General features: G+C 64.6%; 89 protein-coding genes. 50 read left to right on the top strand and 39 right to left on the bottom strand.

Features of this window, described 5'->3' with window-relative positions:
- Positions 1-286: 286 nt before the first annotated feature.
- Positions 287-688: a hypothetical protein gene (locus tag RAD10_RS37645; RefSeq protein ID WP_091966683.1), complete on the bottom strand. Its 402-nt coding sequence runs from the start codon at positions 686-688 to the stop codon at positions 287-289.
- A 304-nt stretch (positions 689-992) separates the two neighbouring features.
- Here RAD10_RS37645 and RAD10_RS37640 point away from each other — a divergent pair, with 304 nt between their 5' ends.
- Positions 993-1,250, top strand: a complete 258-nt coding sequence (locus RAD10_RS37640) for a DUF2798 domain-containing protein (protein ID WP_461621415.1) — start codon at positions 993-995, stop codon at positions 1,248-1,250.
- Between the two features lie 14 nt (positions 1,251-1,264).
- Here RAD10_RS37640 and RAD10_RS37635 read toward each other — a convergent pair whose 3' ends face one another.
- The 3 genes from RAD10_RS37635 to RAD10_RS37625 all read right to left on the bottom strand — a co-directional run bounded on the left by RAD10_RS37635 (position 1,265) and on the right by RAD10_RS37625 (position 4,502).
- On the bottom strand, positions 1,265-3,052 hold the full coding sequence (locus RAD10_RS37635) for a chloride channel protein (RefSeq protein ID WP_461621411.1): 1,788 nt from the start codon (positions 3,050-3,052) through the stop codon (positions 1,265-1,267).
- A gap of 12 nt (positions 3,053-3,064) precedes the next feature.
- Complete coding sequence (locus RAD10_RS37630; RefSeq protein WP_461621410.1) at positions 3,065-3,718, bottom strand: class II aldolase/adducin family protein; 654 nt, start codon at positions 3,716-3,718, stop codon at positions 3,065-3,067.
- A gap of 157 nt (positions 3,719-3,875) precedes the next feature.
- The gene (locus RAD10_RS37625) at positions 3,876-4,502 is read right to left on the bottom strand and encodes a MarC family protein (protein WP_461621409.1); all 627 of its coding nucleotides are present in this window, start codon (positions 4,500-4,502) and stop codon (positions 3,876-3,878) included.
- 88 nt (positions 4,503-4,590) lie between these two features.
- On the opposite strand from RAD10_RS37625, the gene RAD10_RS37620 reads away from it, so the two are divergent.
- From RAD10_RS37620 to RAD10_RS37600, 5 genes are all read left to right on the top strand, one after another.
- Positions 4,591-4,797 (top strand): hypothetical protein, encoded by a 207-nt coding sequence (locus tag RAD10_RS37620; protein ID WP_018320686.1) that lies wholly within the window; start codon positions 4,591-4,593, stop codon positions 4,795-4,797.
- 114 nt (positions 4,798-4,911) lie between these two features.
- Positions 4,912-5,478 (top strand): YciE/YciF ferroxidase family protein, encoded by a 567-nt coding sequence (locus RAD10_RS37615; RefSeq protein ID WP_461621408.1) that lies wholly within the window; start codon positions 4,912-4,914, stop codon positions 5,476-5,478.
- A gap of 152 nt (positions 5,479-5,630) precedes the next feature.
- Positions 5,631-6,014: an Hsp20/alpha crystallin family protein gene (locus RAD10_RS37610; RefSeq protein WP_028142669.1), complete on the top strand. Its 384-nt coding sequence runs from the start codon at positions 5,631-5,633 to the stop codon at positions 6,012-6,014.
- A gap of 8 nt (positions 6,015-6,022) precedes the next feature.
- Positions 6,023-8,404: an endopeptidase La gene (gene lon / locus RAD10_RS37605; RefSeq protein WP_461621407.1), complete on the top strand. Its 2,382-nt coding sequence runs from the start codon at positions 6,023-6,025 to the stop codon at positions 8,402-8,404.
- Positions 8,405-8,409: 5 nt separating this feature from the next.
- Entirely contained in the window at positions 8,410-8,577 is a 168-nt protein-coding gene (locus RAD10_RS37600) for a hypothetical protein (RefSeq protein WP_461621406.1), read from the top strand.
- Positions 8,578-8,648: 71 nt separating this feature from the next.
- On the opposite strand, the gene RAD10_RS37595 is transcribed toward RAD10_RS37600, so the two are convergent.
- The 9 genes from RAD10_RS37595 to RAD10_RS37555 all read right to left on the bottom strand — a co-directional run bounded on the left by RAD10_RS37595 (position 8,649) and on the right by RAD10_RS37555 (position 18,484).
- Positions 8,649-8,951 (bottom strand): HU family DNA-binding protein, encoded by a 303-nt coding sequence (locus RAD10_RS37595; protein WP_025037698.1) that lies wholly within the window; start codon positions 8,949-8,951, stop codon positions 8,649-8,651.
- A gap of 356 nt (positions 8,952-9,307) precedes the next feature.
- Positions 9,308-10,540 carry an acetyl-CoA C-acetyltransferase gene (locus RAD10_RS37590; protein ID WP_461621405.1) on the bottom strand — a complete coding sequence of 411 codons (1,233 nt, stop codon included), beginning with the start codon at positions 10,538-10,540 and terminating at the stop codon, positions 9,308-9,310.
- A gap of 257 nt (positions 10,541-10,797) precedes the next feature.
- Positions 10,798-12,261, bottom strand: a complete 1,464-nt coding sequence (locus RAD10_RS37585) for a GH1 family beta-glucosidase (protein WP_461621404.1) — start codon at positions 12,259-12,261, stop codon at positions 10,798-10,800.
- 99 nt (positions 12,262-12,360) lie between these two features.
- On the bottom strand, positions 12,361-12,783 hold the full coding sequence (locus RAD10_RS37580) for a helix-turn-helix domain-containing protein (RefSeq protein ID WP_461621403.1): 423 nt from the start codon (positions 12,781-12,783) through the stop codon (positions 12,361-12,363).
- A 459-nt stretch (positions 12,784-13,242) separates the two neighbouring features.
- The gene (locus tag RAD10_RS37575; RefSeq protein WP_461621402.1) at positions 13,243-13,650 is read right to left on the bottom strand and encodes a hypothetical protein; all 408 of its coding nucleotides are present in this window, start codon (positions 13,648-13,650) and stop codon (positions 13,243-13,245) included.
- A gap of 58 nt (positions 13,651-13,708) precedes the next feature.
- On the bottom strand, positions 13,709-13,876 hold the full coding sequence (locus RAD10_RS37570; protein ID WP_165637887.1) for a hypothetical protein: 168 nt from the start codon (positions 13,874-13,876) through the stop codon (positions 13,709-13,711).
- Between the two features lie 132 nt (positions 13,877-14,008).
- On the bottom strand, positions 14,009-14,371 hold the full coding sequence (locus tag RAD10_RS37565; protein WP_461621401.1) for a hypothetical protein: 363 nt from the start codon (positions 14,369-14,371) through the stop codon (positions 14,009-14,011).
- 119 nt (positions 14,372-14,490) lie between these two features.
- Entirely contained in the window at positions 14,491-16,962 is a 2,472-nt protein-coding gene (locus RAD10_RS37560; RefSeq protein ID WP_461621400.1) for a TonB-dependent receptor, read from the bottom strand.
- A gap of 163 nt (positions 16,963-17,125) precedes the next feature.
- Positions 17,126-18,484: a histidine kinase gene (locus tag RAD10_RS37555; RefSeq protein WP_461621399.1), complete on the bottom strand. Its 1,359-nt coding sequence runs from the start codon at positions 18,482-18,484 to the stop codon at positions 17,126-17,128.
- 142 nt (positions 18,485-18,626) lie between these two features.
- Between RAD10_RS37555 and RAD10_RS37550 the strand changes: the two genes are divergently transcribed.
- Entirely contained in the window at positions 18,627-19,247 is a 621-nt protein-coding gene (locus RAD10_RS37550; RefSeq protein ID WP_018320706.1) for a response regulator, read from the top strand.
- A 74-nt stretch (positions 19,248-19,321) separates the two neighbouring features.
- A complete protein-coding gene (fghA, locus tag RAD10_RS37545) occupies positions 19,322-20,167 on the top strand; it encodes an S-formylglutathione hydrolase (RefSeq protein WP_461621398.1) in 846 nt (281 codons plus the stop codon).
- 171 nt (positions 20,168-20,338) lie between these two features.
- Here fghA and RAD10_RS37540 read toward each other — a convergent pair whose 3' ends face one another.
- On the bottom strand, positions 20,339-20,911 hold the full coding sequence (locus RAD10_RS37540) for a DUF3280 domain-containing protein (RefSeq protein WP_461621397.1): 573 nt from the start codon (positions 20,909-20,911) through the stop codon (positions 20,339-20,341).
- A 60-nt stretch (positions 20,912-20,971) separates the two neighbouring features.
- Between RAD10_RS37540 and RAD10_RS37535 the strand changes: the two genes are divergently transcribed.
- The 6 genes from RAD10_RS37535 to RAD10_RS37510 all read left to right on the top strand — a co-directional run bounded on the left by RAD10_RS37535 (position 20,972) and on the right by RAD10_RS37510 (position 25,812).
- Positions 20,972-22,153 carry an ABC transporter substrate-binding protein gene (locus RAD10_RS37535; RefSeq protein WP_461621396.1) on the top strand — a complete coding sequence of 394 codons (1,182 nt, stop codon included), beginning with the start codon at positions 20,972-20,974 and terminating at the stop codon, positions 22,151-22,153.
- 8 nt (positions 22,154-22,161) lie between these two features.
- Entirely contained in the window at positions 22,162-23,130 is a 969-nt protein-coding gene (locus RAD10_RS37530) for a YVTN family beta-propeller repeat protein (protein WP_177237447.1), read from the top strand.
- A complete protein-coding gene (locus tag RAD10_RS37525; protein ID WP_461621395.1) occupies positions 23,127-23,933 on the top strand; it encodes an ABC transporter ATP-binding protein in 807 nt (268 codons plus the stop codon). The genes RAD10_RS37530 and RAD10_RS37525 overlap by 4 nt, the downstream gene beginning before the upstream one ends.
- Complete coding sequence (locus RAD10_RS37520; protein WP_091966640.1) at positions 23,930-24,778, top strand: ABC transporter permease; 849 nt, start codon at positions 23,930-23,932, stop codon at positions 24,776-24,778. The genes RAD10_RS37525 and RAD10_RS37520 overlap by 4 nt, the downstream gene beginning before the upstream one ends.
- A complete protein-coding gene (locus RAD10_RS37515) occupies positions 24,775-25,383 on the top strand; it encodes a hypothetical protein (RefSeq protein ID WP_461621394.1) in 609 nt (202 codons plus the stop codon). Before RAD10_RS37520 ends, RAD10_RS37515 begins: the two co-directional genes overlap by 4 nt.
- Before the next feature lie 129 nt (positions 25,384-25,512).
- Positions 25,513-25,812 (top strand): copper-binding protein, encoded by a 300-nt coding sequence (locus RAD10_RS37510; RefSeq protein ID WP_028142690.1) that lies wholly within the window; start codon positions 25,513-25,515, stop codon positions 25,810-25,812.
- Positions 25,813-25,985: 173 nt separating this feature from the next.
- Here RAD10_RS37510 and RAD10_RS37505 read toward each other — a convergent pair whose 3' ends face one another.
- Both RAD10_RS37505 and RAD10_RS37500 read right to left on the bottom strand, forming a co-directional pair.
- Positions 25,986-26,543 carry a PQQ-dependent catabolism-associated CXXCW motif protein gene (locus RAD10_RS37505; RefSeq protein WP_461621393.1) on the bottom strand — a complete coding sequence of 186 codons (558 nt, stop codon included), beginning with the start codon at positions 26,541-26,543 and terminating at the stop codon, positions 25,986-25,988.
- Positions 26,540-27,421, bottom strand: coding sequence for a substrate-binding domain-containing protein (locus RAD10_RS37500; RefSeq protein WP_461621392.1), 882 nt, complete (start codon positions 27,419-27,421; stop codon positions 26,540-26,542). The genes RAD10_RS37505 and RAD10_RS37500 overlap by 4 nt, the downstream gene beginning before the upstream one ends.
- A gap of 126 nt (positions 27,422-27,547) precedes the next feature.
- On the opposite strand from RAD10_RS37500, the gene RAD10_RS37495 reads away from it, so the two are divergent.
- On the top strand, positions 27,548-28,474 hold the full coding sequence (locus RAD10_RS37495) for a quinoprotein relay system zinc metallohydrolase 2 (RefSeq protein WP_461621391.1): 927 nt from the start codon (positions 27,548-27,550) through the stop codon (positions 28,472-28,474).
- Positions 28,475-28,530: 56 nt separating this feature from the next.
- A complete protein-coding gene (locus RAD10_RS37490; protein WP_461621390.1) occupies positions 28,531-29,349 on the top strand; it encodes a quinoprotein dehydrogenase-associated SoxYZ-like carrier in 819 nt (272 codons plus the stop codon).
- 94 nt (positions 29,350-29,443) lie between these two features.
- Here RAD10_RS37490 and RAD10_RS37485 read toward each other — a convergent pair whose 3' ends face one another.
- A complete protein-coding gene (locus tag RAD10_RS37485; protein ID WP_461621389.1) occupies positions 29,444-29,803 on the bottom strand; it encodes a hypothetical protein in 360 nt (119 codons plus the stop codon).
- Between the two features lie 87 nt (positions 29,804-29,890).
- Here RAD10_RS37485 and RAD10_RS37480 point away from each other — a divergent pair, with 87 nt between their 5' ends.
- From RAD10_RS37480 to RAD10_RS37460, 5 genes are read left to right on the top strand one after another with little or no spacing between them, the layout of a single operon-like run.
- A complete protein-coding gene (locus tag RAD10_RS37480) occupies positions 29,891-30,889 on the top strand; it encodes an ABC transporter substrate-binding protein (RefSeq protein WP_461621414.1) in 999 nt (332 codons plus the stop codon).
- A 1-nt stretch (position 30,890) separates the two neighbouring features.
- Positions 30,891-31,628, top strand: a complete 738-nt coding sequence (locus RAD10_RS37475; RefSeq protein WP_461621388.1) for an ABC transporter permease — start codon at positions 30,891-30,893, stop codon at positions 31,626-31,628.
- Positions 31,618-32,346, top strand: a complete 729-nt coding sequence (locus RAD10_RS37470; RefSeq protein WP_461621387.1) for an ABC transporter ATP-binding protein — start codon at positions 31,618-31,620, stop codon at positions 32,344-32,346. The genes RAD10_RS37475 and RAD10_RS37470 overlap by 11 nt, the downstream gene beginning before the upstream one ends.
- 47 nt (positions 32,347-32,393) lie before the next feature.
- Positions 32,394-33,197, top strand: a complete 804-nt coding sequence (locus tag RAD10_RS37465) for a pentapeptide repeat-containing protein (protein WP_461621413.1) — start codon at positions 32,394-32,396, stop codon at positions 33,195-33,197.
- 26 nt (positions 33,198-33,223) lie between these two features.
- Positions 33,224-33,571, top strand: coding sequence for a hypothetical protein (locus RAD10_RS37460; protein ID WP_461621386.1), 348 nt, complete (start codon positions 33,224-33,226; stop codon positions 33,569-33,571).
- A gap of 9 nt (positions 33,572-33,580) precedes the next feature.
- Here RAD10_RS37460 and RAD10_RS37455 read toward each other — a convergent pair whose 3' ends face one another.
- The 5 genes from RAD10_RS37455 to RAD10_RS37435 form a co-directional block, all read right to left on the bottom strand.
- Positions 33,581-33,790, bottom strand: a complete 210-nt coding sequence (locus RAD10_RS37455) for a hypothetical protein (RefSeq protein ID WP_018320724.1) — start codon at positions 33,788-33,790, stop codon at positions 33,581-33,583.
- Between the two features lie 153 nt (positions 33,791-33,943).
- Positions 33,944-34,786, bottom strand: coding sequence for a hypothetical protein (locus RAD10_RS37450; RefSeq protein ID WP_461621385.1), 843 nt, complete (start codon positions 34,784-34,786; stop codon positions 33,944-33,946).
- A 262-nt stretch (positions 34,787-35,048) separates the two neighbouring features.
- The gene (pqqA, locus tag RAD10_RS37445) at positions 35,049-35,129 is read right to left on the bottom strand and encodes a pyrroloquinoline quinone precursor peptide PqqA (protein WP_012029362.1); all 81 of its coding nucleotides are present in this window, start codon (positions 35,127-35,129) and stop codon (positions 35,049-35,051) included.
- 229 nt (positions 35,130-35,358) lie between these two features.
- On the bottom strand, positions 35,359-35,688 hold the full coding sequence (locus RAD10_RS37440) for a hypothetical protein (RefSeq protein WP_461621384.1): 330 nt from the start codon (positions 35,686-35,688) through the stop codon (positions 35,359-35,361).
- Positions 35,689-35,832: 144 nt separating this feature from the next.
- Positions 35,833-36,225, bottom strand: a complete 393-nt coding sequence (locus RAD10_RS37435) for an EF-hand domain-containing protein (RefSeq protein ID WP_038973402.1) — start codon at positions 36,223-36,225, stop codon at positions 35,833-35,835.
- Positions 36,226-36,569: 344 nt separating this feature from the next.
- Between RAD10_RS37435 and RAD10_RS37430 the strand changes: the two genes are divergently transcribed.
- The 6 genes from RAD10_RS37430 (at position 36,570) to RAD10_RS37405 (ending at position 42,429) form a co-directional block, all read left to right on the top strand.
- On the top strand, positions 36,570-38,234 hold the full coding sequence (locus tag RAD10_RS37430) for a methanol/ethanol family PQQ-dependent dehydrogenase (protein WP_461621383.1): 1,665 nt from the start codon (positions 36,570-36,572) through the stop codon (positions 38,232-38,234).
- An 11-nt stretch (positions 38,235-38,245) separates the two neighbouring features.
- On the top strand, positions 38,246-38,602 hold the full coding sequence (locus RAD10_RS37425; protein ID WP_091966698.1) for a c-type cytochrome: 357 nt from the start codon (positions 38,246-38,248) through the stop codon (positions 38,600-38,602).
- Positions 38,599-39,528: a substrate-binding periplasmic protein gene (locus RAD10_RS37420; RefSeq protein ID WP_461621382.1), complete on the top strand. Its 930-nt coding sequence runs from the start codon at positions 38,599-38,601 to the stop codon at positions 39,526-39,528. The genes RAD10_RS37425 and RAD10_RS37420 overlap by 4 nt, the downstream gene beginning before the upstream one ends.
- 235 nt (positions 39,529-39,763) lie before the next feature.
- A complete protein-coding gene (locus RAD10_RS37415; RefSeq protein ID WP_461621381.1) occupies positions 39,764-40,783 on the top strand; it encodes an FUSC family protein in 1,020 nt (339 codons plus the stop codon).
- A gap of 110 nt (positions 40,784-40,893) precedes the next feature.
- Positions 40,894-41,883 (top strand): Bug family tripartite tricarboxylate transporter substrate binding protein, encoded by a 990-nt coding sequence (locus RAD10_RS37410; protein ID WP_461621380.1) that lies wholly within the window; start codon positions 40,894-40,896, stop codon positions 41,881-41,883.
- Between the two features lie 120 nt (positions 41,884-42,003).
- Complete coding sequence (locus RAD10_RS37405; protein WP_461621379.1) at positions 42,004-42,429, top strand: hypothetical protein; 426 nt, start codon at positions 42,004-42,006, stop codon at positions 42,427-42,429.
- 88 nt (positions 42,430-42,517) lie between these two features.
- Here the strand turns inward: RAD10_RS37405 and RAD10_RS37400 are convergent, their stop codons facing one another.
- The gene (locus RAD10_RS37400; RefSeq protein WP_091966610.1) at positions 42,518-43,486 is read right to left on the bottom strand and encodes a helix-turn-helix domain-containing protein; all 969 of its coding nucleotides are present in this window, start codon (positions 43,484-43,486) and stop codon (positions 42,518-42,520) included.
- Positions 43,487-43,997: 511 nt separating this feature from the next.
- Between RAD10_RS37400 and xoxF5 the strand changes: the two genes are divergently transcribed.
- The 7 genes from xoxF5 (at position 43,998) to RAD10_RS37365 (ending at position 51,938) form a co-directional block, all read left to right on the top strand.
- Positions 43,998-45,800: a lanthanide-dependent methanol dehydrogenase XoxF5 gene (gene xoxF5 / locus RAD10_RS37395; protein WP_028142707.1), complete on the top strand. Its 1,803-nt coding sequence runs from the start codon at positions 43,998-44,000 to the stop codon at positions 45,798-45,800.
- Positions 45,801-45,911: 111 nt separating this feature from the next.
- On the top strand, positions 45,912-46,400 hold the full coding sequence (locus RAD10_RS37390; RefSeq protein WP_018320735.1) for a c-type cytochrome, methanol metabolism-related: 489 nt from the start codon (positions 45,912-45,914) through the stop codon (positions 46,398-46,400).
- A gap of 60 nt (positions 46,401-46,460) precedes the next feature.
- Positions 46,461-47,570 (top strand): S-(hydroxymethyl)glutathione dehydrogenase/class III alcohol dehydrogenase, encoded by a 1,110-nt coding sequence (locus RAD10_RS37385; protein WP_018320736.1) that lies wholly within the window; start codon positions 46,461-46,463, stop codon positions 47,568-47,570.
- 32 nt (positions 47,571-47,602) lie between these two features.
- Positions 47,603-48,166 (top strand): S-(hydroxymethyl)glutathione synthase, encoded by a 564-nt coding sequence (gene gfa / locus RAD10_RS37380; protein WP_018320737.1) that lies wholly within the window; start codon positions 47,603-47,605, stop codon positions 48,164-48,166.
- A 657-nt stretch (positions 48,167-48,823) separates the two neighbouring features.
- On the top strand, positions 48,824-49,276 hold the full coding sequence (locus tag RAD10_RS37375; RefSeq protein ID WP_461621378.1) for a (2Fe-2S)-binding protein: 453 nt from the start codon (positions 48,824-48,826) through the stop codon (positions 49,274-49,276).
- 1 nt (position 49,277) lies between these two features.
- Entirely contained in the window at positions 49,278-51,605 is a 2,328-nt protein-coding gene (locus RAD10_RS37370) for a xanthine dehydrogenase family protein molybdopterin-binding subunit (protein WP_461621377.1), read from the top strand.
- A gap of 72 nt (positions 51,606-51,677) precedes the next feature.
- A complete protein-coding gene (locus RAD10_RS37365) occupies positions 51,678-51,938 on the top strand; it encodes a hypothetical protein (RefSeq protein ID WP_091966602.1) in 261 nt (86 codons plus the stop codon).
- Between the two features lie 359 nt (positions 51,939-52,297).
- Here RAD10_RS37365 and RAD10_RS37360 read toward each other — a convergent pair whose 3' ends face one another.
- The 4 genes from RAD10_RS37360 to RAD10_RS37345 all read right to left on the bottom strand — a co-directional run bounded on the left by RAD10_RS37360 (position 52,298) and on the right by RAD10_RS37345 (position 56,643).
- Complete coding sequence (locus RAD10_RS37360; RefSeq protein WP_461621376.1) at positions 52,298-54,025, bottom strand: methanol/ethanol family PQQ-dependent dehydrogenase; 1,728 nt, start codon at positions 54,023-54,025, stop codon at positions 52,298-52,300.
- 116 nt (positions 54,026-54,141) lie between these two features.
- A complete protein-coding gene (locus RAD10_RS37355) occupies positions 54,142-54,795 on the bottom strand; it encodes a QcrA and Rieske domain-containing protein (RefSeq protein ID WP_461621375.1) in 654 nt (217 codons plus the stop codon).
- A gap of 263 nt (positions 54,796-55,058) precedes the next feature.
- Positions 55,059-55,523: a group III truncated hemoglobin gene (locus tag RAD10_RS37350; RefSeq protein WP_461621374.1), complete on the bottom strand. Its 465-nt coding sequence runs from the start codon at positions 55,521-55,523 to the stop codon at positions 55,059-55,061.
- 268 nt (positions 55,524-55,791) lie between these two features.
- Positions 55,792-56,643 carry a 3-hydroxybutyryl-CoA dehydrogenase gene (locus RAD10_RS37345; protein WP_461621373.1) on the bottom strand — a complete coding sequence of 284 codons (852 nt, stop codon included), beginning with the start codon at positions 56,641-56,643 and terminating at the stop codon, positions 55,792-55,794.
- A 355-nt stretch (positions 56,644-56,998) separates the two neighbouring features.
- Between RAD10_RS37345 and pstS the strand changes: the two genes are divergently transcribed.
- The 4 genes from pstS to RAD10_RS37325 all read left to right on the top strand — a co-directional run bounded on the left by pstS (position 56,999) and on the right by RAD10_RS37325 (position 59,781).
- Entirely contained in the window at positions 56,999-58,054 is a 1,056-nt protein-coding gene (gene pstS, locus RAD10_RS37340; protein ID WP_461621372.1) for a phosphate ABC transporter substrate-binding protein PstS, read from the top strand.
- Positions 58,055-58,218: 164 nt separating this feature from the next.
- Positions 58,219-58,698 carry an ArsI/CadI family heavy metal resistance metalloenzyme gene (locus RAD10_RS37335; protein ID WP_091963142.1) on the top strand — a complete coding sequence of 160 codons (480 nt, stop codon included), beginning with the start codon at positions 58,219-58,221 and terminating at the stop codon, positions 58,696-58,698.
- Between the two features lie 16 nt (positions 58,699-58,714).
- Positions 58,715-59,086, top strand: a complete 372-nt coding sequence (gene arsC / locus RAD10_RS37330; RefSeq protein ID WP_461621371.1) for an arsenate reductase (glutaredoxin) — start codon at positions 58,715-58,717, stop codon at positions 59,084-59,086.
- Positions 59,083-59,781, top strand: a complete 699-nt coding sequence (locus RAD10_RS37325; protein ID WP_461621370.1) for an ABC transporter permease — start codon at positions 59,083-59,085, stop codon at positions 59,779-59,781. Before arsC ends, RAD10_RS37325 begins: the two co-directional genes overlap by 4 nt.
- Here the strand turns inward: RAD10_RS37325 and RAD10_RS37320 are convergent.
- A complete protein-coding gene (locus tag RAD10_RS37320; protein WP_461621369.1) occupies positions 59,755-60,564 on the bottom strand; it encodes an ABC transporter substrate-binding protein in 810 nt (269 codons plus the stop codon). The two genes, RAD10_RS37325 and RAD10_RS37320, sit on opposite strands and share 27 nt — an antisense overlap.
- A gap of 161 nt (positions 60,565-60,725) precedes the next feature.
- Between RAD10_RS37320 and RAD10_RS37315 the strand changes: the two genes are divergently transcribed.
- The 5 genes from RAD10_RS37315 (at position 60,726) to RAD10_RS37295 (ending at position 67,104) form a co-directional block, all read left to right on the top strand.
- The gene (locus RAD10_RS37315) at positions 60,726-61,019 is read left to right on the top strand and encodes a hypothetical protein (RefSeq protein ID WP_461621368.1); all 294 of its coding nucleotides are present in this window, start codon (positions 60,726-60,728) and stop codon (positions 61,017-61,019) included.
- A gap of 911 nt (positions 61,020-61,930) precedes the next feature.
- Complete coding sequence (locus RAD10_RS37310; protein ID WP_461621367.1) at positions 61,931-63,199, top strand: hypothetical protein; 1,269 nt, start codon at positions 61,931-61,933, stop codon at positions 63,197-63,199.
- Between the two features lie 64 nt (positions 63,200-63,263).
- Positions 63,264-63,536 (top strand): TonB-dependent receptor plug domain-containing protein, encoded by a 273-nt coding sequence (locus tag RAD10_RS37305; protein ID WP_461621366.1) that lies wholly within the window; start codon positions 63,264-63,266, stop codon positions 63,534-63,536.
- A 131-nt stretch (positions 63,537-63,667) separates the two neighbouring features.
- A complete protein-coding gene (blaBJP, locus tag RAD10_RS37300; protein ID WP_461621365.1) occupies positions 63,668-64,552 on the top strand; it encodes a BJP family subclass B3 metallo-beta-lactamase in 885 nt (294 codons plus the stop codon).
- A 548-nt stretch (positions 64,553-65,100) separates the two neighbouring features.
- Positions 65,101-67,104, top strand: a complete 2,004-nt coding sequence (locus tag RAD10_RS37295) for a putative bifunctional diguanylate cyclase/phosphodiesterase (protein ID WP_461621364.1) — start codon at positions 65,101-65,103, stop codon at positions 67,102-67,104.
- A 12-nt stretch (positions 67,105-67,116) separates the two neighbouring features.
- On the opposite strand, the gene RAD10_RS37290 is transcribed toward RAD10_RS37295, so the two are convergent.
- The 8 genes from RAD10_RS37290 to RAD10_RS37255 are packed head-to-tail and all read right to left on the bottom strand — an operon-like array spanning position 67,117 to position 75,493.
- A complete protein-coding gene (locus RAD10_RS37290; protein ID WP_461621363.1) occupies positions 67,117-67,836 on the bottom strand; it encodes an ABC transporter ATP-binding protein in 720 nt (239 codons plus the stop codon).
- Positions 67,829-68,584 carry an ABC transporter ATP-binding protein gene (locus RAD10_RS37285; protein ID WP_461621362.1) on the bottom strand — a complete coding sequence of 252 codons (756 nt, stop codon included), beginning with the start codon at positions 68,582-68,584 and terminating at the stop codon, positions 67,829-67,831. The genes RAD10_RS37290 and RAD10_RS37285 overlap by 8 nt, the downstream gene beginning before the upstream one ends.
- Positions 68,581-69,579, bottom strand: coding sequence for a branched-chain amino acid ABC transporter permease (locus tag RAD10_RS37280; RefSeq protein ID WP_461621361.1), 999 nt, complete (start codon positions 69,577-69,579; stop codon positions 68,581-68,583). The genes RAD10_RS37285 and RAD10_RS37280 overlap by 4 nt, the downstream gene beginning before the upstream one ends.
- A complete protein-coding gene (locus RAD10_RS37275; protein ID WP_461621360.1) occupies positions 69,576-70,451 on the bottom strand; it encodes a branched-chain amino acid ABC transporter permease in 876 nt (291 codons plus the stop codon). Before RAD10_RS37275 ends, RAD10_RS37280 begins: the two co-directional genes overlap by 4 nt.
- A gap of 11 nt (positions 70,452-70,462) precedes the next feature.
- Positions 70,463-71,704, bottom strand: coding sequence for an ABC transporter substrate-binding protein (locus RAD10_RS37270; protein ID WP_461621359.1), 1,242 nt, complete (start codon positions 71,702-71,704; stop codon positions 70,463-70,465).
- 35 nt (positions 71,705-71,739) lie between these two features.
- Positions 71,740-74,115: a xanthine dehydrogenase family protein molybdopterin-binding subunit gene (locus RAD10_RS37265; protein WP_461621358.1), complete on the bottom strand. Its 2,376-nt coding sequence runs from the start codon at positions 74,113-74,115 to the stop codon at positions 71,740-71,742.
- Positions 74,112-74,636, bottom strand: coding sequence for a (2Fe-2S)-binding protein (locus RAD10_RS37260; RefSeq protein ID WP_461621357.1), 525 nt, complete (start codon positions 74,634-74,636; stop codon positions 74,112-74,114). The genes RAD10_RS37265 and RAD10_RS37260 overlap by 4 nt, the downstream gene beginning before the upstream one ends.
- Positions 74,633-75,493, bottom strand: a complete 861-nt coding sequence (locus RAD10_RS37255; protein WP_461621412.1) for an FAD binding domain-containing protein — start codon at positions 75,491-75,493, stop codon at positions 74,633-74,635. The genes RAD10_RS37260 and RAD10_RS37255 overlap by 4 nt, the downstream gene beginning before the upstream one ends.
- A 254-nt stretch (positions 75,494-75,747) precedes the next feature.
- Here RAD10_RS37255 and RAD10_RS37250 point away from each other — a divergent pair, with 254 nt between their 5' ends.
- Positions 75,748-76,368, top strand: a complete 621-nt coding sequence (locus RAD10_RS37250) for a TetR/AcrR family transcriptional regulator (RefSeq protein ID WP_461621356.1) — start codon at positions 75,748-75,750, stop codon at positions 76,366-76,368.
- On the opposite strand, the gene hutU is transcribed toward RAD10_RS37250, so the two are convergent.
- The 3 genes from hutU to hutI are packed head-to-tail and all read right to left on the bottom strand — an operon-like array spanning position 76,369 to position 80,819.
- Entirely contained in the window at positions 76,369-78,039 is a 1,671-nt protein-coding gene (hutU, locus tag RAD10_RS37245; RefSeq protein ID WP_461621355.1) for a urocanate hydratase, read from the bottom strand.
- A 9-nt stretch (positions 78,040-78,048) separates the two neighbouring features.
- Positions 78,049-79,608, bottom strand: coding sequence for a histidine ammonia-lyase (hutH, locus tag RAD10_RS37240; protein ID WP_461621354.1), 1,560 nt, complete (start codon positions 79,606-79,608; stop codon positions 78,049-78,051).
- Positions 79,605-80,819, bottom strand: coding sequence for an imidazolonepropionase (hutI, locus tag RAD10_RS37235; protein WP_461621353.1), 1,215 nt, complete (start codon positions 80,817-80,819; stop codon positions 79,605-79,607). Before hutI ends, hutH begins: the two co-directional genes overlap by 4 nt.
- Positions 80,820-80,903: 84 nt before the next feature.
- On the opposite strand from hutI, the gene RAD10_RS37230 reads away from it, so the two are divergent.
- From RAD10_RS37230 to RAD10_RS37205, 6 genes are all read left to right on the top strand, one after another.
- Positions 80,904-82,262: a formimidoylglutamate deiminase gene (locus RAD10_RS37230; RefSeq protein WP_461621352.1), complete on the top strand. Its 1,359-nt coding sequence runs from the start codon at positions 80,904-80,906 to the stop codon at positions 82,260-82,262.
- Positions 82,259-82,987, top strand: coding sequence for a histidine utilization repressor (gene hutC, locus RAD10_RS37225; RefSeq protein ID WP_461621351.1), 729 nt, complete (start codon positions 82,259-82,261; stop codon positions 82,985-82,987). The genes RAD10_RS37230 and hutC overlap by 4 nt, the downstream gene beginning before the upstream one ends.
- A 105-nt stretch (positions 82,988-83,092) precedes the next feature.
- The gene (locus RAD10_RS37220; RefSeq protein ID WP_461621350.1) at positions 83,093-84,037 is read left to right on the top strand and encodes an ABC transporter substrate-binding protein; all 945 of its coding nucleotides are present in this window, start codon (positions 83,093-83,095) and stop codon (positions 84,035-84,037) included.
- 72 nt (positions 84,038-84,109) lie between these two features.
- Entirely contained in the window at positions 84,110-84,883 is a 774-nt protein-coding gene (locus tag RAD10_RS37215) for an ABC transporter permease (protein ID WP_461621349.1), read from the top strand.
- Positions 84,880-85,665: an ABC transporter ATP-binding protein gene (locus RAD10_RS37210; protein WP_461621348.1), complete on the top strand. Its 786-nt coding sequence runs from the start codon at positions 84,880-84,882 to the stop codon at positions 85,663-85,665. Before RAD10_RS37215 ends, RAD10_RS37210 begins: the two co-directional genes overlap by 4 nt.
- On the top strand, positions 85,658-86,890 hold the full coding sequence (locus RAD10_RS37205) for a hydantoinase/carbamoylase family amidase (RefSeq protein ID WP_461621347.1): 1,233 nt from the start codon (positions 85,658-85,660) through the stop codon (positions 86,888-86,890). Before RAD10_RS37210 ends, RAD10_RS37205 begins: the two co-directional genes overlap by 8 nt.
- The last annotated feature ends 658 nt before the right edge of the window (positions 86,891-87,548 follow it).

Raw genomic sequence — 87,548 nt, 5'->3', positions numbered from 1 at the left:
ATAGTGACGACACATGATCGCCCCTCTTGGATGAGCCGGGATGGGCGACACATACGCCGAAACCGAATTTCGGTAAAATATTTTCGGCGACGAGGATTGACAGAGCGCGACACAGGCTCGTTGCCGTAGCCCGGATGAGCGCAGCGACATCCGGGTTTCCACAAGCACTGTCCCGGGTATCGCTGCGCTCACCCGGGCTACGAGAGCACCGACGCATCAAAAAAGGGCGGCGCAAAGCACCGCCCTTTTCGCGCAACCCATTCCGGGCCGCATTGAAAACAGCCGCTCAGTAGCCCGGATCGTAATAGAACGGACTGCCGCCGCCGTAATAGCCTTGACCGCCGTAATAGCCCTGACCGCCGTAGTAGGGACGCGAACCATAATAGCGGTTCTCGTAGTAGTCGCGGCGCCGCTGCTCGGCGATCACCCCGCCGATGATCCCCGCCGCGGCGCCCATGAAGGCGAGGCCAGCGGCGTTCGACCCGCGCCGATAATAGTGGCGACGCCGGGCTGCGCTGAAATCGGTGACGTCCGAGGAGCCCTGCCCTGCCGTGACGGGCTTCGCTGACACTGCCCCGGGGGACGCCGCAGCCGAGGGCGATGCGGAAGTTGCGACCAATGCCAGGCTTGCGAACGCGGCCAGCACCATGTTGCGGCCGGCTGCGGAAATCATGGGTCTCACAGTCATTTTGACCTTCCTATAATCTTGCCGATGCTCTTGCCAAACGTAGGGATCTGCAAACCGGATTCAATGCGCAAACCGTTGAGATGGTTTCATGTTCGCGGCAATCTGCCACGCTTTGAACGATTGTAAACCGAACGACCAACTCGCAGCTTGAACCATCGAACCTGAGCGGATAATGAACAGCCGCGACCGTTTTTCGGTCGCCGTAAGCGTTTCACGTGAACCAACGCATCAACCGACGCCGTCGGGATCGATGCCATTTGCAGGGTTCAACGTGACCGACGCGTCCTTTTCCAAGAGAAATCAGATGATTGTGGTTCGCAAACTGCCGGCGCGCTATGCGCCGATCGTGATGCCGTTCGTGCTGTCCATCCTCATGACGGCCGTGGTGTCGGTCATTTCGACGCTCCGGAGCCTAGGGGCGACGCCGGCATTCCTCGCGACCTGGCCGGGCGCCTGGGCGCTGTCCTGGCTGGTCGCCTTTCCGACGCTGCTGCTGGTGCTGCCGATGGTGCGGCGGATCGTGACGCTCGTCGTCGCGGCCTCGCCCCAACCAGGCCGATAGCCAGGAGCGAGCGCCTACGACAGCGCGCCGAGCACGCCGCGCGTCGCCTTGTCGATCTCCTCGACATAGCGGCGGCGGGCGAAGTTTTCGGTGAGGAAGCCGACCACCTTGCGGCTGTCGGTGGAATCCACCACCGCCAGCATCTCGGCTTCGGCCTCGTCGAACACCGCCATCGCCGACTTCACGTTCATTTCCGGGATCAGCACGATGTCGATCAGGCGGGCGAGCTCGATCACCTGGATGTCGTCGGCGATGGTGTCGAGGTCGCTGGAGAACAGGTCCGGCAGCAGGACCAGGCCTACATATTCGTCGGAATTGTTGACGATGACGATACCGGGCCGCGATCCCAGCGCGAACTCGCGGCGGACGGCGGCGATCGTCGTGGTCGAGGGCACCTTGCCGACGTCGGAGCGCATCAGCCGCTCGACGGTGAGATTGCGCAGCCAGCCAACGTCATTGGCGCTGCGGATGGTCTCGCCGCGAAGATGCAGGCGCCAGGTCGAGAAGGAATGGCCGAACATGAAGCGGACGCAGATCGAGGTGACGATGCAGCCGGCGAGCACCACGGCGGTGACGTCGACATTGCGGGTCATCTCGAGCACCAGGAACGACAGGGTCAGGGGGCCGCCGACGATGGCGACACCGAGCGTCGCCATGCCCGTCAGCATCGCCACCAGCGGATCGATGGCGAAGTTCGGGCTGATCAAGAGCAGCACCGCGGCAAAGAACTTTCCGATCAGGCTGCCAACGAACAGCGAGGCGAAGAACAGGCCGCCGCGGAAGCCCGAGGCGAGCGAGACCAGGCAGGCCGTCACCTTGAGGGCGATGATCAGCGCGATCAGGCCGATGGTCATGTCGTGAAAGAGATCGAGCACCATGGCGCCATGGCCGGCCGCCAGCACCTGCGGCGTCACGATGGCAAAGCCGCCGACGATGAGGCCGCCGATCACCGGCCGGAGCCAGATCGGCAGCCAGGCGAACAGGCGCTCGAACATCGGCGAGGAGCGCATCACGGCGATGCCGACGCCGCTGGTGATGAGCGCAAGCCCGATCAGGGCCAGATATTGCTCGACGCCGACGGCGCTGACCTTGGGTATCTCCAGCGAGTATGGCGCGCCGCCGAGCCATTGCGCGGTCAAGGCGCCGGCGAGCGAGGCCGCGAGGATCGGGGCCGCGCTGCCGACCGAATAGACGCCGACGATCAGCTCGCAGGCATAGAAGGCGCCGGTGATCGGCGCGCCGAACGCCGCCGCGATCGCAGCCGCAGCGCCGCAGCCGACCATCAGGCGCAGATCGTTGCGGCGCAGATTGAAGAACTTGCCGAACAGCGAGGCAATCCCCGAGCCGATCTGGGTATAGCCGGCCTCGAGGCCGACCGAGGCGCCGCAGCCGTTGGAGATCAGCGTCTGGCTCGACACGATGACGCTGTCCCGCATCGACAGATTGCCGCCGCGCAGCGCGTTCGCCTCGATCGGGTCGACCGCGTTCGAAATCTTCATGCGCCGCCGCGACCATTCCATGATGCCGAGCGAAAGCCCACCCAGCGCCGGCGCGATCAGTGCCGCCCACGGGCTGACGCTCGCGTGGGCCGACAAGTGGACATCGACGGGAATGCCATAGATCACCACGTGCGCGATCTGCGCGATATGCGCCATCAGCGTCACCACCGCGCCGGCCAGCGTGCCGATCACCAGCGCCAGCGGGATCAGGTAGAACTCGTTGCTGCGCAAGAGGGCGCGCAGCCGAACCATGGTGCGGTTCGTCCCCTTGCGATCCACGAGATGCCTGATCCGCACGAACACCTTCTGCCTGCCCTACCCTTCCGACAGGCCGTAGCCGGCCATGCGCTGGCGGACCCGCTCAATCTCGGCGCTGGGAAGCAGCGGCGGCTGTCCGATCTGGAGGCAGCCGTGATATTGCCGCGCCAGCGTTTCGACCTCGACGGCGAGCCACATCGCCTTGTCCAGCGTCTTGCCGATCGCGATCATGCCGTGATGGTCCAGCAGGCAGGCAAGCCGCCCCTCCAGCGCCCGCACCGCATGTTCGGACAGCTCCACGGTTCCGAACGTCGCATAGGGCGCGCAGCGGATGCTGTCGCCGCCGGCCGCCGCGATCATGTAGTGCACCGGCGGAATCTCCATGCCCATGATCGCCAGGATGGTGCAATAGGTCGGATGGGCGTGCACGACGGCGTTGACGTCATCCCGCGACTTCAGGATGTCGCGATGGAAACGCCACTCGCTCGACGGCTTCTGATCGGGCGCATGTGTGCCGTCCATGGCCATGAAGACGATCTGGTCCGGCGTCATGGCCTCATAAGGCACGCTGGTCGGCGTCACCAGGAGCCCGTCCACATGCCGGACAGAGATATTGCCCGAGGTGCCCTGGTTGATGCCGAGCGCGTTCATGCGCCGGCAGGCGTCGATGATGGCCTGTCTCTTGGCGAGCTCTTCCGCTGTCGTCGACATCCCGATTTCCTGACGATGGGCTTGTTAGACCGGGAGTACGTCAAAGCAATATGGCAGTGCAAGCGAAAGCGGCCCGGATCCGGTGCCACCTTGTCGCCCCTCCCGCCAAACCACGAAATCGACGGCAAAATCAACGAATTCACGGATTGTCGCAGCCCTATGGCAGGCTGGTCCTGACCGCCGCAATCCCGTTGATCACGAACTGCACGGAATAGGCCGCGAGCAGCATGCCGAGGACGCGCGAGATCACGGCATTTCCAGTGCGGCCGAGGGTCTTCGCGATCAGGTGAGCCGAGACGAAGCACAGCATGCAGAGCAGGCAGACCGAGAGCACGACCGCGATGATCACCGCGAGTCTCGCCCCATAGCCGGCATCGCCGGACAGCAGCAGCGTGGTCGCAATCGCGCCGGGGCCGGCCATCATGGGGATGGCCAGGGGAAACACCGCGACATCGGAGGCGTGCTCGGACGTCGCCTTGTCGGCCTCGCGGGCCTCGCGATGCGGACGATCGCCGAAGATCATCTGGTAGGACACGCCGAACAGCAGCAACCCGCCGGCGATCTGGAAGGCGGGGATCCCGATCCCGAGCTGGCGCAGCAGCCAGTTTCCGACCAGCGCGATCACCACCAGGATCGAGGCCGCGATCAGCGGCGCGCGCAACGCGATGGTTCGTTTGACCTTGTCGGGCATGCCCCCGGTCGCGGCCAGGAAGGCCGGCGCAAGGCCGACCGGATCGACCACCAGCAGCAGCGTCACGAAGGCGGACAGGGCGAAGTCGAGCATGTGTCGGTGGGGTCCTTGGACGCTGGAACGATGGCTGCCGGGCTGACTTAGCCCAGCAAAGCCGCTTTGGAAATCACTGGAGGCGACAATGAGCGACAGTGGAATCGGAATGCTTCTCGGCCAGCTCTCGGCCAACCTGCTCTGGCTCTGGTTCATCGGAGCCTTCGTGCTCGGCGGGGTCCTCGTCTATGGCGTGATGAAGGCCGGCCACCTCAGGCGCAGCGAGCGGGCGCAGCTCGATCGCAACACCGAGGCCCGACAGCGCCAGGAAGATCCCTATAAGCGCCCGACCTGAACGGTCGCCGCGCGCGCCGGTTGCAGTTTGGAACTTTCGTTCTCCAACCGGCTTTGATCGGCTGAGGATTGGGGAAGGAGATGCCTTCCCCGCGTCACCTCAAGAGGAGGACATATGGCTAAACGAGCGAAGAAACGCGCAACCAAGAAGACCGCAGCGCGCCGACCGCGTCAGGCGCCGAAAATGCTCAGCGACCTGTTTCTGGAGACGCTGAAGGACATCTATTTCGCCGAGAACAAGATCATCAAGACGCTGCCGAAGATGGCCAAGGCCGCGCAATCGAAGGATCTGACGGCCGCTTTCAACAAGCACCTGCGTGAGACCCAGGGCCAGGTCAAGCGTCTCGACCAGATCTTCAAGATGCTGGGCAAGCCTGCACGCGGCAAGCCCTGCGAGGCCATCAACGGCATTACCGATGAAGGCGCCGAGATCATGAAGGAGTTCAAGGGCGCACCGGCGCTCGATGCGGGTCTGCTCGCGGCCGCGCAGGCGGTCGAGCACTACGAGATTTCCCGCTATGGCACCTTGCGCACCTGGGCCGAGGAGCTCGGCATGCAGGACGCAGCAAGGCTGCTTCAGGCGACGCTGGACGAAGAAGAGGCGACCGACCATACGCTGACCGAGCTCGCCACCTCGGTGATCAACCTCGAGGCGGAAGAAGATTACCGCGCCGCGGCCTGACGCGCGCCCCTGCCGATGACGAAACGCCGCGGCCAAAGCCGCGGCGTTTGCTATTGCGATCGCACGACGGCGCATGGCACGTCAGCGCCACCGCACTGGATTTCCCGGGAACCAGCCCCATATGCAGGCTTTCCCACCCCTGAGCCCGCATCATGCAACCCAAAAATCCCCTCGACTGGATGCTGTCCGAAGCCCTGGACCAGCTGACGCGCGCCGAGCGGCTGCGCCAGCAGTTCGGCCGCCAGGAAGCCTGCTGGGAGCCGCCGATCGACGTGCTCGAAACCGAGCATGAGCTGCTGATCCTGGTCGCGCTTCCCGGCGTCAATCCGGACAATGTCGAGACGGTCATTCATGACGGCGTGCTCGTCGTCTCCGGCCAGCGCACGCTTCCGCCGGAGCTTCGCAACGCCCGCATCCACCGGCTCGAGCTGCCGCAGGGGCGTTTTGAGCGCCGCATTGCATTGCCCCTCGGCCGCTACGCCATCAGCCGCTTCGTGATGGACGGCTGCGTCGCGCTACGCCTCGCCAAATCCTGAGGTCGATCATGGCCACCGAACAGATGAACAACGAACAGACCAATAACGACGTGAAGATCCCCGAAGACGCGCTGATCATCGTCGCCGTACGCGACATGGTGCTGTTTCCCGGCGCGATCGGGCCGATCGCGATCGCGCGGCCGAAATCGATCGCGGCGGCGCAACAGGCGCTGCGCGAGCAACGGCCGATCGGCATCGTCCTGCAGCGCAATCCCGAAGTCGACGATCCCACGCCGGACGATCTCTACCGGGTCGCGACCATCGCCAACATCGTGCGCTACATCACCGCGCCCGACGGCACCCATCACATCGTCTGCCAGGGCGTGCAGCGCGCGCGCATCCTCGACTTCCTGCCGGGGACGCCGTTCCCGGCCGCGCGGATCCAGCAGATTCCGGAGCCGACCACGACTTCGCCCGAGATCGAGGCGCGCGCACTGAACCTGCAGCGCCAGGCGATCGAGGCGATCGAGCTGCTGCCGCAGGCGCCACCTGAGCTCGCCGCGATGTTCCAGGGCACCACTGCGCCCGGCGCGCTGGCGGATCTGGCGACCTCGTTCATGGACATCAAGCCGCAGGACAAGCAGGAGGTCTTGGAGACCATCGACCTCGCCTTGCGCGTCGAGAAGGTGTCCAAGCATCTGGCCGAGCGGCTGGAGGTGCTGCGCATCAGCAATGAGATCGGCCAGAAGACCCGCGCCAGCTTCGACGAGCGACAGCGCGAGGCGATCCTGCGCGAGCAGATGGCGACCATCCAACGCCAGCTTGGCGAGGGCGACGGCAAGGCGGCCGAGGTCGCCGAGCTGACGTCCGCCATCGCCAAGGCCAACATGCCGCCCGAGGCGGACGCGCACGCCAGGAAGGAGCTGCGCCGCTACGAGCGCATGCCGGAGGCGGCCGGCGAAGCCGGCATGGTCCGTACCTATCTCGACTGGCTGATCGAGCTGCCCTGGGCGCTGCCTGCGGAGAAGCCGATCGACATCAAGGAGGCGCGAGCCATCCTCGACGCCGACCATTTCGGCCTGGAGAAGATCAAGGGCCGGATCATCGAATATCTGGCGGTGCGCAAGCTCGCCCCGCAGGGCAAGGCGCCGATCCTGTGCTTCGTCGGCCCGCCCGGCGTCGGCAAGACCTCGCTCGGCCAGTCCATCGCGCGTGCGATGAATCGCCCCTTCGTGCGCGTCAGCCTTGGCGGCGTGCATGACGAAGCCGAAATCCGCGGCCACCGGCGCACCTATATCGGCGCGCTGCCCGGCAACATCATCCAGGGCATCAAGAAGGCTGGCAGCCGGAACTGCGTCATGATGCTGGACGAGATCGACAAGATGGGCCGTGGCGTGCAGGGCGATCCGTCAGCCGCCATGCTGGAGGTGCTCGACCCCGAGCAGAACGGGACGTTCCGGGACAATTACCTCGGCGTGCCCTTCGACCTGTCGCGCGTGGTGTTCATCGCGACCGCCAACATGCTGGACCAGATCCCGGGTCCACTGCTCGACCGCATGGAGCTGATCAGCCTCGCCGGTTACACCGAGGACGAGAAGCTGGAGATCGCGCGGCGCTATCTGGTGCGGCGGCAGCTCGAGGCCAACGGCTTGACCGCCGAGCAGGCCGAGATCGAGCCGGAGGCGCTGAAGCTGGTGGTCAAGGGCTACACCCGCGAAGCCGGCGTGCGTAACCTCGAGCGCGAGATCGGCAAACTGTTCCGCCATGCCGCGGTGCAGGTCGCCGAGGGCACGGCCGCGAAGGTCGTGGTGGGGGCGAAGGACATCGCCACCGTGCTCGGCCAGCCGCGCTTCGAGGGCGAGATCGCGCAGCGCACCAGCATTCCGGGCGTGGCCACCGGCCTTGCCTGGACGCCTGTTGGCGGGGACATCCTGTTCATCGAGGCGTCGCGTGTGCCCGGCCGGGGCGGCATGATCCTGACCGGCCAGCTCGGCGAGGTCATGCGCGAGAGCGTGCAGGCGGCGCTGACGCTGGTGAAGAGCAAGGCCACGCAGCTCGGCATCGATCAGTCGGTGTTCGAGAAGAGCGACATCCACGTTCACGTTCCGGCGGGCGCAACCCCGAAGGACGGACCGAGCGCGGGCGTTGCGATGTTCACGGCGCTGACGTCCCTGCTCACCAGCCGCACGGTGCGAAGCGACACCGCCATGACCGGCGAGATCTCGCTGCGCGGCCTGGTGCTGCCGGTCGGCGGCATCAAGGAGAAGGTGGTGGCGGCTGCGGCGGCGGGCCTGAAGCGGGTGATGCTGCCGGCGCGCAACAAGCGGGACTATGACGACATCCCGAAGAGCGCGCGGGACAGCCTCGAATTCATCTGGCTGGAGCGCGTCGACGAAGCCATCGCCGCGGCGCTCGAGCCGGCCGAGGTCAAGGTCGAAGCGGCGGAGTGAATGCGATGAAGAAACTGCTGGAGAAAGCGAAGAGATCGCGGACAACGCAGCGGCTGCGCCAGTTGCTCGATCGCGCGATCGACCGGGTTCACGATGGGCTGGCGGCGCCAGGACTAGGTTCAAGGCCGCAGCTTCAACCCATTCCGGTCCGGGTGAAGCGCCGCAAGGGTTGAGCCCTCCGTCTCAGGCCCCCGCGGCTGCCCCAATCAAAAGGCCCCCTCCGACCGAGGGGGCCTTTGCGTTGTTAGCCCACGGCGTCCTTGGCCGCCTTGACCGGGCGGGCGCGGACGATCTTGCGGGCCGGCTTGGCCTTGAACATCATCTCTTCACCCGTGAACGGGTTGGTGCCCTTGCGCGCCTTGGTCGCGGGCTTCTTGATGACCACGAACTTGGCGAAGCCCGGCACCAGGAACAGGCCGTTCTTCTTGAGCTCCTTGTGACCGACGTCGGTCAGCGTCTCCATGACGTTCTTGACGTCGCGCTTGGAAAGCTCTGTGGCGGTCGCAATCTTTTCGATCAACTGCGATTTGGACATTTGGGTTGCCATCGTGTCTCCTCTGATTCGTGACGGCTGCATATTAGACCAACCGGCGAAGGCCTATAGCCTTCTGCACAGTTTTGTCGCGGTTTTACGGGCATTTTTGGCCCTCTGTGGCAAAAAACCCTGCTTTTTAGCTACTTCCGGAGCGGGAGAAGCCTCAGGCAGCGGATTTTACCTTGTTTCAAAGGCCCGCACGCAACCTTGCTAAAGCTGATTCGCCGCTTTCGACAAGCGACGAGGTGCCTCTTTGTGCGCGGAGGAGCGCGTTTCGCCCTAGAAAATAAGGCTAGATCGTCGCGTTGTGGCGTCTCACCTGCTCCCTCACCCTATTCCCACAGGGGGCGCGGCGAGCTTCGCTCGCGCTAGATACGCTCGATGATGATGGCCGGAGCCATGCCGCCCGCGGCGCACATGGTGACGAGACCACGCTTGAGGTCGCGCCGTTCGAGCTCGTCGAGCACGGTGCCGATCAGGATCGAGCCGGTGGCACCGATGGGATGGCCGAGCGCGATTGAGCCGCCATTGACGTTGACCCTGGCGCGATCGAGCTTGAGGTCGCGGATATATTTCTCCGCAACCACTGCAAACGCCTCATTGATCTCGAACAGGTCGATGTCGTCGACGGTCAGGCCGGCCTTCGCCAGCACCTTGCGCGTGGCCGGCACCGGCGCGTTCAGCATCAGGGTCGGCGAGTCCCCCATGTTCGCCATCGCGACGACACGGGCGCGGGCTTTAAGGCCATGCGCCCTGGCGTAGGCGGGCGAGGCCAAGAGGATCGCGGCGGCGCCGTCGACGACGCCGGACGAGTTGCCGGCGTGATGCATGAAGTCGATCTCGAGACCAGGATATTTCTGCAGGATCAGGCCGCGATAGGTCGTGCCCTTGTCGTCGAGCGCATAGTCGGCGATCGCCGGGAAGGCCGGCTTCAGGCTGCCGAGGCCCTCCATCGTGGTCTGCGGCCGCGGATACTCCTCGTGGTCGAGCGCGAGGCTGCCGTCCTCGCGGTGGACCGGCACGAGGCTCTTCTTGAAGTAGCCGTTCTCGATCGCGTGCGCGGCGCGCTTCTGGCTCTCGAGCCCAAGCGCGTCGACGTCCCTTCGCGTGATGCCTTCCAGTGTCGCAATCGCATCCGCGCAGACGCCCTGATGCGACTGCGGATGACGCGCGCGCAGGCGCAGATTGCCGCCGTCCATCATCATCGGGCCGCCGCCGCGGCGTCCTTCCATCGACATCATCTCGCAGCCGCCGGCAATGACGAGGTCTTCCGCGCCTGCCATGATCGAGGATGCCGCCATGTTGACGCTGGTGATGCCGCTTCCGCAGAACCGGTCGAGCGTCACGGCGCTGGCGCGCACGTCATAGCCGGCATCGAGCGCCGACATCCGCCCGAGATCGCCGCTTTGGGTCGCGACCTGCGCGCTGCAGCCCCAGACGATGTCGTCGACATCGGCGGTGTCGATGCCGGTCCGGTCTGCGAGCGCGCGCAGCACGGTGGCGCCGAGCTGCTGCGGATGAATACCCGAAAGTGCTCCCTTGCCGGCCTTGCCGACGCCGCGCGGGGTCCGGCAGGCATCGATGATCAGCGCGTCAGCCATTGGCGTTGTCCTCTTGTTGTGGGTTGTTGAGGACGGTTCTGAATAAGGGGGAGAAGAGAGTCAATGCGCTGCTGCTGCACTCCCTCTCCCCGTTCTTACGGGGTCGGGACAAGCTACGCTCGCCCTAGGAGGGTTGGGGTGAGGGGCTGCCTCGGCAAAAACGGTAACAGACGGACTCGCGGAGGCTCCCCCTCACCCGGATTTTCCGCTCCGCGTAAAATCCGGCCTCTCCCCGCTCGCGGGGAGAGGCGAAGACATCACGCCCCCGCCGCGTTCTTCGCGATCACGTTGCGATAGAAGCTAGCGCTGAGTTTCGGCGTGCGGACCTGGGTGTCGAAATTGACGTGGTACAGCCCGAAACGCTTGTTCAGCCCATACACCCACTCGAAATTGTCCATCAGGCTCCAGAGGAAATAGCCGCGCACCGGCACGCCCTCGGCGGTGGCCCGCTGGAGCTGGGCGAGATAGTTGCGCAGGTACATGATGCGGTCGGTGTCGTAGATCTTGCCGTCGGGCGTGACGACGTCGTCGCCGGAGGCGCCGTTCTCGCTGATATAGATCGCATCCGTCTTCCAGATCTTTGCCGCCAGCTTCGGCACCCAATAGAGCGTCTCCGGCCCGACACGCAGCCAGTCCGAGTTCATGTGCGGGAACGATTTCGGAATCGGCAGCGGCATGAAGCCCGCCCCCTGGTCGGAGGCCACCACATAGTTCTGCGGCGCGTAGATGTTGAGGCCGAGGAAATCGACCGGCGAGGAGATGATCTTCAGCTCCGCATCGGTGTATTTCGGCGCGTTGGGGCCGGCGAATTTCAGGAAGGCGTCGGTGTAGCGGCCCGTCATGATGACGTTGAGATAGCCGGCGTTCATCTCGCGCAGCGCGATCTCGGCGGCACGAACGTTCTCCGGCGTGTCGATCGCGGGCGCGCAGGCATCGATGTTCTCGGCCGGCCCCACTCTGGTGCCGCGGCGGCCATGGGCGCGCACCGCCTGCACCGCGAGCCCGTGCGCGAGCGCGCTGTTGTGCCTGATCTGGTTGACCTCGGCTTGCGGCAGCGTCACGCCCGGCGCATCGATGCCGATGCCGTAACCGAAATAGACGAAGCGGCCGCTCTCGTTCAGCGTGAACACGTTCTTGACGCGGTCGGTCAGATGCTCGGCGACATAGGCGGCGTAGTCGCCGAAGATCTTGCAGGTTTCCGTCGAGCGCCAGCCGCCGAAGCGATCCTGCAGCGATTGCGGCAGGTCCCAATGATAGAGCGTCAGCCACGGCTCGATGCCGTTCTTCAGGAGCTCGTCGATGAGACGGTTGTAGAAGTCGAGCCCTTTCGGATTGGGCTTGCCGTCGCCGTCCGGAAACAAGCGCGGCCAGGCCACCGAGAAGCGGTAGGCCTTGCAGCCGAGCGCCTTGATGAGCGCGATATCCTCCTTGTAGCGGTGATAGTGCTCATTGGCGCGGTCACCATTGGTGCCGTCCTCGATCTTGCCGGGGATGCGCACGAACTTGTCCCAGATCGAGGCCCCTCGCCCGTCCTCGTTGACCGCGCCCTCGACCTGATAGGACGAGGTCGCCGTGCCCCAGACGAAGCCCGCCGGGAAACCGCCGCCGCTGCGCGGCGGCGATGCCGGCCTGGCGTCGGCGAGATCAAGCGGACTTGTCACTCCGGCTGCGGACAACCCCGCGAGCTTCGCGAACTGGCGACGCGAGACCTTGTCCGACATTGATGCTGCTCCTGAGATGATTGCTGCGGCCGCACAATGGCGGGTGGCGAGCGGTTTGAGAAGCGAGGTTTCAGGGTAGAGAGACCGGCGCGTTCCGCGTCATGCCGCGTCCAGCGCTTTCAACTCGTCAGCCGCAGCGATGATCGCACCCCGAATCTTGACGAAATATTCGGCATCGATCCGCGACGCGAGCCAGTCCAGCTCGCCCGTATGGCCGTACTCATTCACCTTGCGGACCACGCCTTCGCTGATCAGCACGTTGAGGCAGCGCCGGACGTTCGAGCGCGGGAGCCCGAGATATTTGGAAACGTCGGAGGCCGTACGCGGCGGTGCGCCGAGTTCGTCGCTCACGCGAATCATCATCGCGACCAGTAGCTCTTCAAACACGGCGCCGAGGTTCTTGCGAGGATAGCCGCTGCGCATCGCCACGAAGCACGTCACCAGCAACCTGCCGACAATCGCCGATTGCTTCTCGCGCTTCGTCACTGCTGCATCTGAATTGTTTGGGATTTCTCCGGCCATTTTCGCCACCATTGTCTTCGCTCGCGATTGTGTTTAGCTGGCGCATGCTTCGGCCGCAAATGAAGCTGTGTTAAGCTGGAGCACGTGGCTCATGCGTCGGCATCTCAGACAGACTTCCGCGAACGAGACGGTCTTTGCGATTATTGTGACCTGTTTCGGGCTTTTGCCGGTCGCCGTATTGCTGGTTGCTCTCTTCGTTAGGTAAACCTCCAACCTTACTCTTCGGTAAGGCGCGGATCGGCAGACGCTCCCCATGATTTTCGCGAACTGGCGACGCGAGACCTTGTCCGACATTGATGCTGCTCTTCTTCGCGAGCTGTTGCGCGCACGATGGCGAGCCCGGCTGCGCTACGGTCCCCTCATGAGGAGTCCGCCAAAATGGGCGCCTCGAAGGATCGGCCGCTGGAACGCCGATTTGCAAATGCGATAGGCCGAACCCTTGAGGGGGGACGAACAAGATCAGCGCGAACGCTTCGGCAGCTTTGGCAGCTTGTCGGGATTGAATGCCCCGAACTGCTCGGCTCGTTCACTTGCCGGCGGCTGCTGTTCGGTCAGAATGAGAGTGCCCTTGAGGATCATTCCCGGCACTTGTTGGGCCGTCGCGGTGTAAGTCGCGATCTTGCCGGGGCAATTTCCCTCGATGTCCAGGGTGAGTTCGTCTTCCACGCCGAAGACCGTTGCACGTCCGTCGGTATGACGCTTCGTTGATACGGTGGCGGTGAAGCGATCTCCATCGACCCGGCACGAGCCGTGATACGTCATCAGGCTGTCACGGCCCCAGATCTGCCCGTCTGCGACATGGACGATCCCGGTGCCCTGGTCGATCGGCGTCTTGTACCACGCCGCATATGTGCCGTCCTTCAGCATGGGAGCAGTCTCCTGACATTCCCACGCAACAATCCGCATGATTAGCGCTAAGAAACCGTTAATCACGCGGCCCGTGCCAATCCGGCCTTTCCTTGCGCAGCTCGGCTTCAAGCTCCTCGACGATGCCGTGAAGCAGGCACGCGGCGAGCGGATCCGTCACCTCCCGCTCCAAGCGCCGATAACGCGCGATCTGGCACTCCTGCTCCATCAATTGGCGCTCTGTCATCACACGGGCCCTCCGACGAACTGACGCGGAGACAGCCAGGCAGTTGCATTAAAATTTTCAGATCATTTGACATGGTTTCCGGTTGGTAAAGACGACGCAGCCGCGGGCCAACCTTCCAACGGCAGCCCTCCTCTAGGAGACCAGACGAAGCCAGACGTCTCTGCTTGCCAGCGTGCCGTTCGGCGTGGCGATCTCCATGTCCACGACGTGGAGAGAGCCGGGCTCGTCTCCATAGATGTACCTGAGGTGCCACATGGGACCCAGGTCCGGTGAAATGACAAAATCGTCCAATCCATCGGTGATATCTCGAACGGCCTCGCGATGCGTCAAAGGCCCAGAAAACATCGCATCGATCAGGTCGGCGAGGCTCATGCCCTCGATGAGCATAAGTCGCGCAACCTCGTCACCGTAGACGTGCCGAAGCGCTGAAACGATAGCAGCGACGGCATCCGGATTCTTCAACGCCACAGCAAAGCGAGCCTCCGAGCCCATCATGCCGGAGGCGGGATATTCTGCAAGCTCAGCGTACGCTATCGCGGAACAGGAGGCGCTGCCTCCGGCCGCGGCGCTCGGAGCCGATGCTTCGGCCGCTGGCCTTGCATACGGCACCGTGCCTAGAACGTCACCCGCATCCCCGCGTAGAACGCGCGGGGCCTCGCCGGGCTCAGTGAGCGCGGGTCGGTGAACTCGGCGCCGCCGTTGGTGAAGTTGGGCAAGGCTTCACGGTCGAAGAACTGTCCGTAGGTCGCGTAGCGCTTGTCGAAGATGTTGTCGATCTTGCCGTAGAGCTGGATGTTCCTGGTCACCTGGTAGGAGGTGTGGAGATTGAACACGGTATAGGACGGCAGCTTCGCGAACTGGTTCGATTCGTCGCCGACCAGGTATTGGCTGGAGACGAACAGCGCGTTGCCGCCGACCTTCCAGACGTCGGTCACGGCATAGTCGATGCCGACCTTGATGCGGTGGCGCGGGATCGCGGGAAGCTGGTTGCCGGGTGAGACCTGGATGGTCTCGGTGGCCGGATCGGCAAACGGGCTTTCGGAGCCCAGCTCGAGCGGATCGAGGAAGCGTGCGTCGACGAACGCATAGCTCGCCTGGAACTGGAGCGTGGGCGACTTGATGTTGACTTCGGCCTCGAGACCCTGCCGCCGCGTACGGCCGACATTGGAGAAATAGCCGAAGCCGGTCCGTCCGACCGCGGGTATCGCGACGATGTCGTCGTTATTGGTGGCGCGGAATCCGCCGATCTTCCAGCCGAGCGTGCCGATGTTCAGCTCCTTGGTGCCGCGCAGGCCGGCTTCGACGGTCCTGGACACGACCTGCTTGAGCGGCGGATCGGAGACCAGAAACGCCGCAATGAGGCAGGGCCGAGCTGGATCGGAGCAACCGAGCTCGAGTGGCGTCGGCACGCGGTTGGCCTCGGAATAGCCGGCATAGGCGGTCAGCCCCGGCGTGATCCTGTACGTGCCCCCGATCACCGGATTGAAGCGGGTGAAGGTGTGATCGCCGTTGAGATCGGTTCCGAGCTGATCCTCCAGCGTGATGCGCGCGACATTGAAACGGCCGCCGCCGGTGATGGCGAAGGCGTCCGTGACGTTGAACGTGTCCATCGCATACAGGCCGTTATATTGGTTGACGGTCCGCAGCGAGACCGGACCGGCAACCGTTTCCGGCTGACCGGTCGGCCCCAGGAAGAGGCCGCTGCCGCTGACGACGTAGTTTTCTCCGATCGAGCCGATCTCGGCGGTGGCGTTGTAGCGCGTGACGCTGGCATCGTAAGTCGCGCCCATCACGAAGCGATTGTCATGCCCGAACAGTTGATCGGTGTTGGTGGCCTGGCCCGACACGCCGAAACTGGTCGAACGGATCGTGCTCCGGTCGATCTCGCCGAGGATGGTCCCCAACGGATACGGATTGACGAGCTGCGCGCCGTTGGTGCCATTCGCCGGCGTCGTATCGTCGCCGAAGCACAACAGCCCCAGGGCGGCGCATTCCTGCACGTCGGTCGGATTGCCGTCGACGAGCTTCTGCTCGTACCTGCGCACATGCGCGGTGCCTTCGAGCGTCCAAGTCGGCGTCGGATCGGCCTTTCCGGTCAGATTGAGATAGCCGACGCGGTTGGAGGTGGTCTGCGGCGTGGTGTAGGTCGCGCCCCAATATTTGTCGAGCAGCTCGGCTGGAACGGTGGCGCTGGCGCCGAAATCGTTCTTGGCGACGCCCATATTGGCGTGGAATTCGCTGTCGCCGGCCTTGTAGCCGACATCGCCGTAGAAGCGCCGCACGGTTGATTGCGAAAAATTGCGGAAGCCGTTGTCGCGCAAGCCTTCGAGCGCGGCATAGACGCCGTAGTTCTTGTCGACCTGCTTGCCCCATTGCGCCGAGCCCTGGACGCGGCCGAACGAGCCGCCCATCACGTCGATCTCGGCGCCCTGATAGGTGAAGCCGTCCTTCATTTGCAGGTTGATGGCGCCGCCCAGCGCGTTGAGGCCGAAGGCGGGATTGTTGGTCACCAGCGTCACCGACCTGATCGCGGCGGTCGGGATCAGGTCCCAATTGACCGCGTCCGAGAAGGCTTCGTTGATGCGGACGCCGTTCTGGTACACCGCAAGGCCTTGCGGCGTGCCGGTCACGGGCGAAGCCACGAAGCCGCGGAATTCGACGTCCGGCTGGAACGGATTGCCGGTGACCTCGGTGATGTTGACGCCGGCGATGTTGTCGCGCAGCGCGTCGGTGACGTTCAGCGAGCCGGTGCGCTTGATTTGGCTGGCATCGACGGCGTTGATCGCCGACGGGACCTTGTCGACATCGAGACCTCTGCCGGTGCCCGGCGCGGTCGGATAGACATAGATGCGGGTCCGGGGACTGGCGGACGAGGCCGCTCCGATATGCGCGACCGGCCGCGTCGGCGCGGTGCGCCTCGCCACCGACGGCGGCGGCGCCGCCACTTCGACCGGCGGCAGATTCTGGACGTTGGTCTCCTCGTCCTGCGCGGCCCCGGCGGGGCTCACCAAGACCACCCCGGACACCAGACCGGTCGACACCGAGGCCATCAACAAACGACGCTTGAACGAAAGAACCTTGCCCATCCCCGCCTTCCCATCCGTGACCACCGGCTGTTTTGATTTTCGCCGATTGGTCGGAACGAGTGTATTCGGCAGTCGCAATCCCGCCAGCCACAAAAGGTCGGGCAATATCGGCTCCCGTTTTCCCGACCAAATCGGGAATTATTCCCGATCGCTTCGGCAGCGGTCAGGCGGCCGCGGTCGGAACCAGCGCTTCCACGGTCAATCCGCCATCGCCGGAGACGACGTTGAGCGTGCCGCCCAGCGCCAGAATCCGCTCGCGCATGCCGACGAGGCCGAAGCCGAGCTTCTGGCCTGGCTCCATGCCACGGCCATTGTCGCTGACCCGCACCCGGGCGCAGAAGCGACCGTCCTGCGCCATCTGCCGCGCCGGCTCGATCACGACATTGACCGAGGTCGCGCCGGCGTGGCGGAACACGTTGGTGAGCGCCTCCTGCACGATGCGGTAGATGGTGAGGTCGGCGGTCTCGCCGGTGACCCCGAGCGACGGCGAGATCACGGTCTCGATGGCGACATCGGGATGCGACTCCCGCCACAGCCGCGACAGCGATTCGAGCGCCTGGCGCAGCCCGAGCTCGGCGAGGCCGACGGGCCGGAGCCGTTCCAGCACGCGGCGATTGAACTGCTGCAGCGCGTTGATCTGCTCCAGCATGGCGCTGCCGTGTTTTCGCACCGCCTCCGCACTCGGGACGCGTCCATCCGCCTGCTTCGCCAGCGCGCCTGCATGCGCGCGCAGCGAGAACAGATACGGCCCGAACTCGTCGTGGAGCTCGCGCGCGATCTCCTTGCGCTCGATGTCCTGGAGCGACACCGCCCGCTCGGCGAGGCGCCGCTTGTCCTCTACCGCCTCACCGAGGGTTGCGGCAAGGTGGTTGAGCTTGGTGCAGATTGCGGCGAGCTCCGGCGCGCCGCCCGGTGCGACGCGGGCCTCGTAATGTCCGCCTTCGAGCTTCCCCATTGCCTCTGCCAGCGACTGGAGTGGGGCCAGCGCCCGGCCGACCACTTTCATCATCAGGAAAAACAGCGCCAGCGCGATTGCCGTGCCGACCTCGAGCTGGGTCACGATGCCGTCCCAGATCTCCGCGATCTCGTCATCGGGATGTGAGGTGATCAGGAGCGAGCCGGGCTTGCCACGGATCGAGACCGGCACGCTCACCGCGGTCTGCTCGGGATGGACCAGGCTGACGAACCAGGCCGGCGGCCCGCTTGTGTCGCTATCGGCATCAAGCCGGGGCGGCGTCCGCGCATTGCCGCCGGTGTCCCGAAGCGTGATGCTGACATGGCGCAGACGGCTGAGGTCGCGCGCGATCTGGTTCAGCCTGGCATCCGGATCTGGCGCCTCGTTGAGATCGGCAACGATCATCTCGATGAATTCGCGCGCAAGCCGGATCACGCTCTGGTCCTCGGCCTGCACGCGGGGACCTGCCTCCGCGACCTGGCGGCCGATATTGACGGCGAGCCCCAGCGCCAGCAGCAACGCCAGCAAGAGGTTGATGCGCCCGCGCAAGGATAGATTTTGCCACATTGGTGTCGCCCGTGCCTCGCCAAGCCTCGCCCGCCGCTATCCGATGACGTTGACAGCGGCGAAGCGGCGGATATCTAATCGGAAGCGTACAGCAATCCCGGCCGGGCGCGAAACAGGCCGACGCTGTCACAAGGAAACGCCTATGCGCATTCTGATCGTCGACGATCATCCCATTGTCGCCTCCGGCTGCCGTGCCGTGCTGGCCGACGAGGGCGAGATCGAGATTCTGGAGGCCGCCGACGCCGAAGACGGCGAGTGCGTCTTCATCGTCGAACGCCCCGACCTCTGCATCATCGACATCAATTTGCCGACCGTCTCCGGCTTCGAGCTCGCGCGCCGCATCCTCGAGCGCGCGCCCGAGGCCCGTATCATCATGTTCAGCATGAACGACGACCCGGCCTTTGCCGCACGCGCGATCGAATGCGGTGCCAAGGGCTACGTCTCCAAGACCGGCGACCCCGACGACCTCGTCGAGGCGATCCGTGCCGTCGGCGGCGGCGGCACCTACCTGCCGAGCGCGATCGCGCGCAGCATCGCCTTCGCAGGACCGACGCTGGCGCAAAGCCCGCTGTCCAAGCTGAATGCGCGCGAGATGGAGATCCTGCGGCTGCTCAGCGCCGGCAAGAGCCTGTCCGAGATCGCCTGGCTGGTGCAATCGTCCTACAAGACGGTAGCCAACACCTCGTCCATCATGCGCCAGAAGCTCGGGGTGAAGACCTCGGTCGAGCTGGTGCGGCTGGCGATCGACAGCGGTGTTGCCTGACGCAGGCAGCTGCCACAAATTCGGTCACACAAGCGTTGCAATATTGATGTGGTGAGATGCCACGGAGTGAAGGCATGACGATTCAGACTGTCTCGACCAACAAATCCTACGGCGGCGTGCAGGGCGTGTATCGCCATGCGAGCCAGGCGACCGGAACCGACATGGTGTTCTCGGTCTATGTTCCGCCGCATGCCGACGGCGCCAAGCTGCCGGTGGTCTGGTATCTGTCCGGGCTCACCTGCACCCATGCGAACGTCACCGAGAAGGGCGAATTCCGCAAAGCCTGCGCCGAGCTCGGCCTGATCTTCGTCGCGCCGGACACCTCACCGCGCGGCGCCGACGTGCCGGGCGATGCCAACAACGCCTATGATTTCGGCTTAGGGGCCGGCTTCTATGTCGACGCGACGCAAGAGCCCTTCGCGCGCAACTATCGGATGTGGAGCTATGTCACCGACGAATTGCCGAAGCTCGTGGCGGGAAATTTTCCCGTCGACGCCAAGCGGCAATCGATCATGGGCCATTCGATGGGCGGCCATGGCGCGCTGACGGTGGCGCTGCGCAACCCGCACCGTTTTCGCGCCGCGAGCGCGTTCGCGCCGATCGTGGCGCCCTCGCTCGTGCCCTGGGGCACCAAGGCGCTGACCGGCTATCTCGGACCGAACAAGGACGCCTGGCGCGGCCACGACACGGTGGCGCTGATCGAGGACGGCGCGAAGTTTTCCGGCTTCCTGGTCGACGTCGGCGAAGCCGATAATTTCCTGAAAGAACAGCTCAAGCCGGAGCTGCTCGAAGCCGCCTGCACCAAGGCGGGCATCCCGCTGACGCTGCGGCGGCAGGCGGGTTATGACCACAGCTATTATTTCATCTCGACCTTCATGGGCGATCATCTGCACTGGCATGCGGAGAAGCTGAAGGGGTGATCGGCTTTCTTCTCCCCTCGTGATGAGGGGTATCTCTCCGCGAGCGCAGTATCGTAGGGTGGGCAAAGCGAAGCGTGCCCACGATTTCTCTCGAATCATTGATTGATCGTGGGCACGGCGCAAGTGCGCCTTTGCCCACCCCTACGATTCCCAATTCGCTGAGAGAATATCCTACTCCCGCTTGCCGTAATTCGGCGCCAATAACCGGTTGCGGATCAAATAGCTCATCGTGCGGGTCCAGGCTTCATCCGTGTTGCCGCGCATGTCGGCGCTGGCGGCGGCGATCATGTTGCCGGTCTTCACGTCGCGCAAATAGATGTTGAGATTGATGATCAGGTTTGAGACCTTCTGCACCATGCCGGTGATCTCGAGGTCAGCGCCCAATTCGCCGGCGAGCTTGAGATCGCAGCCGCCGCAGGCCTGTAAGTTGGCGTGGCGGGCGGCATCCCTGACCGGCGCGATGTCGAGCACCTGGAACCTGCCGGACTCCGTCAATTCCTTGCGCAGCTGCTCGCTGATGAGCACGAGCCGTGCCTCTTCGGCCCTGGAGCCGTAGAACTCCCCGGGCAGACTGGTGTCGATCAGCTCGAAATCGAACACGGCAAGCTTCGGTGGATCGGCGCGCGCGAGCGAAGGCGTCAACAGCAAAGCGGCGATCATCATCAATGCTCGCATGATCGTGATTCCAGGCCTCGCGCGCACAGGGACGAAATGCGGGGTTGCATGCCCCGACAAATCGGTCATGCTCGAAGCAGAGACAATTCTCCACCTGCGGTCAAGCCGGGGAGATCGTTCGGAGGAAACATGATCCGATGGTTGGCCGGTCTGATCGGCTTTGCTCTTGCTGCGACGAGCGCGCTCGCGGCGGAGCCTGCCCTGATCGGCGTCGGCTATCTCGGCATCGCCGGCACCAGATCCACACTGTCGCTGGTCGAGCAGCCCGCGGAGAATGACGGCTTCGCGGGCGCGCGTCTCGCGATCGAGGACAACAATACCACCGGCAAATTCCTGGGCCAGCGGTTCGCGCTGGAAGAGCGCCGCATCAAGGAAGGTGAGGACGTCGTCCAGGCTGCGACCGCGCTCGCGGAGAAGAACGGCTTCATCATCACCGACCTGCCGGCCGATGCGCTGCTGAAAGTCTCGGACGCCTTGCGCGACCGTGGCACGCTTCTGTTCAACGCAGGGGCGATCGACGAGCGGCTGCGCGAAGCCGATTGCCGCGCCAACGTGATCCACACCGCGCCGACACGGGCGATGCTGGCGGATGCGCTCGGGCAGTATCTTGTTTGGAAAAAGTGGTCGCGCTGGCTTCTCGTGGTCGGCTCGCATGATGAGGACAAGCTGTTTGCCGATGCACTCCGGCGCGCCGCCACGCGGTTCGGCGCCAAGATCGTCCAGGAAAAAACCTTCGAGGACAAGGGCGGCGCGCGCCGCACCGATAGCGGCGTGACGCTGATCCAGCGCCAGATGCCGGTGTTCACGCAACAAGCCCCTGCTTACGACGTGCTGGTCGCCGCCGACGAGAGCGAGGTATTCGGCGCGTATTTGCCCTATCGCACCTGGGATCCTCGCCCCGTCGCCGGTTCGGCCGGCCTCGTGCCGCGCAGCTGGGACGCGGCGCAGGACCAGTGGGGCGCGATCCAGATGCAGAACCGCTTCGTCAAGCTGAACTCGCGGCGCATGACCGCGCTCGACATGCAGGCCTGGACCGCAGTGCGCATAATTGGAGAGGCAACCTCGCGCACCAATTCCGGCGACGTCAAGAAGGTGACTGATTTCATCAAGGGCCCGGACTTCTCGGTCGCCGCCTTCAAGGGCACGCGGCTGACCTTGCGCGACTGGAATCTGCAGCTGCGCCAGCCGATCCTGCTGGTCGATGGCCGCATGGTGGTGTCGGTCTCGCCGCAGGAGGGTTTCCTGCACCAGGTCTCCGAGCTCGACACGCTCGGCTACGATCGTCCGGAGAGCAAATGCAAGCTGAAGTGAGAACGCAAATGTTGCGCATGTGGCGTGTGGGGCTCTTGTCCGGACTGGCGCTGGCGGCGGCACCCGCGCATGCGTTCATCGCCTATGTCTCGAACGAGAAGAGCAATACGGTCACGGTGATCGACACCGAGAGCTGGACGGTGACCAAGACCATCAAGGTCGGCCAGCGCCCGCGCGGCATCGATTTCACGCGCGACGGCAAGTTCGTGATGGTCGCCGTCGGCGACGACGACACCATCCAGGTGATCGACGCCAAGACGCAAGCCGTAGTGGACAGCCTGCCCTCCGGCCCCGACCCGGAATTGTTCGCCCAGGATGCGGCCGGCAAGATCCTCTATGTCGCCAACGAGAACGACAACACGGTGACCGTGATCGACCTCGAGAAGCGCGCCCGGCTCGGCGACATCCAGGTCGGCGTCGAGCCCGAGGGCATGACCATCAGCCCCGACGGCAAGACGCTGATCAACACGTCGGAAACGACCAACATGGCGCATTTCATCGACACGGCGTCGCGCCAGATCGTCGCCAACGTGCTGGTCGATGCGCGGCCGCGCTTTGCCGAGTTCAAGCACGATGCTTCCGAAGTGTGGGTCTCCTCCGAGATCGGCGGCACGGTCTCGGTGATCGACCCGAAGAAACACGAGGTGATCGGCAAGGTCACGTTCGAGATCCCGGGCCTGCGGAAAGAGGCGATCCAGCCGGTCGGCATCGGCATGACCAAGGACGACAAGACCGCCTTCGTCGCGCTCGGCCCCGCCAACCGCATCGCCGTCGTCGACGTCGCCTCGCGCAAGGTGACGAAATATCTGCTGGTGGGACAGCGGGTCTGGCACATGGCGTTCACGCCCGATGAAAAATACCTGCTCACCACCAACGGCGTGTCGAACGACGTCTCCGTCATCGACGTCGCCGCGCAAAAGGTGATCAAGACGATTCAGGTGGGCGAACTGCCCTGGGGCATCACGATCGCGCCATGACCAGCCCTGCTCCGATTCCCGAACCACAGGAGGCGCCGAAGCTAGAAGCGGCGGCCGAGCCGGCGCTGTCGATCGACGGCGTCAGTCATTCCTATGGGCAGCGGCGTGCGTTGATCGACGTCTCCTTCAACGTGCAGCCGGCGAGCTTTACCGCCCTGCTCGGCCTCAACGGCGCCGGAAAGAGCACGCTGTTCTCCCTGATCACGCGCCTGTTCGGCATCCAGAGCGGCCGGGTCGGCATTTTCGGCCATGACATCAGCAAAAGCCCCGGCGAGGCGCTGCGGCTACTCGGCGTTGTGTTCCAGCCGCGCACGCTCGATCTCGACCTGTCGCTGACGCAGAACCTACTCTATCACGCCGCGCTCCACGGCATCAGCCGGAGCGAAGCCGCCGCACGCAGCGCCGAGCTGCTCGGCCGCATCGGGCTCGCTGATCGCGCCGGCAGCAAGGTGCGGGATCTCTCCGGCGGACAGATGCGGCGGCTGGAAATCGCCCGTGCGCTGCTGCACCGGCCGCGGCTGCTTTTGCTGGACGAGCCGACCGTCGGGTTGGACGTCAAGGCGCGCGCCGACATCATCAGCCAGGTCCGCCAGCTCGTGACGGAGCAAGGCATCGGTGTGCTCTGGGCCACGCATCTGTTCGACGAGATCATGCCCAGTGATGACCTCGTGGTGCTGCACCAGGGCAAGGTGCTGGCGCAGGGGCCGATGAACCGCGTCGTCACCGCAACAGGCGCGCAGGACGTCAACACCGCCTTCATGCGCCTGACCGGCGCGCAAACCCTGCCGGGAGGCGGCGCATGAGCAGCATCACCACGCGTGACGCCCCGCGCGGCTTCTCGGCCCAGCAGTACCTGACCTGCCTCACCGGAATCGTCTGGCGCGAGGGGTTGCGCTTCCTGCATCAGCGCGAACGCTTCGTCTCGGCGCTGGTGCGGCCGCTGGTCTGGCTGTTCATCTTCGCCGCCGGCTTCCGCCAAGTGCTCGGCATCTCCATCATCCCGCCCTACGAGACCTACATCCTCTACGAGGTCTATATCGCGCCCGGGCTGATGGCGATGATCCAGCTCTTCAACGGCATGCAGTCCTCGCTCTCGATGGTCTACGACCGCGAGATGGGCAACATGCGCACGCTGCTGGTGAGCCCGCTGCCGCGCGGGTTCCTGCTGTTCTGCAAACTGCTGGCGGGCACGGCGGTGTCGTTGCTCCAGGTCTATGCGTTCCTGCTGATCGCCTGGTTCTGGGACATCACCCCGCCGTCATCGGGCTATCTGACCGTGCTGCCGGCGCTGATCCTGTCCGGGCTGATGCTGGGCTCGCTCGGTATGCTGATCTCCTCCGGCATCAAGCAACTCGAGAACTTCGCCGGGGTAATGAATTTTGTCATTTTCCCGATGTTCTTCGCCTCGTCCGCGCTCTACCCGCTGTGGCGGGTGCAGGAGGGCAGCCCTTATCTGTACTATCTGTGCGAGGCCAATCCGTTCACCCATGCGGTCGAGCTGATACGTTTTGCACTCTACGGGCAAATCAACTGGATCTCGCTGGCAGTGGTCGCGGCTTGCACAATCGTCTTCATGATCGGCGCAATTCTGGCCTATGATCCCTCGCGTGGGCTGGCGCGACGGGGGCCCGCAGGAGGCGAAGGATGAAGGTTCTGACGATGGCTGTTGTGGCGCTGGCGCTGTCGGGCACGGCCGCGCGCGCGGCCGATCCGCGGTATCCCGACTGGCCCTGCACGCAAGCCAAGGTGCCGGAGATTTCGCTTGCCGCCGTCTGGGCGGGCCCGGCGCTCGACGACGTCCAGAACAAGTGGAAGGACGACGCCAAGGTCAGCGCGCTGGTCGCAAAATTGTCGGCGCGCAAAACGCCGCTCGATGAGGCCGAAAAGTCCGTGAAGGAATTTCTGGCCGCCTCCGCCACTGACAAGACCGCGAAGGCAAAGCTCCTGTTCGCCGGCCTGTTCGACACGCTCAATGCCCAGCGCTCCCAGGTGATGGCCGGGCTCGAACGCGTCAGCCGCAAGCAGCGCGAGTCCGCCGACAAGATTCGCGAGGAGACGATCGCCCTTCATGCGCTGCAGGGCGCGACGCCGCGCGACGAAGCCAAGGTCGAAGCGCTCGGCAACGAACTGATCTGGAAGACCCGCATTTTCGAGGACCGTCACAAGGTCGTGCGATTCGTCTGCGAGGTTCCAACCACGATCGACCAGCGCCTGTTCGCACTTGGCCGCGTGATCCAGCAGGAAATGGAATAGCGCCCGCCTCGCTGGCGCCCACGACAGGTTCCCGGATCGGCCCGGTTAAGTTTTGCCCTGCTATCTGCCGGAACCAAATCGATCTAGGATGGCTTGTCGAAGTGAACTCCAAGACGTCGGGAGGCCTCGATGGGAACCACAAGATTCATCTTTGCGGGCGCTGCGGCCCTCAGCATGCTCGCAACCAGCGCTCTTGCTGACGACATGACCGGAATGGTCATGCGGATCGATCGGCTCAACGGCACGATCTCGATCCAGCAGACGCAGAAAGGCACCGTCGGTGGCAGCGCTGGCGGCGCCGGCGCGCTCCAGGAGTACAAAACCAAGGACGCCGCGATGCTGGAGGCCGTTCATGCCGGCGACAGGGTGAACTATTCTGCGACCGACAACAACGGCACGGGCACGCTGACGAAGCTGCAAAAGCAGTAGGGCTGAGTCTCACCTCGTCATTGCGAGGAGGTCTTGCGACGAAGCAATCCAGGGGTCCTCCCTCCGCGGAAGGATTCTGGATTGCTTCGCGGAGCCTGTCATCGGGCCGCGCTTCGCGCGGACCCGTCGGCTCGCAATGGCGAGGAGAGGCTGCGCGCCTCTCATCGAGACACCTACTGCTCCGGCCGCGGCTCCGGCTGGGACTCGTCGGTGGGAAGCTTGGCGCGCTCCCAGCCGTCGGTGCCGTCGGGGTACCAGGCGATGTTGGAATAGCCATACGCCAGCGCGCGCTTGGCGGCGTTCCAGGACATCCAGCAGTCGGCGAGGCAATAGATCACCAGCAGCGCGGCCTTGTCGCCACGCGAGGCCTGTGCGAGGCCGCGCTGGAGATAATCGTCCATGGCCGGCGGCAGACTGCCGTAGCCGGTATCCGGCAGCCAGATGCTGCCCGGAATGTTCTTGCGCGGCGCATCGCGCCACACCGTGCCTGCGGGAAGGTTCTTCGGCTTCGGCGGGCGCGGCAGCACGTCGACGAACGCACCGCTCTTGGCGCGCCAGATCGCTTCGGCTTCCACCGTGTTAAGCACGCGCGCGCCGACGAGCGTCGCCGGCACCGGTGCGCGATAATTGTCGGCGCGATAACCCTCGGGCTCGAACGGCTCCTGCTGCTGCGCGGATGCCGGCACCGCCAACGCGGCAACGGCGAGCGCAGCGGCAAGACGCCGCCTCATGGTGACTTCTTGGCCGTCTCCGCGCTGAGCGGCCGATCGCTCTCGTCGAGCAGCGGTATACCGAAGTCGACCAGGATCTTGTTGATCTCGCCCTGGTTCTCCTGGATCAGCTTGTTGAGCTGTCGCTTCCAGTTCTGGTCGGCGGGACGCACGCCCATGCCGATGCGATAGACCAGCTTCGGTCCCGTGGTTTCCTTCACCAGCGGCGTGACGTGAAGCGAGCCGACCTTCTTCGCGTAGTAGCCGGCCATGGGTCCCCACAGCACCCCGGCGTCGATCTTGCCGGCGGCGAGGTCGTCGATCATCGCTTGCGCCGAATTGTCGTAGCGCGTGTCGATCATCAGCGGATAGGGTTTTGCATCGCTCATCAGGCCGGCAATGGCCATGTTGGTCGCCGGCGGCGTTCCGGCGACGATGCCGACGTGCTTGCCCTTCAGCTTCGGGTCCTCGAGCGTATCGACGTCCTCGAGCCCGCTGCCGGCCTTGGCGACCAGCGCGTAGGACGTGCGGTAATAGGGATTGGTGCCCTGCACGACGTCATCGCCTTGCGGAAAGCCCATGATGACGTCGCAGCGATGCGCGCCCAGCGTCATCCGCACGAAGCCGGTGGCCTGCGGGAAGAAGACGTAGTCGAGTTTCTTCTTGAGCTTGTCGGCAAACAGCTCGGCCAGCTTGTTCTCGAACCCCTCGCCCTTCTCGTTCGAGAACGGCAGATTGCGCGGATCGGCGCAGACACGTAGCACGTTCGGGTCGACCAGCTCGAACGAGAGGTCGCCGCTGTCATTGGTCTGCGCGATGGCGACATCGCCGAACGCACAGGACGCAACCAGGACCCCCAGTGAAAACAACCAGCGACGATGTCGTCCGGCCTCCGTCATCGCGCTTCCTCCTCGTTTTGTTTGAATGCTATCCATGCAACGCATGACGCGCCATGTTTTGCCAGACTTCGCTGGCTTTGCTTTGTTGCAGTGCAATGCAGCAACCCTTTGAACTGAGGCGGAAAAGTGTCTCGCATCGCTCGAGTGATCGCAGCCTTGTCCCTGCTGGGGACGGTAACGCTAGCACGGGCCGGGGCGGCCGAATTGCCTGTGAGCGAAGTGGCACCGGGAATCTTCGTACACTCCGGGGCCATTGCCCTGATGACCCGCGAGAACGAGGGCGACATTGCCAATGTCGGCTTCATCGTCGGCGATGATGCGGTGGCCGTCATCGACACCGGCGGCAGCCTCCGCGAAGGCGAGGCCCTGCTGGCCGCGGTGCGAGCCCGCACGCCCAAGCCGATTCGCTACGTCATCAACACCCACGGCCATCCCGACCATGTCTTCGGCAACGCGGCCTTCGCCGCCGGTGGCACCAGCTTCGTCGGTCACAGCAAGCTGCCGCAGGCACTCGCGACGCGCGGCCCCTACTATCTCGACAATTTTCGCCGCATCATGGGCAGCGCGTTGATCGATCCCGTGAAGATCGTTGCCCCGACCCACTTGGTTTCGGACACGATGACGCTCGATCTCGGGTCGCGCCGCCTCGTGTTGCGCGCCTGGCGGACCGGGCACAGCGACAGCGACGTCACCGTGTACGACGAGACGACGAAAACCCTGTTCGCGGGCGACCTCGTCTTTCTCCGCCACATTCCGGTCATGGACGGCAGCATTCGCGGCTGGCTCGACACGTTGAAGGAATTGGAGACCATCCCGGCGCAACGCGTCGTTCCCGGTCACGGCCCCGTGAGCGACTGGCCTGCCGCGCTGGCCGATGAGCGGCGTTACTTGTCAACGCTGCTGTCTGACGTCCGCACGCTGAACAAGAACGGCGAGCCGATCCGAGCCGCGGCCGACAAGGCGGCTGCGCAGGAGCGGCCGCGCTGGGAGTTGTTCGGCGATTACAACGCCCGGAACGCAACTGCAGCATTTTCGGAAATTGAATGGGAGTAGCAGCCGCGCTACGATAGGTGCAGGAGATCAGCTTCGCTGACTCCGGGGACCTGACCATGACCCGATGGACACGCCACCTGCCCTTGATCGCCCTACTGCTCGGCGTCGCCTTCGCCGTGCCGGCGCGGGCTGAAGAGGCTGACGATCCCTGGCCTGGCCTGGTGCAGGACATCTTCAACAGCCGTGCGATGAACGACGGCAGCGCCGTCATCGGCATCGAGATGCCCTATCGCGCAGAGGACGCGGCGATCGTGCCGGTGACCCTGCGCAGCAAGCTGTCACCCGCAGACAGCCGCCGTATCCGTTCGATCACGCTCGTGATCGACCGTAACCCGGCGCCGATGGCGGCGAAGTTCGAGCTCGGCTCCGACGCCAATGTCACCGAGATCTCGACGCGCGTGCGTGTCAACAATTACACGGATGTGCATGCGGTGGCCGAGCTCAGCGACGGCCAGCTCTATGTCTCGAAAGTCTATGTGAAAGCCTCCGGCGGCTGCTCGGCACTGGCAGGAAAGAACGCCGAAGAGGCGCAAAACCGGCTCGGCCAGATGCGCTACCGGCAGTTCGCGCGCGAGGAAGCGCCCGCGAGCCGCATCCGCGAAGCGCAGATCATGATCGGCCATCCCAACAATTCCGGCCTGCAGATGGACCAGGTCACGCAGCTCTACATTCCCGCCTTCTTCGTCAACCAGCTGAAGCTGACGCAGGACGACAGCCCCGTGCTGTCGATGGAAGGCGGCATCTCGATCTCGGAAGATCCCAACCTGCGCTTCACCTACGTCTCCAACGGCGCCAAGCGTTTCCGCGCGGAAGCAAAGGACACGGATGGGCACGTGTTCCGGAATGAGTGGGATGTAGAGAAGCCGGGGACGTAATAGTCAGGCCGTCATTCCGGGGCGGTCCGCAGGACCGAGCATCTCGAGATTCCGGGTCTGGTCCTTCGGACCATCCCGGAATGACAGCACTAAATCAAAAACACCTCACCTCGGCTTCCGCCTGCGCGCGCCGCAAATCGTTCACTGCCGTGTTCGCCTGCTCGGAGGTGCGGAACTGGACGCCGAGATTGCCGCGGACCTGGGACATGCTGAGCGCGGTCTCGGCGGTCACGTAGCGCTCATAGGTGACGATCGAGGCCACCACGTCGATCGAGCAGGAACATTGCTCGATCGATTGCCGACTCTCGCCATTGGCCTTCATGCAGCCATAGACGTACTCCGCGCGCGCCGACGTCGGATAATCATTGGCCTCCTCGGCCTGCGCCACGCACGCGGTCGCCGCCAGCACCGTCAATGCGGCGACAATCGGTCGTAGCTGTCCGGCCAGTTTCATGCGCATCCTCCCGCGGGTTGCGACCAAAGCTATGCTATGCGTATTGTCCTGAAAAGCACTCTGTCAGAGGAAACGGCTCACAAGGTGATGAGAGCATTTGGCGTGATAAGGGCACTTGGTCGGACATTTGCGCTCGCGACGACGCTGGCGCTGACATTGGCCGCGCCCGGCCGCGCCGCGGATACGATCCGCCTTGCGGTGCAGAAAACCGGGACATTTTCCTGGGAGCTGGCCGCGATCCGCGCGAGCGGCCTCGACAAGGAGGCGGGCCTTTCGCTCGAGGTCACCGAGCTCGCGAGCACCGAGGCCGGCAAGATCGCGATGCGCGCAGGCAGCGCCGACATCATCCTGTCAGACTGGCTGTGGGTGTCGCGCGAGCGCGCGCTCGGTGCCAAGCTCACCTTCTATCCCTATTCCAGCGCGCTCGGCGCAGTGATGGTACCCGCATCCTCTCCGATCAAGACGCTCGCCGACCTGAAGGGGCGCAAGCTCGCGGTCGCCGGCGGGGCGATCGACAAGAGCTGGCTGCTGCTCCAGGCGAGCATGAAGCAGGATGGCATCGACCTGAAGTCGGAGGCGACCATTGCCTACGGCGCCCCGCCCCTGATCGCCGCCAAGGCGCTCGACGGCGAGATGGAGGCGAGCCTCAATTTCTGGAATTTCTGTGCCCAGCTCGAGGCCAAGGGATTTCGCCGCCTCGCCGGCATCGAGGACATTCTGCCGAAGCTCGGTGCCAAAGGCGCGGTCTCCGCCGTCGGCTATGTCTTCGACGAGAATTGGGCCGCGAGCCATCGCGACGCCGTGGCGCGCTTCATCGCGATGACGCGCAAGGCCAAGGAGCTGCTGGTGACCTCGGATGCGGCCTGGGACAAGATCGCGCCGCTCACCGGTACGAGCGATGCCGCCATGCTCAAGACCTATCGCGACCGCTATCGCGACGGTATTCCGCGCCGGAGCATCGACGACGAGGAGAAAGACGCGCGCGTGCTCTACCGCGTGCTGGCCGAGATCGGCGGCCGCGATCTCGTCGGCCCGGCGGCCGAGCTCGATCCGGGCACGTTCTATCACGCGGTCCCCGGAGATTGAGGTGCTGCGTCTTCTGTCGTTCGCCCTGTTTCTCGCGATCTGGTGGATTGCCGCGCTGTTCGTCGGCGGCGCGAAGCTGCCCTCCCCGCCGGCCGTGCTCGAGGTGATGATCGCGGAGGCCTCATCCGGCGCGCTGTTCCTGCATCTCGGGGCCACGCTGGCGCGCGTGACCCTCGCCTTCCTGCTGGCGATGTCGCTCGGCAGCGCCATCGGCTACCTGATGGGACGGGTCAGGCTCGCGGATAAGCTCGGCGATCCCTGGCTGATCCTGCTGCTCAATCTGCCGGCGCTGGTCGTGATCGTGCTGGCCTATATCTGGGCCGGTCTGACCGAGGCTGCCGCGATCGCGGCGATCGCCATCAACAAGCTGCCGACCGCGGTCGTCACCTTGCGCGAGGGCACCCGCGCGCTCGACCGCTCGCTCGACGAGATGGCGAGCGTGTTCGCGATGCCGCGCTGGCGCGCGTTCCGCCATGTCGTGCTGCCGCAGCTTGCGCCCTATATCGCGGCGGCCGCCCGCTCCGGACTGTCGCTGGTGTGGAAGATCGTGCTGGTCGCCGAGCTCCTGGGACGTCCGAACGGCGTCGGCTTCGAGATCGGCGTCGCCTTCCAGCTGTTCGACACGCCGCGGCTGCTGGCCTATTCGCTGACCTTCGCCGCGGTCGTGCTCGTGATCGAAACCTTGCTGGTGCAGCCGTTCGAAGCTCGTGCAAACAGGTGGCGGCCCCGTGCGGCTTGAGGTCGATATCACAGGCAAGACCTTCAGGAGTGCCGCGGGCGGAACGCACGAGGTGCTGGCGCCGGTCAGATTCGCGCTTCAATCCGGCGAGGTCGGCGTGCTGATCGGCCCGTCCGGCTGCGGCAAGAGCACGATGCTGCGCATCATCCTGGGATTGGACCACGACTTTGCAGGCCGTGTTGCGCGGCCGCCGGAGGCGCGGATCGGCATGGTGTTCCAGGAGCCGCGACTGCTGCCGTGGCGGTCGGTCGCGCAGAATGTGCGGCTGGCTGCGCCCGACGTGGCTGATGCCAAGCTCGCCGAGCTGTTCAAAATCCTGGAGCTGGAAGCGCATCGCAATCACTATCCCGGCGAGCTCTCGCTGGGGTTGGCCCGGCGCGTGGCGCTCGCCCGCGCCTTTGCCGTCGAGCCGGATATTCTGGTGCTCGACGAACCGCTGGCATCGCTCGATGACGCTCTCGCCGGACGCCTGCGCGATGAGATTGCAACGCTCGTCGCGAGCCGGCCGGTGATGACGCTTTTGGTGACACACAGCCTGGACGATGCAGTGCGCCTCGGCGACCGGCTGTTCTTCCTGTCGCCGCGGCCAGCGCGGATCGTGGCCGAGGTGCCTATCGGCATCCCGCGCGACAGACGCGGCGAAGCCGAGATTGCGGCGATCAAGGCCGGCCTCGCCCAACGAACTCAAGGCGACCGCACTGAGCGAGATGTCTCATAGCCGGTCGCCTGGCGGACGTGCTAGACTGGGCCGCGGCGGAGTCGATGATGACGCGGACGGTCGCCCTCTCAACGCTGGCAACGCTTGGTCTTGCACTCGTCACGATGACGGCGGGCGCGCAGGACATGATGCGCGACGTCGACCTCACCTCCCCCGCGATGGTCTCGTCCGAAATGACGAGGCCAGAGGTCGAGGCCGTGCTGGCCAAAGCGAGCGCCGCGCAGCCTGCCGATTTCACCGGCAAACGCCTGTCGGGCCTCGATCTCTCGGGGCTGGACCTGTCCAACGCGGTCTTCCGCGCCGCGCGGCTCAACAAGACAATACTCCGAGACGCCAGGCTTGACCGTGCAATCCTCGATCAGGCGTGGCTGCTGGATGCGGATCTTACCGGCGCAAGCCTGAAGGGCGCCAATCTGTTCGCCTCGCAAATGGCCCGCGCGCGTCTCGACGGCGCGAACCTGTCAGGAGCGCGCATCGCTGCCGATCTCACCGGCGCAAGCCTGGTCGGCGCTTCGATCGCGGACGCGCATCTGGGCGCCGATATGCGCAACCAGTCGATGGGGCTGATGCGCGCGGTGCTGAGATCCGCCAATCTGGAACGGCTGAATGCGCGCAACGCCGATTTGTCGCGCGTCGACCTCGAATTCGCAGTCCTCAGGGGCGCCGATCTGAGCGGCGCATCACTGAAAAACGCCCAACTCGGCGGAGCCGATCTGACGGGCGCCAGCGTCATCGACGCCGATTTCGACGGCGCCGATCTCGTCTCGGCGAAGCTGATCGCACTGAACGGCCTTGACCGCGCCAAAAATTTCGACAAGGCAAAGAACCGCGAGCGCCTGATCAGGGAATGATGGCCCGCCTTTGGGAGGACTGGCTGATGCGTTGGGTTCTAGCTTTGATCGCGTCGTTGACGCTTGCCGGCGAAGCCGCCGCGCAGGCCAAGGGCAAGGGCATCCGGCTCTGGAACCTGACGACAGAGACGATCTCCGGCTTCCAGCTCTCGCCGGCCGGCAAGACCGATTGGGGCCCGAACCAGTGTCTCAACGACAAGGACAAGGAGGTCGACCACGACGAGCGGCTGCGCATCACCGGCGTCGAGCCGGGCCGCTACGATGCCAAGGTGAGCTATCCCAATGCGCGACAATGCGTCGTTCGCGACATCGAGATCAGAGCGGATGCGGTATTCTCGATCGCCGACAAGGATCTAAAAGACTGCACCAAGTAGCGAGACGCCTTACGCCTTGTCGTTCGGGTGCGGATATTCGCAGCGCCACCGCACCGCCTGCCACTTCGGATGGTCGCCGACCCATTGCGCGATATAGGGTGGCGCGGCCATCGCGCATTGCCGCGGCGACCCACCATAGTTGAACATCAGATGCTGTTCCTCGCAGGTCGCAGGCGAGAGCACCGCACACACAGTCACCACCAGGTCAATCGGGTTCATGCCGGGATCCTCTCGCAAGGGGCGGTCAAGATTAGCACGAAAGGTTACGTACCACGGAAGCGGAAGTTTCAAATCCGGGCGAGAAATGGGGCGGGAACTGGCTCTCCCCGTGCTCCCAGGCAAGGCAAAGCCCGGGCATGACGACGCTCTCTGCTAAAAGTTAACGCCGAACACCATCCGGGCCTGGTGGCGCTCGAAATTGACGAGGTCGAGATTGCCGCCCGCTCCGGCCGGCCGGCCCCAGGCCTGCATGCTCCAGCTCAAGGTCAGCCGCGAGCGCTCGGAGAGCTGGAAATAGGCGGTCGGGCCGACGAACAGGGCCTGGCCTGAAAACTCGCCGAGGCCGATGCCTTCGTATTGCCGGAAATAGCGCAGCTCGCCGCCGAGCAGCATGTTGGGCCGCACGCGCACCATGCCGGCGAACGCCGCACCGATCGTCGAACTCTTCTCGGACTGCCCCGCCACCTCGAAGCGCGCCCATTCCGGCTGATAGATCAGGTTGAGGGCGCCGATGGCAAAGTTCGGGATGAGCTCGCGGTCGATGGCGAGGGTGAATTCCGTGCCGTACATCCGCCCCTTCGCGCCGCTGGTCTCGTCGATGCGGTCGCCGTGGAGCTCGGCGGCGATGGTGAGGCCGAACGGCGCGTGCTCGCGGTCGAGCAGGCGGTAACGCAGATCGAGCGAAGCGCCCTGGAAGTTGAGCTGGCGGCGGTCGTCGATGTCGGGGACGCCGGTGATGTCGTGCAAGCTGGCGACGGCGCCGACCTCGATGCGGAAGTTCGGCAGCGGCACGATCTCGATCTCGACCTCTTTCTCAAGAGCGCGATAGGTGCCGCCGCCCTTGCCGAAGCGCCCCGTCGTCTGGCTCTGGAATTCGCGCTCGCCGGGATTGCCGACATCGGTGCCGATCATGAAGCCGAAGATGTGCTCGGTATCGAAGCCCTCCTCGGCGTGCCCATGCGTCGGTGTCAGCGCGACCGCGCAGGCAATCACCATCAGAAATCTGCGAGCTCCGCCGCGCATCCCCGTGCCCCGAAGGCGCGCGCCGCTTTGATGCGGCAGCAGCGCTGACCGGCCAGCAGCGTAACACACTGCAGCAAGGGCGTGGTCTAGATTTTGAAGGAAGATAATTGAAGCCTGCGCAGGTACTTCATCGCGTCGATGGCAAAAGCACGAAGCAAGCGATACCCGGCTCGAGATCCGACACTGCCACGGCTTCGACGGCGTTCACCGTCAAAGCCGCGGCAGGTCGTCAGTCTTACTTGCGCGCAGCGCAGGCGTACATGTTGATTTCCATGCCGACCGGCACTTCCACGATCTTCGGAGCTTTCCAAGCCATTCGGGGTCTCCCCAAGGTATTGAGCGCGACATCGCGCGGCGCAAAACCTAGGGCTGCGTCAGTTGCAGTTCAAGCCTCGATTCGCCTGCCGAGCGCGTCCGTGTCGATTCTTCGCGGCTGCATTTCTCTCTCGGACAAAGCCAGTTCCCTCTTGGTCAAACACGACCTGCGAGACACCGTCTTGTGCGACGCACCGCACGTCGAATCGACACGAATGGCACCGTCGCCGTCAGCAGCCCTTGTCGGCCATTGCGGCGTCCGGCTTGGCACCTTCGGCGCGCTGAGCCGCCGTCGGCTGGCTCTGCATCTGCCGCTGCGCATCTTCGGATGAAGCCGGCGTTTCGCCACTTGCACGATTCATCGTGCTGGTCGGCGGATGCTGGCTGGTGTCGCCCGCTGAACTGGACGAGTGCGACTGCGCTGCGCCCACCGTCACGGGACCAGAACCAGCATCCTTGTCAGTGCTGGCGCTGCCCGTGTTGCACGGGCCGGCGACCGCGACGCCGGCGCTCAACGCCAGGATCGCGCAGACAGCAAGAACGGAACGTTTCGTGTTCATCTGAATCTCCTCTTCTCCCGCCGCGCTGCCCCGGCGCCGAGCAGGACATCGCGAAGAGAACAGGCCGAACAGCCTGATGTTCCGAGTGTCGGAGCGGAAATGCTCGCAAACGCCACCTCGTCACGTCTGTTCCGGTTGCACCGCTCACCGCAACAATCGCAGCAGCGCGCGGCCGGCGCGCGAGTTCAGCTCCTTCGCATCCAGCGTTCCGTCCTTGTCGGGATTGGCCGCGTTGAAGCGCTGCTCGACCACGGAGAGATATTCGTCGAGCGTAAGAGTCCCGTCGCGATCGGGATCGGCCGCGGCAAGCTCTTTCGCCGTCAGCCGTCCGCGCAATTCGCGCGCATCGAGCGTGCCGTCATGATCGGGATCGAGCTTTGCGAATAATGCCGCGGCCGCCTTCTTCACCTCGGCAAGATCGAGCGTGCCGTCATTGTCGGTGTCGAACAACTTGACCGCGTTGCCGGAGGCCGACCACGCCGGACCGGACAACAATGCAATGGTGAGCGCAAGCGCAACTGAGCGACGCGAAATCATTAAGACCTCCCAGATGAAGAGCCCCGGTTCGGGCGGGACACAACAACATAAATCCACAAGCGGTCCCAGGTTCAAGTCCGGAATTGCAACTTGCGCGCGCGACAGCCCCGGGGACCCCCGCTTGCGCCCTCGAACGACCGAGGCCCGGAGCAGCTTCGCGTTGCGGGAATTTCTTTAGCGTCTCCACGCAAGTGGGAGTCTGCGGCCGTCAGGTTTCCGTAAGGTGACCGGCGCCTGTTCAACGATATCGGCACGACACTTGCGACTTTCGTATTGACGCGTTTTGGTTTCCGACGGAGTGTTGCTCCCGCAGCGTCAAAAGGCGCGCATATTGGGAGGAACGGATGAAACGCTTTGCGATGGCCGCGAGCCTCGTCATGCTTGCATCGACTTGTGCAAGCGCACAGACCACCGAGCAACTGGTCAAGGGCGCGACTGATACATCGAACGTTCTCAATTACGGGATGGGCTACAATCTGCAGCGCTTCTCGACGCTGAACCAGATCAACAAGGACAGCGTCAAGAACCTCGTCCCGGTCTGGAATTACTCTTTCAACGACGATCGCAGCGAGGAATCGCAGCCGCTGGTGTACCAGGGCGTGATCTACGTGACCTCGCACAACGCGACCATGGCGGTCGACGCCAAGACCGGCAAGCAGATCTGGAAAACCAAGGTCGAATATCCCGCCGAGACGCCGCGCATCGTCTGCTGCGGCATCATCAACCGCGGTGCGGCGCTCTATGACGGCAAGGTGTTTCGCACCACGCTCGACGCCAACGTGATCGCGCTCGACGCCAAGAACGGCAAGGAGCTGTGGCGGCAGAAGGCGGCCGAAATCAAGGAAGGCTATTCGATGACGGTGGCCCCGCTGGTTGCCGACGGCGTCGTCATCACCGGCATCTCCGGCGCCGAGTTCGGCACCAGGGGATTCATCGACGGCTGGGATCCGGCGACGGGCAAGCATCTCTGGCGCACCCATTCGATCCCCTCACCGGAAGAACCCGGCGGCGACACCTGGAAGGGCGATACCTGGAAGCTCGGCGGCGGCTCGACCTGGATCACGGGGTCTTATGACCCCGAGCTGAACACCGTGTATTGGGGCATTGGCAATCCCGGACCGTTCAATTCGGCGGTGCGTCCCGGCGACAATCTCTACACCTGCTCCGTGCTGGCGATGGATCCCAAGACCGGCAAGATCAAGTGGCACTACCAGTTCTCGCCGAACAATCCGTTCGACTATGACAGCGTGGCCGAGATGGTCCTCGCCGACATGAATGTCGAGGGCAAGCCGACCAAGGTGCTGATGGACGCCAACCGCAACGGCTTCTTCTACGTGCTCGACCGCACCAACGGCAAGCTGCTCGCGGCCAACCCTTACGTGAAGGTCAACTGGGCGACCGGCATCGACATGAAGACGGGACGTCCGATCGAGACCGACGTGTCGAAGGACGCGCGCGAGGGCAAGAAGGTCACGGTCTATCCGTCGATCCTCGGCGGCAAGAACTGGGAGCCGATGTCCTTCAACCCGCAAACCGGCCTTGCCTATGCCAACACGCTCGCCTTCGGCGGCAGGTACAAGACTGAGCCCGTCACCTTCAAGCAGGGTGAATGGTATCTCGGCATGGACCTGACCGACCTCTGGGAGTACGGCGACGGGCCGCGCGGTCATCTCAAGGCGATCGATCCCATGACCGGCAAGTCGAAATGGGAAGCGCCGAGCGACATTCCACGCTTCTCGGGCGTGCTGTCGACCGCGGGCGGCGTCGTGTTCTCGGGTGCCCTGACCGGCGAGTTCGAGGCCTTCGATGCCGACACCGGCAAGAAGCTCTGGCAGTTCCAGACCGGGTCCGGCATCGAGGGCCAGCCGGTCACCTGGCAGCAGGATGGCGTGCAGTATGTCGCGGTGACCAGCGGCTATGGCGGCGTCTACTCGCTGTTCTCGGGTGACGAGCGGCTTGCCAACGTGCCGCCCGGCGGCTCGCTGTGGGTCTTTGCGGTCAAGCAGTAATCCACGGCATGATGCTGAGAAAACCATCTCACAAGACGGCGGCGGTCCTCGCCGCCGTCGCGGGGCTGACGGTCGCGCTTGCGGCGACCGTTCGCGCCGCGGACGACGCAACCGGCAATCCCATGCAGGCACAGATCGACCACGGCAAGTCGACCTATGCTTCGAAATGCTCGCACTGCCATGGCCCCAATCTGATGAACTCCGGCACGATCACGCCGGACCTGCGTGCCATCCCCGACGACAAGACGCGCTTCGTCACCACAGTGAAGAACGGCAAGAACAACAAGATGCCGCCGTGGGGCGATATCCTCAACGACGAGGAGATCGGCTCCCTCTGGGCCTTCATCTCCAGCCGGAGGAAGCCATGAGGGGCCGGCGTGCTGCATGGAGCATTGCGGCCGTTCTTTCGACGATGGCGACGGTCGCTGTTGCGGCCGACGATCCCCTGAAGATCTGTCTCGACGAGGACCGGCCACCGTTCTCGATGCACCACCGCGGCAAGCCGGATGCCGGCTTCGACGTGCTGCTTGCGCAGGCAATGGCGGAGCGGCTCGGACGGAAGCTGACGATCCAGTGGTTCGAGAGCAAGCTGGACGAGGATTCGAGCCCCCAGCTCGAGGCCAACGCGCTGCTCTCGGATGGCCGCTGCTCGCTCGTCGGCGGCTACGCGCTGACGCAGGATTCGCTCGTCGCACCCGGGATGAAGACGGCGCGCTTGCCTGACTTCGCCGGGGCCACGCGCGACGATCGGCGGCGCCGCGTCGCACTCGGCGTGCTCGCGCCGAGCCAGCCTTACGTCTATTCGCCGATGACGGTCGTGCTCGGGCCGAAGGCAAGCGGGCGCAAGATCGGCGACATCGGCGATCTCGCAGGCCTTCGTCTCGTCATCGAAAGCGGCTCGCTCGGCGACGCCATCCTGATGACCTTCGACAAGGGACGGCTGATCGACAACATCACCCATCTCGTCCCCGGCCGCGACGATCTGCTGGGCGCACTCCAGCGCGGCGACCATGACGCGACGCTGATCGACCTCGGCCGCTTCGACGCCCATCGCGCCGCGCATCCGGACACGGCGATCACGGCGTCCGGATACTATTATCCGATCGGCGCCAATCGCGGCTATGTCGGACTGGCCAGCGATGCCGCGCTGATCGACGCCGTCAACAAGGCGCTGACGGGGCTCGCGGCCGAAGGCAAGATCGCAGAATTCGGCAAGCAGGCTGGGCTCACCTATTTGCCACCGCGCGAGCCTGCGATCCTGGGCGATGTCTGGATGAAGATCATTCAGCGGTGATGTGCCTTTTGCGGCGAGCGGCGGCGCGACCACATCACCGCTGTCATGCCCCGGCTTGACCGGGGCATCCAGTACGCCGCGGCCTATCCATTGAACCACAGACGTCGCGGCGTACTGGATCGCCCGGTCAAGCCGGGCGATGACACCGAGGGTGTGGCAACGCCGGCGTGCCTTACGCGAAAACGCCGACACCATTTGTGATATGCTCGCATTTTCCTTCGCCCTTTGGTGCCCCGTGAATCCTCCCACGATCACCGCCACCAGCCTGCGTGACGTCCTCTCCCGCGAGATCAAGACCGCCGAGCTGCTGCGCGCGCTGATCGTCGTCGGCCCGATGGTGGCGGCCTATTTCATCGCGCGCGAAACGGCGCTGCTCAATCTCGGGCCGGTCGCGGTCTCGCTGCTCATTCCCGCGCTCAGGCAGCACTTTCCGCCGAAAGTCATCGTCTGGCACTACCTCGCCATCCTCGTGACCTTTGCCGCACTCTTCCTGGCAGCCCCGATCAAGCCGCTATTCGCAGTGCTGACGGCGCTTGCCGGATTCCTTGCAGTGGCCGGGACCCGCTATGGCGAGCATTTCCGCACGCTGGGCAATTGGGTGTTCATCCCAGCCGTCTATCTCGCCTGCGAGGTGCGGGAGGGCGTGAGCGCCGCCGAAGCGCTGCGGCATGCCGGCGTGATCATCGCCTCCTCGCCGATCGCGCTGGCGCTGGTCTGCGCCATCCGGATTTACGACCAGCGAGGGCAAGGCGATACCGCGACCTCGTTCGGACCGCCCGCGGCCGAATGGTTCCTGCCCGCGCTGGCAACCGCCATGGCGGTGTTCGCCGCGGCGGCGCTGGTCGAAATCCTGAACCTTGCGCAGGGGCAATGGGTGATGTGGTCGGCCGCCAGCGTCGTGGTCGGCGATCTCTCGGCGTCCACCGACAAGCTGAAGCAGCGTACGATCGGCGCCTTCGTAGGCGTGCCGCTGGGCTTCCTCGCCGGCATCGTATTGCCGCAGAGCCGCGTCGGCTACGCGCTCGCGGTGCTGGCGGCCACCCTCACGCTGATCTCGTTTTCCCGCTACATCCTCGGCTTCGGCCTGCGCTGCTTTTTCATCGCTCTGGCGGCCTCCTTTGCCGGCGGCGCCAGCGGCATCGCCGAGGAGCGCATCGTCAACGTGCTGATCGGCGGGAGCTTTGGCCTGATTGCCGTGGCCCTGACCGAGATCGTCTGGCTGCGCGTCATGCGTAAGGCGCGCTCGCCCGGGTGAGGCGCGAATGGGCACCTCGCCGCTGTGTCGAATGCGCCAATCTGTCTCGCTCGCCGGCCATGGCGGCGCCAGCCTGATGCAGTAGGTTCGGCCAAAATCAGGAGGGAATCATGACCGCCAAATTCGATCGCCGCCACTTCGTCGCCGCCGGTACCACCGCACTTGCGATGCCCTTCGTCATGCGCAGCGCCTCGGCGCAAGCCGCGTGGCCGTCGCGGCAGATTCGCATGATTTGCAGCTATCCCGCCGGCGGGCAGACCGACCTGCTCGCGCGCGCCTACGGTGAGTTCATCTCAAAGCAGGTCGGCAAGACCGTCGTCGTCGAGAACAAGCCCGGCGCCTCCGGCGCGATCGGCACGGCCGAGGTCGCCCGCGCCGAGCCCGACGGCCACACCATGCTGTGCTCGATCTCGACCACCTACATCATGAACCGGGTGGTGATGAAGAATCCCGGCTACGACATGGACAAGGATTTGGCGCTCGTCAGCGTCATTCCGGGTGCCGGCCTGTTGCTGGTCGCGAACCCCAAGACCGGGGTCAAGACGCTGGAGGATTTCGTCGCGTTCGCACGCAAGAGCGGCAAAGTGAACTTCGGCACCTACAGCGCGGGCTCGGCCCCGCACATGACGATCAACGAGCTCAACAAGCAGTATGGCCTTTCCGTCGAGCCGGTCCATTACCGCGGCGAGGCCCCGATGTGGACGGGGATGCTCGAAGGCACGCTGGATGCCGCGATGGGCAGCTACACGGCGGCGCAGTCGGTCCTGCAAAGCGACCGCGGCACCGTGTTCGCGGTGCATTCGAAGAAGGTCGACGCGATCCCTGCTATCAAGACCCTTCCGGAGCAGGGCGCGACCTCGAAATTCTTCACCGTGAGCGGCTTCTCCGGTTGGGCCGTGCCGAAGGCGACGCCGCAAGCGGTCGTCGACCGCCTGTCGGAGCTGTGTGTTGCCGCCAACAACGATCCGAAAGTGAAGGAAGTTCTCACGACCTTCGTGCTCGAACCCGCCATCGGCTTCAAGGAGAGCAACGCCCTGTATCAGCGCGAACTGCCGATCTGGATCGAGAGCGCGAAGTCTCTCGGCCTCGAGCCGGCTTGAGGCCTGGCACGGCGTGCACGGCCCGTAGACCAAAGCCTAGTGTCGGAACGGCATTTTCCCGCTATGATTGTGCGTCGCCGTCGAAGGATAGCAACCGCACGGGCTAGAAAGGCCGATTGCATGACGCCGGATCCGCTCGCCGTGGCCGCCATGATCATCCTGCTCTTTCCGATGGGTTATTTCACGCTGGCTTCGCCCGCCTTTCTGCTGGTGAAGCTCGATGTCCGGCCCGTCGCACTGTTGCTGCGCGGAATGTTCAATGCCCATTTCCTGGTGATGGGCGCAGCCGGGATTATCGGGACCGTGGCCTTCCTGCTCGCTGGCCAGCTCGTCTTCGCGACGGTCGTCGGCCTGCTTGCAGCTCTGGCGATCGGCGGCCGCCGCCGGTTCATGGCGCGGATGGACAATCAGCTCAGCGCCGGTGATGCCGGCGACACCGAGGCCCCGCGTCGGCTGCGACGGCTGCATTGGAGCGGGATGCTGTGCAACGCGGTCCTGCTTGCCGCGCTGCTGGCCAGCATTCCCTACATTTCGACGGCTGCTTGATCGGCAATTGCTGCGTGAGCGGCCCTGCAACCGCCGGAGCTGCCTCGGCGCCCGCCTAAAGCATGATCCGGAAAAGTCGCATCGGGCTTTAGTGCTCGCCCGAACTCGCGGCGCCCTGCTGCGCCTTGTGGATCGAGGACGGCACCACGCCGAAATATTTCCGGAACACCCGGCTGAAATGCGATGAGCTGGAGAAGCCCCAGGAGAACGCGACGTCGGTGATGGTCTTGCCGGCGTGGGCCTCGAGCTCCTGGCGGCAGTTCTGCAGGCGCGCCTGCCAGATGTAGTCGCTCACCGTGGTGCCGCGCTCCGAGAACAGCATGTGCAGATAGCGCTTGGAGCAGCCGAGCTCGGTCGAGATCTGGTCGATGCACAGATCAGGATCGCGCAGATGCTCGCGGATGAAGAACTGCGCGCGCACATACATCGCTTCCGGTCCGACACGGTCGAACATCGTGTCGGCTTCGCGCAGCGGCAGCAGCAGCAGGTCGATCAGCGAATCGGCGACGCCGACCGCGCTGTTTGCCGACAGCTTTGCCGCCTCGTCGAAGGTCGCATGAACGAAATCGTGGGCGATCCGCCCCGTCCCTGTCTTCGACGACAGCTTGCAGGCGGGCATCCGCTGCGACGGGAATCCGCGGTCGCGTAGCAGCGCCTTCGGCACGATCACGACGTCGTGACGGGTGAAGGCCGGGCTGATGATCGAATGCGGGCAGGAGACGTCATAGGCGATGATGTCGCCCGGGTTGATCTCGATGTGGCGACCTTCTTGCTCGAAATAGGACACGCCGTAAGTCTGGAAGTGAATCTTGATGTACGGATGCTCGTTGGCCTTGGCGCGCGCCAGCGTGTGGGCAATGCGATGCTGACTCACTTCGATCTGGCAGAGCTTCAGGCGCGAGACGCTGGTGTAGTCGATGCGGCCCTCGAGCGAGGACGCCTCCAGCGGATCGACGTCGAAATGCCCACACAGACTCGTCAGCCCGTCGATCCAGCTCTGGATCTGGCGCTTCGGCGTCATGCCGGTCGTCGAGAGCGTGTGAATGGTGTCGGACATTAATCCAGCCACTGGTTTGATCCGGAGAGACGCGAATCGCGACCAGCGCTGCCGGAGCCCTCAGCCGTGATTGCGTGACGTTTACCTCGAATTTGAGCGGTCTTTTGGTACGAGCGCCATCGTTCCATTGCCACCCTTGAAACTTAATCCTCCGCCTTAGTTGCAGCGCCGTCAAGGGGAACCTGAGCGTTGAAGGCACTGTCAAAGCGATGCGGAAGCCGCTGAATTCGCTACTGCAAAATCAAAATCTTCGCGTCCGTGCGCTATCAAGCAAACCGGCTTCTCTCTTGGGCAAGTTTCCCGATGACGAAGTCGTTAGGGATTGCGGCAGGAACAACAAGAACGGGCCGCTCCTGCACGTGGACCCGTGGCTCTCATCAGGAGGAGGAAACAGCACAGCATCGTTTCTGGTCCCAATCGTGACCGCCCTGCACGAGCAGACGCCGGACGAGAAGCCCGGTGAATCAGTATTGCTTCGGAAACAATAAACGAGACCAACGGAGGAATAACTATGCGCAAGGTGCTACTGGCGACCTTTCTTGGCTCCGCGGCGGCGCTCGCCGTCGGGGGCGCCTCAGCCAATGACGAGCTGGTCAAGATGTCGCAGAACCCGAAAGACTGGGTGATGCCGACCGGCGACTACGCCAATTCCCGCTATTCCAAGCTCAACCAGATCAACGCACAGAACGTAGGCAAGCTCCAGGTGGCCTGGACCTTCTCGACCGGCGTGCTGCGTGGCCATGAAGGCGGCCCGCTGATCATCGGCAACATGATGTACGTCCACACGCCGTTCCCGAACAAGGTCTATGCCATTGACCTTTCCAACGAGAACAAGATCGTCTGGAAGTACGAGCCGAAGCAGGATCCGAACGTCATCCCGGTGATGTGCTGCGACACCGTCAACCGCGGCCTGGCCTTCGGCGACGGCAAAATCTTCCTGCATCAGGCCGACACCACCCTCGTCGCGCTCGATGTCAAGACCGGTCAAGTTGCATGGACCGTCAAGAATGGCGATCCGAGCAAGGGCGAGACCGGCACGTCGGCCCCCATGGTCGTCAAGGACAAGGTGCTGATCGGCATCTCCGGCGGCGAGTTCGGCGTCCAGGCCCATATGTCGGCTTACGATATCAAGACCGGCAAGCTGGCATGGCGCGGATATTCGGAAGGGCCGGACAACCAGCTCCTGGTCGACGACAAGACCACCGCGCTCGGCAAGCCGATCGGCAAGGATTCCAGCCTGAAGACCTGGCAAGGCGATCAGTGGAAGATCGGCGGCGGTGCCACCTGGGGCTGGATCTCCTACGATCCCGAGCTGAACCTCGTCTACTACGGATCGGGCAACCCCTCGACCTGGAATCCGAAGCAGCGTCCCGGCGACAACAAATGGTCGATGACGATCTGGGCGCGTAACCCGGATACCGGCGTCGCCAAGTGGGTCTATCAAATGACGCCCCACGACGAATGGGACTATGACGGCGTCAACGAGATGATCCTCTCGGACCAGTCGATCAACGGCCAGCCGCGCAAGCTGCTGACGCACTTCGACCGTAACGGCCTCGCCTACACCATGGACCGCACCAACGGCGAACTGCTGGTCGCCGAAAAGTACGATCCGAAGGTGAACTGGACCTCCGGCGTCGACATGGACAAGAACTCGCCGACCTACGGCCGTCCGAAGGTGCTCGACGCAGCTTCGACCGACAAGGCGGGCGAGGACGTCAACGTGAAGGGCATCTGCCCGGCCGCGCTCGGCACCAAGGACGAGCAGCCGGCAGCCTACTCGCCGGACACGCAGCTGTTCTACGTTCCGACCAACCACGTCTGCATGGACTACGAGCCGTTCAAGGTGAGCTACACCGCGGGCCAGCCCTATGTGGGTGCGACGCTCTCGATGTATCCGCCGGCGGGTGAAACCCACATGGGCAATTTCATCGCCTGGGACGGCAAGACCGGCAAGATCGTCTGGTCGAACAAGGAGCAGTTCTCGGTCTGGTCGGGTGCGCTCGCAACCGCCGGCGGCGTGGTGTTCTACGGCACGCTCGAAGGCTACCTGAAGGCGGTCGACGCCAAGTCCGGCAAGGAGCTCTACAAGTTCAAGACTCCCTCCGGCATCATCGGCAACGTCACCACCTATGAGAACGGCGGCAAGCAGTATGTCGCAGTGCTCTCCGGCGTCGGCGGCTGGGCCGGCATCGGTCTGGCGGCAGGCCTGACCGATCCGACCGCAGGTCTCGGCGCGGTCGGTGGCTATGCGGCCCTCAGCAACTACACGGCACTCGGCGGTACGCTGACCGTGTTCGCGCTGCCGAACTAGGCCCATCAGCATCGCTCCGGCGCGTGGAATAAACTCCACGCGCCGGCTCGTCTCCCCCGGGCTCCTTCGAGGATGAATCTCTTGCGTAAAATCTGCTCTGTCATTGCTGCGATGATCTTGGTTGCGTCCGGAGGAATTGCGGTCGCGGACGGTCCGGGCGATCCGACCGCCGTGAAGAAGGAAGACGACGGAAAGTGGCTCGATAAGGAAGGCACTCCGACTTACAAGATTTCCGACGGCACCGTGGACTGGTTCACCTATTCCGGATACCGCCGCTATCACTCCGACTGCCACGTCTGCCATGGGCCTGACGGCATGGGCTCCACCTACGCGCCGGCGCTCAAGGATTCCGTCAAGTCCATGAGCTATGGCGACTTCCTCGGCGTGGTCGCCTCCGGTCGCAAGAACATCTCGACCGCGCAGGAGAACGTCATGCCCGCCTTCGGCGATAATCCGAACGTCGCCTGCTACATGGACGATCTGTACGTCTATCTGCGCGCCCGCTCCACCGAAGCATGGGGCCGGCAGCGTCCCTCCAAGAAGGAGGAGAAAACGGAGGCCTACACCAAGGCGGAAGACGCCTGCATGGGCCATAAATGAACGTTGCTGAGGCTGCCGAGACCACCTCTTGGCATCTTGCGAGAATTTGAGGAGCTACCAATGAAGACACGTGCCGCCGTCGCTTTCGAAGCCAAGAAGCCGCTCGAGATCGTCGAGCTCGATCTGGAAGGACCGAAGGCCGGCGAGGTCCTGGTCGAGATCAAGGCGACGGGCATCTGCCACACCGACGCCTACACGCTCGACGGCTTCGACAGCGAGGGAATTTTCCCGTCGGTCCTGGGGCATGAGGGCGCGGGCATCATCCGCGAGATCGGTCCTGGCGTGACCTCGGTGAAGCCGGGTGATCACGTCATCCCGCTCTACACGCCGGAATGCCGGCAGTGCAAAAGCTGCCTCAGCCAGAAGACCAATCTCTGCACCGCGATCCGCGCGACGCAAGGCAAGGGCGTGATGCCCGACGGCACCAGCCGCTTTTCCTACAAGGGCAAGCCGGTCTATCACTACATGGGCTGCTCGACCTTCTCGAACTTCACCGTGCTGCCGGAGATCGCGGTCGCCAAGATCCGCGAGGATGCCCCCTTCGACAAGAGCTGCTACATCGGTTGCGGCGTCACCACCGGCGTCGGCGCCGTCGTCAACACCGCGAAGGTCACGCCGGGCTCCAACGTGGTCGTGTTCGGCCTCGGCGGCATCGGCCTCAACGTGATCCAGGGCGCCAAGATGGCCGGCGCCGACAAGATCATCGGTGTCGACATCAACGACTCCAAGGAGGATTGGGGCCGCCGGTTCGGCATGACCGAGTTCGTCAACCCCAAGAAGATCACCGGCGACATCGTCCAGCACCTCGTCGGCCTCACCGATGGCGGCGCCGACTACACTTTCGATTGCACCGGCAACACCACGGTGATGCGCCAGGCGCTGGAAGCCTGCCATCGCGGCTGGGGCACCTCGATCATCATCGGCGTTGCCGAATCCGGCAAGGAGATCGCCACCCGCCCGTTCCAGCTCGTCACCGGGCGCAACTGGCGGGGCACGGCCTTCGGCGGCGCCCGCGGCCGCACCGACGTGCCGAAGATCGTCGACTGGTACATGAACGGAAAGATCCAGATCGATCCAATGATCACCCACGTGCTCAAGCTCGAGGAGATCAACAAGGGCTTTGACCTCATGCACGAGGGCAAATCCATCCGTTCAGTCGTCGTCTACTAGCTCGAAAGCGTCACCCCAAGGAGGATCGACCCATGACTGTTGCACTCCATCCATCGATCGACAACGGCCTCAAACAGGGCAGCGGCAGCTTCGCCGGCGGTACGCTGGCCTGCAAATGCAAGGACCACCAGGTCAAGGTCGGCATCAAGGGCGACGTCGCCCACAATCACGCATGCGGCTGCACCAAATGCTGGAAGCCGCAGGGCGCGACGTTCTCCGTCGTCGCCGTGGTGCCGCGCCAGAACGTCACCGTGCTCGAGAACGGCGACAAGCTTCAGATCGTCGATCCCTCCGCGGTGATCCAGCGCTATGCCTGCAAGGCGTGCGGCACCCACATGTACGGCCGCATCGAGAACAAGGGCCACCCGTTCTACGGTCTCGACTTCATTCATCCCGAGCTGTTCCAGGAGCAGGGCTCGCAGGCGCCGCAATTCGCCGCCTTCGTCTCCTCGGTGATCGAAGCGGGCGTGAAGCCGGAGCAGATGGCCGGTATCCGTTCGCGGCTGAAGGAAATCGGGCTCGAGCCCTATGATTGCCTGTCACCGGCGCTGATGGACGCGATCGCGACCCACGTCGCCAAAGCCAAGGCCGCCTAACAAGGCCGCCTGAGCAAAGGCCGCCTGAACAAAGCGGTCGGACGTTCGCCATGCCCTATCCGCTCGCTGGCCTCGATCAATGCCAGCGAGCCGGACGGGCCCGGCCCCGGGACAGTCGCGGCGATGCCGCCGCCCCTGCAAGCTACGCGTATGCGAGCCTGATTGGCTCCCTCAGTCCTGGTCTCTGAATGACTGCGCAGCGCCGCCAACTTCCGTCTTGAAGTTCCGGCCCCTGCGTTTCTCCCTCCCTCGACTGAGGCACCTTGCTTCGTCCGCGCAGTCTTTCTGGCGGACGAAGCTTTTTTCATCGCACCCCCTGTTTGCGAACGCGCGGCCAGCGCGGCGCGATGACGCGCCCTGCTTTTGACAAACCATCGATGCAATCTTTTCCCGGTGAGAACACCCGGCTGTGAACGCCGGGCCGGCGCGATCTCTGCTACGATCGCACCGTCACGATGCCGCACGACGTTCAATCAATTAAGAACAAAAACGGGAGGTATCGAGCACATCCAGACATCGCCATCGGCGTTCCTGCCTCCCTCCGGGATTTGCCCGCGCGGGACGAGGGCGGGATGTGGCGCGACCAGGCACGAACCGTCGCCGACCGGCGTCGGCAAGTTTTGAATTTGGCATGCTTATGAAGAGCGAGGGACGATCATGATCAAGGTGAAGATCAACGGCCAGGAACAGAGCTGGGACGGCGACCCGGATCTCCCGCTACTCTGGTTCCTGCGTGACGAGGCCGGCCTGACCGGCACCAAATATGGCTGCGGCCAGGCCCTGTGCGGTGCCTGCACCGTCATCGTGGACAAGCAAGCCGTGCGCGCCTGCATCACGTCGGTCAATGACGTCGCCGGCCGCGAGGTCACCACGATCGAAGGGCTGCATCCGAACGGCGATCATCCGGTGCAAAAGGCCTGGCGGCAGGTCAACGTGCCGCAATGCGGCTTCTGCCAGGCCGGCCAGATCATGCAGGCTGCGGCCCTGCTGATGGACAATCCGAAACCTTCGCACGACCAGATCCGCGAAGGGATGGCGGGCAACATCTGCCGCTGCGGCTGCTACCAGCGCATCGAGAACGCCGTCCATCTCGCATCGACGGGGGTGTGACATGAATTTCATCGACAATCCCGGCAAGCTCCATAGCTTCGAAAAACACGGCTTCGAAAAGAACATCAAGGTCGAGAAGGTCTCACGCCGCAGCATCCTGAAAGGGCTCGGCATTACCGGCGGCTTCGTGCTCGCCGCACCCGTGATGTCGCGCCAGGCATTGGCCTACGAGACCGGTGCCGGCAAGATGCCGCACGGTGTCGTGGTCGATCCGCGCGTGTTCGTTTCGGTGGGCTCGGACGGCATCGTGACCATCGTGGGTCACCGTTCGGAAATGGGCACCGGCGTCCGCACCAGCCTGCCGCTGATCGTGGCCGAGGAGATGGAGGCCGACTGGTCCAGGGTCAAGGTGCAGCAAGCTCATGGCGACGAGGTCAAGTTCGGCAACCAGGACACCGACGGCTCGCGCAGCACGCGGCATTATCTGATCCCGATGCGCCAGATCGGCGCCTCGGCCCGCACCATGCTGGAGCAGGCCGCGGCGAAGCGCTGGGGCGTACCGGCGACCGAGGTCAAGGCCGTCAATCACGAGGTCGTCCACAGCGCCAGCGGCCGCAAGCTCGGCTTCGGCGAGCTCGCCGCTGATGCTGCCAAGGAATCGGTGCCTGCCATCGAAGGCCTCAAGCTGAAGGACCCCCGGGATTTCCGGTATCTCGGCAAGGGTCAGGTCGGCATCGTCGATCTTCACGACATCACCACCGGCAAGGCGCGTTACGGCGCCGATGTGCGACTGCCGGGGATGAAATATGCCGTGATCGCGCGCCCGCCGGTAACAGGCGGCAAGCTGGTCTCGTTCGATCCCGATGCGGCGCTGAAGGTCCCGGGCGTCGAGAAGGTGCTGAAGGTTCAAGGTTGGCCGTGGCCGTCAAAATTCCAGCCGCTCGGGGGCGTCGCCGTGATCGCGCGCAACACCGGCGCGGCGATCAAGGGCCGGGATGCGTTGAAGCTGGTCTGGGACGATGGTCCCAACGGCAAATACGACTCCGTCGCCTACCGCAAGGAGCTCGAGGAGGCCTCGCGCAAGCCCGGCCTCGTCCTGCGCAAGGAGGGCGATGCGGACGCTGCCCTGAAGGGCGCCGACAAGGTGATCGTCGGCGAGTACTACGTCCCGCATCTTGCTCATGTCAGCATGGAGACGCCGGTGGCGGTCGCCGACGTCAAGGGCGACAAGGCGGAGATCTGGGCGCCGGTGCAGAGCCCCGGCGGCACCCGCGAGGACGTCGCCAAGACGCTCGGCATTCCCGAGGCCAACGTCACCGTCAACGTCACGCTTCTCGGCGGCGGTTTCGGACGCAAGTCGAAATGCGACTTTGCGCTCGAGGCCGCGCTGCTCTCGAAAGAGCTCGGCGCACCGGTGAAGGTGCAGTGGACGCGCGAGGACGATATTCACAACGGCTTCCTGCATACCGTCTCGGTCGAGCGGATCGAGGCTGGCCTCGACAAGAGCGGCAAGGTGGTTGCCTGGCGCCATCGCAGCGTGGCCCCCAGCATCGCCTCGACGTTCGCCGCCGGGACCGTGCACCAGGCCCCGTTCGAGATCGGCATGGGCCTCGTCGACATGCCGTTCGAGATCGCCAACATCTCGTGCGAGAACCCGGAAGCCGCGGCGTTCACCCGCATCGGCTGGTTCCGCTCGGTCTCGAACATCCCGCGCGCCTTCGCGGTGCAATCAATGGTCGGCGAGATCGCGCAAGCGACCGGCCGCGACCAGAAGGAGACGCTGCTCGCGCTGATCGGAAGCCCGCGCATCGTCAAACCGGAGGTGAAAGACCTCTGGAACTACGGCGAGCCCCAGGACAGCTACCCGATCGACACCGCGCGCCTGCGCAAGGTAGTCGAACTGGTCGCCGAGAAGGGTGAGTGGGGACGCAAGGTACCGAAGGGCCACGGCCTTGGCATCGCAGTGCACCGCAGCTTCGTCAGCTACATCGCGACCATCGTCGAGGTCGCCGTCGACGACAAGGGAAAGCTGACCGTGCCACGGGTCGACACGGCGATCGATTGCGGCACCTATGTCAACCCCGAGCGCATCGCCTCGCAGATCGAAGGCGCGGCGATCATGGGGCTGAGCCTCGCCAAATACGGCGAGATCACCTTCAAGGACGGCAAGGTGCAGCAGAAGAACTTTGACGACTTCCAGGTCGTCAGGATGGATGACTCTCCTGTGGTGACCAACGTCTACATCGTGCCGCCCGGACCCGACACGCCGCCGAGCGGCGTCGGCGAGCCCGGTGTTCCGCCGTTCGCACCGGCGCTGATCAATGCGATCTTCGCGGCGACCGGAAAACGCATCCGCTCGCTTCCGATCGGCAAGCAATTGGAGGCGTGAGACGGAACAGAGGCGCGAGACGGAACACAAGCGGTCTCGCGCCGTTTCCATCGATCTGACAGGAGCAGATCGATGACAAATATCTCAAAGGCGCTCGCAGTCTCGTTGCTGTCGGGCGCCTTTCTTGTGACGGCCTCCGGCGCATTCGCCCAGAGCAACACGACGCCGCCGGCTACCGCGACACGCCCCACCGCGCCGGACCAGAACTCGCTGCCCAACGCCAACGCCCCGCCTGCCTCCACCACCCAGACCACCGGACAACACAATCCGGATCCCAAGGTTCGCGAGATGAACCAGAAGGAAAAGGACAAGGTGGAGCGTCAGGGGAAGTAGTTATCTGACGGCTGCGCATGGATGTGCCCTCTTCCCCTGCTTGCGGGAGAGGGCGATTGCAATGGGACTGATTTTCCTTGTGGCCATCCTTCGAGACGCCCGCCTTTGGCGGGCCCTCAGGATGAGGATCGCGTGCGCGGCGGTCGCTTCAACGAGCACCGATGCTGTTTAGCCTCATCTTGAGGAGACCGCGAAGCGGTCGTCTCGAAGGACGAGGCGTGCGCTCAGGTCGCGCAAAGCGCCATATGCGATCGCCCGACCTTGAAGGGGAGAAGGAAGATACAAAAATGCGGCGGACGTTGCCGTCCGCCGCATTCGCCACCCCCCTGCTGCTCCGCTTCCTTCGATCCGCCGCGGAGCTACTTCTTCAGCGCGAACACCCAGATGACGCCGCCTTGCGGCACATTGGCTTCGATGCCGATGTTGTTGGTCACCAGCGCGTCCTGGATGCGCTGCGCGTCGACGCCCCATCCCGACTGGATCGCGATGTATTGGGTGCCGTCGATCTCGTAGGACACCGGCATGCCCATGATGCCGGAGTTGGTCTTCTGCTCCCACAGGAGCTCGCCGGTCTTGGCGTTGAAAGCGCGGAAGTTGCGGTCATTGGTGCCGCCGACGAAGATGAGATCGCCCGCGGTCGCGGTCACCGAGCCGAACAGCTGCGACTTCGGGAAGTTGTGTTGCCACACCTTCTTGCCCGTGGTGGGGTCCCAGGCCTGCAGCTCGCCGAAATGATCCGCGCCCGGCTTCGTCTTCAGGCCGATGTCTTCCGGCTTGGTGCCGAGCCAGAGCTCGCCCGGCTTGAGGGCGACCTTTTCGCCGGTGAACCCGCCGCAGAAATTCTCGTTGGCGGGCACGTAGACGAGGCCGGTCTTCTGGCTGTAGGCCGCCGACGGCCAATCCTTGCCTCCCCACAGCGACGGACAGAACTCGACGCGCTTGCCGATCACCGGCTTGTGCGCGGGGTCGACGATCGGCTTGCCGCTCTCGGGCTCGATGCCCTTCCAGACGTCGGTTGAGACGAACGGCCAGCCGGCGACGTAGTTGATCTTAGTCGGCGTGCGCTCGAGCACCCAGAAGATCGCGTCGCGGCCGGGATGGACCAGGCTCTTGATGTTGCGGCCATCGCGTTGCAGGTCGATCAGCATCGGCGCATCGACCTCGTCCCAGTCCCAGGAATCGTTCTGGTGATACTGGTGATAGGTCTTGATCTTGCCCGTGCTCGGATCGAGCGCAAGTACCGAGGAGGTGTAGAGATTGTCGCCGGGATGGGTCTCGCCGGGCCATGGCGCGGCGTTGCCGACGCCCCAATAGATCGTCTTGGTCTCCTTGTCGTAATTGCCGGTCATCCAGGCCGAGCCGCCGCCGTTCTTCCAGTCGTCGCCCTGCCAGGTGTCATGGCCCGGCTCGCCTTCGCCCGGAATGGTGAAGGTTCGCCACAGCTCCTTGCCGTCCTTGGCATCATAGGCCGCGATATAGCCGCGCACGCCGAACTCGCCGCCGGAGCCGCCGACAATGACCTTGCCGTCGACGATCAGCGGCATCAGGGTCATGTACTGGCCCTTCTTGTAGTCCTGCACCTTGGTGTCCCACACCACTTTGCCGGTCTTGGCATCGAGCGCGACAACATGGTCGTCCGTGGTGGCGAGGTAGAGCTTGTCCTCCCAGAGGCCGACGCCGCGGCTGGTCGGGTGCAGCTGGAACAGATCGTCGGGGAGCTGCCGCTTGTAGCGCCAGTATTCGTCGCCGGTCTTGGCGTTCAGCGCGATCACCTGTCCCATCGGGGTCGCCACGAACATCACGCCGTTGTTGACGATCGGCGGCGCCTCGTGGCCTTCGACGACGCCGGTGGCAAAGGTCCAGGCCGGCGTGAGGTTCTTCACGTTGGAGGTGTTGATCTGATCGAGCGGGCTATAGCCGTGCCCGTCATAGGTGCGCCGATAGAGCATCCAGTTGTTTGGCTCTGGATTTTCCAGCCGCTGTGCGGTGACCGGCGCGTAATTCTCGATCGGACCTGACACGGCGGCGGTCGAGGCGAGGCAGGTGAAGGCGACGAAGCCGGACAGGTACCATTGCTTCCTGGTCATGGACGTTCCCCTTTTCATCCGTTTGAATTCTTGTGTTGAATTCTTGTCGTTCGTCCCGTCGTCCGCCCAACGGCGGATACGACCTCTCGTGACGCGGGCGCGGGCCCGCACCTCCATCATCCTGGCTGCGCGCCACCTACCTTTCCGATGAAATTGCCGGCGACGCTGAGAGAGCCGTCAGCGAGCGCCACCGGCAGCGCCGCGAGCCGTCGCGGCGCCGGGCCGAACACGACCTGTGCGCCCGCACGAGGATCGTATTCGGAGTTGTGACACATGCACTTGAACACCTCCTTGTCGCCGACATCGCTCTTCACCCAGGCGGTGACGGGACAGCCGGCATGCGAGCAGATCGCCGAATAGGCGATGATGCCATCGACGGCGCGCGCGGCCGTCTTCTCGTCGAGCTCGGCGGGATCGAGCTTGATGATGAGGATCTCGTTGAGCCGAGAGGCGCTGCGCACCACCGATGTCTTGGGATCCTTCGGCCAGGCATGCACCGGCGGTCCGCCGGCCGGCAGGTCGGCTGCGGTGATGAGCTTTCCCTCCTTGTCGCCTTCGGAGAAGACGAGCACATCGCCTTTCTGCGGCCGTTCGTCGGACCCGGGCGGATCCTCGCCCGCGCGCGCAGACGCGGAGCAACCGAGGCAGGCGGTGGAGGCGAGCGCGCCAAGCAAGATCGTTCGCCGCGTCTGCTCGGCACAGGCGTCGGCTTCGGGTTCCCCAGGACTCTCGGACGATGATGAATTGGTTGTGAAGGATGCGCGGGACATGTTCACAAGCAGGCGCTGGAACTCTGCCGAAAACAAGGCGAAGAATTGGCGCCGCAGTGCATCAATATGGCTTTGCTCGCGTTGATTGAACGACGATGAACGTATTCAAGCGCGTTTTCACAATTTCAACGTCGCGCCGCGCGAGCGGCATGATGATTTTGCAGATCAGACCGATGATGTTGGAATTGGTGCAGCGCGCTATTCATCGCGCCGCGCAACCGCAGCGCGATGTCCCTGCATGTTTTGCAGACAGCCGGTCGTCGTCAGGACCTGAGCACGTGGCGCGGCGCGGCGATAGAACCGGCGACGGTGGCCGATGCCATCTCAAAACTGTCGGCGATGCGGCGCGCCTTGTCGATGAACAGTGCAGCCGCCGGCGGCGGGCAGACCTCACGCGCGGTCTGCTCGAACAGATCGAGCCAGCGGTCGAAATGATCGCCCACCAGGCTCAGCGGCAAATGCGCCCGCATCGGCGAGCCGTGATAGCGGCCGCTCATCAGCACGACCGAGGACCAGAAATCTTTGAGCTTGGCGAGATGCTCGTCCCAGTTCTGCACGATCCCGAACACCGGGCCCAGCCGTGCATCTTCGCGCACGCGCCCATAGAAGCGGGTGACGAGTTCCCCGATCATCTCTTCGGTAATCCCGGTGCGCTCGATCGCATCCTGGGTCAACAGGTTCCGCCGCGCGGCCGCCGCCTCGCGCTCGGCCTTCAGTCGATCCGACATATCCTTCGTTTTCCGTTCGTTGTTCCCGCGTTCCCGCGAGCCGCCCGTTCGACATTGTCAGGCCAAATGCGCCCGACATCTTTGTCCTGGCGCAAATTGCGGGATTGGGCCGCGGCGTTTCGAGCCCGGCACCTGCTCCTTGATCAGTATCGTAGGGTGGGCAAAGGCGCACTTGCGCCGTGCCCACCATCAGTCCGATACGGCCACGGGACGTGGGCACGCTTCGCTTTGCCCACCCTACGGGACCGTCTTTGTCGCGATGACAAGATCACGTACCGTAGACGTAGAAGCCCTGCCCGGTCTTGCGGCCGAGATGGCCGGCATCGACCATCTCCTTGAGCAGCGGCGCTGGCCTGTATTTAGGATCGTTGAAGCCCTTATAAAAGACCTCCATCACCGAAAGCATGGTGTCGAGCCCGACGAGATCGGCCAAAGCCAGCGGCCCGATCGGATGGTTGCAACCGAGCTTCATGCCGGCGTCGATCTCTTCCGCCGTCGCGATCCCCTCCTGGAGCGCGAAGATCGCCTCGTTGATCATCGGACACAGGATGCGGTTGACGGCAAAGCCCGGGCTGTTCTTGGCGGTGATCGCCACCTTGCCGACGCGCTTGGCGAAATCGAGGGCCTTGGCGTGGGTGTCGTCGGAGGTCTGCAGGCCGCGGATCAGCTCCAGCAGCGCCATCACCGGCACCGGGTTGAAGAAGTGCATGCCGATGAAGCGATCGGGACGATCGGTCGCCGCAGCGAGCTTCGTGATCGAGATCGACGAGGTGTTGGTCGCGAGTAGCGTGCGCGGCGACAACGTCGCGCAGAGATCCTTCAGGATCTTGACCTTGAGCTCCTCGTTCTCGGTTGCGGCCTCGATGACGAGATCGCAATCGGCAAGCTTCGCCCGGTCGGTGGTGCCGGTGATGCGCTTGAGCGCCGCCTCGCGGTCGGCCGCCGACATCTTCTCCTTCTTGACTAGACGCTCGAGGCTGCCGCCGACGGTCGACAGCCCGCGGTTCACCGCCGTATCGGAAATGTCGACCATCACGACCGAGAGCCCGGCCGCCGCGCAGACCTGCGCGATACCATTCCCCATGGTCCCTGCCCCGATGATGCCAACGGTCTGGATCATTGCTCCATATCCTTCATCCTTGCGGCCCCGCCGACACGGCACGGCCCATTATTCCCTGCATCAGGGTCTAGCACCGCCACGGGGCGACTGCGACCTGATCCGCACTCTCCATAAAGCATCCACGGCGGGAATAAAGCTGCCGGCGGGTGCGAAACGGCCCGATTTGGCCGCATGGCGCGCAATTTGCCCCAAATTGCGTCCTGCCCGGCCGGGCCAGCGATCTCCCTCGATCGGACGACGCGGCGGAGCTGACGGCGTGGTGTAGTCGGCGCGCAATGGCCACCGCGAATGCCTCGCGACGCAATTGTGAGATCGACCACATCGGCTTCATGCCCCACCTGTTAGCGTCGCGCAAATGAAGACACATATTGCACTTCCCATCATCCTCGCCGCTCTGCTCGTCGCAACGCCAGGCATGGCAGCCGAAACCAAAGGCGCCGGCTCAACCTTCGTTTCGCCCGTGATGGCGAAATGGACCGAGGCGTACAGGGCCAAGACCGGAAACGTCGTCAGCTATCAAGCCGTCGGCTCCGGCATCGGCATCGGCCTGATCAAGAAAGAAGCCGTCGATTTCGGCACCAGCGACATGCCGATCGAGCCGAAGGAGCTCGACAGGCTCGGCCTGATGCAATTCCCGATCGTGATCGGAGGCGTCGTCCCCGTGGTCAATATCGACGGCGTCAAGCCCGGCCAGATTCGCTTCACCGGGCAGGTGCTCGCCGACATCTATCTCGGCAAGCTCAAATCCTGGAACGATCCCGCGATCGCCGCGATCAACCCCGACGTCAGATTGCCGAACGCCGCGATCACGGTGGTCCATCGCATCGACGGCTCCGGCACGACGTTCAACTGGTCGAACTACCTCTCGAAGGTTAGCCCGCAGTGGAAAGCCAGCGTGGGCGAAGGCACCTCCGTCGAGTGGCCGCTTGGCCTCGGCGGCCGTGGCAATGACGGCGTCGCCTCGCTCGTCAGCCTCGTTCCCGGCGCGATCGGTTATCTCGAATACACTTACGCGCTGCAACGGCTCGACCGGATTTCCTTCGGAATCGTGCAGAACAGCGCCGGCAATTACGTCGTGCCCGACGCCGCATCTTTCCAGGCGGCCGCATCAAGCGCGGACTGGAAAGCGGAGAAGGATTTCCATCTCGTGCTCACCAACGCGCCCGGTGACGACGCCTACCCGATCACGGCGACGACCTTCGTGCTGATGCCGAAGGCGCCGAAATCACCGGAACGATCGGCAGCCGCCATCGACTTCGTCCGCTGGGCGCTGGAAAACGGAAAGTCCGAGGCCCAGACGCTCAACTACGTCCCGCTCCCGCCTGCCTTGATCGACCAGATCGAACGCTATTGGCAGCAGAGCATCGACGCTGCGCCCAGGATCTCGGCATCGGCTGCCGCCAAACGCTGAACCTCAAAACGCCCGCCGTCGGATCGAGATTGGGACGGATTGCCCCCTATCTCGATTGACAGCTGCCTGTTATTTCCACAATCGTTTGGTTGCTGAGGCGGAGCGTTACGCGCTCCGAGGGCCGCGCGAAAGCGCAACAGGGTGCCAGCCTGAAAGGACAGACCATGAAGCGCCTGCACGTTCACGTGTCCGTCGAGGATCTCTCCCGGTCCATCGGGTTCTACTCCGCACTGTTTGCGAGCGAGCCCTCGGTCGTGAAGTCCGACTATGCCAAATGGATGCTGGACGATCCCCGGGTGAATTTTGCGATCTCGACGCGCGGACGCGCCGCCGGCCTCGACCATCTCGGCATCCAGGTCGAGACCGGCGAGGAGCTCCAGGAGGTCTATGCCCGGCTGCGCAAGGCCGGTGGCAACGTCGTCGAGCAGGGGCAGACCACCTGCTGCTATGCCAAGTCGGAAAAGTCCTGGATCGATGATCCCGCCGGTATCGCCTGGGAAACCTTCCACACCACGGGCGAGAGCACCGACTACGGTGACGGCACCGGCGAGAACCAGGCCCGGGTCGCGCATGAGAAACAAGAGACCCAGTCGGCCTGCTGCGCGCCGCAAGCGGCGCCGGCGGCCTCAAAGGCCTGCTGCTGAGCACGAGGCATCTGCAATGGACGTGATCATCTACCACAATCCCGAATGCGGCACGTCACGCACGACGCTCGCGACGATCCGGAACGCCGGCATCGAGCCGCATGTGGTCGAGTATTTGAAGACGCCGCCATCGCGAGCCCTGCTGCAGCAACTCATCGCACGCATGGGAATTTCGGTGCGTGAGGCGGTTCGCGAGAAGGCTGCCCCCTATGCAGAGCTCGGGCTCGCCAACCCCGCGCTGACCGACGATCAGTTGCTCGATGCGATGATGGCGCACCCGATCCTGATCAACAGGCCGATTGTCGTGACGTCGAAGGGCGTCAGGCTCTGCCGCCCCTCCGAACTGGTGCTCGATCTGCTGCCGGCGCAACAGCGTCAGGCCGGATGAACGATTTCGCACGATCCGTTGGCGCGGCGCTTTCGCTGATCGGCGAAGCCGACGCCGAGCTGCTCGGCATCGTCGCATTGTCGGTGCGCGTCAGCCTGACCGCGAGCGTCCTTGCCCTGCTGATCGGCGCGCCGATCGGGGCCTTGCTCGCGATCACGCGTTTCCGCGGACGTCAGGTCATCATCGTGCTGACCAATGCGCTGCTCGGCCTTCCGCCGGTCGTGGTCGGGCTGGCGCTCTATCTTCTGCTGTCGCGGTCCGGCCCGCTCGGGGTGGCCGGACTGTTGTTCACGCCGGCCGCCATGGTGATCGCGCAGACGCTGCTCGCCACCCCGATCGTAGTGGCGCTGGTGCACAGGCCGGCGAGCCTGCTGTGGGCGGAATATGGCGATCTGGCACGGATCGACGGACTGTCAGTCTTCCGCTGCATGGCGCTGCTGTACGCGCTGGGCCGGACCTCGCTGCTGACGGCCTTTCTCGCGGCCTTCGGGCGCGCCATCGCCGAGGTCGGCGCCATCATCATCGTCGGCGGCAACATCCGCGGCTTCACGCGCACGATGACGACCGCGATCGCGCTGGAGACCAGCAAGGGCGATCTGCCGCTGGCACTCGGACTCGGACTGATCCTGCTCGCGCTCAGCGTCGCGGTGTCGACCGTCGCCTTCCTGCTAGTGGGACGCGTTGGGGAAAAATAGCTGCTCGCCGTCCACCTTGTAGCCGGCGATCGCGTCCTGCCCCTTCGGCGAGACCAGCCAGTCGATGAAGGCTTGCCCGTCCTTCGCCTTCACGTTCGCATGCTTGGCCGGATCGACCAGCATGACGCCGTACTGGTTGAACAGCCGCTTGTCGCCCTCGGTCAGGATGGCGAGCTCGCCGCGATTCTTGAAGGAGAGCCAGGTGCCGCGGTCCGAGAGAACATAGGCGTTCGACGACGACGCCATGTTCAGCGCCGGGCCCATGCCCTGGCCGATCTCACGATACCAGCTGTCCTTGCCGGCACTGATGTCGACGCCCGCCTCTTTCCACAGCCGGAGCTCGGCCGCGTGCGTGCCGGACTTGTCGCCGCGCGAGATGAACGGCGCCTTCGCTGCCGCGATCTTGCGCAGCGCATCGGTGACGTCCTTGCCGCCGGCGATCTTCGCGGGATCACTCTTGGGCCCCACGACGACGAAATCGTTGTACATGACGTCGAAGCGCTTCACGCCCTGTCCTTCGGACATGAACTTGTCTTCGGCGGCCCGATCATGGACGAACACCACGTCGGCATCGCCGCGCCGCCCGATATCCAGTGCCTGGCCGGTACCGACGGCAACGACCTTCACGCTGATGCCCTCGTCCTTCGAGAACAGCGGCAGCAGATGGCCGAACAGGCCTGATTGTTCCGTCGAGGTGGTCGAGGCAACCGTGATGGTGCGCTCCTGCGCGAAGGCGATGGTGGACCAGAGCAGCACCGCTCCGATGGCGACAATCTTCCTCATGCGTCGTCCCCCACAAACAATGACGGTCCTGAATAGCCGATGGCGATGGCGACGGGAACCCCGACATTCGGCCGCAGAGAGTTGAAGCGATGGCGTCAAATCGGCAGGAACGCGGATGGCGCAGGCGGATTGTCCGGAGATGTCATGTCAAGGAGAATCCCATGAAAAAGATCATTCTGGCATCCGCATGCATCATGGCGCTGGCGACCGGTGGCGCCTTCGCGCAGACACAACCGGCTCCCGGCGCCTCCGGTCAGGGCGACGTCGGCCCCTCCTCGCGCGGCCCCGCGACCAAGGGAATGACGACCGGCAAGTCGTCGAACATGCAGAACGAGGCCAGCGACAGCAAGGGCGCGCAGTCGCCATCGGCCGGCGGCACCAACACCAACAACATGGGCAGCCAGGCCGGAGGCAGCGCGGGCGCCGGTTCAGGCTCGGGTTCCGGCGGGCGATAGACCAAGACGCAGAGCTCGGCCCGGGCCGTCTTGAAGCGCGAGGCTCGCGAATCAGCCGCGACATGTGGCGCAGCGAGTCTCGGCTCGCTCCGTCATGTTGCGCGCGCACAAGATGCCGTCGTCGTCTTGCCGTGCACGTCATCAATTTACGTTCGACACGCGTGGTCATGCGTGAATGCATGATGTTGACGATGCCTGCACCGCCACCTCCCACCGTGACTATGCCGTTGGCTGTCCATTGCGATCCGGCTCCGGTCACCGTCATGGTGGTCGTAGCGCCAACGTTGGTGCCGACCTGAATGGCGCCGCCAATGGTTGTCAGCTTGCTGCTGTTCTGAATCGTGAGGCTGGTCACTCCCGTCGAACCAAGGCGAAAGTTGCCCGTCGTGCCAATAGCTCCAGGGCTGACGCCGAGGACGATGTTTGGGGTATCGTCCGCTCCGACCTCTATGCCATCGGCAATCTGCACTACGAATTTCTCGAAGGCACCAGGATCGATGTCGCCGGTACCGGATTCGCCAGCGGCCATGACCGGCTGTGGGGCAGCATCGGCGGCGGCGGCACCTATAGCTGGGCGAACGGCCGCTACGCCGTGTTCGGCGAGGTCACCTATCGCGCAAGCCTCGATGCTCCCGCGGACAATCACAGCTATAGGGGCACCGGCGGCTTCCGTCTGGTGTGGTAAGCGCTGCCCGCGAAGGTAGCGGTCTATCGCGCTGCAGCGTCACGACGATCGCAGTCTCAGTGTGATGGCTGACACTTGATCCGGTCACCACTCGCACACGACGAATGCGTGGATGTTCTGCAATTGGTCCCGCCTACATTGACAGGGGTGTGACGGCCGGGCAGTTTTTCATATTGCTGGCGAATCAGCGATTGCCTTACGCCGAGTACCTCTTGGACAACTCCCTGTGCTTTCGAGACTGATATCGTTGCTGCGCCGCATCCCCGCGGTGAAATGGGCGTTCACCCGGCTTCGGCCCTTGCCGCATGGCGGCAGCATCGACGGCGCGGCGGTCGTCGCGGAACAACCTGTCATCGTCGCCGACAGCACTGAAGCTCTCCCGGCTCTCGACACCGGCATCGGCACTGATCCGCTGCGCGGCGACGCGGCGGTCGCCGAGGACGGCACCGCCCACCCTGTCATCGCGGAAGCAGCAGCCGATATCGCCGGCAGCGACGATTCCCTGCAGCAGGCGCCGTCAGATGTCGAGCCGGTCTTCGTGGCAGAGGTTTTGGTCCTGGACGAAGTGGCGGGCGAGACGGTCGACGCTTCCAAAACGGTCGATGTTCCTGAACCCGTCATCGACAATGATCCGCCTGTGGAGGTCTCGACGAAGCTCGAGCCCGTCGCCACGGAAGCGGTCGCGGCCATCGACATCGAGGACGAGCCGGCCAAAGCCGCTGAGCCCGTCATCAGCAGCGATTCATCTCCCGAGCTCGCAGCCGACGTTGAGCCCGATGTCGTGGAGGAGACCTCGTCCAATCTCGAGGTCGCTTCAGTTGAGGTCGCTTCGATCGAGGTCGCTTCGGCTGACGCTCCCGCTCTCGTCGTTGCCGACGATCCCTCCATTGTTGCCGCCGTGGATGTCGGGCCCGTTGTAGACGATTCCCAGGTCACGCTTGCCGATCGCGACGTCCCGGCGGAGCCTGTCGCTGAAGAGAGCATCGACAGCGATCCCACCTCCGGCACGGCGGTGGCCATCGAGCCGGTCGCTGCAAGCGATCCTGCCCCTGTCGCCGCGGAGGACGCTTCCGCCGACGCCATCGTGGTCACGCATGATGAGCCGGCTCCGGCTCTCGCAGCTCCCGCTGAGGAGATTCGCAGTGCGCCGAAACTTCGCGCGAAAGCCACGGAACCTGCCGATCGCATCGCGCTGATCCGGCAGCGCTGGGCGGAAAGCGGAGTCAGGATGTGGAATCCCCGCCTTCACGGCACCGGCGAAGCCACGCTGAACATCCAGGGCAGCGTCGGGCTGCTGCCGCCTGCACCCGGCGAGACGATGCCACGCTACGACAAGCTGGAATTCAAGATGCTCGGCGGACAGATCGTCTGCGAGGGCGTCATCGTCGAGGCCCCCGCGCAGGCGAGCCATCGCAGCTTCACCCGGCTCGCCGAGCCAGGGAAGCTCGACCGGGTTCGCGAACCGGTGCGGGAACGCCAGGCCGCTCTGGCCTGATCCTTTCCGCTGCAAGCGACGTCGCGCTGTGCTAGGCTGAGGTTTCCCGAACATGGGAGATCGCATGCCTGCAAAGCTGTTGCGACTGATCGTGATCGCCGCCCTCTGCATCTCGCAAGGAGCCTTTGCGGCGTCCAGCAAACGGCCTCACCACACGCCCGCCACCGATCCAGCCGCACCCTATAAGGTGGACCGGCTCTCCTCCTCGCGCGGCGAGACCATCCTCAGCACGCCCGGCCAGACCACCGTACTGATGCGAGAAGTCCTCGACGACATGAACGCGAGGAGCCTCCGCGATGCCATGCGCTCGACCGCCGGCGTCACGATCGGACGCTAAGCTCCCGCGCGGCAGATAAATTTTCCTCATACGAGGCAGTTGCCCGCAACGCCGGCTGCAACGTAACCTGCGCGCGGTCGAGCCGCGACGTCCGCCCGATCAAAACGACAAGAACACTTCGGGAGCAAACTATGAGAAAACTCACAGCCGCGCTGTGTGCGTTGGCATTCCTGGCAACCGGCGCGCAGGCTCAGACCCTCAAGGAATTCCTGGCAGCGGTCATGCAGAAATGGACGGCGCCGTTCGAGCCGTTCCAGCTCATCGGCAACATCTACTATGTCGGGACCGAAGGCATCGCCGTCTACGTGATCAAGACATCGCAGGGCCTGATCCTGATGGACACGGCGATGCCCCAGTCGACCGGCATGATCAAGGACCATATCGCCAAGCTCGGCTTCAAGGTGGCCGACATCAAGATCGTCCTCAACTCACACGCGCATCTCGATCACACCGGCGGGTTTGCCGAGATCAAGAAGGAGACCGGTGCGCAGCTCGTGGCCGGCGAGCGCGACAAGCCGCTGCTCGAAGGCGGCTATTATCCCGGCGACGAGAAGAACGAAGACCTCGCTTTCCCGCCGGTGAAGGTCGACCGTGTCGTGAAGGAAGGCGACAAGGTTACGCTCGGCGACACCACGCTGACAGCGCATGCGACGCCCGGCCACTCGCCCGGCTGCACGAGCTGGGAGATGACCGTCAAGGACGGCGATCAGAACCGCGAGGTGCTGTTCTTCTGCAGCGGCACCGTGGCGCTGAACCGGCTGGTGGGACAGCCGACCTATCCCGGCATCGTCGACGACTACCGCGCGACCTACGCCAAAGTGAAGGCGATGAAGGTCGACGTGCTGCTCGGGCCGCATCCCGAGGTCTATGGCATGCAGGCCAAGCGTGCGCAGATGAAGGACGGCACGCCGAATCCGTTCGTCAAACCGGGTGAGCTTGCGACCTATGCGACCAGCCTGTCGGAGGATTTCGACAAGCAACTCGCCAAGCAGACCGCGGCGCTGGAAAAGAAGTAGCCGCATCGCATGCTGCCTTTGACCTCTCCCCCGCTGGGCAGCGCAATCGCATTTGGATTTTAAGGGATTGTCTGTGGGCTTGCTCCGCCTCTCCCGCTTGCGGGAGAGGCCGACGCGCTCGCAGAGCGCGGCGGGTGAGGGCTCTCGCCGCGTAGGGACATCCTCGGTCGTCCTCAACAATCCCGCCGCGGAGACACCCCCACCCCGCCCCTCCCCCGCAAGCGGGAGAGGGAGCCGAGTGCCGATGCCGCCCCATCCTTCCACTCATATGCGATTGCCCTGCCCGCCGGGGAGAGGTGCGGCAAGACGTTGCGCCGAAACGCATGGTTAGCAGAACGTAACCGCGGCTTTTGCAGGACTTCGCCGCCGATACGCCTGCTGACGCCGCCCCGTATCGTTAACACAGTCTTACCCTGGCACGCGCCCGGAAACTCCTGCGGTAGCGTGCAACCTGTGCTGGTCTTTCGTGCAAGGCCCGATCTAACGCGCCCTTTACCCACGCTATGCAAGATCGCCGGCGTTTTCAGGATCCGGGGCTCGTATTTTCAATGCCTGTTGCCGATTTGAAGTTTCACTTCGCCGCCGCCATACGGCTGTTTCGCGTGCCGGCCGACAATCCCGAGCTGACGCGCGCGCAGTTCGACGCCTTCTCCAAGCAGATCCCGCTGCTCTACTTCATCCTGATCACCAACACGATCGCGGTCGCATATACCTATGTGCCGCTGGCGCCGGCCTCGCTCAGCATGATCGTGCCCGGCGTATTGATCGCGGTGGCGGGCTATCGGACCTTCTGGTGGCTGCGGCAGCGCCACGTCGTCCGCAGCGACGCCGACATCCTGCGCAATCTGCGTCTCACCAACTGGATCGCGGCACCGATCGCGGCGGGCTTCACGGTCTGGTCGTTCGCCCTCTATCCCTACGGCGATCCCTTTGCCAAGAGCCAGGTGGCCTTCTACATGGCGGTGACCGTGATCGGTTGCATCTTCTCGCTGATGCATCTGCGTTCGGCCGCGCTGATCGTGACTCTCGTCGTCGACGTGCCCTACGTCGTGTTTTACTTCGCCACGGGCGAGCCGACGCTGGAGGCGATGGCCGTCAACAATCTGCTGGTCACCGGCGCGATGGTGACGGTGCTGACCATCTACTACCGGGACTTCGCCGACCTCGTCGCCAGCCGCAAATCGCTGCTGGCACAGCAGGCGGCGACCCAGGCGCTCTCGGACGAGAACTTCCGCCTCGCCAATCTGGATTCCCTCACCGAGCTGCCGAACCGCCGCCGCTTCTTCGCCGAGCTGTCGAGCGCCTTTGCCGACGCCGAGCGCAGAAACGTTCGCGTCGCGGTCGGCATCATCGACCTCGACGGCTTCAAGCCGATCAACGACAATTACGGCCACAGCGTCGGCGACCGCGTGCTGATCGAGGCCGGCCGCCGCATCCGCGAGGTCTGCGAGGGCTTCGGCCCGCAACGCGTGGAATTCGCCCGGCTCGGCGGCGACGAGTTTGGCCTCGTCGTGTGTGGTAATCCCGACGATGCCGATCTGGCACGGCTCGGCGAACGTATCGGCGGGCAGGTCAAGCTGCCTTACCAGCTCGACACCGCCCACACCGGCCTGTCCTGCTCGATCGGTTTTGCGCTGTTTCCGGACTCCGCGACGACGTCGGAAGCTCTCTATGAATGCGCCGACTATTCGCTCTATCACGCCAAGCGCCAACTGCGCGGGCGCACCGTGATCTTCTCGGGCGAGCTCGAGGCCGAGATCCGCAGCCGCGGCGTGATCGAGAACCTGTTGCGCACCTCCGATTTCGGCGCCGAGATGGAGCAGGTGTTCCAGCCGATCGTCGATGCCATGAGCGAGCACACTGCGGGCTTCGAGACGCTGGCGCGCTGGCACAGCCCCCGTCTCGGCTGGGTTTCTCCCGCCGACTTCATTCCCGCCGCCGAGCGCATCGGCCTGATCCGGCCACTGACGCAGACGCTGTTGGCGCGTGCACTCGCGACCGCCAAGACCTGGCCCGACGACATCCGCCTGTCGTTCAACCTGTCCGCGCACGACGTCTGCGCCGCCGAAGGCATCCTGCCGCTGATCTCCATCATCGAGAAAAGCGGTCTGTCACCACGCCGGATCGACTTCGAGATCACCGAGACCGCCGTCACCTTCGATTTCGTGCGCGCGCAGCAGTCGGTCGCGACGCTGAAGGCGATGGGCTGCGGCATTTCGCTGGACGATTTCGGCACCGGCTATTCGTCGCTGAGCCATGTGCACCGGCTGCCGCTCGACAAGATCAAGGTCGACCGCAGCTTCGTCGCCGACATCAACGAGAATCCGGTCAGTCACAAGATCATCAAGTCGCTGACGGGCCTCTGCGACGACATGGAGATCGCCTGCGTCGCCGAGGGCGTCGAGACCCGCGCCCAGCTCGACACCTTGCGCCGGCTCGGCTGCGACTACATCCAGGGCTATTATTTCGCAAAACCGATGTCGGCCGATGCGATCGGCGACTATCTGGCGAACGAACGCCGGCGCCTCGACGGCGCCAAGGTCGTCGCCTAGCGGGCCCAGACATCAGACCGCGCAGTAGCGTTCCTGGATGTCCTTGTCCGCGAGCAGCGCCGCCGCGCTGCTTTGATGCACGACCTCGCCCTGGTCGATGATCACGGCGCGGTCGGCCAATCGAAGAGCCCATTCGACGTTCTGCTCGACCAGCAGCAGTGTCTTGCCCTCGTCGCGCAGGCGGCGGAACAGCACGCCCATCTCCTCGACGAGGACGGGCATGATGCCCTCCGAGGGTTCATCCAGCAGGATCATCTTGGGCTTGCCGATCAGCGCGCGCGCGATCGCCAGCATCTGCTGCTCGCCGCCGGAGAGCGTCACGCCCTCCTGGTCGAGGCGCTCCTTCAAACGCGGAAAGGTCTCGGCGATTTCGTCGATCGCGGCCCGCTCCTCGATGCCGCTGCCGGCCGCGACGAGACCGAGCCGGAGGTTCTCGCGCACCGACAGCCCGGGAACGATGCGCCGCTCCTCGGGCACGTAAGCGAGACCGAGGTGGAAGCGCTGATGGGCGCGCAACGGCAGGAGCTCCCTGCCCGCAAAGCGCACGCGGCCGGTCGCCTTCGGCATCAGGCCCATCATGGTTCGCAAGGTCGTGGTCTTGCCGGCGCCGTTGCGACCGACGAGGGCAACCACCTCGCCCTCCTTCACGTGCAGCGAGATGCCGTGGAGGATGTGGCTCGCGCCATACCAGGCGTGGAGGTCTTCGATTTCGAGCAGCGCGGTCTCAGCCATAACCTTCACTCTGTCCGAGATAAACCCGGCGGACTTCCGGATTGCTCCTGATCTCGTCGGGCGCGCCGTCCGCGAGCAGACGGCCATGATGCAGCACCACCACGCGCTTGGACAGGCCCAGCACCATCTTCATCTTGTGCTCCACCAGGAGCACGGTGCGCTTGTCGGCGAGCCGCTCCAGCAGCGCGACCATGTCCTTGGTCTCTTCCGGTCCCATGCCGGCGGTCGGCTCGTCGAGCAGCAGCAACTCGGGCTCGGAGACCAGCGCGATCGCGATCTCCAGCGCGCGCTGCTGGCCATGCGACAGGAACTTTGCAAATTCGCTTCGCTTGCCGAGAAGCCCCACCGCGTCGAGTGCCGCATCAGCACGCGCATGCAATTCGGTCAGCCGAGCGCGATTCCGCCAGATGTCGTAGCTCACGGTCAGCGCCTGGGCAGCGACGCGGACGTTCTCATGCACCGACAGATCCGGAAAGATGTTGGTGATCTGATAGGAGCGCGAAATGCCCTGATGCACGAAGCGGTGCTGCGGCAGGCCGTTCAGCTCGCGTCCGCGGAAGTGCAGCTTGCCGGACGTCGGCGTCAACACACCGGACAGGATATTGAAAAACGTGCTCTTGCCGGCACCGTTCGGCCCGATGATCGAGGTGAGCTGCCCCGCCGCAAAGGACAAGGTAATGTCCTCGAGCGCGACGAAGCCGCCGAAGCGCTTGCCGATTCCCTCGACGCGAAGCAGCTCGCCGCTCATCGCCGCGCCTTTCCGATGCCGAGGACGTCCAGCAGCGTTCCCCAGATGCCCTTGGGCAGGAACAGCACGAACAGCACGAAGATCGCGCCGACGAAGATCTGCCAGTGCGGCGTCCACAGCGAGATGACGTCCTCCAGAATCAGGAAGCTCGCCGCGCCGACGAAGGGGCCGAAGAAGCTGCGGGCACCGCCGAGCAGCACCATCATCACGATCATGCCCGAGGTCTGGTAGTGCAGGATGTCGAGCGGCACGATCGACAGATGCAGCGCCAGCATGCAGCCGCCGAGCGAGGAGATCGCGCCCGACAGCATGAACACGACCAGCTTGCTGCGCTCGACGTCATAGCCGCAGGCCCGCGCCCGCTGCTCGTTCTCGCGGATCGCCTCGATGACGGCCCCGAACGGCGAGTTCAGGATGCGCGACTGGAACCACATCGCCAGCGCCGCGAACGCCATCAGCACGTAATATTTGTTGACGGGGTCGAGAAAATTGACCTGGAGGCCGAACAGGCTGATGCGGTCGACGGTAAAGCCGCGCAGGCCGTTCTCACCGCCGGTAAAGGACGAGGCCTGGAGCGCGACGTAGTAGACGAGTTGCGCCAAGGCGAGCGTCACCATGGAGAAATAGATGCCGCGGGTGCGCGTCGAGACAATGCCGATCAGAGCCGCAAGGCAGGTGCTGAGACACACGGCGATCGCGACCGCGGCAAACCACGGCACGCCGTAGCGGCCGATCGCAATGCCGGTGAAGTAGGCTCCCGCACCGAAGAACGCGGCCTGGCCGAATGACAGCAGCCCGGTGTAGCCGAACAGCAGATTGTAGCCCATCACCACGACGCCGTAGATCAGGACGTTGACGGCCAGCGCCTTGGACGGCAGCAGCCAGGGCAATATCGCCAACACGGCGATGGAGAGCAGCACGCGGTGGTCGAGAAGCCTGCCGAGCCCGCTCGGCGCAGGCTTGGCGAGAGCCTCGCCGCTCGAAGGGTGCGTCACGCCGTCCTCCCTCTCACGCCGAACAGGCCTTGCGGGCGGATCAGCAGCACCACCGCCATCAGCGCGAACATGACGATGGTCGCCATTTCAGGCGCGAACAGCGCCACCAGGCTGATGGAAATGCCGACCATGAGGCCGGCCACGACCGCGCCGACGATCGAGCCGAGACCGCCGATCACGGTGACGACGAAGGCTTCGGCCAGAACCAGCGAGCCCATCTCCGGATTGACGCTGCGCATGGGCCCGGCGAGCACGCCGCCCAGCGCGGCAAGTCCGACGCCAAGACCGAAGATCGCGAGCCACACCCGGCCGATGTCGACACCGAGCACCTGCATGATGGTGGGATCGCGCGCACCCGCGCGCACGATCAAGCCGACACGGGTCTTCTCCAGCGTCAGCCAGAGCACCAGCAGCACCAGCGCCACCAGCACGATGACGAACAGGCGGTAGCGCGGGAAGAAGCCGATGCCGAGATCGAGCACGCCGATCAGCTGCGGCGGGGTCGGAAACGGAATGCCGTCGCTGCCGAACACGATGCGCACGCCCTCGACCAGGACGTAGCTGAGGCCGAAGGTGAGCAGCAGCGGATCGTCGATCGAGCGTCCATACAGCCTGCGGATCAGCACGAACTCGATCAGCATGCCGAACGCGCCGATCAGGATGGGCGCGAGCAGCAGTCCCCACCAGAAGCTGCCTGTGAGCGAGGCCAGATACAGCCCGGCATAGGCCCCGATCATGAACAGCGCGCCATGGGCGAAATTGACCACCCCGAGCATGCCGAACACGATCGTCAGTCCAAGCGCAGTGATCACCAGGACCGCCCCAAGGGCAATCCCGGAGAGAAGCTGCATGATGATCAGCGACAGGTCCATCGTCACAAGTCTTAGGTCGCGTGGCCAAGCTCGCTGCAGCTGCGCAGCATGTCGTCCGAGCCTGTGTCGTTGGCGAGAATGGCGAACAGATCGTTGTCGCCCGCCATGGCGGACTTCTTCTTGGACTCCAGCACCAGCACCGACTGAACCGACTGATGGTCGCATTTGCGGTAATGCTGCAGCCCCTTGGTCAGATCATATTGCAGCTTCTCCAGCGCATCGACCACCTTGTCGGTGTCGGTACCGCCGGCGGCCTGCATGGCGGCCAGCAAGGATCCGACGCCGGAATAGCCGTAGGCGCCGTAATCGGTCGGGATCGCGCCGCCGTTGGCGGCCTTGTACGCCGCGTTGAAGCTGGCTGCCGACTTGCTCTGCGCCTCCAGGCCCCAATAGTAATTGGCGCCGCCGACCACGCCCTCGAACACGTCGGGGCCGACCGCAAGACGCTGGTTGTGCAGGATGACGGGGACGACGATCTTCATCTGCTGCTTGACGCCGAAATCCACCGCCTGCTTGATCGCATTGGCCTGGTCGCGGCCGAAATTGGAGATGCAGAGCACATCAGGCCGCATCGACATCAGGCGCGGCATGAAGGTGGAATAGTCGGCCGCACCGAACGGATGCAGTATCTCGCCGACATTGTCCGCGCCGATCGCCGCCTGCGCGCGCTTGAAGCCGCGCAGCATCTCGTGACCATAGGCGTAATCAGCAACAAGATGCGCGACCTTCATGCCCTTCTTCAAGGTCTGTCGCGCCACCGCTGCGGTCGTCATGTGCGGATTGAGCGCCTCGTGGAAGGTGTATTTGCTGAAATCCTTGGCTTCGTTGATGGTGTCGGACTGGCTGATCGAGACGTAGATCACGCCGCGGGCGCGGGTGACCTCGTTGACCGCGAGCTGCACGGCGCTGGAGAGCGCGCCGACCACGGCGTGAACCTTGTCCTTCTCGATCAGTTCGAGCGTCCGCGTCGCGGCCTCGCCGGCATTGAGCTTGTCATCGCGCACCAGCAGCTCGACCTTGCGGCCGCCGATGCCGCCCTTATCGTTGACGAGCTTCACCGCAAGCTCGGCGCATTTGACCTGATCGCGTGCTTCCGCGGCGAAGGGGCCGGTCAGCGGCGTCGGGAAGCCGATGCGGATCGTCTCGTCCGCGGCGCGGCCCAGACGGGGCATGGCGAGCAGCGCCGCGCCTGCCGACAGGCCGGCGAGCGCGGTGCGGCGGGATATTTTCGGGGTCGAACCGGATTTGGGCATGACTTCCTCCAAGGTCTTTTTCAAGTGTCTTTTTTCTAGTAGCGCTTCAGGGCTTTCAGGACTTTTGTCGGCGTGATCGGAATCGAATTGATCGTGACGCCGAACGGCGCAAGCGCATCATTCACGGCGTTGAGCACGCAGGCGGATGCGGCCGCCGTGCCGGCCTCGCCGACGCCCTTGGCGCCAAGCTCGGTGTCGGCGGTCGGCGTCTCGACATGGCCGATGACGATGTCGGGCATCTCCATCGGCATCGGCACGAGGTAATCGGCGAGCGAGCCGTTCACGAGCTGGCCGGTGTCGCTGTAACGGCACTCCTCGAACAGCGCCGCACCCAGACCCTGCACGATGCCGCCCCGAAGCTGCTCGTCCACCAGCATCGGATTGATGACGCGGCCGCAATCCTCGACGATGAAGTGCTTCAGGAGCTTGATGAAACCGGTCTCGACATCGACCTCCAGCGAGCAGCCCTGGATGCCGTTGGTGAAGGCAAAGGGATAGCCCTGCGGCGCGAAATGATGGCTCACGGTGAGCTGCGCCTGCGTGCCCGGCGGCAGCGTGTCGGAGCGGAAATAGGCGATGCGTGCGATCTCCGCGATTGGCAAGCGCGGCTTGGGCGTCGCGGCGTCGACGATCTCGCCATCGACGATGTCGAGCGCCGACGGCTGCTCCTGCAGGATGAGCGCCGCGATCTCCAGGATGTTGCGCTTGAGTGCGCGCGTGGCCTGCAGCGCGGTCTCGCCGCCGATGCCGGCGCCGCGGCAAGCCCAGGTCGCACCACCATGCGGCGTCACCTCGGTATCCCCGGTGATGACCTTGACGTGCTCCTGCACAAGGCCAAGCTGGTCGGCCACGATCTGGCTGATGATCGCCTCGGTGCCCTGCCCCTGCTCGGTGACCGAGATCAGGCAGCGCACCTCCCCAGACGGCGTCAGGCTCAAAATCGCGCCGTCCTGCGACGAGATGCGCGCACCGCCGACGCCATAAAACGCAGGGCTGGGATTGGTGATCTCGACAAAGGCGGCGATGCCGATGCCGCGATAGATGCCGCGCTTGCGCAAATCCGCCTGCTCGGCCCGCAAGCCGTCATAGTCCATGATCTCGTGCAGGCGCTTCAGGCAGGCCTGATGGGACAGCGCCTCGAACCGGTAGCCGGTCGGCGAGGTTTGCGGATAGGCATCGTCGGCGATCACATTCCGCGCGCGGATGGCGAAGGGATCGAGGCCGAGCTTGCTTGCTGCCATGTCGACGAGACGCTCGGTCACCGCGCAGGCGATGGGATGGCCGACGGCGCGATACTGGCTAGTCTGCACCTTGTTCTGGAAAATCACCTCCAGCGTGGCGCGGTAGTTTTTGAAGCGGTATGGCGCGCCGATCAGGCGGATCACCTGGTTGCCCTCGACCACGCTGGTGCGCGGATAGGTCGAGAACGCGCCGATGGCGGTCAGGTCGAGCACGTCCATCGCCAAAATCTCGCCCTTTGCATCGAGCGCCATGCGCGCGCGGACGCGATGGTCGCGGGCGTGGATGTCGGAGACGAAGGATTCCATGCGATCGGCGACATACTTCACGGGCCGGCCAAGCAGGATCGAGAGACCGACCACCGCCATGTCCTCGTGATAGACATGCAGCTTCATCCCGAAGGAGCCGCCGATGTCGGTCGCGATGACGCGGACGCGCGCCTCCGGGATGCCGTAGTGGCGTGAATAGAGATCCTGAAACTGATACGGCGTCTGCGTGCCGTGATGCACGGTGAGCGTCCTCGCGGACGGATCGTAGTCGGCGACGATGGCGCGCGGCTCCAGCGTCACCGCGGTGTGGCGGCCGAAGGTGAACTCCTCTTCCACCACATGAGCCGCATGCGCAAAGGCGTCGTCCACGGTGCCGCTGTCGAGCTGGCTGCGGAAGCAGGTGTTGTTGGCGCTGCCGGGATTGACCAGCGGACCGCCGGCCTCACGTGCGCTGTCGATGTCGACGACGACGGGAAGGTCCTCGTAGTCGACCTCGATCAGCTCCAGCGCATCTTCGGCGATCGCCCGGCTCTCGGCAACGACCGCAACCACCGCCTGTCCGGCCCAGACCACGCGATCGAGCGGCAGCGGCAATTGCGGCGCTGAGGTCATGCCCTTGAAATGATCGAGCGTACCGGTCCAAGGCGTGCAGATTTTTGCGAGATCAGCGCCCGTCGCCACGAGGTGCACACCTTCGATTGCACGCGCCTGCTCGGTGTTGATCGAGACGATCTTCGCATGCGCATGCGGGCTACGCAGGAACGCGGCGTAGAGCATGCGCGGCAGCTTGAGATCGCTGACGTAACGTCCCCGCCCGGCGAGCAGCCGCTTGGCGTTCGGCCGCGGCACGGAGCGGCCGATATAGGAGTTGGGCCGATCGAGCGAAGTCAGCGGCGCGCTCACGCTGCGCCTCCGTCCGTATTGCGTGCTTTGGCCACCGCATCGATGGCATCGACGATCGCTTCATAGCCGGTGCAGCGGCAGTAATTGCCCGACAGCGCGTCGCGAATGTCCTCGCGGCTCGGCTGCGCCACCCGCGACAGCAGCTCCTGCGCATTGACCAGCATGCCCGGCGTGCAGAAGCCGCATTGCAGAGCGTTGCGGCGATGGAATTCAGCCTGTAGTTCGGCAATAGCGCCGTATTCCGACAGACCCTCGATGGTATCGATGGACGCGCCATCAGCCTGCACCGCGAAGATCAGGCAGGAATGCACGGCGCGGCCGTCGAGCTGCACCAGACAGGCACCGCAGGCGCCCATCTCGCAGCCGGCATGCGTGCCCGTCAGCTCGAGCTTGTCGCGCAGGCAATCGACCAGCGTGTCGCGCGGCGCGACCTCGCAGGCGACCTTGCGGCCGTTGACGACGAAGCGGACCCGCACCGTCTCGTCAGCCTCGTTCAGCAGGCTATCGTCGAAGCCGCTCATGCGCCCTCACCGAGACGTCCGAGCAGGCGGCCGAGCAGCACGCGGGCAAGATGCAGTCGCATCGCCGGCGGCACCTCGTCGCTCTCGGGCGGTGCGAGATCGCCTTCGAGTGCACCTTGCGCGGCGGCGATACGTGCCGCACCCAGGCTAGTGCCGATCAAAATTGTTTCCGCCCCTTTGACCCGTGTCGGCGTGTTGCCGACGGAGAAGAAGGAGATGCGGATGTCGTCAATGCGCTCCCCGGTGCAGGTCGCGAGCATGCCGCAACCGACCAGCGCGTAATCCCCACGCCGGCGCGCCAGCTCGTCGAACGCAAAGCGCTGATCCGGCCTGAACAGCGGAACGTAGATTGCGGTGATTAGCTCGCCGGGCTGCAAGGCAGTCTCGAACAGGTCGATGAAGAAGTCGTCGGCCTTGACGCGCCGCCGGCCGGAAGGGCCGGCGATCTCGATCGCGGCATCGAGCGCCAGCGTCATCGCCGGAAATTCGGAGGCGGGGTCGGCCAGTGCGACGCTGCCGCCGAGCGTGCCGCGGTTGCGGATCGCCGGATGCGCAACAAAGGGAGCCGCCGCATGCAGCAGCGGTGCGAACTCGGCAATCAACGGCTCGCTCAGCATCTCGCAATGGCGCGTCAGCGCACCGATACGCAAGCTATCGCCTTCGCGCCTGATGCCGCGCAGCTCGTCGATGTGGGTGATGTCGATCAAGAGCCGTGGCGCCTGCAGCCGCAGCGACAGCGCCGGCACCAGGCTCTGGCCGCCGGCGATGAAACGCGCATCGTCCCCGGCGCGGGCGTGAGCATCCAGCGCCTGGTCGATCGTCGCAGCCCGAAAATAGCTGAAAGCCCGCGCCTTCACTGCCGTTTCCTCGAAATCCATCGGCCCATCAGCCGGGATGCCAGATTTGTAACCATCTGGTCTCAAAATCCTGACACGGCTCCTGGGGCCGGTCAACAGGAAATGACCATTTGGTCACAAAAGCACCTTGGGTTATGAAGGCAGCGGTACGTTGATTCAGCGACGAGATGGCCCGAAAAGCGCAGAAAACTTTGAGGCGACCGGTCCGCAAGCGGACCGAGACAGGCAGCAAGTCCGCGCCAAAGCGTCGCAACATGCGCGCGGCCGACCGCGAGCGCGCGATCGTGGACGAGGCCATCCGCTTCTTCGCTGAGCGCGGCTTCGAGGGCCAAACCCGCGAGCTCGCCAAGCGCATGGGCATCACGCATTCGGCGATCTACCGCCACTTCCCGAGCAAGGAAGCGCTGATCGAGCGGGTCTACCAGGAGGTCTATCTCAGCCGCTGGTCGCCCGATTGGGGTCCGATGATCCGCGACCGTTCGTTGTCACTCGAAGCGAGACTCACGCGCTTCTATCTCGACTATGTCGAACGCGTGTTCGAATATAATTGGGTGCGGATCTTCGTGTTCTCCGGCATGAAGTCGTTCGGCATCACCAGCCGCTACCTCGACATCGTGAGGCGCGAGATCATCGAACCGGCCGCGGCCGAACTGCGCCACGAGCTCCGGCTACCCGACGCGAAAGCTCACTCATTGAGCGAGCGCGAGACCGAGCTGTTCTGGGGCCTGCACGGCCGCATCTTCTATCTCGCCATCCGCAAGTTCATCTACGAGACGCCGATCCCGCCCGATCTTGACGCAATCGTCCGCGACGCCGTCCAGACCTTCATGGACGGCGCGAAGACGACGATGCCGAGGCTGCTGGTGAGCGGCTAGCTACTTCGAAAGGCTGGGCAGATCGAGGTTCTTGTCGCGGGCGCAGTCGATTGCGGTCTCATAGCCCGCATCGGCGTGACGCATGACGCCGCTGGCGGGATCGTTCCAGAGCACGCGCTCGATCCGCTTGGCCGCTTCCGGCGTGCCGTCGGCGACGATCACCATGCCGGCGTGCTGGGAATAGCCGATGCCGACGCCGCCGCCATGATGCAGCGACACCCAGGTCGCGCCGCTGGCGCAATTGAGCAGCGCGTTCAGCAGTGGCCAGTCGGACACCGCGTCCGAGCCGTCCTTCATCGCTTCAGTCTCGCGGTTCGGGCTTGCCACCGAGCCGCTGTCGAGATGATCGCGGCCGATCACGATCGGCGCTTTCAATTCACCGCGCGCCACCATCTCGTTGAAGGCAAGGCCGAGTCGATCGCGATCGCCGAGGCCGACCCAGCAGATCCGCGCCGGCAGACCCTGGAATTTGATGCGCTCCTTCGCCATGTCGAGCCAGTTGTGCAGATGCTTGTCATCCGGCATCAGCTCCTTGACCTTCGCATCGGTCTTGAAGATGTCCTCGGGATCGCCCGAGAGCGCGGCCCAGCGGAACGGTCCGACGCCGCGGCAGAACAAGGGACGGATATAGGCGGGAACGAAGCCCGGGAAATCGAAGGCGTTCTTCAGGCCCATGTCCTGCGCCATCTGGCGGATGTTGTTACCGTAGTCGAGCGTTGGAATGCCCTGGGCATGGAAATCCAGCATGGCCTGGACGTGCTCGACCATCGACGTCTTCGACGCGCGCTCCACCCCCTTCGGATCGGAGCCGCGCTTGGCTTCCCAATCAGCGAGCGTCCAGCCCTTCGGCAAGTAGCCGTTGACTGGATCGTGCGCGCTGGTCTGGTCGGTGACGACGTCCGGCTTGACGCCACGGCGCACGAGCTCCGGGAAAATCTCCGCGGCATTGCCGAGCAGGCCGACCGAGATCGCCTTCTTCGTCTTGGCGGCATCTTCCATGATCGCCAGCGCTTCGTCGAGCGTCGCGGCCTGTCGATCGAGATAGCCGGTACGCAGCCGCATCTCGATGCGGCTCGGCTGGCATTCGACCGCGAGCATTGAAGCGCCGGCCATGGTCGCGGCCAGCGGCTGCGCACCGCCCATGCCCCCCAAGCCGGCGGTGAGAATCCATTTGCCGGCAAGGCTACCGCCATAATGGCGGCGGCCGACCTCGACGAAGGTCTCGTAGGTGCCCTGCACGATGCCCTGGCTGCCGATATAGATCCAGGAGCCTGCGGTCATCTGGCCGTACATCATCAGGCCCTGGCGATCGAGCTCGTTGAAATGGTCGAGCGTTGCCCAATGCGGCACGATGTTGGAGTTCGCGATCAGCACGCGCGGTGCATCCGCATGGGTGCGGAACACGCCGACCGGCTTGCCGGACTGGACCAGCAGCGTCTGGTCGCCTTCGAGCTTGCGCAAGGCCGCAACGATCCGGTCAAAGCTCTCCCAGTCGCGCGCGGCGCGGCCGATGCCGCCATAGACGACGAGCTCGCTCGGGCGCTCCGCGACGTCAGGATCGAGGTTGTTCATGAGCATGCGCAGCGGCGCTTCGGTCAGCCAGCTCTTGGCGCTGATGTCGCTGCCGCGGGGGGCGCGGATGGTGCGGTCGTTGTCCAGTCGGCGGTTCATGCGGACCTCTTAATCAAGTCTCGGAAACGGATCGGATGGAAGCGCAGTGATCGCGATGGCCGGCAACGCATCCGCATCGATCAGTGCAGCGGCCTTGGCCAGATCGCCGGCCATGTAGCGGTCCGCACCGAGCGCCGGCACCTGCTCGCGCAATGCGGCGATGACGGCAGCCAGCGACGCACTGGTCGCATGCGGCGCGCGCAGCGTGATGCCCTGGGCAGCGACCAGGAGCTCGATACCGAGGATGGCGGCGAGATTGTCGGCCATGTCGGACAGGCGCCGCGCGGCATGCGCCGCCATCGAGACGTGATCTTCCTGGTTGGCGCTGGTCGGCGTCGAATCGATCGAGCAGGCCGCTGCGCGCTGCTTGTTCTCGGCATAGAGCGCGGCGGCCGTCACCTCGGCGATCATGAAGCCGGAATTGATGCCGGGATCGGGCGTGAGGAACGGCGGCAGGCCGAAATTCAGCGCGGGGTCGACCAGCGTCGCAATGCGCCGCTCGCTGATCGCGCCGATTTCCGCCAGCGCTAGCGCGAGCGCGTCGGCGGCAAAGGCCACCGGCTCGGCGTGGAAGTTGCCGCCTGAGACGATCTCGCCGGTCTCAACCAGGACGAGCGGATTGTCGGTGACGGCGTTGGCCTCGACAATCAGCGTACGCGCGGCCTGCGTGATCAGGTCGAGTGCGGCGCCGGCGACCTGGGGCTGGCAACGCAGGCAATAGGGGTCCTGCACGCGCTCGTCGCCTTCGAGATGCGACAGGCGGATATCGCTGCCATCCAGCAGCGCGGTCAGCGTCGCGGCTGCGGCGATCTGCCCGGGATGACCGCGCAGCGCCTGAATTTCGGGACGGAACGGTGCCGTCGAGGCCATCGCGGCGTCGACCGACAGCGCACCGGTCACGAGCGCCGCACGGGCCAGACGAAACGCGCGCAGCACGCCGGCAATGGCGTAAGCGGTCGAGAACTGCGTGCCATTGATCAGCGCGAGTCCCTCCTTGGGGCCGAGCGTCAGCGGCGCGAGGCCGGCCGCGGCGAGCGCTCCACCGCCGGACACCGTTTTCCCGTCGACGATCGCCTGCCCCTCACCGATCATCACCGCCGTCATGTGCGCGAGCGGCGCAAGATCGCCGGAGGCGCCGACCGAGCCCTGCTGCGGCACCAGCGGCGTGACGCCCCGCGCGAGCATGGCCTGCAACTGCTCGATCACCGCGCGGCGCACACCGGAAGCGCCGCGCCCGAGCGAGACGATCTTCAGCGCCATCATCAGCCGCACGATCGGCTCGGGCGCGGCCGGGCCGACCCCGCAGCAATGCGATACGATCAGATTGCGCTGGAGCAGCGCGGTTTGATCGGGCGGAATGCGTTTCGAGGCCAGCTTTCCAAAGCCGGTGTTGATGCCGTAGACGGGGGCATCGGCCTGCGCGGCCTTCGCGACGATCGCCGCGGCAGCCTCAACGCGCGGCCAGAACGAGGGATCGAGCACGACGGATGCGCCTTCCAGCACGCGCGCGAGATCGTCGAGGCTGACCGCTCCCGGCCTGACGACGATCGCGGTGCCCTGCTCCGTCACTGGCCCCTCCACACCCGGCGATGCAGCGGATTGAAGCCGATGCGGTAGACGAGCTCGGCGGGACGCTCGATGTCCCAGATCGCGAGGTCGCACCATTTGCCGGCCTCCAGCGTACCTGTCTCGTCGAGCACGCCCAGCGCCCGCGCGCCCTCGCGGGTGACACCGGCGAGGCATTCGGCAACCGTCATCCGGAACAGGGTCGCGCCCATGTTCATCGCGAGCAGAAGCGAGGTCAGCGGCGAGCTGCCGGGATTGCAGTCGGTCGCAAGCGCCATGGGAACGGCGTGGGTGCGGAACGCCTCGACAGGCGGCTTCTGCGTCTCGCGAATGAAGTAGAACGCGCCGGGCAGCAGCACGGCCACCGTTCCCGCCTTCGCCATCGCGGCGGCGCCGGCTTCGTCGGTATGCTCGAGATGATCGGCCGACAGCGCCGAGAATCTTGCAGCGAGCGCAGCACCGCCGAGGTTCGAGAGCTGGTCGGCGTGAAGCTTGACCGGCAGCCCGAGCCCTCTCGCCGTCTCGAACACCCGCGCGGTCTGCTCCGCCGAAAACGCGATGCCTTCCATGAAGGCATCGACGGCATCGGCGAGGCCGGCCTTTGCAACGGCCGGCAGCATCTGCCTGCAGACGAGATCGATGTAGCGATCCTTGTCGCCGTCAGCTTCCACCGGCAGCGCGTGCGCCCCGAGGAAGGAGGTGCGGATCGCAACCGGCCTCTGGCGGCCAAGGCTGCGCGCGGCAGAGAGTTGGCGCATCTCGGTCTCGGTGTCGAGGCCATAGCCGGACTTGATCTCGACGGTGGTTGCGCCCTCGTCGATCAGCGCATCGAGCCGCTGCAGCGCGCTTGCCACAAGCTCGGCCTCGCTCGCCTTGCGCGTCGCCGCTACCGTGGAGACGATGCCGCCGCCGGCGCGCGCGATCTCCTCGTAGCTCGCGCCCTTCAGGCGCAGCTCGAACTCGTGGGCGCGGTTGCCGCCATAGACGAGATGGGTGTGGCAGTCGACGAGGCCGGGCGTGATCCAGCGTCCGCCGCAGTCGATCCGTTCGGCCGCATCGGCATCCGCCGGAAAATCGGCCTGCGCACCGGCATAGACGATATGGCTGCCGCGCGCGGCGATCAGGCCCCGCTCGATCTCGCCGAGATCGGGCCGGTCGGCCCGCATCGTGGCAAGCCGGGCATTGTGCCAGATCCGGTCGAAGCGCTCTGCCATGCAACGGTCCCTTCGCGTGGGATGCTTGACTTATATGTCTAGACATATAATCGTGGGACCGTTCTGTCCAGCCGGCGTGTAATCATGACCCGACTGCATTTCGCCTCCGCGCTCCTGCCCTCGGGCTGGGCCAATGACGTGCAGGTGGTGATCACCGCCGGCGCGATCGCGGCGGTGTCCGCGGGTGTGCAGCCGACCGCCGGCGACGAGCGCCACGCCATCGCGCTTCCGGGACTTGCGAGCCTGCACAGCCACGCGTTCCAGCGCGGCATGGCGGGCCTCGCCGAGCTGCGCGGCAATTCCACCGACACGTTCTGGACCTGGCGCGAGACGATGTATCGCTTCGCCCTCGCAATGACGCCAGATGACGTCGCCGCCGTCGCGACACTTCTCTATGTCGAGATGCTCGAGCAGGGATTTACCCGCGTCGGCGAATTCCATTATCTGCATCATGATCGCGACGGTTCGCCCTATGCCGATCCCGCCGAGATGGCCGCGCGCATCGCGCAGGCTGCCGAAGCGTCCGGCATTGCCCTGACCCTGCTGCCGAGTTTCTATGCGCACGGTTCCTTCGGCGGCGCAGCGCCTCATGACGGCCAACGCCGCTTCATCTGCTCGGTCGATCAGTTCGCGGCATTGATGGCCGCCTCGCGCAGGGCCATCAGCGCATTGCCCGGCGCCAACATCGGCATCGCGCCGCACAGCCTGCGCGCGGTGACGCCTGACGAGCTCGCGGCGATCGTTCCGCTTGCCGACGACGGGCCGGTTCATATCCACGCCGCCGAGCAGGTGAAGGAAGTCGACGACTGCCTCGCCTGGTCGGGACGGCGCCCGGTGCAATGGTTGCTGGAGCACGTGCCGGTCGACCGGCGCTGGTGTCTCATTCACGCAACCCACATGACGGATGCGGAAATCACGGCATTCGCGAGCGCTGGCGCGGTCGCTGGCCTCTGCCCCATCACCGAAGCAAGCCTTGGCGACGGCATCTTTCCCGCCCGTGAATTTGTCGCTGCCGGTGGCGCCTTTGGCGTCGGCACGGATTCCAACGTGCTGGTCGGCGTCGCCGACGAATTGCGCCAGCTCGAATACGGGCAGCGCCTCAAGCACCGCGAGCGCAACGTGCTCTCCGCCGGCGCAGGCCGCTCGACCGGACGGACGCTGTTCGATCATGCGCTCGCAGGCGGCGCACAGGCGCTGGCGCAGCCGACCATCGGCCTCGCGCCCGGCGCGCGCGCCGATATCGTCACGCTTGACGGCGCACATCCCTCGCTGGCAGGGCGTCACGGCGATGCCACGATCGACGGCTGGATCTTTGCCGCGGGCAGTGGCGCGATCGACTGCGTCTGGGCCGGCGGTCACAAGGTGGTCGAAGGCGGACGTCATGCGTTGCGACAAGCTGCACGCGAGCGCTTCAACGCGGCGGTTCGGAGGCTTGTCGCATGAGCCTTGCCACCGACGCGGCCGACAAGCCGACGCTGTACAAGCGGATTCGCGCCGACATCGAGAAGCGCATCCTGACCGGCGAATGGCCGCCGGGGCATCGCATTCCGTTCGAGCATGAACTGGTCGCCCGCTACGGCTGCTCGCGCATGACGGTGAACAAGGCACTGTCGGAGCTGGCGCAAGCCGATTTGATCGAGCGGCGGCGGCGCGCCGGCTCTTTCGTACGCAGGCCGCAGCATCAGTCGGCGGTTCTCAAGATCGCCGACATCCGCGCCGAGATCACCGCACTGGGGCGCGGCTACGGCTACGAGCTGATCGGTCGCAAGCTGCGGGCTGCGACTGCCGCCGACCGTGACCGTCTCGGCGTGAAAAAGGCCGGCAAGGTGGTCGCGATCACCTGCCGGCACAGCGCCGACAAAGTGCCCTTTGCGGTCGAGGACAGGCTGATTGATCTGTCCTCGGTGCCGGAGGCCGCAACCGCGGATTTCGCGCGCGAACCACCGGGGTCGTGGCTGCTTCATCATGTCCCGTGGACGGAGGCCGAGCATACCATCAGCGCCATCGTCGCCGACGATCGCACGGCGGATGCGCTCGCGATCGCCGTCGGCGCGCCCTGCCTCGTGATCGATCGCTACACCTGGCGCAGCGCACGCACCATCACCGCCGTGCGCCTGCTCTATCCCGGTGATTCTCACCGCCTTGTCGCGCGATTCAAGGGAGGCTGAGAGGATATGTCGGCACAAATCGTGCAACGCTTCGGGCAACGGTCCATCTGGACCGACAATGATCAACAGGACGTCAATCCATCGATCGGCAAGAGGACGACAATCATGCGTAGTTCGACGATATTTGCGACAATCATTGCTTTCGCGGCCGCCACTCCCGTGCTCGCCGACGACGTCAAGGTCGGCGTGGGCATCTCCGGCTGGACCGGCTTTGCGCCGCTGACTTTGGCGAAGGAGGCCGGCATCTTCAAGAAGAACGGCCTCGACGTCACCATCAAGAAGATTCCGCAGAAGGACCGCCACCTCGCGATCGCGTCCGGCGACATCCAGTGCGCGGCGACCACGGTCGAAACCTGGATCTCCTGGAACGCCAACGGCGTTGCGACCAAGCAGATCTTCCAGCTCGACAAGAGCTTCGGCGCCGACGGCATGGCCGTGCGCAACGACGTCGCCGCGATCAAGGACCTGAAGGGCAAGACCGTCGCCGCCTCCGCGCCCGGCACCTCGCCTTATTTCGCGCTGGCCTGGATGCTCAAGAAGAACGGCCTCACGGTGAAGGACGTCACCGTCGTCAACCTCGAGCCGGCCGCGGCCGCGCAGGCCTTCGTCTCCGGCCAGAACGATGCGGCGATGACCTATGAGCCGTACCTGTCGACGGTGCGCGCCGCGCCCGACAAGGGCAAGATCATCGCGACCACGCTGGACTATCCGATGGTCATGGACACGTTCGGCTGCACGCCGAAATTCCTGACCGAGAATCCCAAGGCCGCCAAGGCGCTTGCCGACAGCTATTTCGAGGCGCTCGACATGATCGCCAAGGACCAGGCCAAGGCCTACGAGATCATGGGCGCGGACGTGAAGCAGAGCGGCGAGCAATTCGGCAACTCGGCGAAGTATCTGCGCTGGCAGGACAAGGCCGCGAACCAGAAGTTCTTCGCCGGCGACTTCCTGACCTTCAACAAGGAGGCTGCCGAGCTCCTGCTCGAGATCGGCATCATCAAGGCCGCACCGAAGGTCGAGGATCTCTTCGACGCCAGCTTCATCAAGTAAGTTTTCAACGACTTGCTGGTCCCGCCGCAAGGGCGGGACCAGTGCAGATCGACTATTCGGATAGACAGTTGGATGCGTCCCCTGGACCCTGTTACATCGAAGCAGCGCGTGGCCTACGGCCTTGCGTTCTTCGTGGTGTTCGTTGCCCTCTGGTCGTGGGCGACCTTTGGCGGCTATGTGTCGAAGACCTTTCTCGCCAACCCGCTCACGATGGTTCAGGAAGGTTATGACCTCCTCGCCAAGCAGGGCTTCATCTACGACATCGGCATGACGATCTGGCGCGTCGTCGGCGGTTTTGCGCTGGCAGCCATCATCGCAGTGCCGCTCGGCGTTCTCATGGGCGCCTATAAGCCCGTCGAGGCGTTCCTCGAGCCGTTCGTCTCGTTCGCGCGCTATCTGCCCGCCTCCGCCTTCATTCCGCTCCTGATCCTGTGGGCCGGCATCGGCGAGCTGCAGAAGCTGCTCGTCATCTTCATCGGCTCGGTGTTCCAGGTCATCCTGATGGTCGCCGTGACCGTTGGCGCCACGCGGCGCGATCTGGTCGAGGCAGCCTATACGCTCGGCGCCAAGGACCGCGGCATCATCCGCCGCGTACTGCTGCCATCCTCCGCGCCCGAGATCGCAGAGATCCTGCGGCTGGTGCTGGGCTGGGCCTGGACCTACGTCATCGTTGCCGAACTGATCGGCTCGTCCTCGGGCATCGGTCACATGATCACCGACAGCCAGGCGCTGCTCAACACCGGACAGATCATCTTCGGCATCATCGTGATCGGGTTGATCGGCCTGCTCTCGGACTTCATGTTCAAGGCGTTCAACGCCTGGCTGTTTCCGTGGAGGCTCGCATGACGATCCTCAAGGTCGAACAGGTCTCGCGCACCTTCCCCGCACGCCACGGCAACGCGCCGACCAAGGCGCTGGAGCCGACCGATCTCGTGATCGGCAACAACGATTTCGTCACCATCCTCGGCCCCTCCGGCTGCGGCAAGTCCACGCTGCTCCGCATCGTTGCGGGGCTCGATCGTCCGACCAGCGGGCGCGTCACGCTCGACGGGCGCGAGGTCACCGGCCCCGGCGCCGATCGCGGCATGGTGTTTCAATCCTACACGCTGTTTCCCTGGCTCACCGTGCGTGAGAACATCGCCTTCGGCCTGTGCGAGCGCGGCGTGTCCGAGGCGGAGCGCCACAGGATCGCCGACGCCTTCATCCGCCAGGTCGGCCTGTCCGGCTTCGAGAATCATTGGCCGAAGCAGCTCTCCGGCGGCATGCAGCAGCGCACTGCGATCGCGCGCGCGCTTGCCAACGACCCGAAAATCCTGCTGCTCGACGAGCCCTTCGGTGCGCTGGACAACCAGACCCGCGCCTTGATGCAGGAGATGCTGCTCGGGATCTGGGAACGCGACCAGAAGACCGTGCTGTTCGTGACCCACGACATCGAGGAAGCGATCTTCCTCGGCAGCCGCGTCATCGTCATGAGCGCGCGTCCCGGCCGCATCAAGGCCGAGATCACAGTGGACCTGCCGCATCCGCGCTCCTACAAGATCAAGACCACGCCGGAATTCGTCCAGCTCAAGGAACGGTTGGTCGAGGAGATCCGCACCGAGGCGTTGAAGGTTACTGAGCATGCCTGACACCAAGCCGCGCGCCGATGGCCAGCGCGTCCTCGCCGACCTCAACGCACTCCGTGCCATCGGCACCTACAAGACCGGCGTGCACAAGCCGACCTTCTCCGAGCCGCACAAGCTCTCGCTGGACTGGCTGGTGCGCAAGCTGCCCGGCGCCGGCCTCGCCGCTTCGATCGACGGGATCGGCAACGTCTTCGGCACCAGCGCAACGCCGGGACTGAAACTTCTGGCCGGCTCGCATCTGGAGAGCCAGAACTACGCCGGCTGGCTCGATGGCCCGCTCGGCGTCGTCTATGCGCTCGAGGCGGCGCGCGTGCTCAATGCCGATCCGACCGTCAAAGGCGCCGTCGAAGTCGTCGCCTGGTGCGACGAGGAAGGGCATTTCGGCAGCTTCCTCGGCTCGCGCTCCTATGTCGGCCAGGTGACCGAAGCCGAGATCGACGCCGCGCGCGACCGCACCAGCGGCCGCACCATGCGCGATGCGCTCGCCGAGATGGGGCTCGCCGGTCGCGCGCGCGTCAGCGTCGAGCCGGGCCGCCACGTCGGATATCTCGAGGCGCATATCGAACAGGGCGACACGCTCGAAAGCGGCAAGCTCGCGATCGGCGTCGTCACCTCCATCGTCGGAATCTGGCAGTACCGTGTCAATTTCACCGGTGAACAGAATCACGCCGGCACCACGCGCATGGCCGTGCGCAAGGATGCGGGGCTGGCGCTGGCCAAATTCTGCGTCGCGATCGACCAGCGTTTTCCTGATACCTGCGGTCCGCGCACGGTCTGGACCACCGGGCGCATCACGCTCGATCCCGGTGCGCCGAGCATCATCCCCGGCGGCGCCGAGATGCTGTTCCAGATCCGCGACGACGATCCGGCCGTCATTGCGCGGTTGGAGCAGTTGCTGCGAACAATGGCGGACGAGACAAGCGCAAACGGCCCCTGCACCGTTACCGTCGAGAAGATTCGCACCGGTGCGCCCGCCATGATGAACACAGGCTTTCAGGACGCAATCGAAGCCGCGAGCAAGGCGCTGGCCGGCGGGCGATCCATTCGCATGCCCAGTGGCGCCGGCCACGACGCGCAGATGCTGGCAACCGTCATGCCCGCCGCCATGCTGTTCGTGCCGTCGATCGGCGGCATCAGCCATCACTGGACCGAAAACACGGCCGACGCCGATATCGTCACCGGCGCGGAGGTGTATGTCGACGCCTGCCGGCGGATCCTTGCGGGTTAGAACGAGCCAGGGACGCCCTGCGTCGGGGGCAATTCTGCGCTGATGCGACGAAGCAATCCAGAGCGTTTCCGCGGAGGGATTCTGGATTGCTTCGTCGCCAGCGCAAAATTGCCTTGCAATTTTGTCGCGGGCTCCTCGCAATGACGGAGTGCGAGGCAGCATCGCGATGCTCCAATGCATATCCCAGCGGCAGTGCCGTAGGGTGGGCAAAGGCGCATAGCGCCGTGCCCACGATCTCCGTCCATGAGCAACAAGGCGTGGGCACGCTTCGCTTTGCCCACCCTACGAGATCGAGTTTGTGGCACCCAGCTCGGCTCGCGGACATGCCTTTGCGGCCTCGCGGCGCATTTCGCCCGAGCTTTGCTTCGTCTCGCTACCCTCTCATCCAAGAGGGCGCAGGGAAGGCCAGGTGCTGGCTCGCACCCGCGGTCCGCTGCGCGAAATGCACACGCAGAAAGAACCGCACAGCAGCATACAGGTGGTGCCGATCACTCGGCCTTCCCTGCGCAGTGGCTGGACGGCTTATGCCGTGCTCTCCCGGGAGCCGAACTTTCCTTCTGGCCTCCCTCGCCCCGCGAATTGATGATGCAGTCTGCCCGGTTGGGCTCGCTCGCATCTCCGCGAAAGGCTTGACCGTAGCAACGACGGCCAGGACCAC

It is taken from the genome of Bradyrhizobium sp. 23AC, from assembly GCF_054863025.1.
This window is presented reverse-complemented; position numbering and strand designations above follow the sequence as displayed.

What these genes read in the sequence shown, in the direction of transcription:
- RAD10_RS37270 (WP_461621359.1), bottom strand. Translation starts at nt 71,704, where the DNA reads ATGCCCAAATCCGGTTCGACCCCGAAAATATCCCGCCGCACCGCGCTC.
- RAD10_RS37620 (WP_018320686.1), top strand. Translation starts at nt 4,591, where the DNA reads ATGAGCGACAGTGGAATCGGAATGCTTCTCGGCCAGCTCTCGGCCAAC.
- pstS (WP_461621372.1), top strand. Translation starts at nt 56,999, where the DNA reads ATGAAGACACATATTGCACTTCCCATCATCCTCGCCGCTCTGCTCGTC.
- RAD10_RS37320 (WP_461621369.1), bottom strand. Translation starts at nt 60,564, where the DNA reads ATGAGGAAGATTGTCGCCATCGGAGCGGTGCTGCTCTGGTCCACCATC.
- RAD10_RS37640 (WP_461621415.1), top strand. Translation starts at nt 993, where the DNA reads ATGATTGTGGTTCGCAAACTGCCGGCGCGCTATGCGCCGATCGTGATG.
- hutI (WP_461621353.1), bottom strand. Translation starts at nt 80,819, where the DNA reads ATGGCAGAGCGCTTCGACCGGATCTGGCACAATGCCCGGCTTGCCACG.
- RAD10_RS37450 (WP_461621385.1), bottom strand. Translation starts at nt 34,786, where the DNA reads ATGGTGATTGCCTGCGCGGTCGCGCTGACACCGACGCATGGGCACGCC.
- RAD10_RS37585 (WP_461621404.1), bottom strand. Translation starts at nt 12,261, where the DNA reads ATGTCGGACAAGGTCTCGCGTCGCCAGTTCGCGAAGCTCGCGGGGTTG.
- RAD10_RS37385 (WP_018320736.1), top strand. Translation starts at nt 46,461, where the DNA reads ATGAAGACACGTGCCGCCGTCGCTTTCGAAGCCAAGAAGCCGCTCGAG.
- RAD10_RS37435 (WP_038973402.1), bottom strand. Translation starts at nt 36,225, where the DNA reads ATGATTTCGCGTCGCTCAGTTGCGCTTGCGCTCACCATTGCATTGTTG.
- blaBJP (WP_461621365.1), top strand. Translation starts at nt 63,668, where the DNA reads ATGAGAAAACTCACAGCCGCGCTGTGTGCGTTGGCATTCCTGGCAACC.
- RAD10_RS37400 (WP_091966610.1), bottom strand. Translation starts at nt 43,486, where the DNA reads ATGTCCGACACCATTCACACGCTCTCGACGACCGGCATGACGCCGAAG.
- RAD10_RS37440 (WP_461621384.1), bottom strand. Translation starts at nt 35,688, where the DNA reads ATGAACACGAAACGTTCCGTTCTTGCTGTCTGCGCGATCCTGGCGTTG.
- RAD10_RS37590 (WP_461621405.1), bottom strand. Translation starts at nt 10,540, where the DNA reads ATGGCTGACGCGCTGATCATCGATGCCTGCCGGACCCCGCGCGGCGTC.
- RAD10_RS37570 (WP_165637887.1), bottom strand. Translation starts at nt 13,876, where the DNA reads ATGACAGAGCGCCAATTGATGGAGCAGGAGTGCCAGATCGCGCGTTAT.
- RAD10_RS37375 (WP_461621378.1), top strand. Translation starts at nt 48,824, where the DNA reads ATGATCAAGGTGAAGATCAACGGCCAGGAACAGAGCTGGGACGGCGAC.
- RAD10_RS37630 (WP_461621410.1), bottom strand. Translation starts at nt 3,718, where the DNA reads ATGTCGACGACAGCGGAAGAGCTCGCCAAGAGACAGGCCATCATCGAC.
- RAD10_RS37515 (WP_461621394.1), top strand. Translation starts at nt 24,775, where the DNA reads ATGAAGGTTCTGACGATGGCTGTTGTGGCGCTGGCGCTGTCGGGCACG.
- RAD10_RS37455 (WP_018320724.1), bottom strand. Translation starts at nt 33,790, where the DNA reads ATGAACCCGATTGACCTGGTGGTGACTGTGTGTGCGGTGCTCTCGCCT.
- RAD10_RS37205 (WP_461621347.1), top strand. Translation starts at nt 85,658, where the DNA reads ATGCCTGACACCAAGCCGCGCGCCGATGGCCAGCGCGTCCTCGCCGAC.
- RAD10_RS37625 (WP_461621409.1), bottom strand. Translation starts at nt 4,502, where the DNA reads ATGCTCGACTTCGCCCTGTCCGCCTTCGTGACGCTGCTGCTGGTGGTC.
- RAD10_RS37595 (WP_025037698.1), bottom strand. Translation starts at nt 8,951, where the DNA reads ATGGCAACCCAAATGTCCAAATCGCAGTTGATCGAAAAGATTGCGACC.
- RAD10_RS37290 (WP_461621363.1), bottom strand. Translation starts at nt 67,836, where the DNA reads ATGGCTGAGACCGCGCTGCTCGAAATCGAAGACCTCCACGCCTGGTAT.
- RAD10_RS37525 (WP_461621395.1), top strand. Translation starts at nt 23,127, where the DNA reads ATGACCAGCCCTGCTCCGATTCCCGAACCACAGGAGGCGCCGAAGCTA.
- RAD10_RS37460 (WP_461621386.1), top strand. Translation starts at nt 33,224, where the DNA reads ATGCGTTGGGTTCTAGCTTTGATCGCGTCGTTGACGCTTGCCGGCGAA.
- RAD10_RS37540 (WP_461621397.1), bottom strand. Translation starts at nt 20,911, where the DNA reads ATGACCGATTTGTCGGGGCATGCAACCCCGCATTTCGTCCCTGTGCGC.
- RAD10_RS37390 (WP_018320735.1), top strand. Translation starts at nt 45,912, where the DNA reads ATGATCTTGGTTGCGTCCGGAGGAATTGCGGTCGCGGACGGTCCGGGC.
- RAD10_RS37510 (WP_028142690.1), top strand. Translation starts at nt 25,513, where the DNA reads ATGGGAACCACAAGATTCATCTTTGCGGGCGCTGCGGCCCTCAGCATG.
- RAD10_RS37420 (WP_461621382.1), top strand. Translation starts at nt 38,599, where the DNA reads ATGAGGGGCCGGCGTGCTGCATGGAGCATTGCGGCCGTTCTTTCGACG.
- RAD10_RS37215 (WP_461621349.1), top strand. Translation starts at nt 84,110, where the DNA reads ATGCGTCCCCTGGACCCTGTTACATCGAAGCAGCGCGTGGCCTACGGC.
- RAD10_RS37260 (WP_461621357.1), bottom strand. Translation starts at nt 74,636, where the DNA reads ATGAGCGGCTTCGACGATAGCCTGCTGAACGAGGCTGACGAGACGGTG.
- pqqA (WP_012029362.1), bottom strand. Translation starts at nt 35,129, where the DNA reads ATGGCTTGGAAAGCTCCGAAGATCGTGGAAGTGCCGGTCGGCATGGAA.
- RAD10_RS37355 (WP_461621375.1), bottom strand. Translation starts at nt 54,795, where the DNA reads ATGTCCCGCGCATCCTTCACAACCAATTCATCATCGTCCGAGAGTCCT.
- RAD10_RS37230 (WP_461621352.1), top strand. Translation starts at nt 80,904, where the DNA reads ATGACCCGACTGCATTTCGCCTCCGCGCTCCTGCCCTCGGGCTGGGCC.
- RAD10_RS37210 (WP_461621348.1), top strand. Translation starts at nt 84,880, where the DNA reads ATGACGATCCTCAAGGTCGAACAGGTCTCGCGCACCTTCCCCGCACGC.
- RAD10_RS37600 (WP_461621406.1), top strand. Translation starts at nt 8,410, where the DNA reads ATGAAGAAACTGCTGGAGAAAGCGAAGAGATCGCGGACAACGCAGCGG.
- RAD10_RS37275 (WP_461621360.1), bottom strand. Translation starts at nt 70,451, where the DNA reads ATGGACCTGTCGCTGATCATCATGCAGCTTCTCTCCGGGATTGCCCTT.
- RAD10_RS37615 (WP_461621408.1), top strand. Translation starts at nt 4,912, where the DNA reads ATGGCTAAACGAGCGAAGAAACGCGCAACCAAGAAGACCGCAGCGCGC.
- RAD10_RS37305 (WP_461621366.1), top strand. Translation starts at nt 63,264, where the DNA reads ATGCCTGCAAAGCTGTTGCGACTGATCGTGATCGCCGCCCTCTGCATC.
- RAD10_RS37220 (WP_461621350.1), top strand. Translation starts at nt 83,093, where the DNA reads ATGCGTAGTTCGACGATATTTGCGACAATCATTGCTTTCGCGGCCGCC.
- RAD10_RS37490 (WP_461621390.1), top strand. Translation starts at nt 28,531, where the DNA reads ATGACCCGATGGACACGCCACCTGCCCTTGATCGCCCTACTGCTCGGC.
- RAD10_RS37410 (WP_461621380.1), top strand. Translation starts at nt 40,894, where the DNA reads ATGACCGCCAAATTCGATCGCCGCCACTTCGTCGCCGCCGGTACCACC.
- gfa (WP_018320737.1), top strand. Translation starts at nt 47,603, where the DNA reads ATGACTGTTGCACTCCATCCATCGATCGACAACGGCCTCAAACAGGGC.
- RAD10_RS37555 (WP_461621399.1), bottom strand. Translation starts at nt 18,484, where the DNA reads ATGTGGCAAAATCTATCCTTGCGCGGGCGCATCAACCTCTTGCTGGCG.
- RAD10_RS37550 (WP_018320706.1), top strand. Translation starts at nt 18,627, where the DNA reads ATGCGCATTCTGATCGTCGACGATCATCCCATTGTCGCCTCCGGCTGC.
- RAD10_RS37465 (WP_461621413.1), top strand. Translation starts at nt 32,394, where the DNA reads ATGACGCGGACGGTCGCCCTCTCAACGCTGGCAACGCTTGGTCTTGCA.
- RAD10_RS37480 (WP_461621414.1), top strand. Translation starts at nt 29,891, where the DNA reads ATGAGAGCATTTGGCGTGATAAGGGCACTTGGTCGGACATTTGCGCTC.
- RAD10_RS37345 (WP_461621373.1), bottom strand. Translation starts at nt 56,643, where the DNA reads ATGATCCAGACCGTTGGCATCATCGGGGCAGGGACCATGGGGAATGGT.
- RAD10_RS37405 (WP_461621379.1), top strand. Translation starts at nt 42,004, where the DNA reads ATGACGCCGGATCCGCTCGCCGTGGCCGCCATGATCATCCTGCTCTTT.
- arsC (WP_461621371.1), top strand. Translation starts at nt 58,715, where the DNA reads ATGGACGTGATCATCTACCACAATCCCGAATGCGGCACGTCACGCACG.
- hutC (WP_461621351.1), top strand. Translation starts at nt 82,259, where the DNA reads ATGAGCCTTGCCACCGACGCGGCCGACAAGCCGACGCTGTACAAGCGG.
- RAD10_RS37500 (WP_461621392.1), bottom strand. Translation starts at nt 27,421, where the DNA reads ATGACGGAGGCCGGACGACATCGTCGCTGGTTGTTTTCACTGGGGGTC.
- RAD10_RS37315 (WP_461621368.1), top strand. Translation starts at nt 60,726, where the DNA reads ATGAAAAAGATCATTCTGGCATCCGCATGCATCATGGCGCTGGCGACC.
- RAD10_RS37425 (WP_091966698.1), top strand. Translation starts at nt 38,246, where the DNA reads ATGCTGAGAAAACCATCTCACAAGACGGCGGCGGTCCTCGCCGCCGTC.
- RAD10_RS37530 (WP_177237447.1), top strand. Translation starts at nt 22,162, where the DNA reads ATGTTGCGCATGTGGCGTGTGGGGCTCTTGTCCGGACTGGCGCTGGCG.
- RAD10_RS37565 (WP_461621401.1), bottom strand. Translation starts at nt 14,371, where the DNA reads ATGATGGGCTCGGAGGCTCGCTTTGCTGTGGCGTTGAAGAATCCGGAT.
- RAD10_RS37350 (WP_461621374.1), bottom strand. Translation starts at nt 55,523, where the DNA reads ATGTCGGATCGACTGAAGGCCGAGCGCGAGGCGGCGGCCGCGCGGCGG.
- xoxF5 (WP_028142707.1), top strand. Translation starts at nt 43,998, where the DNA reads ATGCGCAAGGTGCTACTGGCGACCTTTCTTGGCTCCGCGGCGGCGCTC.
- fghA (WP_461621398.1), top strand. Translation starts at nt 19,322, where the DNA reads ATGACGATTCAGACTGTCTCGACCAACAAATCCTACGGCGGCGTGCAG.
- RAD10_RS37485 (WP_461621389.1), bottom strand. Translation starts at nt 29,803, where the DNA reads ATGAAACTGGCCGGACAGCTACGACCGATTGTCGCCGCATTGACGGTG.
- RAD10_RS37295 (WP_461621364.1), top strand. Translation starts at nt 65,101, where the DNA reads ATGCCTGTTGCCGATTTGAAGTTTCACTTCGCCGCCGCCATACGGCTG.
- RAD10_RS37250 (WP_461621356.1), top strand. Translation starts at nt 75,748, where the DNA reads ATGCGCGCGGCCGACCGCGAGCGCGCGATCGTGGACGAGGCCATCCGC.
- RAD10_RS37360 (WP_461621376.1), bottom strand. Translation starts at nt 54,025, where the DNA reads ATGACCAGGAAGCAATGGTACCTGTCCGGCTTCGTCGCCTTCACCTGC.
- RAD10_RS37610 (WP_028142669.1), top strand. Translation starts at nt 5,631, where the DNA reads ATGCAACCCAAAAATCCCCTCGACTGGATGCTGTCCGAAGCCCTGGAC.
- RAD10_RS37285 (WP_461621362.1), bottom strand. Translation starts at nt 68,584, where the DNA reads ATGAGCGGCGAGCTGCTTCGCGTCGAGGGAATCGGCAAGCGCTTCGGC.
- RAD10_RS37365 (WP_091966602.1), top strand. Translation starts at nt 51,678, where the DNA reads ATGACAAATATCTCAAAGGCGCTCGCAGTCTCGTTGCTGTCGGGCGCC.
- lon (WP_461621407.1), top strand. Translation starts at nt 6,023, where the DNA reads ATGGCCACCGAACAGATGAACAACGAACAGACCAATAACGACGTGAAG.
- RAD10_RS37560 (WP_461621400.1), bottom strand. Translation starts at nt 16,962, where the DNA reads ATGGGCAAGGTTCTTTCGTTCAAGCGTCGTTTGTTGATGGCCTCGGTG.
- RAD10_RS37335 (WP_091963142.1), top strand. Translation starts at nt 58,219, where the DNA reads ATGAAGCGCCTGCACGTTCACGTGTCCGTCGAGGATCTCTCCCGGTCC.
- RAD10_RS37520 (WP_091966640.1), top strand. Translation starts at nt 23,930, where the DNA reads ATGAGCAGCATCACCACGCGTGACGCCCCGCGCGGCTTCTCGGCCCAG.
- RAD10_RS37505 (WP_461621393.1), bottom strand. Translation starts at nt 26,543, where the DNA reads ATGAGGCGGCGTCTTGCCGCTGCGCTCGCCGTTGCCGCGTTGGCGGTG.
- RAD10_RS37430 (WP_461621383.1), top strand. Translation starts at nt 36,570, where the DNA reads ATGAAACGCTTTGCGATGGCCGCGAGCCTCGTCATGCTTGCATCGACT.
- hutU (WP_461621355.1), bottom strand. Translation starts at nt 78,039, where the DNA reads ATGAACCGCCGACTGGACAACGACCGCACCATCCGCGCCCCCCGCGGC.
- RAD10_RS37535 (WP_461621396.1), top strand. Translation starts at nt 20,972, where the DNA reads ATGATCCGATGGTTGGCCGGTCTGATCGGCTTTGCTCTTGCTGCGACG.
- RAD10_RS37370 (WP_461621377.1), top strand. Translation starts at nt 49,278, where the DNA reads ATGAATTTCATCGACAATCCCGGCAAGCTCCATAGCTTCGAAAAACAC.
- RAD10_RS37575 (WP_461621402.1), bottom strand. Translation starts at nt 13,650, where the DNA reads ATGCTGAAGGACGGCACATATGCGGCGTGGTACAAGACGCCGATCGAC.
- RAD10_RS37645 (WP_091966683.1), bottom strand. Translation starts at nt 688, where the DNA reads ATGACTGTGAGACCCATGATTTCCGCAGCCGGCCGCAACATGGTGCTG.
- RAD10_RS37325 (WP_461621370.1), top strand. Translation starts at nt 59,083, where the DNA reads ATGAACGATTTCGCACGATCCGTTGGCGCGGCGCTTTCGCTGATCGGC.
- RAD10_RS37580 (WP_461621403.1), bottom strand. Translation starts at nt 12,783, where the DNA reads ATGGCCGGAGAAATCCCAAACAATTCAGATGCAGCAGTGACGAAGCGC.